Here is a 114,001-nt window from a genome sequence, read left to right as displayed (position 1 = left end):
GTCGGCGGCGGATCCAACGCCATCGGCCTCTTCCACGCCTTCATCCCGGACTCCGACGTCCGCCTGATCGGCTGCGAGCCGGCCGGCCACGGCGTCGAGACCGGCGAGCACGCCGCCACCCTCACCGCCGGCGAGCCCGGCATCCTGCACGGCTCGCGGTCGTACGTCCTCCAGGACGACGAGGGCCAGATCACCGAGCCGTACTCCATCTCGGCCGGTCTGGACTACCCGGGCATCGGCCCCGAGCACGCGTACCTCAAGGACACCGGCCGCGGCGAGTACCGCGCCGTCACCGACGACGCGGCCATGCAGGCCCTGCGGCTGCTCTCCCGTACCGAGGGCATCATCCCGGCCATCGAGTCCGCGCACGCGCTCGCCGGGGCCCTGGCGATCGGCAAGGAGCTGGGCCCCGAGGGCCTGCTCGTCGTCAACCTCTCCGGGCGCGGCGACAAGGACATGGACACGGCCGCCCGTTACTTCGGCCTGTACGACACCGACGCGGCCCCCGTCGAGGCCGACGCCTCCGCCGAGGACGGCGCGGGCGAGATCCGGAGGGACACCAAGTGAGCGGCAACATCCAGCTCCTCAGCGACACCCTGGCCAAGGCCAAGGCGGAGAACCGCGCCGCGCTCATCGCCTACCTCCCGGCCGGATTCCCGACCGTGGACGGCGGCATCGCGGCGGTCAAGGCCGTCTTCGAGGGCGGCGCCGACATCGTCGAGGTCGGCCTCCCGCACAGCGACCCGGTCCTCGACGGCCCCGTCATCCAGACCGCCGACGACATCGCCCTGCGCGGCGGTGTCCGGATCGCCGACGTGATGCGGACGGTACGGGAGGCCTTCGAGGCCACCGGGAAGCCCGTCCTGGTCATGACGTACTGGAACCCCATCGACCGCTACGGCGTCGAGCGGTTCACCGAAGAGCTGGCCGCGGCCGGCGGCGCCGGCTGCATCCTGCCGGACCTGCCGGTCCAGGAGTCCGCCCAGTGGCGTGAGCACGCCGAGAAGCACGGTCTCGCGACCGTCTTCGTCGTCGCCCCCAGCAGCAAGGACGAGCGGCTCGCCACGATCACGGCCGCCGGCTCCGGCTTCGTCTACGCCGCCTCGCTCATGGGCGTCACCGGCACCCGCGAGTCCGTCGGCGCCGAGGCCGCCGACCTCGTCCGCCGCACCCGCGCCACCTCGGAGCTCCCGGTCTGCGTCGGGCTCGGCGTCTCCAACGCCGAGCAGGCCAAGGAGGTCGCGAGCTTCGCCGACGGCGTCATCGTCGGCTCCGCGTTCGTCAAGCGGATGCTCGACGCCGACGGCGAGGCCGCCGGACTCGCCGCCGTAAGGGAACTGGCGGGCGAACTCGCCGAGGGTGTCCGGCGAGTTTCGTAGCCCTTTCGGGTGGATCTGTCACCGGGGAGGCGCGGACGCGCCTCCCCGGTTCGTTGCTGAGGGCGTGAGCCAGAAGAACAGTGACGGTAACGGTAATCGGAGCGCGCGGGAGCGCCTCCAGCAGCAGCGCGAGCGCGAGAAGGCCAGGGAGAAGCAGCGGCGCGTCCTGATCGTGTCGGCCGCGGTCGTCGGCGTCCTCGGCCTGGCCGCGGTCGTCGGAGTGATCGCCGCCAACACCGGGGACAGCGGTGGCGGCTCGGACAAGGCAGGCCCGGTCGTCGCCCCGACGGGCGCGATCGAGGGCGACAAGCCCTCCATCCCCACCGGGAAGTCGGACGCCCCGTCGACCCTCCAGATCTGGGAGGACTTCCGCTGCCCCGCGTGCGCCTCCTTCGAGAACGCCTTCCGGGACACCATCCACGAGCTCGAGGCCTCCGGCGCCCTGAAGTCCGAGTACCACCTCGCCACCCTCATCGACCGGAACATGGGCGGCAAGGGCTCGCTGCGCGCGGCGAACGCGGCGGCGTGCGCGCAGGACGCCGGAAAGTTCACGGCGTACCACGACGTTCTGTACATGAACCAGCCGCCGGAGCCGGACGACGCCTTCGGGAACAACGCCAAGCTGATCGAGCTCGCGGCGAAGGTGCCCGGGCTCGACACGCCGGCCTTCCGCAGCTGTGTAGAGGACGGCACGCACGACAGCTGGGTCGGGAAGTCGAACGAGGCCTTCCAGAAGGGCGACTTCCAGGGCACCCCGTCGGTGCTCCTGAACGGAGAATCGATCTTCCCGCAGAAGGGGAGCGAGCAGATCTCCCCGGAGAACCTGAAGAAGTGGGTCGCCGAGGCCAACAAGGGCAAGAAGCCGGGCACGGCCTCGCCGTCGGCGGGCTGACTTTCGGCCGCCCGAGGGGCTTAGTTACGCAGACGTTGCCGGGTGGGCTGCCGTGACGCCCGCCCGGCAAGGTAGCGTCGGTTCTGCCATGGACCTTGCCTACATTCCCAGCCCGTCGAGCGGCGTCCTCCACCTCGGACCCGTTCCGCTGCGCGCCTACGCCTTCTGCATCATCATCGGTGTCTTCGTCGCCGTCTGGTACGGCAACAAGCGCTGGATCGCCCGGGGCGGCAAAGCCGGCACCGTGGCCGACATCGCCGTCTGGGCCGTGCCCTTCGGCCTCATCGGCGGCCGGCTCTACCACGTCATCACCGACTACCAGCTGTACTTCAGCGAGGGTGAGAACTGGGTCGACGCCTTCAAGATCTGGGAGGGCGGCCTCGGCATCTGGGGCGCCATCGCGCTCGGCGCGGTCGGCGCCTGGATCGGCTGCCGCCGACGCGGCATCCCGCTCCCCGCGTACGCGGACGCCATCGCGCCCGGCATCGCCTTCGCCCAGGCCATCGGCCGCTGGGGCAACTGGTTCAACCAGGAGCTGTACGGCAAGGAGACCGACCTCCCCTGGGGCCTGGAGATCTCCGCCGGAGCCAACCGCGAGGCGGGTATCTACCACCCGACCTTCCTGTACGAGTCGCTGTGGTGCATCGGCGTCGCGCTCCTGGTCATCTGGGCCGACCGCCGCTTCAAGCTCGGCCACGGGCGGGCCTTCGCGCTGTACGTCGCCGCGTACTGCACGGGCCGGGCGTGGATCGAGTACATGCGGGTCGACGAGGCGCACCACGTGCTGGGCCTCCGGCTGAACGTCTGGACCGCGATCGTCGTCTTCCTCCTGGCCGTCACGTACATCGTGATCTCGTCCCGGGTCCGTCCGGGGCGCGAGGCGATCGTGGAGCCGGAGCGCGGCAAGCCGGTCGGCGACGGGAAGGGGTCGGCCGAGGCCGGGTCCGGGGCCGACGACGAGGCCGACGCCGCCTCGGAGACCGAGGACGAGGACGGTACCGCTCGGCGCGAGGCCTCCGAGGACGCGCCCGCGGACCTGCCCGCGAACGGCGCGGAGTCGGCCGCGAAGGGCTGACCAGGGCCTTCAGTACTCCAGCACAGGGCCGCCGGGACCGAAGGGTTCCGGCGGCCCTGTGGCGTTCCGGAGGTCAGGAGGTCCTGGCGGTCAGGAGGCGCGCGCCGCCAGCGTGAGGACGCGGCGGGCGCCCTCGACGACCGCCGCGTCGACGAAGCGGCCGTCCGGGAGGGCCAGGGCGCCCTCCTCCGTCTCGGCGGCCTTCACGACCTCCTCGGCCGCCGCGACCTCGTCGGGGGTGGGGAGGTAGACCTGCTCGATCACCGGGAGCTGGCGGGGGTGGATCGCCGCCCGGCCCAGGAAGCCCAGGGTGCGGCCCCGCACGCAGCTCGCCGCCAGGGAGTCCAGGTCGCGGATGTCGGGGTGGACCGACTGGGCCGGTGGGGGCAGGGCCGCCGCGCGGGCGGCGACGACCAGGCGGCCGCGCGACCAGTCGAGGCCGCTGTCCTCGCGCACCCCGAGGTCGGCGCGGAGGTCCGCCTCGCCGAGGGCGATGCCGTGGACGGCGGGATGGGCGGTGGCGATGGCGTACGCACGCTCGACGGCGAGGGCGTTCTCGAGGAGCGGGTAGAGCGGGATCCGGTCGGGGGCGTCGGTGGTGGCGGTGAACTCGGCGATCCGGTGGATGTCAGTGGCGTGTGTCACCTTGGGAACACGAAGACCGCGGAGGCCGGGGAGGGGGGCCAGGGTGACGATGTCGCGTGGGGTGTGGATGCGGACATGGATCGGTACGGGGTGGGGATCGGAGAGCAGATCGGCCGTGGCGGCGAGCGCGTACGCCTTGCGCTCCGGGGCCACCGCGTCCTCCAGATCGACGATCACCACGTCCGCGCCGGAGACCAGGGCCTTCTGGACGACGGCGGGGCGGTCGCCCGGGGCGTACAGCCAGGTGAGGGGCAGGGGCGTGGTCCTCATACGGCCCCCTGTTCTCGTAGGGCGCCGATCTCTGCGGGCGTGAGGCCGACTTCGGCGAGGACCTCGGCCGTGTCCGCGCCGTGCGGGCGGCCGGCCCAGCGGATCGCACCGGGTGTCTCGGAGAGCCGGAAGAGGACGTTCTGCATCCGGATCGGCCCCAGTTCGGGGTCCGGGACCTCGGTCACGGTGTTCAGGGCGCGGTACTGCGGGTCGGTCATCACGTCCTGGATGTCGTAGACGGGCGCGATCGCCGCCTCGGCCTTCTCGAAGGCGGCCATCGCCTCGTCCCGGGTGTGGCGGGCGATCCAGGAGCCGACCGCCTCGTCGAGGACGTCCGCGTGGGCGGCCCGGCCGGCGCCGTCGGCGAACCAGGGCTCGTCGATGAGCTCGGGGCGGCCGACCAGGCGCAGGACACGTTCGGCGATCGACTGGGCCGAGGTGGAGACCGCGACCCAGGAACCGTCGGCCGTGCGGTACGTGTTGCGCGGGGCGTTGTTGCGGGAGCGGTTTCCGGTGCGGGGCTGGACGTAGCCGAGCTGGTCGTACCAGAGGGGGTGGGGGCCGATGACGGAGAGCATCGGTTCGATGATGGCCATGTCGACGACCTGGCCGTGGCCGGTCGTGGTCCTGGCGGTGAGCGCGGTCATCACCGCGTACGCCGTGGCCAGGGCGGCGATCGAGTCGGCCAGACCGAACGGGGGAAGGGTGGGTGGGCCGTCGGGTTCGCCGGTGATGGCGGCGAAGCCGCTCATCGCCTCGGCCAGGGTGCCGAAGCCGGGCCGGTGGGAGTACGGGCCGAACTGGCCGAAGCCGGTGACCCGGGTCAGGACCAGCCGGGGATTGACGGTGGAGAGTTCCTCCCAGCCCAGACCCCAGCGCTCCAGGGTGCCGGGGCGGAAGTTCTCCACGATCACGTCGGCGTCGGCGGCCATCCGCAGGAGGGTGTCCCGGCCGCCGGGGGTGGAGAGGTCGAGGGTGACCGTCCGCTTGTTGCGGCCGAGGACCTTCCACCACAGACCGACGCCGTCCTTGGCCGGGCCGTGGCCGCGGGACGGGTCGGGCTTACGAGGGTGCTCGACCTTGATCACGTCGGCGCCGAAGTCGCCGAGCATCATCGCGGCGAGCGGTCCGGCGAAGAGAGTGGCGAGATCGAGGACGCGCAGCCCGTGGAGGGGAGGGAGCGCGGTCGGTTCCTTGGCGGGCGTCATACGGCGTCGACCTCCTGGCCGGAGTGGGGGGCGTGGGCCGAGTCGATCTCGGAGCGGTACGGCATCGAGGACGAGGCGCCCGCGCGCTGCACGGAGAGCGCGGCGGCGGTCGAGGCCCAGGCCATCGCCTCGCGGACCGGGCGGCCCTCGCCGAGGGCGACGGCGAGCGCGCCGACGAACGTGTCGCCGGCGGCGGTGGTGTCGACGGCTCGGACGTGCGGGGCGGGGACCGTGAACGGCTCGCGGTCGCGGGCGGCGTAGAGGCAGCCGGCGGCGCCGAGGGTGACGACCACCTCGGGCACGTGGGCGAGGAGGGCGGTGGCGGCCGACCGGGGGTCGGCGATGCCGGTGAGCGCGGCGGCCTCGTGCTCGTTGGGGACCAGGAGGTCGATGGCGGCGAGGAGTTCGGGGGGAAGCTGCTGGGCCGGGGCGGGGGTGAGGACGGTACGGACGCCGAGCCGGCGGGCGGTGGCGGCGCCCTCGATGACGACGGGGAGGGGGAGTTCGAGCTGGAGGAGCAGCGCGTCGGCGGTGGCGATCAGGGCCTCGTCGCCGTGGTCGAGGGAGATGACGGTGCCGTTGGCGCCGGGGACGACGACGATCGCGTTGCCGCCCTCGTCGTCGACGACGATGTGCGCCGTGCCGGAGGGGCCTTCGACGGTGCGGAGCAGGTCGGTGTCGACGCCGGCGGTGTCGAGGGCGGCGTGGAGGCGCTGGCCGAAGTCGTCGGTGCCGACCGCGCCGATCATCGAGACGTCGGCGCCGGCGCGGGCGGCGGCGACGGCCTGGTTGGCGCCCTTGCCGCCGGGGATCGTACGGAACTCCCGTCCGGTGACGGTCTCTCCGCGTGCGGGGGCCCGGGACACGAAGGCGACGAGGTCCATGTTGGTGCTGCCGAGCACCACGATGCTGGTCATGGGCGTACTGCCTCCAGATACGTCAGTTCGGCGAGGGTGTCGAAGCCGATGCCGTCGAAGGACGGGATCGAGGTGGCGAGGCGGTTCTTGAGGGGGGAGGTCCAGCGCTCGGGCAGCCGGTCGGGGTGACCGGCGAGAAGACCGGCGACGGAACCGGCGGTGGCGCCGTTGGAGTCGGTGTCCCAGCCGCCGGAGACCGCCGCGCAGATGGTGCGGGAGAAGTCGCCGTCGCCGTGGGTGAGGGCGGCGGCCAGGAGGGCGGCGTTGGGGACGGCATGGACCCAGTGATACCCGCCGAGGGTGGCGTGGAGCCGGTCCACGACGGTGTCGAAGTCGGGGGTGTCGCGGGCCGCTTCGACGCCGAGGCGGACGGCGGCGGCGAGCCGGGAGCGGGGCGGGACGACGGAGAGCCCGGCGGCGAGGGCCTGGTGGACGTCGGCGGTGCCGGTGGCGGCGGTGGCGATCGTCGCGGCGACGAACTGGGCGCCGTAGAGGCCGTTGGCGGTGTGGGTGAGCGCGGCGTCCCGGTACGCCTGCTCGGCGGCGGCCGCGGGGTCGCCGGGGCAGGTCCAGCCGTGGACGTCGGCACGGATCAGGGCGCCGATCCACTCGCGGAAGGGGTTGCGGTGGGAGGCGGTCAGCGGGGGTTCGATGCCGTCGAGGAGGTTGCGGTAGGCGATGCGTTCGGCGGTGAAGGTGCGGCCGGCGGGGAGTTCGTCGAGCCAGAGGCGGGCGACGTCGGCGGTCGTGAAGTCGCGGCCGTACCGCTGGAGGAGGAGCAGGTTGAGAAGGGGGTAGTTGAGGTCGTCGTCCTCGGGCATCCCGTCGATGTTCTCGGCGAGGGAGGTGGCGGCGGAGCGACGGTTCCAGGGGTGGGCGGCGAGGAGGTCCGGGGGCACGCCCTTCTCGGTGAACCAGGTCGTGAGGGGCCAGTTGCCCGCGGCGCGGGCGAGTTGGCGGATCGCGGGCAGGGGCAACTTCTCGACGGGCTTCCCGAGAAGGCACCCCGCGGCCCGCCCGAGCCAGGCGGCATGCAGCCGGTCGCGGAGCGCCTGTTCGGCCCGCGGCGCTTCCTGTGCGCGGGGGGCGGGGGCGTGGGGGTGCGGGGCTTCGTGGGGGGAGGCTCCTGGCTGGAGGGTGGGCAGGGCTGCCAGTTCGGTCAGGAGGGCTTCGGCCAGCGGGCGCAGCTCCGGGCGGGGGGTGGGGGAGGCGCCGGCCGCCAGCGGGGCCGGGGGCCCGCCCGCCGCGTGCCAGCGGGCGGCCAGGGCGCGGGCGTCGCGGCCGTCCTCCGCCGCCTGGCGGAGTTCGTGGCCGACGAGGTCCTCCGGCTGCACCCAGGTGACGCGCAGGTTCATCGCAGGGCCGCGTTCGTCAGGGCCGCGTACGCCGACTCGTGGGCCCGGCGGCGGGCCGTGTCGCGGGCGAAGACCTCGTGCGCGACCGCCGACAGCGCCCGCGCCGGAGCGTGCAGGTCCAGGCGGCTCGCCTCCGCGACCTGCTTCGCCCAGGCGGAGGGGATCGCCGACTCGCCCGCGAGCGCCCCCACGATCGCGCCCGCCATCGTCGCGATCGAGTCGCAGTCACGGCCGTAGTTGACCGCGCCCAGGACCGTACGCCGGTAGTCGCCCGCGCCAACGAGCAGCATGCCCAGCGCGATCGGGAGCTCCTCGATCGCGTGGAGGCGCGACGGGCGGCGCGCGCCCAGGCCCGGTGCCCGGTAGTCCGCGCCCACGGTGTCGTACGGCTCCACCGCCGTGCGGAGCGGGATCAGGGCCGACTCGAAGTCACGGTGCTCCGACGCCACTTCGACGACCGCCTCGATCGCCGCCCGCGTACCGTCCTTCGCCAGGCCGAGAGCCGCCTCCACGACCGACTCCGGCGTCGCCCCCGGCGCGCACGCCGCCGACACCGCCGCCGCGAACACCCCCGCCGCCTCCCGGCCGTAGGACGACTGGTGGGGCGCTGCGACGTCGAGCGCCTCGGCGTACGCCGCCTCCGGATTCGCCGCGTTCACCAGACCCACCGGCGCCATGTACATCGCCGCACCGCAGTTGACGATGTTCCCGCTGCCCGCCTCGCGCGGGTCGACGTGCCCGTAGTGGAGGCGTGCCACGAGCCACTTCTCCGCCAGGAAGATCCGCTGGAGCGGGAGAGCCTCCGCCTCGAGCTCCGGGATCCAGACCGCGGTGGAGATCAGGTCGGGGACGAGGTGCTCCGCCACCGCGTACGCGTCGAGGTGGTCGCGGACCTTCTCGTACACCCTGATCAGCGCGTGGGTCATCAAGGTGTCGTCGGTGACGTGCCCGTCGCCCTTGTGGTACGGCGCGATGGGGCGGGCCGTGCGCCACGCGTCGCCGTTCCAGGGGCCGACGATGCCGCTGACGCGGCCGCCGTGGCGTTCCAGGATCTGGTCGGGGGTGTAGCCCTCCACCGGGCCGCCGAGGGCGTCGCCCACAGCGGCGCCGATCAGGCTGCCGGTGATTCGGTCATCGAGGGATGGTGTGGGGGTCATGTCGGAATTGTCCACCCCTGGCGGTCGGTTCCGTGGCTGCGAGGAGCCCGGCGAGTTCGACCAGATCGGTGCCCGCGAGGCGGGGGAGCGCGCAGCCGGCGAGCGTGCGGCAGGCGTCCCGCCAGGTCGCGGGGAGGGAGCCGGCGCCGCCGAGCGCGCCGGTGAGCGCGCCCGCGAGCGCCGGTGCGGAGTCGGCGACCCGCGAGAGGCAGGCGGCGGCGGGTACCGCCCCCGATGCCTCGCCGCGCGCGGCGAGCGTCAGGGCGAGGGCGACGGGGAGCGTTTCGGCGGCGGCGATGCCGTAGCTGTAGACGTGGTCGACGATCTGGTGCTCCAGGAGGGGAACGAGTTCGAAGGCGCTCGTCGCGTCCTGGGCCATCTTGACGGCCTGGGCCGCGTTGCGGCCGATCTCGGTGGTGGGCGGGAGTTGGGCGAGCGCGGCTTCCACGGCCTCGTCGACGGGCGCGCCGCCGAGGGCCGCGGCGACGGCGGCGGCCATCGCGCGGGCGCCGTGGACGCCGTCGCCGTCCTGGGTGTACCGGGCGTCGAACTCGGCGAGTTCGGCGGCGGCGGCCGGGTCGCCGGGGTGGACGATCGCCAGGACGGCGGCCCGTACGCAGGCGGCGTCGTCGAAGTAGTGCGGGTTGTCATGGCCGGTGGCAGGCGGGCGGAGGCCGGTGGCGAGATTGCCGAGTCCGGCGCGTACGGAGATCCGCGCGCGGAGGGGGAGCACGGCGGACTCGACCTCCGGGGCGCGGTCCGAGGCGGCGGCGACCTGGCTCGCGAGGGAGTTCCAGGAGAGGTCGACGGCGGCACGGAGGCGGCGCTCCGGGGGCAGGGTCGCGAAGAGGGGGCCCGTGGCGGCGAGGACCGCCTCGGCGGTGAAGACCGCCCATTCGGCGTCGTCGGAGGGGCCGAGGCGGAGGGGTTCGGGGGGCTGGTTGAGGGCGATGGGGACGGGGAGGGTGGTGGTGGCGTTCTGCTCGGCGAAGGTGTCCAGTTCGCGGGTGAGGCGGCGGGTCCACTCGGGCATGCGGGCGGCTCGGTGCCGGGCGGCCGGCCAGCCCGCGGCGTCGCCTGCGGCGAGGCCTAGGAGGAGGCCGGCGATCTTGGCGAGGGCGGGGCGCGGGGCGTGCACGGGGGCCCCGTTCACGGCACCGCTCCCGTGCGCGGCCCCTAGGCCCTCGTGCGCGCCGTCCTTGTCCGGGGCGCCCGGTCTCGTGGGCTGTGCCCACCCTCCCCCAGAGCTCCGCCTGGGGGTACCCCCACCTCGCTCCGCTCGCCCTGCGGAACGATTGCCCACAGCCGTGGTGGCGGTAGCGGGGGAGGGGGCGGAACGATTGGCCCCTACAGCGGTGGGGGCCGAACCCTTGGCCGCCGTTGAGCCGTACGTGGTGTGGGTCGGGTCCGTCGTGGTCATGTGGTGTCCTCCTCGTCCGTCGTCAGCAGGTCCGCGATGTCCAGGACGTGGTAGCCGCGCATCGACGGGAGGCAGCTGCCCGTCACCGGGGCGATGGCCGTCGCCCACTCCTCCGGGATCGCCGCGACGCCCGAGGCCGCGCCCGCGAGGGCGCCTGCCACCGCGGCCGTGGTGTCGGCGTCGCGGCCCATGTTGACCGCGGTCAGGACCGCCGTACGGAAGTCTCCGCGCGCCGCCGCGAAGGCGCCGAAGGCGAGGCCCACCGCCTCCGGGGCCAGGTCCGTCCACGGGTAGCCGCCGATCACGACCGCTGAGCGGACCGTGCGCTCCCGGGTCAGGGCGTCGGGCTGGATCCGCTGCGCCGCCACCACCGCGCGGCGCATCGAGCGGGCCGTCCACGAGTCCATCGGGACCACCGACAGAGCCGCCGCGATGACCGAGGTCACCGACGCGCCGGCCATCGCCGCCGCGACGCCCGCCGCGACCGCCTGGCCGCCGTAGATGCCCTCGCCGTCGTGGCTGACGGTGCCGTCGATGGCGACGAGCCGGGCCGCCTCCGACGGGCGGCCCGCCGCGAAGACCCCGAACGGCGCCGCCCGCATCGCCAGGCCGTCCGACCACGCGTGCCGGTGCTGGGCGGAGATCGGGGCAGCGAGGCCCCGGCGGAGGTTCTCCAGGGTGCCCCGCTCGCTGAAGCCCGCGCCCCGGAACGGCCCCTCGTCCAGGTCGGCGATCCAGTGGTGCCAGGCCCGTTCGACGTGCTGGACCGTCAGCGCCGAGCCGTGCCGGGCGAGCAGCAGCCCGGAGAAGATCGCGTACTCCGTGTCGTCCGTGCCGGCCGGACTGTCCGTCACGAAGCCCTCGATCCGACCCCATCGGCGGCGGATCTCCGACGGGCGCATGTTCTCCGCGGGCGCTCCGAGCGCGTCGCCGACGGCCAGGCCGAGGAGCGCTCCCCTCGCGCGCTCGCGCGTAGCGCAGGCGATCGTTCCCGTCTCGCTCTCCATCTCGCACCCCTTTCGCGGTTCCTGGATCTGTGCCACGAAGAGGAAGCGATGACGTCGAAGAAACGTCTCTGTCACCCGGCTGACACCCCGTCGGAAGAGCTGGGGGATGGCTCCGGAAGGGCAGGTCAGCCTTACTAAGTACGGCCTGCCTTGCTGGCGGGCCCCTTACATCGCGCGTATTTTCGAGGGTGTTGGGGGCGGCGGGTGCGACCCGGCCCGCCGGAGAAAACAGGGGAGAAGCATGTCCATCATCGAAGCGCACGCACCACTGCACGAGGCCCACCGCGACAACCACACGCATCGCGATGTGAACGGCGGCTGGCTTCGCCCCGCGGTCTTCGGCGCCATGGACGGACTGGTCTCCAACCTCGCCCTGATGACCGGTGTCGCGGGCGGCGCCGTCTCGCAGCAGACCATCGTCATCACCGGCCTCGCCGGACTCGCGGCGGGCGCCTTCTCCATGGCGGCCGGCGAGTACATATCCGTCGCCTCGCAGCGCGAACTCGTCCAGGCGGAACTGGACGTCGAGCGCCGCCAGTTGCGCAAGCACCCGGTCGACGAGATGGAGGAGCTCGCCGCGCTGTACGTGTCGCGGGGCGTCGAGCCGGCGCTCGCCCGCGAGGTCGCCATGCAACTCTCCCGCGACCCCGAGCAGGCGCTGGAGATCCACGCCCGCGAGGAGCTGGGCATCGACCCCGACGACCTGCCGTCGCCGGTGACCGCCGCCGTGTCGTCCTTCGGCTCGTTCGCGCTCGGCGCGCTGCTGCCCGTGCTGCCGTATCTGCTCGGCGCGAGCGCCCTGTGGCCGGCCGTGCTGCTCGCGCTCGTCGGGCTCTTCGCCTGCGGCGCACTGGTGGCCCGGGTGACCGCCCGCAGCTGGTGGTTCAGCGGCCTGCGACAGCTCGTCCTGGGTGGAGCCGCCGCCGCGGTCACGTACGGACTCGGCATGCTGTTCGGCGCCGCGCTCTGACCTGCGCCCCCGGCCTGGAAGGTCCCCGTCCTGCGGCGGGGGCCTTCTGCGTGCATGCTTGCTGTGACGTATATCCCCCGGGCCATCCCCTGGGCGGATCGGCCACCCGATGAGACACTATGCACAGCGCGACATATGTAGCCGTTACTCGGCGGTTTCAAAGGCTTGACCACCGGGCATGAGGCGTAAGCGCCGCGGGCAATGAGGCTCGCTCCGCTCTCCGCTCTCCATGGGTCGTCACGACCCTTGAGAGTCGTCCCCGGATCCACCCTGAGAGACACCCCGAGAAACGCCGGTTCACGCGTGAACCACCATCACCGCTCCGTGTCAGCGGTGTCCGCATGTTGGAATGCGCTATCCACTTCGCGAGAAGCCAGCCATCATGTAACCTGCACGAAATTTCGCGGAGGGCCAACGTCGTCCCTCGGCAGTTGCATATGCCACGACGACGACGGGAGAGCCGATGCGTTCCGACGCCTGGTCGCCCATGGACGGTCGCCCCGCTCCGCAGGGGATGTACGACCCCCGTAACGAACACGACGCCTGTGGTGTCGGGTTCGTGGCCACCCTGACCGGTGTTGCCAGCCACGCGCTGGTCGAGCAGGCGCTGACCGTACTGCGCAATCTGGAGCACCGCGGCGCCACCGGCTCCGAGCCCGACTCCGGAGACGGCGCCGGCATCCTGCTCCAGGTCCCGGACGCCTTCCTGCGCGAGGTCACCGACTTCGACCTCCCCGCCGCCGGCGCCTACGCCGTCGGTATCGCCTTCCTCCCTGCCGACGGCTCCGCACAGGCCGTCTCGCAGATCGAGACGATCGCGTCCGAGGAGGGTCTGAACGTCCTCGGCTGGCGCGAGGTCCCCGTCGCCCCCGAGCTGCTGGGCGCCTCCGCCCGCGCCACCATGCCCGTCTTCCGCCAGCTCTTCGTGGCGGACGGCAGCAGCGAGGGCATCGCCCTCGACCGCAAGGCGTTCGTGCTGCGCAAGCGCGCCGAGCGCGAGGCCGGGACGTACTTCCCGTCGCTCTCCGCCCGCACCATCGTCTACAAGGGCATGCTGACCACCGGCCAGCTGGAGCCCTTCTTCCCGGACCTCTCCGACCGCCGCTGCGCCACCGCCGTGGCCCTGGTCCACTCCCGGTTCTCCACCAACACCTTCCCGAGCTGGCCGCTGGCCCACCCGTACCGCTTCGTCGCGCACAACGGCGAGATCAACACGGTCAAGGGCAACCGCAACTGGATGGTGGCCCGCGAGTCCCAGCTCGTCTCCGACCTCTTCGGCGAGAGCACGGACGGCAAGGGCCTGGAGCGGATCTTCCCGATCTGCACCCCGGACGCCTCCGACTCCGCCTCCTTCGACGAGGTGCTGGAGCTGCTCCACCTCGGCGGCCGTTCGCTGCCGCACTCGGTCCTGATGATGGTCCCCGAGGCGTGGGAGAACCACGACTCCATGGACCCGGCCCGGCGCGCCTTCTACCAGTACCACTCCACGATGATGGAGCCCTGGGACGGCCCCGCCTGCGTCACCTTCACCGACGGCGTCCAGGTCGGCGCGGTCCTCGACCGCAACGGTCTGCGCCCCGGCCGCTACTGGGTCACCGACGAGGGCCTCGTCGTCCTCTCCTCCGAGGTCGGCGTCCTCGACATCGACCCCGCCAAGGTCGTCCGCAAGGGCCGCCTCCAGCCCGGCAAGATGTTCCTCGTCGACACCGCCGAGCACCGGATCGTCGAGGACGACGAGATCAAGGCCGGCCTGGCCGCCGAGCACCCGTACGCCGAGTGGCTGGAGACCGGGGAGATCGAGCTCTCCGACCTCCCCGAGCGCGAGCACATCGTGCACACCCACGCCTCGGTCACCCGCCGCCAGCAGACCTTCGGCTACACCGAGGAAGAGCTCCGCGTCATCCTCGCTCCGATGGCCCGCACCGGCGGCGAGCCGCTCGGCTCCATGGGTACGGACTCGCCGATCGCGGCCCTGTCCGAGCGCCCCCGGCTGCTCTTCGACTACTTCACCCAGCTCTTCGCGCAGGTCACCAACCCTCCGCTGGACGCCATCCGCGAGGAGCTCGTCACCTCGCTGCACTCCTCGCTGGGCCCGCAGGGCAACCTGCTCGAGCCGACCGCCGCGTCGTGCCGGAGCGTCACCCTGCCCTTCCCGGTGATCGACAACGACGAGCTGGCCAAGCTCATCCACATCAACGCCGACGGCGACATGCCCGGCATGAAGGCCGCGACCCTCTCCGGCCTGTACCGGGTCTCCGGCGGTGGCGACGCGCTCGCCGCCCGCATCGAGGAGATCTGCGCCGAGGCCGACGCGGCGATCGAGGGCGGCGCCCACCTGCTCGTCCTCTCCGACCGGCACTCCGACGCCGAGCACGCGCCGATCCCGTCGCTGCTGCTCACCGCGGCCGTCCACCACCACCTCATCCGTACCAAGCAGCGCACCCAGGTGGGCCTGCTGGTCGAGGCCGGCGACGTCCGCGAGGTCCACCACGTGGCCCTCCTCATCGGCTACGGCGCCGCCGCCGTCAACCCGTACCTGGCGATGGAGACCGTCGAGGACCTGGTCCGCGCCGGCACCTTCATCGAGGGCCTGGAGCCCGAGCAGGCCATCCGCAACCTGATCTACGCGCTCGGCAAGGGCGTCCTGAAGGTCATGTCCAAGATGGGCATCTCGACCGTCGCCTCCTACCGCGGCGCGCAGGTCTTCGAGGCCGTCGGCCTCGACACGGCCTTCGTCGAGAAGTACTTCAACGGCACCGCCACCAAGATCGGCGGCGCCGGTCTCGACGTCGTCGCCAAGGAGGTCGCCGCCCGCCACGCCAAGGCGTACCCGGCCTCCGGCGTCCCCTCCGCGCACCGCGCGCTCGACATAGGTGGCGAGTACCAGTGGCGCCGCGAGGGCGAGCCGCACCTGTTCGACCCGGAGACCGTCTTCCGCCTGCAGCACGCCACGCGCACCAAGCGGTACGACATCTTCAAGAAGTACACGGACCGGGTGAACGAGCAGTCCGAGCGCCTGATGACGCTCCGTGGCCTGTTCGGCTTCACCTCGGACCGTCCCTCGATCCCGATCGACGAGGTCGAGCCGGTCTCCGAGATCGTCAAGCGGTTCTCGACCGGCGCCATGTCGTACGGCTCCATCTCCCGCGAGGCGCACGAGACCCTCGCCATCGCCATGAACCAGCTGGGCGGCAAGTCCAACACCGGTGAGGGCGGCGAGGACCCCGACCGCCTCTACGACCCGGCGCGCCGGTCGAGCATCAAGCAGGTCGCATCCGGCCGCTTCGGTGTCACGTCCGAGTACCTGGTCAACGCGGACGACATCCAGATCAAGATGGCGCAGGGTGCCAAGCCCGGCGAGGGCGGCCAGCTGCCCGGCCACAAGGTCTACCCGTGGGTCGCCAAGACCCGGCACTCCACCCCGGGTGTCGGTCTGATCTCCCCGCCGCCGCACCACGACATCTACTCCATCGAGGACCTGGCTCAGCTGATCCACGACCTCAAGAACGCCAACCCGGCCGCGCGTATCCACGTGAAGCTGGTGTCGGAGGTCGGTGTCGGCACGGTCGCCGCCGGTGTCTCCAAGGCGCACGCGGACGTCGTCCTGATCTCCGGCCACGACGGTGGTACGGGCGCCTCGCCGCTCACCTCGCTGAAGCACGCGGGCGGCCCCTGGGAGCTCGGCCTCGCCGAGACCCAGCAGACGCTGCTGCTCAACGGCCTGCGCGACCGGATCGTCGTCCAGACCGACGGCCAGCTCAAGACCGGCCGTGACGTCCTCATCGCCGCGCTGCTCGGCGCCGAGGAGTTCGGTTTCGCGACCGCGCCGCTCGTCGTCTCCGGTTGCGTCATGATGCGCGTCTGCCACCTGGACACCTGCCCGGTCGGCATCGCCACCCAGAACCCGGTGCTGCGCGACCGCTTCTCCGGCAAGGCCGAGTTCGTCGTCAACTTCTTCGAGTTCATCGCCGAGGAGGTCCGCGAGCTCCTCGCCGAGCTGGGCTTCCGTACGCTCGAAGAGGCCGTCGGCCACGCCGAACTCCTCGACACCAGCCGGGCCGTCACCCACTGGAAGGCGCAGGGCCTCGACCTGGCCCCGCTCTTCCACGTGCCCGAGCTGCCCGAGGGCGCGGTCCGCCACGCCCTGATCGAGCAGGACCACGGCCTGGAGAAGGCCCTCGACAACGAGCTGATCGAGCTCGCCGCCGAGGCGCTGGGCGCGGCGACGGCCGAGGAGGCCCAGCCGGTCCGGGCCCAGGTCGCGATCCGCAACATCAACCGGACGGTCGGCACCATGCTCGGCCACGAGGTGACGAAGAAGTTCGGCGGCGCGGGTCTGCCGGCCGACACCATCGACATCACCTTCACCGGCTCCGCGGGCCAGTCGTTCGGCGCGTTCCTGCCGGCCGGTGTCACGCTCCGCCTGGAGGGCGACGCCAACGACTACGTCGGCAAGGGCCTCTCCGGCGGCCGGATCGTCGTCCGCCCGGACCGTGGCGCCGACCACCTGGCCGAGTACTCGACCATCGCCGGCAACACGATCGCGTACGGCGCGACCGGCGGCGAGCTGTTCCTGCGCGGCCGCACCGGCGAGCGCTTCTGCGTCCGCAACTCCGGCGCGTTGGTCGTCTCGGAGGGCGTGGGCGACCACGGCTGCGAGTACATGACCGGCGGCAGCGCCGTCGTCCTCGGCGAGACGGGTCGCAACTTCGCGGCCGGTATGTCGGGCGGCGTCGCGTACGTCGTCGACCTCGACCGGGACAACGTCAACTCCGGGAACCTGTCCGCCGTCGAGGCCCTGACGGACTCCGACAAGCAGTGGCTGCACGATGTCGTGCGCCGCCACCACGAGGAGACCGGCTCGACGGTCGCGGAGAAGCTCCTTGCCGACTGGGCCACGAACGTGGACCGTTTCAGCAAGATCATCCCGACCACGTACAAGGCAGTGCTCGCCGCCAAGGACGCCGCTGAGCTCGCCGGTCTCTCCGAGGCCGAGACCACCGAGAAGATGATGGAGGCGGCGACCAATGGCTGACCCCAAGGGCTTCCTGACCACCGGGCGCGAAGTCGCCAAGACCCGTCCGGTGGGCGAGCGCGTCAAGGACTTCAACGAGGTCTACGTCCCCGGCTCCCTGCTGCCGATCATCAGCAAGCAGGCCGGCCGCTGCATGGACTGCGGCATCCCGTTCTGCCACAACGGCTGCCCGCTCGGGAACCTGATCCCCGAGTGGAACGACTACGCCTACCGCGAGGACTGGGCGCAGGCCTCCGAGCGGCTGCACGCCACGAACAACTTCCCGGAGTTCACCGGCCGTCTGTGCCCGGCTCCGTGCGAGGCGGCGTGCGTGCTCGGCATCAACCAGCCGGCCGTGACCATCAAGAACGTCGAAGTCTCCATCATCGACAAGGCGTGGGACGCGAACGACGTCAAGCCGCAGGCGCCCGAGCGCCTGTCCGGCAAGACCGTCGCCGTCATCGGCTCCGGCCCGGCGGGTCTCGCCGCCGCCCAGCAGCTGACCCGGGCGGGCCACACGGTCGCCGTCTTCGAGCGGGCCGACCGGATCGGCGGACTGCTCCGCTACGGCATCCCCGAGTTCAAGATGGAGAAGCGGCACATCAACCGCCGCATCGAGCAGATGCGCGCGGAGGGCACCAAGTTCCGTACGGGTGTGGAGATCGGCCGCGACATCACCGCGACGGATCTGCGCAAGCGGTACGACGCCGTCGTCATCGCGGCGGGCGCCACGACCGCGCGTGACCTGCCCGTCCCGGGCCGGGAGCTGTCCGGCATCCACCAGGCGATGGAGTACCTGCCGCTCGCCAACAAGGTCGTCGAGGGCGACTTCGTGGCCGCGCCGATCACCGCCGAGGGCAAGCACGTCGTCGTCATCGGCGGTGGCGACACCGGCGCCGACTGCGTGGGCACCGCCCACCGCCAGGGCGCGGCCTCGGTCACGCAGCTGGAGATCATGCCGCGTCCGGGCGAGGAGCGGGCGGCCGGCCAGCCGTGGCCGACGTTCCCGATGCTGTACAAGGTCACCTCGGCGCACGAGGAGGGCGGCGAGCGGGTCTACTCCGTCTCCACCACCCACTTCGAGGGTGATGAGGACGGCAACGTCCAGTTCCTGCACCTGGTCGAGGTGGAGTTCGTCGAGGGCAAGCTGACGCAGAAGCCCGGCACCGAGCGGAAGATCCCGGCGCAGCTGGTCACGCTCGCGATGGGCTTCACGGGCACGGACGTGGAGAACGGTCTGGTCGCCCAGTTTGGTCTAGACCTCGACGAGCGAGGTAACATCGCTCGCGACGCGGACTTCGCCACCAACGTGGATGGTGTGTTCGTGGCCGGTGACGCGGGCCGCGGTCAGTCGCTGATCGTCTGGGCGATCGCCGAGGGCCGCTCGGCGGCCCGCGGAGTCGACCGCTTCCTGACGGGCGCGAGCGACCTCCCGGCCCCGATCCGCCCGACGGACCGAGCCCTGACGGTCTGACCGTCCCGTCCCCACGACGTCCCGTACAACGACGTACGGAACTGAGCGCGGCGCCCCCCGAATGTCCCCGACCGGACGACTGGGAGGGCGCCGCGGCGCGTTCTCCTTGCGGGGCGGTCGGGTCGGGGGGGCGGCGGTCGGGTCGGCGGACGGAGTCCGACGCAGCCGGTCGAAGCCCGGGAGGCCGCCTGCGGCCGAGCGGTGCGAGATCGGCGTCCGGGGGTGGGGCCCGGACGACTGGGAGGGCGCCGCGGCGCGTTCGCGGTTCGCTCGGGGTGGCCGGCCGGCCTCAGCCGCCTACCGTGGTCATCCAGGCCGCCGCGCCGGTCAGGGCGGTGTCCGCTTCCGGCAGGAGTCCGCGCGCGCCCAGGAAGCCGTGGAAGACGCCCGTGTGCAGGTGGACGTGGGCCTGGACCCCGGCCGAGGAGAGGCGGCGGGCGTAGGCCAGGCCCTCGTCCCGTAGGGGGTCGCAGTCCGCGAGGACCACGAGGGTGGGCGGGAGGCCGGTGAGGTCGGCGGCCAGACCGGGGGAGGCGGCGACCGGGTCGCCGGCCGGGCCGAGGTACTGCTCCCAGTACCAGCGCATGTGCGCCGTGGTGTGGAAGAAGCCCTCGGCGTACGCCTGCGCGGACGGGTGGTCCAGGCGGTGGTCCAGGACCGGGTAGAAGAGGAGCTGGCCCGCGACCGGCGGGCCGCCCGCGTCCCGGGCCCGCAGGGCCGCGGCCGCCGCGAGGTTGCCCCCGCTGGAGTCGCCCGCGAGGAACAGCGGTCCTCCGTACCGGGCGGCGGCCCACTCCAGGACCGCGTACACGTCGTCCTCGGCCGCCGGGAAGCGGTGCTCGGGGGCGCGCCGGTAGTCCACGGAGACCACCGAAACCCCTGCCCGGCGCGCCAGTTCGCGGCACAGACCGTCGTGCGTGTCCAGGTCGCACAGCACCCAGCCACCACCGTGCGCGAAGACGACGACGGGGCCGGCGCCGTCCGGACCGGGGCCGTACAGGCGCACACGTATGCCCGCCGCCGTCGTCTCGCGCGACGGCGGTACGTCCCGAACGCCCGCCCTTGCCGCCGCGCGCAGGGCCTTCGCGTCGCCCGGTCCCGGGAAGGCGGCCGACATCGCGTCGCACAGGGCTCGGGCCGTCGGGGTCAGTGGGTCCGTCATCCGGTCGTCAGCCCCCCGTCCACCGTGAACTCCGCACCCGTCATGTACGAGGACGCGTCCGAGACCAGGAAGGCGATCAGGCCGCCGACCTCCTCCGCCCGGCCCATGCGGCCGAGTGGGACGTGCGACCAGTCCCTCTCCGCCACCGCCGCCGTCATCGGCGTGTCGACGGCTCCCGGATGCACCGAGTTGACGCGGATGCCGTGCCGCGCCAGATCCAGGGCCGAGGAGCGGGTCAGGCCGCGCAGGCCGAACTTGCTCGCGCCGTACGCCGCGTGGCCCGGTATGCCGACCAGGCCGGCCGTCGAGGACACGTTCACGATCGACCCGCCGCCCGCCTCGCGCAGGGCCGGTACGACCGCCTGGATGCCGAGGAACGGCCCCAGCAGATTGACCCTGAGGAGGAGTTCGAAGTTCTCGTACGTCTCCGACTCCACCGGAGCCGTCCGCCACAGCGCCGCGTTGTTGACCAGCGCGTCCAGGCGGCCGAAGGCCTGGAGAGCCGCCCCGACCACCGTCCCCCAGCCCTCCGCCGAGCTCACGTCGTGGCGTACGAACACCCCCGCCTCACCCAGCTCCGCCGCGACCGCCCGGCCCGCCTCCTCCCGTACGTCCGTGCAGACGACCCGTGCGCCCGCCTCCACCAGCAGCCGGGCCTCGGCCGCGCCCTGCCCGCGCGCCGCGCCCGTGACGATCACGACCTTGCCCGCGACGCAGATCACCTGGCCTCCAGCGCTCGGAAGTGCGGGATGACCTTCTCGCCCCACTGCCGGATGGTCTCCATGCAGACCTCCTGCGGGACCGTGCCCATCTGGATCAGGCACATCACCTCGTCGACCCCGATCGCGCGCAGCTGCTCGACGTACGCGATGGCGGTCTCGGCGTCCCCGTAGGCGTGGTCGGTGTTGTACGTGCCGGTGTCGACCGGGCGGGCCGGGATGTTCGCCTCGTGGAGGCGGGCGACCAGCTCCTCGCGGCGCAGCTCCAGCGCGGCCGTGTGGTCCTCGTCCTCCGCGTAGCCGGTCGGGGCGGGGGAGCCGCCGTACCAGTGGGCGATCGACTCGGCGAAGAAGCGCTGGCCGCGCGTGCCGAGCCGGAGCGCGCGCTCGGCGTCGTCCAGGACGATCGTGGGGCAGAGCGCCGAGAAGTGGTCGTTGACCTCGGTGGAGACGAGCCGGGAGCCGTCGCGTACGGCGAGGGCGTCGTCGTACACCTTGCGCATCGCCCGCACGTCGTCCGCGCCGGCGAAGCCCATCACCAGGGCGCCGATGCCGAGTTCGGCGGCCAGCTTGAGGGTCTCGTGCTTGGAGCAGGCCATGAAGAGGGGAGGGTGCGGGTCCTGCACGGGGCGGGGGAGGATCGCGCCCGGGCCGATGTCGATCGAGCCGTGCCACTCGAACTCCTCCGCGCGCCAGGCCTGCGAGAAGATCCGCAGCGCCTCCTCCATCTGCGGATACGTGTCCTCGGGGCGCACGCCGTACATCCGCATCTCCTGGCGGGTCGCGCCCCGGCCGGCGCCGATGTCCACCCGGCCGCCGCTGAGCACGTCGAGCATGGCGGCGCGCTCGGCGACCCGCACCGGGTGCTGGTAGCCGAAGGGCATGGTGACGACGCCGTGGCCGATGCGGATGCGTTCGGTGCGGGCGGCGACCCAGGTCAGGAAGATCTCGGACGCGCTCATGTGCGCGTACTGGGTGAGGGAGTGGTGCTCGACCGCCCAGACCCGGTCGAAGCCCGACTTCTCGGCGTGGACGGCCTGTTCGACGCAGTCGTGGATGACCTGACGCTCACGTTCGGGGGTCGGGTCGACGAGTTGGGCCTCGAAGATCATCGAGAACTTCATGGCGAACTCCTCTATTTCGATTAGAAATATGTCTAGCAGTCATAGGGAAGGGGAGGAAGGGGAACGTAGACTTCGGTCCGTGGTGAAGCGGACGACGGCCGAGGACGACCTTCCGGCGTTCCCGGCGACGAGCTGGGCGGTGCTCGGGCTGCTCTCCTTCGGGCGGGAGCTGTCCGGCTACGACCTCAAGAAGTGGGCCGACGGGTCGCTGCGCTTCTTCTACTGGAGCCCGTCGTTCAGCCAGATCTACAGCGAGCTGAAGCGGCTGGAGAAGGCCGGTTACGCCACCTCGCGGAGGGTCGCCCAGGAGACGGGCAGCCGTGACAAGCGGGTCTACCGGATCACGGACGAGGGGATGGACGCCGTCCGGACCTGGGCGCGCACCGCACCCGTCGACCCGCCCGTGCTCAAGCACGGGCCGATGCTGCGGCTCTGGCTCGGGCATCTCCTCGAACCCGAGCAGATGCGCGAAGTCCTCGCCCGTCACCGGGAGTTCGCGGAGTCCATGCGGCTGCGCGCGGAGGCCGACGTGGAGGAGGCGAAGGCCGACGAGGCGTGGGCGTACCCGACGCTGACCCTCAAGTGGGCCGAGCGGCACTACGCCGCCGAGCGCGATCTGGCCGACGCCATGCTCGCGGACATCGAGGAGCTGGAGCAGAGGCGCGCGGGTCGAAAGGCCCCTCCGGCCGCCTCGGGTGAGGGCGAACGGCCGTAGGTCGGCGACTCCGATCCCGTACGCTCGGCACTCCGGGGGGAAAGGGGTTCCCTCGGGCGAGGGAGGGGGCCGTCCGTGGGTCTGAGTCTGAGCAAGGTCGAGGAGACCGCACCGGCGCTGGTGAGCCTGTACAAGTCGGCGGGGGTGTCCCTGCGGAAGCACGGGTTGGACGGGCAGCGCGTGGCCGTCTACCTGGTGCTGGACTACTCGGGCTCGATGAAGCCGTACTACAAGGACGGCAGCGTCCAGGCCCTGGCCGACCGGGTGTTGGGACTCTCGGCCAACCTCGACGACGACGGGCGGGTGCCGGTGGTCTTCTTCTCCACCGACATCGACGCCGAGACGGACATCGAACTCGCCGACCACCACGGGCGGATCGACCGGATCGTCGCCGGCCTCGGCCACATGGGCAAGACCAGCTACCACCTGGCGATGGACGCCGTCATCGACCACTACCTCGACAGCGGCGCCACCGCCCCCGCGCTCGTCGTCTTCCAGACGGACGGCGGTCCGATCAACAAGCTCGCCGCCGAGCGGTACTTGTGCAAGGCGGCCGAGCTGCCCCTCTTCTGGCAGTTCATCGGCTTCGGCGACCCGAACAGCCGGCAGTTCGAGTTCCTGCGGAAGCTCGACGAGTTGGCCGTTCCGCAGAAGCGGTCCGTCGACAACGCCGGCTTCTTCCACGCCGGGATGGACCCGCGCAAGGTCCCGGACGCCGAGCTGTACGACCGGATCGTCGCCGAGTTCCCCGCCTGGCTCTCGGCGGCCCGGGCGCGGTCCATCGTCCGCCCGGCAGGGTAGGCCCCGACCGCCCGGAAAATCCTGGGCGCCCGCGCCCCGTCCGGGTGATAGTGGCGTCATGGCTTCTCTTGTGCGACACGTGACGATCGACTGCGCCGACGCTTACGCCCTGGCGACCTTCTGGGCCGCCGTCCTGGACTCCAAGGTCTCCGACGACGACCAGCCCGGTGACCCGGAGGCCCTGGTCGAGACGGACGGCGGCGGTCTGCTCTTCATCCAGGTGCCGGAGGCGAAGTCGGTCAAGAGCCGGATCCACCTCGATCTCCAGCCGCAGGACCGCAGCCGTGACGAGGAGGTCGAGCGGCTGCTCGCCCTCGGCGCCACGATGTTCGACGACCGCCGGAACGCGGACGGGACGGGCTGGGCGACGATGGCGGACCCGGAGGGCAACGAGTTCTGCGTCGAGCGGTCCGTCGCCGAGCGCGCGCAGTAATCCGGACGGTAGGTGTCGGGTATCCGGTGTTTCCTTGACGTATGGGAAACACCGGAACCAGCTGGGCGGTCTTCGAGGCCGCCGAACCCGAGCTCGCCGAGACCGTACGGGAACGCTTCGGGCAGTTCACCCACCACGCGCTGGCCACCCTGCGCAGGGACGGCTCGCCCCGGCTCAGCGGGATCGAGGCGGGGTTCCGCTTCGGCGAGGTATGGCTCGGGATGATGCCGAACTCCCGCAAGGCGTTCGACCTGCGGCGTGACCCGCGCTTCTCCCTGCTCGCCAACCCGGGCGCCGGGACGGACATGGGCGGGGGTGACGTCCGGATCTCCGGGCGGGCGGTCGAGGTCACGGACGCGCAGACCGTCGCGCGGTACGTGGAGGCGGCAGGCGAGCCGCAGCCCTTCCACCTCTTCCGGGTCGAGCTCACGGAGGTGGTCCGCACCTTCGTCGACGGGGACGAACTCGTCGTCCGCACCTGGGCACCGGGACGCCCGGCGCGGACGCTCCGGCGTGGCAACGACGACAGCGCCCCGCGCGAGGAGTCATGACCCGTCGTACGTCTCCATGACCCGGGCCCGGCACCAGGACGGGGTGCCCCAGGCGTCCCGCAGGGGCCGGGCCTTGCGCAGCCAGAGGGAGAGGTCCAGCTCCTCGGTGTAACCGACGGCACCATGGATCTGCAGGGCGGTACGGGCGGCGGTGTACGCGGCCTCGCCCGCGGCGACCTTGGCGGCGGCGAGATCGGTGCTCCGGAACGTGACCGCTGCTCCGAAGAGGAGCGGTCGGGCGAACTCCAGGGCCAGCAGGGTGTCGGCGAGGCGGTGTTTGACCGCTTGGAAGGAGCCGATCTCCGTTCCGAACTGGCGGCGTTGCCTGGCGTACGCCACGGTCCGGTCGAGCAGCGTGAGCCCGACACCGAGGGCCTGCGCGGCGGTCGCGAGCAGGGCCCAGTCGTGCGCGTGGGCGGCGGCGGCCTGGACGGCAGGACCGGCCGCCAGCAACTCCCCGCCCGGGGCGGGCCGCGACAGCCGCCGTGCGGGGTCGGCGGAGACACGGACGTCCTCATGCCCGGGGGCCAGCCACACCTGGTCGCCCCGCACGACGAGGAGGAGGTCGGCGACGCCCGCGTCGAGCGCGAAGCCATGGAACGGCGTCCTGACCGGGCCAGAGCTCCCGGTGTCCACCGTCAGGGTCGCCAGGGTCGCGCCCGTCGCCATGCCCGGCAGCAGCCGCTTCGCCGGGCCCGGTTCGCCCCGGTCGGCCAAGGCGGCCAGCAGGGCGCCCGCCGCCACCGTCTCCACGAGAGGGCCCGGCACTGCGTGACGCCCCAACTCCACGAAGGCCGTCGCCAGTTCGACCGGAAGAGGGCCCACGCCCTCGTGCTGCTCAGGGATCGGCAGGGCGAAGACGCCCGCCTCCGCGAGGCGGGACCACAGGGCGCGGCCCCGGGCCGGGTCGCCCGTCGCCCAGGCCCGTACCGCCGTCGGTGTGTCCGCCGCCGTCAGCATCGCGTCCAGGGAGCGCGCGAAGTCGCGCTGCTCCTGCGTCGGCAGGAATCGCATCAGCGCCGCCCCTTCGGCAGGCCGAGCAGCCGCTCGGCGATGATGTCGCGCTGGATCTCGTTGGTGCCCGCGTAGATCGGGCCCGCGAGGGAGAAGACGTACCCCTCGCCCCACTCGCCGTCCGCCGCCTCCGTCTCGTCGCCCAGCAGATCGAGCGCCGTCTCGTGCAGCGCGATGTCGTACTCCGACCAGAACACCTTGTTCAGACTCGACTCCGCCCCGACGGCCCTCACTGGCGGCTCCGCTCGCGCCGACGCGCCCCCGGCCCCCGACGCGAACCGCGTCGCGCCGCCCGCCGTGAACAGCTGGTACGCCCGCGCGCCGATCACCGCGTCCGCGACCCGGTCCCGCAGCGCCGGGTCCTCGCCGGCCGACCGCCACAGCGCGACCAGCCGGTCCGCGGCCGCCAGGAAGCGGCCGGGGGAGCGGAGCATCAGGCCCCGTTCGTTGCCGGTCGTCGACATCGCGATGCGCCAGCCCTGGCCTGGCTCCCCGATCACGTCCTCGTCCGGCACGAAGACCTCGTCGAGGAAGAGCTCCGCGAAGGCAGGCTTCCCGTCGAGCCGGCCGATCGGCCGGACCGTCACCCCCGGCGCCCGCAGGTCGAACATCAGATACGTCAGCCCCCGGTGCGGCCGGGCCGGGTCCGTCTCCGGATCGGTGCGGAAGATCCCGAAGGCCCGGTCGGCGAAGGCGGCCCGCGAGGACCAGGTCTTCTGGCCGGACAGCAGCCAGCCGCCGTCGGTCCTGACCGCCCGCGAGGTCAGCGACGCCAGGTCGGAGCCGGACTCCGGCTCCGACCAGGCCTGCGCCCAGACGACCTCGCCGGTCGCCATCGAGGGCAGCACCCGGGCCCGCTGCTCCTCCGTCGCGTGGTCGAAGAGGGTGGGGGCGAGGAGGTTGATGCCGTTCTGCGAGACCCGGCCGGGCGCCCCCGCCGCGTAGTACTCCTCCTCGAAGATCAGCCACCGGAAGATGTCGGCGTCCCGCCCGCCGTACCGCTCCGGCCAGGAGACCACCGACCAGCGGTCGGCGGCGAGTTCGGCCTCCCACGCGCGGTGCGCCGCGAAGCCCTCGGCCGTCTCCAGCGAGGGCAGCGGTACGGCCGGTACGCGGGCCCGCAGCCACTGCCTCGCCTCCGCCCGGAACTCCGTCTCCTCGGCGCTGTACGACAGGTCCATCAGACCCTCGCCTCCTTCCCTAACAAGTGTTTGGTAGGTTAACGTACGGCCATGAGCAGCGTCGAGGAGTTCCGCACCGAGATACGGGACTGGCTACGCGCCCACCTCAGGGGCGAATTCGCCGCACTCAAGGGCCTCGGTGGGCCGGGTCGCGAGCACGAGGCGTTCGCCGAACGCCTCGCCTGGGAACGGCACCTGGCCGCCCACGGCTGGACCTGCGTCGGCTGGCCCAAGGAGTACGGCGGGCGCGGCGCGAGCATCGAGGAGCAGATCGCCTTCCACGAGGAGTACGCCCTCGCCGACGCCCCCGCCCGCGTCAACCACATCGGCGAACAGCTCCTCGGGCCCACCGTCCTCGACCACGGCACCGAGGAGCAGAAGGCCCGCTTCCTGCCCCCGATCCGGGCCGTCGAGGAGCTCTGGTGCCAGGGCTACAGCGAACCCGACGCCGGCTCCGACCTGGCCGCCGTCCGCACGCGGGCGGTCCGCGAGGGCGACGCGTGGGTGGTGAACGGCCAGAAAATCTGGACCTCGCTCGCCCACGAGTCCCAGTGGTGCTTCGTTCTCGCCCGCACCGAACCGGGGTCGCGGCGGCACGCCGGACTCTCGTACCTGCTCGTCCCCATGGACCAGCCGGGCGTCGAGGTCCGGCCGATCGTCCAGCTCACCGGAACCAGCGAGTTCAACGAGGTCTTCTTCGACGGCGCCCGGACCGACGCCACGAACGTCGTCGGCGAGCCCGGCGACGGCTGGCGGATCGCCATGGCCACCCTCGGCCACGAACGCGGCGTCTCCACCCTCGGCCAGCAGGTCGGGTTCCGCCGAGAGCTGGAAGGGCTGATCGACCTGGCCCGGCGCAACGGAGCGCTCGCCGACCCCCTCGTCCGCGACCGCCTCGTCCGGTCCTGGACCGGCCTGAAGGCCATGCGCGCGAACGCCCTGCGCGGCACCGACCCCTCCATGGCCAAGCTGTACTGGTCGCACTGGCACCGCGACCTCGGCGAACTCGCCATGGACATCTGCGGCGCCGCCTCCACGGTCGTCGCGGCCGAACCGTACGAACTCGACCAGTGGCAGCGGCTGTTCCTCTTCTCCCGCGCCGACACGATCTACGCCGGATCCAGCGAGATCCAGCGCAACCTCATCGCCGAGCGGGTGCTCGGCCTCCCCAAGGAGCCGCGCCCATGACGCCACCCGCCTACGTCCCGGGACACGGCCTGCTGACCGGCCGTACCGCCGTCATCACCGCCGCCGCCGGAGCCGGCATCGGCGGCGCCACCGCCCGCCGTTTCCTGGAGGAGGGTGCCCGGGTCCTGATCAGCGACGCCCACGCGCGCCGCCTCAAGGAGACCGAGGCCGCCCTCGCCGCCGAGTTCGGCGCCGACCGGGTCGACGCACTGCCCTGCGACGTCACCGAAGAGGCCCAGGTCCAGGCCCTCTTCGACACCGCCGTACGGCTCCACGGCCGCCTCGACGCCGTCGTCAACAACGCCGGCCTCGGCGGCACCGCCCCCCTCGTCGACATGACCGACGAGCAGTGGAGCCGCGTCCTCGACGTCACGCTGGGCGGCACCTTCCGCTGTACCCGCGCCGCCCTGCGCCACTTCGCCGGGGCCGGCCACGGAGGCGTGATCGTCAACAACGCCTCCGTCGTCGGCTGGCGCGCCCAGGCCGGCCAGGCCCACTACGCCGCCGCCAAGGCCGGCGTCATGGCCCTCACCCGCTGCGCCGCCGTCGAGGCGGCCGCGTACGACGTCCGCGTCAACGCCGTCTCCCCGTCGCTCGCCATGCACCCGCACCTGGTCAAGGTCACCTCCGCCGAGCTGCTCGCCGAGCTGACCGAGCGCGAGGCCTTCGGGCGGTACGCCGAACCCTGGGAGGTCGCCAACGTCATCGTCTTCCTGACCAGCGGGTACTCGTCCTACATGACCGGTGAGACCGTCTCGGTCAGCAGTCAGCACGCGTAGGACCAGAATGGACGTGTGCCGAAGACCGTCAGTAACAGCAGCAGGAAGAAGTCGCCGGTGACCGCCTCGCCCGAGCGGCGCCGCGAGCTCCTGGACACCGCGGCCGAGGTGTTCGCCGCCCAGGGGTACAACGCCACGACCGTACGGAAGATCGCCGACGCCGCCGGCATGCTCGCCGGCAGCCTCTACTACCACTTCGATTCCAAGGAATCGATGCTCGACGAGATCCTCTCCACCTTCCTGACCGAGCTGTGGGAGGGGTACGACGCCGTCCTCGCCGCCGGACTCGGACCCAGGGAGACCATCGAGGCACTCGTCACCGAGTCCTTCCGGGAGATCGACCGGCACCGTGCCGCCGTCGCCATCTACCAGAAGGAGTCCAGGCACCTCGCCGACCAGCCCCGCTTCCACTACCTCTCGGACTCGCAGGTGAAGTTCGAGAAGGCGTGGCTCGGCACGCTGGAGCGAGGAGTCGAGGCCGGCACCTTCCGCGCCGACCTCGACGTCCGGCTCACCTACCGGTTCGTGCGCGACACCGTCTGGGTCGCCGCGTCCTGGTACCGCCCGGGCGGACAGCACAGCCCGGAGGAGATCGCCCGCCAGTACCTGTCGATGGTCCTGGACGGTATCGCCGTAGACACATGAGTCAGCTGGAGGAGTCGTCATGGCCGAGGCCTACATCGTCGAAGCGGTCCGCACGCCCGTGGGCCGCCGCAAGGGAGGCCTCGCCTCCGCCCACCCGGCGGACCTCGGCGCCCATGTCCTGAAGGCCCTCGTCGCGCGCTCGGGCGTCGACCCCGCCGCCGTCGAGGACGTCGTCTTCGGATGCCTCGACACCGTGGGCCCGCAGGCCGGCGACATCGCCCGGACGGCCTGGCTCGCCGCCGGGCTCCCCGAGGAGGTCCCCGGCGTCACGATCGACCGCCAGTGCGGCTCCTCCCAGCAGGCCGTGCACTTCGCGGCGCAGGGCGTACTCTCCGGCACCCAGGACCTGGTCGTGGCCGGCGGCACCCAGAACATGTCGATGATCCCGATCGCCTTCGCCTCCCGGCAGGCCGCCGAACCCCTCGGTCTGACCGAGGGCCCCTACGCGGGCTCCGCGGGCTGGCGGGCCCGCTACGGCGACGCGCCCGTCAACCAGTTCCACGGCGCCGAGCTGATCGCCCAGAAGTGGGGCATCACCCGCCGAGACCAGGAGGAATTCGCCCTCCGGTCGCACGAGCGGGCCCTGCGCGCGATCGACGAGGGCCGCTTCGCGCGCGAGACCGTCGCCTACGGGGACGTGAGCGTGGACGAGGGCCCGCGCCGCGACACCACCCTGGAGAAGATGGCCGGCCTGAAGCCGGTCGTGGAGGGCGGCACCATCACGGCGGCCTGCTCCTCCCAGGTCTCCGACGGCGCCGCGGCGATGCTCCTGGCGAGCGAGCGGGCCGTACGGGAACACGGCCTCACCCCGCGCGCCCGCGTCCACCACCTCTCGGTGCGGGGCGAGGACCCGGTCCGGATGCTCTCCGCGCCCATACCGGCGACCGCGTACGCCCTGAAGAAGACCGGCATGACCATCGACGACATGGACCTGGTCGAGATCAACGAGGCCTTCGCCCCGGTCGTCCTCGCCTGGCTGAAGGAGACCGGCGCGGACCCTGAGCGCGTGAACGTCAACGGGGGAGCGATCGCGCTGGGCCACCCGCTGGGAGCGACGGGCGTGAAGCTGATGACCACCCTCCTGCACGAGCTGGAGCGCACCGGCGGCCGCTACGGCCTGCAGACCATGTGCGAGGGCGGCGGCCAGGCGAACGTGACGATCATCGAGCGGCTCTGACGGTCAGCACGTGCCGTCCGGCCGGAGGCCGGCGCAGGCGCCCGAAGCCCGTGAGGCCCCCGGGGGCCGAGCGGTGCGAGGGGGCCGGTGAGCGGGAGGGCCCATGTGCGAGGGCGGCGGCCAGGCGAACGTGACGATCATCGAGCGGCTCTGACCTCCGGATCTCCCCGCCGGCCACCATGTGACATGCATCGCCGCCCCGCCCCTTCGGGTGGGGTGGCGTGCTAAGGTCTCAGTGTTGCTAGTTGGTACCCATGAACTTTATGTGCGCCTGACGGGAATGTTCCTCAGGCGCAATTTTGTTTTCCGGACTCTCCGGGATGGGACCCTTACCTATTCAGGAGAAATCATGGCCACCGGAACTGTGAAGTGGTTCAACGCCGAAAAGGGCTTCGGCTTCATCGAGCAGGACGGCGGCGGCGCCGACGTCTTCGCCCACTACTCGAACATCGCGACCTCCGGCTTCCGTGAGCTGCAGGAAGGCCAGAAGGTCACCTTCGACGTCACGCAGGGCCAGAAGGGCCCGCAGGCGGAGAACATCCTCCCCGCCTGATCGCCGTACGCGTTTCTTCGCAGCCGGGGCCCGCACCGCGCAGGTGCGGGTCCCGGCTCGCGCTGTGCTCAGGCACTCTGCTCGGGCTCTCCGCTCAGGCCAGGAAGGCATTTCCATGACACGCTCCGAACAGCGGCCCCGCCGGGCCGCCGAATCCCGCTCCGGAACCATGTCCGGAAATCCTCGCCGTGGCTCCGCCGCCCCTCGCGGTAACGGCAGGCCCAAGGCCGCAGGCCGAGGCCGCGGACCGGCCACGCCGCCGCCGCCGCGCGAGTTCACCCTGCCCGAGACGCTGACGCCCGCGCTGCCCTCCGTCGAATCCTTCGACGCCCTCGACATGCCGGCGGCCCTGGTCAAGACGTTGAACGCCCAGGGCGTGACCGAGCCGTTCCCGATCCAGGGCGCCACCCTGCCGAACTCGCTCGCCGGCCGGGACATCCTCGGCCGCGGCCGCACCGGCTCCGGCAAGACCCTCGCCTTCGGCCTCGCGCTCCTCGCCCGCACCGCGGGCCGCCGCGCCGAGCCCAAGGCGCCGCTCGCCCTGGTCCTGGTGCCCACGCGCGAGCTCGCCCAGCAGGTCACCGACGCCCTCGCGCCGTACGCCACCTCGGTGCAGCTGCGGCTCGCCACCGTCGTCGGCGGTCTGTCGATCACCAAGCAGGCGAACTCCCTGCGCCGTGGCGCCGAGGTCCTCGTCGCCACACCCGGCCGCCTCAAGGACCTCATCGAGCGCGGCGACTGCCGGCTCGACCAGGTCGCGATCACGGTCCTCGACGAGGCCGACCAGATGGCCGACATGGGCTTCATGCCGCAGGTCGTCGCGCTGCTCAAGCAGGTCGAGCCGGACGGCCAGCGGATGCTGTTCTCCGCCACCCTCGACCAGAACATCGACCGGCTGGTGAAGATGTTCCTCACCGACCCGGTCGTGCACTCCGTCGACCCCTCGGCCGGCGCCGTCACGACGATGGAGCACCACGTGCTCTACGTCGCAGACGAGACCGACAAGAAGGCCGTCACCACGCGTATCGCGGCCCGCGACGGCCGCACGATCCTCTTCCTGGACACCAAGCGGTCCGTGGACCGGCTGGTCAAGCGGCTCCTCGCGAGCGGCGTCCGGGCGTCCGGGCTGCACGGCGGCCGCTCGCAGCCGCAGCGCAACCGCACCCTGGACCAGTTCAAGAACGGTCAGGTCACCGTCCTGGTGGCGACCAACGTGGCGGCCCGTGGCATCCACGTCGACGACCTCGACCTCGTCGTGAACGTCGACCCGCCGATCGACCACAAGGACTACCTGCACCGCGGCGGCCGCACCGCCCGGGCCGGTGAGTCCGGCAGCGTCGTCACCCTCGTCCTGCCCGAGCAGAAGCGCGACATGGGCCGGCTGATGTCGAACGCCGGTATCGCCCCGCGTACGGCGCAGATCAAGTCGAGCGACGAGGAACTGACCCGCCTCACCGGCGCCCGCGAGCCCTCCGGCGTCCCGGTCGTCATCGAGGTCCCCCAGCCGACCCAGCCCGCCGCGGCCCGAGGCGGCGGCCAGCGCGCGCGCCGTGGCGGCGGTGGCGGTACCGGTGGTGCGGGCCGCTCCCGCTCGGGCGCCAACGCCCGTACGACGACGGGTGGTTCGCGTACGGGCACGGGCTCCGGCGCTTCCCGCACGGGCACCGGCTCCGGCGCTTCGCGTACGGGTACCGGCGCCGGCGCTTCCCGCACGGGCACGGGCGGTTCGTCCACCCGTACCCGCAGCGGTGGCGGCGGCCGTGGCCGCCGATCCGGCGGCGCCGCAGCCTAGGGGTCCTAGTCGACGAGCCGGTCCTGGAGCTTCGCCAGCGTGCTCAGCTCCAGGCCGAGGCCGTCGGTGAGGTAGCGGAAGAGGCTGCCGTACCCCGCCTTGGCCTCGTCGAGCGCGGTCTTCAGGTACTCGGTCCGCACCTCCTGGAGGGGGATGATCAGGTCCGGGTTCTGCATGAGCCCGCCCTGCTTCAGCCCCTCCCGCACCTTCGCGTCGTACGCGGCCCGGAAGGTGTTCGAGGCCAGGTAGTCGCCGGAGGCCGTCGCCTCCGGCACGCCCAGGACCGTCAGGAGCAGGTAACTCGTCCAGCCCGTACGGTCCTTGCCCGAGGTGCAGTGGTACAGCGACGGGGTGGAGCCGAGGCCGGCCAGCTCGCGCAGCGTCAGGCCGAGCTGGGCGCGGTTCGCCGCGCTCGTGACGAAGCTGCGGTACACCTCCCGCATGAAGGCGGCCGCCCGGCCGCCGCCGAGCATCTCCTCCTGCCGCACCGGGTCGCGGGAGCCGATCGCCGCGAGCAGCTGCCCGAACAGGCCGTTGTCGGTGACCGGCCGCGACACCGCGACGAGCCCGGCCGGGAGCCGGTCCGCGCCGTCGTACTGGACCTCCAGCGGGATCCGGAAGTCGACGACCCGCCCCAGGCGCAGCCCGGCGAGGGTCGTCACATCGGCGTCGGTCAGCTTGCTCAGGGCGTCGGCGCGGTAGACCAGGCCGTGCCGGACCCGTTCGCCCGTGTAGGTGAGGTAGCCGCCCAGGTCACGTACGTTGACCGCGCCCTGGAGCGGGATGTGGCGGACGGCCGTGGCGCGGAGGCGGCTTCGGGGCGCCGCGACGGCCGGGGTGGTGACCGCCGCGAAGGCGGCGGCGGTGGCGGTGCTCAGCAGTGCGCGTCTCGACAGTGGCATGACGGAACTCCCGTGGGGAGATGAGGGTTTCACCCTGGTGATGGCAGGGTGCGGAGCACTTTCTCGGCCTCGGACATGACCCGCAGGACGAGTTCCTCACAGCTGGGGAGGTCCTCGATGAGCCCCGCGACCTGTCCGGACGCCATGACCCCGAGGTCGGTGCGGCCCTCGACCATGGACGCTTTGAGGAGCATGGGGGTGTTCGCGGCGAGCAGGACCTGGCTCCACGACAGGTCCTTGCCGTGCTTCATCGCGAGGCCGTCGCGGACCATGGCCGGCCACGACAGCCCCGAGAGCTTGCGGAAGCCCGCCGCCCGGCGGACCGCCTGCGCCAACGCTCGTACCCGGCCGGCCCGTTCGAGGGCGGCGACCAGCTCCGTACGGAGCATCCGGTGCGGCAGTCCGTCGACGGCCGTCGTCACCGTCACGTCCTTCACCGTGGCGGCGAGGTACTTCGCCTTCACGGCGTCGGGGACGGTGGAGTCGGAGGTGAGGAGGAAACGGGTGCCCATGGCGATGCCCGCCGCCCCGTAGGCGAGCGCGGCCACCAGACCGCGGCCGTCGTGGAAGCCGCCGGCCGCGATCACCGGGATGTCGACCGCGTCGACGACCTGCGGCAGCAGGACCGTCGTCGCCACCTCGCCGGTGTGCCCGCCGCCCTCGCCGCCCTGCACGACGACCGCGTCCGCACCCCAGGCCGCGACCTTCTCGGCGTGCCGCCGCGCCCCGATCGACGGGACGACGACCACGCCCGCGTCCTTCAGTTCCGCGATCAGCTCGCGGGACGGGGCGAGCGCGAAGGAGGCGACCCGTACCCCCTCGTCGATGATGATCCGCACCCGCTCACGCGCGTCGCCCGCGTCCGCGCGCAGATTGACCCCGAAGGGCCGTTCCGTACGGGACTTCACCTCACGGACCGCGGCGCGCAGCTCCTCCACGGTCATCGTCGCCGAGGCGAGGACGCCGAGGGCGCCCGCCTCGGCGGTGGCGGAGACGAGGCGGGGCCCGGCGACCCAGCCCATGCCGGTCTGGACGATCGGGTACCGGACCCCGGTGAGCTGGGTGAGCGCCGTCTCCATCAGACCCGTACCTCCCGGTCCCGCAGCCCCTTGGGGTCGATCACCTCGCGGATCAGCCGCAGCTCCTCGGCGGTCGGCTCGCGGGTGTACGGGACGTCGTCGCCGATCACGAGGTCGAAGCCGGTGGCCTGCCGGACCTGGTCCACGGTGACGCCCGGGTGCAGGGAGGCGAGCCGCATCGAGCGGTCGGGCGTCTCGAAGTCGAAGACGCCGAGGTCGGAGACGACCCGGGGGATCCGGTGGAAACGTTCCGCCCCGGCCGCCGCCGCCCGGTCGTGACCGACGCCGCTGACCATGTCCACGCGCTCGACGAAGACCCGGGGCGAGTGCTTGGGGATCCAGTAACTGACCGGATTGTTGAGGGTGTTGACGGGCGCCCCGCGGACGCCGAGGAGTTGGCGGGCGGGGCGCGACCAGTCGCCGATGCAGGAGATGTTCTGGTTGCCGTGCCGGTCGATCTGGCTTGCGCCCATCATGACGTGCCGCTTGCCGCCGGTGACCATCGTGAGGTGGCGGCGGTACGGCAGCCAGCCCTCACGTTCCCCGTCGAGGCCGACGAGCATCGCCTCGCCGTCGGTCAGGAGCAGGTCGGGGGCGAAGGAGCGCTTGGCGAGGCGGGCGGCGAAGGAGGAGACGGGGGCCATGGCGGCGGCGAGGACCTCGCCGTTGTCGCGCCACGCCTCGGCGCAGGCGACGACGCAGTACTCGGCTCGTGTCGTGGTGGTCGTGGTCACCGCTGCTCCTCGTGCCAGGTGCGGACGGCCTGCTGGTAGTCGTCCTCGCTCTTGCCGGAGAGGAAGCGCTCGGCGAACTCGGGCCAGGGGGTGGTCGCGTACATCTTCTGGAAGGGCTCGTCGCGGTCGTGGTCGGGGACGCAGGAGGTGAAGTGCGCGCCGTTCGGGGTCTCGACCACGCCGGTGACGCTGTGCCGGCTGACGAGCAGGGTCTGCGGGGCGGTGTCGGGGTCGAAGCGGTCGACGAGCTGTTCGCAGGAGACGTACGCGGTGTCCGCGGCCTCGCAGAACAGGTCGTCGAAGTACGGGTCGGGGCCCAGGTACTGGCCGTTGCCGAGCCGGTCGGCGCGGTTGAGGTGGACGAAGGCGGCGTCCATGCGCAGCGCTGGCACGGCGACGAACGTCTCCCCGTCCTCGTACGGTGAGGTGACCGTCCGCAGCTCGGGGTTGACCGTCATGACGTCCGAGCCGAGACCGGCCCGGACGGGCAGGAAGGGCAGCCGGTTGGCGGCGGCGTGCAGGCCCCACATGAACATGGCCTCGTCCAGCTCGGTCATCGTGAGGTCGCCGCGTTCGCGGGCGGCGCGGAAGTGCGGTTCGAGGGGGATGGAGTCAAGGGTGGTGAAGGCGGCGACGAGCCGGCGGATCCGGCCGGCGGCGGCCAGCAGGCCGACGTCGGGGCCGCCGTAGGAGACGACGGTGAGATCGGTGATCTCGGACCGGAGCACCGCCCTGACCAGGGCCATCGGCTTGCGGCGCGAGCCCCAGCCGCCGATGCCGAGGGTCATGCCGGAGCGGAGGTGGCCCACCACCTCGTCGGGGGTCATGGTCTTGTCGGTCACTGCGCGCTCTCCTTGGCTTCGTCGTTGCCGAAGGTGTCGCGGACGCGGTCGGCGACCCCGCTGAGGTTGGCCTCGAAGGTGAATCCCTGCTCGAAGCGGTAGCTGCGGCGGACGTCGACGGGGTCGATGCCGTTGATGGCGGCCTTGGCGAGCCGGATCAGATACCCGTCCTTGCGCGCGATCTCGCCCGCCAACTCCAGCGCCGCGTCGAGGAGTTCAGTGCGCGGTACGACCCTCCAGACGGAGCCGTGGGCATGGAGTTCGGCGGCGGTGGCCGTGCGCGAGGTGTAGTACAGCGCGCGCATCAGATGCTGCGGCACGAGCCGGGCGAGGTGGGTGGCGGCGCCGAGCGCGCCCCGGTCCAGCTCAGGAAGGCCGAAGGTGGCGTCGTCGGAGGCCACGATCGCGTCCGCGTTGCCGACGAGCCCGATCCCGCCGCCCAGGCAGAAGCCGCCGACCGCCGCGACGACCGGCACCTCGCAGTCGTAGACCGCCGCGAACGCCTCCGCGCAGCCGTGGTTGGCGCCGATGAGGCTGCCGTGGCCGGGGTCCCGCTGCATCTCCTTGATGTCGACGCCCGCGTTGAAGCCGCGGCCCTCGGCGGCCAGCACGACGCAGCGGGTCTCGGGGTCGCGGCCGGCGGCGCGGACGGCGTCGGCGAGGTCGTACCAGCCTTGTACGGGAAGGGCGTTGACGGGTGGGAAGTCGACGGTGACGAGTGAGACGCCCTTGCCGGCGCTTGTGGTGGAGACACCCATGAGCGGATCAGCTACCTTTCCACCAAACATTTGTTAGGTGACTGCTTGGTCAGGAAAGGTAGCAGCCGATGGAGCTGGACGGGAGGGTCGCCGTCGTCACCGGCGGCACACGGGGGGTCGGCGCGGGCATCGCGCGGGCCTTCCTCGGGGCGGGGGCGCGGGTCGTCGTCTGCGCGCGCCGGCCACCGGACGAGCCGGTCGAGGCGGCGGGCCGGGCGGCCGACTTCGTCCCCCTGGACCTGCGGGACCGCGCGGCGGTCGCCGGCTTCTTCGCGGGTGTCGGCGAGCGGTACGGGCGGCTCGACGTCCTGGTCAACAACGCGGGCGGGACGCCGTACCGGCTGCTGGGGGAGGGGGAGGCCGAACGGCACGCGCGGGTCGTCGAGTTGAACCTGACCGCCCCGCTCACGGTCTCGCTCGCCGCCCACGGGCTGCTGGCGGCCTCGCGCGGTTCGGTCGTCATGATCGGCAGCGTGAGCGGGACCCGGCCGTCGCCGGGCACGGCCGCGTACGGCGCCGCGAAGGCCGGCCTGGAGAACCTCGCGCGGTCGATGGCCGTCGAGTGGGCCCCGGACGTCCGGGTGAACACCCTGGTCCTCGGGATGGTCCGGACCGAACTCTCCCATCTGCACTACGGGGACGAGGACGGGATCGAGGCCGTCGCCCGGACCGTGCCGCTCGGCCGGCTGGCAGAGCCCTCGGACGTGGGGGAGGCGGCCGTCTTCCTCGCCTCCGACCGGGCCGGGTACGTCTCGGGGGCCGCCCTGCTGGTGCACGGGGGCGGCGAGCGCCCCGCGTTCCTGGATGCCGCGACTGTCAACAAGGAGAGCTGAGATGGGACTGTGTGACGACCGGGTCGTGATCGTGACGGGCGCGGGACGAGGTCTGGGGCGTGCGCACGCGCGGGCCTTCGCCGCCGAGGGGGCGAAGGTCGTCGTCAACGACCTGGGGGTGGGGCTCGACGGCTCCGCCGGGTCCGGGTCACCGGCCGGGCAGGTGGTGGAGGAGATCCGTACGGCGGGCGGGGAGGCCGTCGCGCACGGCGGCGACATCGCCACGGAGGAGGGCGCGGCCTCGCTGGTGGCCGCCGCGCTCGACGCCTTCGGGCGCCTTGACACGCTGGTCAACAACGCCGGCTTCCTGCGGGACCGGATGCTGGTGAACCTCGGCGAGGACGACTGGGACGCGGTGATGCGCGTCCATGTGAAGGGCCACTTCCTGCCGCTGCGGCACGCGGCCGCGTACTGGCGGGCGGAGGCGAAGGCGGGGCGCGAACCGGTGGCGCGGGTCGTCAACACGACGTCCGGGGCGGGGCTGCTCGGCAGTGTCGGGCAGGGGAACTACGCGGCGGCGAAGGCCGGGATCGTCGGTCTGACGCTGGTCGCGGCGGCGGAGATGGTCCGTTACGGCGTCCAGGTCAACGCGATCGCCCCGGCGGCCAGGACCCGGATGACGCAGCAGGCCTTCGCGGACCTGGAGGGCGCGCCGGAGGACGTCTCCCCGCTGGTGGTCTGGCTCGGCTCGGCGTCCTCGGCGGGCGTCACGGGCCGCGTCTTCGAGGCGGAGGCCGGTCGCATCACGGTCATGGAGGGCTGGCGCCCGGGCCCGACGGCCGACAAGGGCGCGCGCTGGACCCCGGCGGAGGCGGGCGAGGTCGCCCTGAAGCTCCTCGCGGCGGCGGAGCCCCCGGGGGCGGTGTACGGCGCGCGCGGTTGAGCGGGGGCCCTGGAAAGGGGGCCGCCCAAGGAATCCCGCCCTGCGGCCGAGGGGCGCACACACCGTCCCCACAAGGCGCGGAAGAAGTTAACGTCCGGAGAATTGAAGGGAGTTGGGCTGTTCGACTCTCTTCTACGCGCGTCATCATCGAGCCATGAGGATCCCCCCACGCATCACTGTCATCGGCGGCGCGGCCGCCCTCGTCTCGAGCCTCCTCCTCGGCGTCCCGGCCACCGCGGCCGTCGCGCCGGCCTCCGCCGCCCCGGCCGCGTCCGCGTTCTCGGCCGCCGCCGTCGGCGACATCTGCTACTCCGACCTCCCCTCCCAGGCCCACGACACCCTCCGCCTGATCGACCGCGGCGGGCCCTTCCCGTACTCCCAGGACGGCAGCGTCTTCCAGAACCGGGAGAGGCTGCTGCCGGCCCGGTCCACCGGCTACTACCACGAGTACACGGTCAAGACCCCGGGCTCCTCCACCCGCGGCGCCCGTCGCATCGTGACGGGTGAGGCGCACCAGGAGGACTACTACACCGCCGACCACTACCGCTCGTTCGACCTCGTCGACCACGGCTGCTGAGCCGGGCGAGTCCATCAGCCCCCGGTCCGCGGCCGGACCTTCCCCCACCCGGCCGGCCGCGGACCGGGCACGCGCACATACGGGACGGCCGTTGGGCTGTCCGTAACCCCGTGGTCATCCACGGCTGCGATGACCGAGGAGCAGGCGCGCGCCTTCGAGGCCCACCCGGGCGCCGCCGACGCCGTCGCCGTACGCCGCTGGGACGAGCAGGCCAAGGACCCGGACATGCCGACCCCCGGCTTCGACCACTTCCGGCCCTTGCTGACCCGGCTGCTCCGGGTGTCCTGAACCGCACATGCCTCCACCCGGGGCCCGGCCCCGGGTGGAGACATGAGTACGTCCGTACGTCAGGCGCCGAGCCTGCGGCCCAGCGCGCTCGTCGCCGTCGAACTCTGCATCGTGAACGCCACCGTCCCCGGCAGATAGCGGTCCTGCGACCACTCCACCGGCGTACCCGCCGGGTCCGTGGAGTGCCGCCGCTCCCGCAACAGCGACTCCCCGACCCGGCAGCCCAGCAGCTCCGCGTCGTCGGCGTCGGCGGGCACCAGGTCGATGGTGTGCCGGGCGTCGGCGAACAGCACGCCGTGCAGCTCCAGTTGCTCCGAGTGCGAGACCGTGTCCAGCGGCATCCGGGCCACCAGCTCCCCGATCCGCTCCGGATACGTCGTCCGCTCCACCATCACCGGCGCGCCCGCCAGCGTCCGCAGCCGGCGCACCCGGTAGACCGGCGCACCCTCCTCGACGCGCAGCTTCTCCGCCTCCTCCGCGTCCGCCGGCACCCGGTCGACCGCCACGATCCGGCCCCCCGGCTCCTCGCCGAGGGAGCGCGCCCAGCGGGTGAACGAGCGCAGCTCACCGAAGCTGTGCAGCCGGGGGCCGCCGAGGACCACCCGCCGCGAGCCGCGCCGCGAGGTGATCAGGCCGTCGGTGCGCAGCGCGGCCAGCGCCTGGCGGACCGTACCCCGGGAGACGCCGTAGCGGCGGGCCAGTTCGTCCTCCGCCGGAAGCTTCGCCCCCGAACCGTACTCACCCGCCGTGATGGCGGTCCGCAGATCCGCGGCGACCTTCAGATACAGCGGCGTCCTGCCCCGTTCCTCACTCACACGCCCACCCTGCCACGCACGCGGCTCACCCGACCAGGGAGTTCAGCAGCTCGGGGTCGACCTCGGTCAACGAGGCGGCCAGCGTGACGCCTTCGGTCCCGGCGAAGTCCACCAGCGGCTCCGTCGACGGCACCGCGAGCACCCGGCAACCCGCGGCGACGGCCGAGGTGACGCCCGTCGCGCTGTCCTCCACCGCCACGCACCGCGCGGGTTCGGCGCCGAGCGCGACGGCCGCCGCCAGATACGGATCGGGCTCGGGCTTCGTCCGTACGGTGTCCTCGGCGCCGAACAGCGCGTCGAACCGGTGCCCGTCCAGGGTGCTCGCCACTTGGGCGACGACCGCCCGCGGCGAGGCCGAGACGAGCGCCGTCGGCACCCGGCGCTCACGCAGCGCCGCGAGCAGCCGCAGCGCGCCGGGACGGGGAGCCGCCGCCACCGCGAGCCGGGCGGCGAAGTCCGCGCCCAGCTCGGCGGCCAACTCCTCGGCCGTGACGGCCAGATACGCGTGCAGCAGCTCCGCCGTGTCCTCGACCGACCGGCCCGTCACCGCCGAACGCCGCTCGGCGTCCAGCACACGGCCACGGCGTACGGCGGCGGACTCCACGACGTCGAGCCAGACGCCCTCGGTGTCGACGAGCGTGCCGTCCATGTCGAAGAGGACCGCCTGCAGCCGCGTCATGCCGCGCCCCCCGATGCGCCCAGGAGCACGGGCCGGGGCTGCGGCCGGACGGAGACGGCCGTGCCCGGGGTCAGACCGGCCGCCGCGTGCGTCGGGACGTCCGCCTTGACGTCCGTACCGTCCGGCAGGGCGATCCGCAGCCGGGTCGTCGGGCCGTGGAACGAGGCGGTGGTGACGTGGGCGGACCCGCCCGCCGTGACCTCCAGGGCCTCCGGCCGCAGCAGGACGCGTACGTCTCCCGTCCGCCCGTCCGGTTCCCGGACCGGCAGCGTCACGCCCAGCACCTCCACCTGGCCGCCGCCGTCGACGGCCCGGCCCGGCACCCGGTTCATGGTGCCGATGAACTCCGCGACGAAGTCCGTCGCGGGCCGCTCGTACAACTCGGTCGGAGTGGCGCACTGTTCGAGCCGGCCGCCGTTCATCACCGCGACCCGGTCGGCCATCGACAGCGCCTCCTCCTGGTCGTGCGTGACGAAGACCGTGGTGATGCCCAGCTCCAGCTGAAGCCGGCGGATCTCCTCCCGCAGCGTCACCCGCACCCGCGCGTCGAGCGCCGACAGCGGCTCGTCGAGCAGCAGCAGCCGGGGACGCAGCGCCAGCGCGCGGGCGAGCGCGACCCGCTGCTGCTGACCGCCGGAGAGCTGGTGCGGGAAGCGGTCGCCGTGGCCGGCGAGCCCCACCAGGTCGAGCAGTTCGGCGGCGCGGGCGCGCCGCTCGGCGCCCCGCACCTTGCGCATCCTCAGCCCGAACGCCACGTTGTCGGCGGCCGTGAGGTGCGGGAAGAGGCTGTACGACTGGAACACCATCGCCGTGTCACGGCGGTTGGCGGGCACCGGCACGATGTCCTCGCCGTCCAGCAGTACCTGACCCTCGTCGGGGCGCTCGAAGCCGGCGAGCACGCGCAACGCGGTCGTCTTGCCGCAGCCGGACGGCCCGAGCAGGGCGAGGAGTTCACCGGGCGCGACGTCGAGGTCGAGCCCGTCGAGCGCGACGGCGGAGCCGAACGTGCGGCGCAGTCCGCGCAGTTGGAGCGCCGTTCCCGTGCGGGCGGGTGCTTCGGCGACGGTCTTCGTCGTCATCGTGAGGTCTTTCCGTGTGAAGTGCGGGGAGCGCGGCGGCGGTTGCCCAGCGTGGTCAGCGCGAGCAGCAGCACCCAGGTGAGCAGCAGGCTCAGGAGCGACACCGCCACCGAGAGGCGGGCATCGGAGCCGGACGCCTGCACGATCCACACCGCGAAGGGCTGGAAGCCGAGCAGCGAGGCGACCGTGAACTCGCCGAGCACCAGCGCCAGCGTCAGGAACGAGGCGTTCAGGAGCGCGCCGCGCAGATTGGGCAGCACGGCCGAGACCAGCGCCCGGGGCCAGGACGCCCCGCAGTCCCGGGCGGCCTCGACCAGCATGCGTACGTCGACCGAGCGCAGCCCCGCGTCGAGGGAGCGGTGGACGAACGGCAGCGCCATCACGGCGTACGCGAGGACGAGCACGAACGGGAACGACGGGTTCTGCACGGCCACGAAGGTCTGGTACAGCGGGGTCGTCGACAGCTTCTCCGGACCCCAGCGCAGCACGGTCCCGAGGCCGGCGGTCAGCGCCACCGGCGGCACCACCAGCGGCAGCGTGCACACGACCTCCAGGACCGGCCGCAGCCGGGGCGCGGAGAGCCGGGCCGCGACCGCCGCCGGGATGGTGACGAGCAGGACGAGCGCGACGGTCGCCGCCGCGAGCCCCAGCGACAGCAGCAGACTGCCCGTGAAGCCGGGAGCGGCGAAGATCCGCGTGTACGAGGAGAGGGTGAGCCCCTGCCCGGGGATGTCCAGGGTGAACACGGCCGACGCGAGCAGTGGCACCAGGAAGTAGACCCCCGCGAGAAGGAGGACGACCGGACGTCCTAGGCGAGCCATCGGGTGCTCCTTCGCTGGAGGGGGAGGTGGACGGCCATCACGAGCGCCGCGACCACGACCATGTCGAGGCTCAGTGCGAGCGCCACGTTCTCCTGGCCGACCAGGACGTTGCCGGAGAGCGCGTCCGCGATCTGCAGGGTGACCAGCGGCACGGAGCTGCCGACCATCGCCGCCGCCGTCGCGTACGCGGCGAACGCGCTGCCGAAGAGCAGCACGAAGCCGCCGAGCAGGGACGGCAGCAGCACCGGGATGCCGACATGGCGCCAGTACTGCCAGGTCGTCGCGCCGTTGTCGTGGGCCGCCTCGCGCCACTGGACGCGCAGCCCGTCGAGCGCGGGTGCCACGGTCAGCACCATCAGCGGGACCAGGAAGTACAGGTAGGTCAGGGCGAGGCCCCAGAACCCGTACAGCGACCAGCCGTGGTCGTCCAGGCCGAGCTTGGTGGTGAGCACGCCCGCGTTGCCGAGGGTGGCGACGAAGGCGAAGGCGAGCGGGACGCCGCCGAAGTTCGCGAGCACCCCTGAGGCGGTGAGCACGGCCTCGCGCAGCGCCCGTCCGCGCGAGGAGACCACCGCCTGGGCCAGGAACAGCCCGAAGACCGTGCCCGCGGCGGCGGTGAGCGCGGAGAGCTCGACGCTGCCGAGCAGCGCGGTGGCGTACGCGCCGCCCAGGGACCGCGACACGTTGTCGAGGCCGTACCCGCCGTCGGTGACGGTGAAGGCACCGTCGGCCATGGCGAGCGCGGGGAGCCCGAAGGCCAACGCCACGAGGAGGAGCAGCGGGAGGGCGGCGAGCCAGCCGAGGGACCGCCGCCCGCGTGCCGCCCGTGTGGGGCGCGGGGCGGGAGCCGGGGCCGTGGCGGAGCCGTCGGTCATGGGGGAACCGGCGGCTCCGGCGGTCCCGGCGATCTCGGCGTTCCCGGCGGCCAGGTCGTCGGCCGGGCCGGGCCCCGCCGGGGCGGCCGGGCGCGCGGTGGGCGCGCCGACTGCCCCGGACGAGGTGGTGGAGGAGTGCGGAGTCATCGAGGCGTCACCCGGAGACGGCCGCGGCCCAGCCCTGCGCCAGGGTCTCCTTGGCCTTGGCGGTCTGCTGCTCGGTGGGGAACTTCGGGGTGCCCGCGACCTTCGGCAGCGCCGCGGCGGCCGTCTTGTCGAGGGTGCCGTCGGCCTCCATGGCCGGCATCAGGACGGGCCGGGCGTGACCCTTGAGCCACAGGTTCTGTCCCTCGGCGCTGTACAGGTACTCCTGCCACAGCCGGGCGGCCGCCGGGTGCGGGGCGTCCTTGTTGATGGCCTGCGAGTAGAACTGGGCGTAGACGCCGTCCGTGGGCACGGAGACCTTCCAGTCGATGCCCTTGGACGCGAACTGCTCGGCGTAACCGGAGTTCAGGTAGTCCCAGTCGATCGAGATGGGCGTCTCGCCCTTCTCGATCGTGGCGGGGGTCGACTCGACGGGGTTGTAGTTGCCGTTCTTCTTCAGCTTGCCGAAGAAGTCGATGCCCGGCTGGATGTCGTCGAACGAGCCGCCGTTCGCGAGCGCCGCCGCGTAGACGCCGCCGAAGGCCGAGCCGGACTTGGTCGGGTTGCCGTTGAGGGCGACCTTGCCCTTGTACTCGGGCTTGAGCAGGTCGGCGAAGGTCTGCGGGCAGACCTTGACGCGCTTGGCGTCGCAGCCGATGGAGACGTAGCCGCCGTAGTCGTTGAACCAGCGGCCCTCGGCGTCACGCTGCGTCTCGGGGATCTTGCCGAAGGCGGCGACCTTGTACGGGGCGGTCAGACCCTGCTCGCCGGCGGCCTGCGCGAAGGAGGCGCCGAGGTCGAGCACGTCGGGGGCGCGGTCCTGTCCCTTACGGGACTTCACCGCGTTGATCTCGTCCTGGCTGGAGCCGTCGGGGTTCTCGACGTTCACCTTGATGCCGTACTTCGCGGTGAAGCCGTCGATGATCGCGCCGTAGTTCGCCCAGTCGCGCGGGATGGCGATCGCGTTGAGCGTGCCCTCCTTCTTCGCGGCGGCGACCAGGGCGTCCATGCCGCCGGCCTCGGTGGCGGAGGTCGCGGTGGCGAGGTTCTTCCCGTCGGCGCCTGCGGCGCCCTTCGTGGGGGCGGCGCCGCAGGCGGTGAGCGACAGGGCGGTCAGACCGAGGGCGCCGAGCAGGACGGCGGCGCGGGCAGGGGAGGTCACGCGTACTCCATGGGGAAGGGGAGCGGGGCCAAGATGTATGAACAACTGTTGTCCATACAACTCCTGCATTACGGGGTGTCACGATGACCCCTCGGTGAACGCGAGACGAAGCCCGCCCTGCGATTCCCGGGCGGAACGGGTTACCGACGAGTTGGCGGCCGCGGCGGCCGCCACGGCGACGGGCGGGCGCCGCGCGAGGACGGCGCCGTCGACGGCCTGCACGCGGCAGCCAGGGTGGGGGAGGCCCGTCCGGCACCGGGCGCGACCATCGGCCCCGCGACGGCGTTCGCGTGGGTGGAGGTCAACGGCATCGCGGGGCCGTCCACTCGAGCCGGTTCCTGACCCGGGGGTCCTTGATGTACTCGACGGCGGCGAGCGCGGTGTCCCGGGCGGTGCCCTCGGGGTCCCCGTCGGCGAGGATCCCCGCCAACACCTCGACCGCGCGCGGATCCTGACGCATCGCGAGCCCCCGGGCGGCCTCGGCCGCGGTGTCCTCGTCGTCGTCCGCGAGCCGCGCCGCGAGCGCCTCCCGCAGGACGGGGGTGTCCTCGGGCACCTCCGCGAGCGCGAGCGTCGCCCAGTCCCGTACCCCGTGGTCGTGGTCCCGGCTCAGCGCGACCAGCGTCGCAACGGCCACCGGGTCCCCGGCGGGCACCGGCCCGGTCAGCGCGCACCCGAGGGCCCGCCGCACCTCGACGTCCGGGTGCGCGGCAAGCCCCAGCAGTTCGGGCAGCGCCTCCGGTTCCCCGTACTGCCCGAGCGCGACGACGACCGAGAGGGCGGGCTCACGCCCCGTGCCCCGGGCGGCCTCCGCCGCCAGGTGGCGCAGTATCGGAAGGCCCCGGGGCGTGAAGCGGCCGAGGGCGCCCAGGACGCGGGCGCCGAGGGCGCGGCGCAGCGGGTCCGTACTCGCGCACCACGCCGACGCGGCCCGGAAGGACTCCTCGTCGTCACGCGCGCCCAGCGCCCGGACCGCCTCCTTCCAGTCGTCCAGCTCCGGGTCCCCGCACCGCAGGGCCCGCCCGGCGAGCTCCTCGGGCGGAACCCGTACACCCAGCGCGCTCTCCAGGAGCGTGGCGATCGCCGCGTGCCCGGTCTGCTGCTCGTTCCCCCTGCTCGGCGCCCCGTCCGCGCGCAGTACGTCGACGACGACGGTCACCCCGCCGTCCTCGCGCACGCGCCGCACGACGACGTCGGGCCGGGCCCCGGCCGCCGCCCCCGAGCCGTCGTCCCCGCCCGCCCCGAGCAGGCCGCGTCGCAGTTCGTCCTCGATGTCCACGCCGATCCAGCGCCGTGCCTCGCGCAGCGCGTCCTCGGCCGGGCCCGCGCCGAACTCCAGGAGCGCCCGCACGCTCGGGGTCGAGCCGCGGCGCGCCGCCGCCACCAGCGGCGGCAGGCCGTCCGGGCCCGGACGGCTCGGCGCGGCGCCGTGTTCGAGCAGGATCCGTACCGTCTCCGCGTGCCCCAGCCGCACCGCCCAGTCCAGGGCCGTGAACCCGTACGCCTCCACCTGGTCCGCCGCCGCCCCCGCGGCCAGCAGCGCCCGCACCACCTCCGCGTGCCCGCCGCAGGCCGCCCCGCACAGCGGCAGGTCCCCCGCCTTCTCGCCGCTGCCCCGCGCGGGATCCGCCCCGGCGGCCAGCAGGAGCCGGACGATCCCCGGCTCGTTCGCGACGGCCGCCCGGTACAGCACGGTCTCCCCGTCCTCCGCGTCGGTCGTCTCGGGGGAGACCCCGGCCCGCAGGGCCCGCACCACGGCGTCGGCCCCTTCGTGCAATGCGTCGAAGAGCGTGCTCATGCAGGGACCTTCACCCGCCGGACCCGTACGACGCAAATGAGTTGAACGCCCCGGTCGCGCCCCTTACGCGTCGCACTCCAGGACCGTCCCGCACACCCCGCACCTGGCACGGACCCGTCGCCCCGCCGGCACCCGCAGGCGCTGCCGGCACACCGGGCACGGGAAGGAGACCCGGGCCGAGGCCCCGCTGCCCTCGAAGGCGTACGGAGCGTCCGCCGCCGCCCGCCCGTAGCGGCGGTCCTTCGCGTACCGGTGCCGCGCCGCCCACCCGGCCGCCGCCAGCGGGGGCCGCCGGGCGTCCCGCGCCGCCTCCTCGCGCCCCCGGGTCCACGCCTCGTACGCCCGCGGACTGGTGAACCACGGCGAGGGATCCTCCCCGAACACCTCCGCCCGCTTGGCCAGCACGTACCCGAACTCCTCCGGCGTCAGGTACCCCAGCTTCTGGCTGGACATCCCGTCCTCCCGGAACGCGTCGAGCAGCAGCCAGCCTGCCCCCAGATAGGCGGTCACCACATCGGTGAGGATCTCGTTGTCCCGGGTGCCGGGGAAGCCGAGATCGAGGCGGTGCAACAGCACGTGGGTGATCTCATGGGCGAGCGCGGCGCCCACGTCCCTGCGGTGGTCGCGGAAGCGGTCGTTCAGCTCGATGAAGTACTCGGGGCCCTCCGCCAGTTCCACGGCCGCCGCGTGCTCCATCTGACGGAAGCTCACGATCACCCGCGCCTCCGGCAGCCGCAGATGGTGCACCAGGGCCTTCGCCACCCGCTGCGCACCGAGGTGGAGGTCGTCCTCGTCGGAGAAGGCGACGGCCGCCGGGAGCACGCTCGCCGCGTACTGCCGTACCCCGTCCGCCGAGAGCCGACGGTACAGCGCGGTGATCGAGGCACGGACCGTGGCGAGGTGCGGGAACCCGTGGACCACGGGGTCGGCTCCGCTTCCGTTCGGCACGCGGCACCCCCTTTCCACCCCCACTGTACGAGTCCCCGCGGCGCCACGATTCTGGCCGAAATCGCGCCCTTGTGGCCCCCTGCGGGGGCTGTCCATAATCCGGACCAAGCCTTGACGCGCACATGCCATCAAGGCCAACCCCCCATGAAAGGCAGACACTTGATGAAGAACAAGTTCGTCCGCGCCCTCCAGAGAATCGCCGCGGCCGGCGCCGTCGTCCTCGCCGCCGTCAGCCTCCAGCCCTCCACCACCGCCTCCGCCGCGCCCGCCCCGGTCGTCGGCGGAACCCGCGCCGCCCAGGGCGAGTTCCCCTGGATGGTCCGGCTCTCCATGGGCTGTGGCGGCTCGATGCTGACCCCGCAGATCGTCCTCACCGCCGCCCACTGCGTGAGCGGCTCCGGCAACAACACCAGCATCACCGCCACCGTCGGAGTCGTGGACCTGAACTCCTCCGCCGCGATCAAGGTCCGCTCCACCAAGGTCCTCCAGGCCCCCGGCTACAACGGCAGCGGCAAGGACTGGGCCCTGATCAAGCTGGCCTCGCCGATCACCTCGGTGCCCACCCTCAAGATCGCCGAAACGACCGCGTACAACAGCGGCACGTTCACCGTCGCCGGCTGGGGCGCCGCCCGCGAGGGCGGCGCGCAGCAGCGCTACCTGCTCAAGGCGACCGTCCCGTTCGTCTCCGACACCGAGTGCAAGAAGGCCTACGGCAGCGACCTCATCGCGGGTGAGGAGATCTGCGCCGGCTACCCGCAGGGCGGCGTCGACACCTGCCAGGGTGACTCCGGCGGCCCGATGTTCCGCCGCGACAACGCCGGTGCCTGGATCCAGGTCGGCATCGTGAGCTGGGGCCAGGGCTGCGCACGCCCGAACTACCCCGGCGTGTACACCGAGGTCTCCACCTTCGCCGCGCAGATCAAGTCCGCGGCGGCGAGCCTCTAGTACGACCGGAAGGAGCGGGTACGGGACGCCGCCCCGTACCCGCTCCTTCCGTACGACCCTCCCGTACGACCCCTCTACTACGAGACCTCCCGTACGGCTCCTCCCGTACGGCGCCTCTGCTACGCGACCCCTCCGTACGGCTTCTCCCGTACCGCTCCTCACACGAGTCGCACCGACTCCGCCGCCCCGCCCTCCAGTTCGAGGGCCCACACCTCGTTGGCGCCTTCCCGGAGCACCGGGCCCGGTACGAACAGCGAGTCCTGCGGGCCGACACTCCAGTACCGGCCCAGGCAGAAACCGTTCACCCATACGAAGCCCCGCGTCCCGCCCGGCAGCGACAGCGCCGCGTCCCCCGGGCCGGCCACCTCCACCACGGCCCGGTACAGCCCCGGACCCGGCAGCGCTCCACCGGGCCCGGCGGCCGCCGCCACCTCCCCGGGCGCCGCCACCGCCCGGAACGGCACCTTCGCGACCGCCTCCGTCTCGAACGCGTCCACCCGCAGTCCCCGGGCCCGTACCCCGTGCACGTACTGTCGCTCGTGCCGGACCCCGCCCGTGATCCCCTTCGGCTCCGCCTGCCGAGGCCCGTAGTTGACCCGCCCCAGCGACTCCACCCACAGCTCCACCACCGCAGGGCCCGCCACCGGCTCCGGCAGCGCCTCGTCCTCCTGAGCCAGCACCCCCGCCCGCACCCCGTCCACGTACACCACCGCGCGGTCCCGCAGACCGGTCACGACCAGCGGATACGGCTGCCGTGGCCCGGGAACCTCCAGCCGGTACCGCACCAGACCCCGGTCCACGCCCAGCTCCTCGAACGTCGGCGGCACCGGCGACACCGACTCCTCGTCCCCCAGAACCTCCAGGACCTCCGCGAGCGGCGCCCACTCCGCCAGGCCCGCCTCCACCGGCCCCGCGATCCGCGCCGGCGGTTCCGGCACCTCCGGCAGCGGCCCCTCCGCGTACTCCGCCAGCACCTCGCGGAACCGCCAGAACTTCTCCGTCGGCAGCCCCGCCTCGTCGACCGGGGCGTCGTAGTCGTACGAGGTGACCGTCGGCCGCAACGCACCCTCGTGCGCCTCACCGGACCGGTTCGCCCCCGCCCAGCCCGCGAAGTTCGTCCCCCCGTGCGCCATGTAGACGTTCACCGACGCCCCGCACTCCAGGATCTCCCGCAGCGCCGCCGCCGCGTCCCCCGCGTCCCGTACGGAATGCTCCGTACCCCAGTGGTCGAACCAACCGCACCAGAACTCCATGCACATCAACGGCCCCGACGGCCGGTGCCGCCGCAGTACCGCGAACGCCTCCCGCGCGCCCGAGCCGAAGTTCGCCGTCGCCAGCACCCCCGGCACCGAACCGCCCGTCAGCATGTGGTCCTCCGGGCCGTCCGAGGTGAACAGCGGCACCTCCACCCCGCAGTCGAGCAGCAGATCCGCGACCCGCCGCAGATACGCCTGGTCCGAGCCGTAACTCCCGTACTCGTTCTCCACCTGGACCATCACCACCGGTCCGCCCCGGCCGATCTGCCGCTCCACCACCTGCGGCAGCAACCGGCGGAACCACCGCTCCACATGCCCCAGATACTCCGCGTCGTCCGTCCGCACCCGCCGCCCGAGCCGCCCCGTCAGCCAGTGCGGCAGCCCGCCGTTCTCCCACTCGGCGCAGATGTACGGACCCGGCCGCACGATCGCCCACATCCCGGCCGCCGCCACCGCGTCCAGGAACCGCCCCAGCGCCCCCACGTCCCCGTACCGGCCCGGCCGCGGCTCGTACAGATTCCACGGCACGTACGTCTCCACACACGTCAGGCCCATCGCCCGGAGCATCCCCAGCCGATGACCCCACTGCTCCTCGTGCACCCGGAAGTAGTGCAGCGCCCCCGACAGCAGCCGCACCGGCCGGCCGTCCAGAAGAAAATCCTCGTCACCCACAGCGAACGTGCTCATGGCCTCACCTTCGCCCTCTGGCGGCGGAGGGGTCCATGGACAAAGATCGTCGCTGTTTGGACGGAAGACGAGAGAGCGGTTGACGGACGAGGCGTCGCAGGAAAGGCAGGAAACGGCCGATGTACCACACCTGGATGCGTTACTTCACGCCCAGCCCGGTCCACCACCGCCTCGGGCTCGTCTGCCTGGGCGTCGGACTCCAGCACGGCACCCTGCCCACCGTCGGCCCCCGCACCCTCGACCACCACGTGGCCGTCGTCGTCAGCGCCGGCGGCGGCTGGTACCGGGGCCCCGACGGCCGCCGCACCGCCATCACCGCCCCCGCCCTGATCTGGCTCACCCCCGGCGTGCCCCACCACTACTCCGCCGACCCCGACACCGGCTGGGACGAGGCCTTCGTCGACTTCGCCGGACCCGCCACCACCACCTACACGGAACTCGGCTACATCGAACCCGACCGCCCCGTCGTCCCCCTCTCCGACGCCGCCGCCCCCCGCGCCGCCATCGGCCGCATCGCCCGCGCCGCCCGCCGCGGCAACCCCCTCCTCGAAGTCGAGACCGGCGCCGCCGTCCACGAACTCCTCGTCGCCCTGCGCCGCGCCCGCGCCGACACCAACGCCGACGGCGACCCCGTCCTCACCACCCTCGCCCGCGACGCCTTCCAACCCCTGTCCGTCGCCGAACACGCCGCCCGGCACGGCATGACCCAGGCCGAACTCCGTACCGCAGTCCGCCGCGCCGCAGGCTGCAGCCCCAAGGACTACCTGCTCACCATCCGCCTCGGCCGCGCCAAGGAACTCCTCGCCGCCACCGAACTGCCCGTCGCCGCCGTCGCCCGCCGCGTCGGCTACGACGACCCCGCCTACTTCTCCCGGCTCTTCACCCGCCGCGTCGGCACCGCCCCCGTCCGCTTCCGCGAACAGCAGGGCAGGGCCGTCCCCGGCGGCTGGAGCAACCGGATCCCGGATCCCGAACACCCACCGACGATCGCCACCCGACCCGTCTAAGCTCGCTGCTCATGAGTGAGATCGACGAGTCCGTCACCGCGGAACTGACCCGGCTGCGCGAAAGCATCGACAACATCGACGCGGCGGTCGTCCACATGCTCGCCGAACGTTTCAAGTGCACCCAGCAGGTCGGCGTCCTCAAGGCCCGCCACCAGCTGCCGCCCGCCGACCCGGCGCGCGAGGCCCGCCAGATCGCCCGGCTGCGGGAACTCGCCGAGAGCGCGAAACTGGACCCGGCGTTCGCCGAGAAACTCCTGAACTTCATCATCGCCGAGGTCATCCGCCACCACGAGACCATCGCGGACGGAGCACAGCCATGAACCGCGTCACCGTCTTCACCCTCGGCGGCACCATCTCGGCCCGAGGCGGCGACGCCACCCGCCTGACGGGAACGGAGGTCCTCGCGGGCCTTGGCTTCGGGGGAGCCGGGGCAGCTGGGGGAGTAGAGCCGGCTGGGGCAGCCGGGGCAGCTGGCGGACCCGGGCCGGCAGGGGTAGGTGGGCCGGCTGGGGGCGCCGGGGCAGCTGGGGGACCCGGGCCGGTTGGGGGAGCCGGGGGCGCCGGCGGGATGGCGGACGCCGGGGCCACACGGGGTGCGACGGGCGCACCCGCCCCCCTCCCTGCCGACCTCGACGTCGAACTGCGCGACTTCCGCCGCCTCCCCAGCTCCTCCCTCACCTACGAGGACCTCGCCGCCCTCGCCCACGAGGTCCGCGAGACCGTCGCCACCGGCTCCGGCGTCGTCGTCGTGCAGGGCACCGACACCCTGGAGGAGACCGCCTTCCTCCTCGACCTGCTCTGCGAGACACCCCGGCCCGTCGTCGTCACCGGCGCCATGCGCCGCCCCGACCTGCCCGGCGCCGACGGCCCCGCCAACCTCGCCGCCGCGATCACCGTCGCCGCCGACCCCGGCTGCGCGGGCCTCGGCGTCCTCGTCGTCCTCGCCGACGAGATCCACGCCGCCCGCCTCGCCCGTAAGACCCACACCACGTCCGTCACCACCTTCGCCTCCCCGGGCGCCGGACCGCTCGGCACCGTCGTCGAGGGCGAGCCCCGCATCCTCCTCCGCCCCGCCGTCACCAGCGCCATCCACCCCCTCCGCTTCGACCCGGCCGTACGGATCGCCCTCGTCAACCTCTCCCTCGGCGACCGAGGCGAACTCCTCGAAGGCATCGACTCCCGTTACGACGGCCTCGTCCTCGCCGCCTTCGGCGCCGGCCACGCCCCCGCCTGGCTCGTCGACCCCCTGGAACGGCTCGCCACCCGCATCCCCGTCGTCCTCGCCTCCCGCACCGGCGCCGGCGCGACCCTCACCCGCACCTACCGAGGCCCCGGCTCCGAGTACGACCTCCTGCACCGCGGCCTCATCCCCGCCGGCCCCCTCGACCCCGCCAAGGCGCGCCTCCTCCTCCACGCCCTGCTCTCCACCGGCGCCAAGAGCCCCACCGGCTACGACCGCCCCGGCATCACCGCCGCCTTCGCCCACGTCACCGGCACCGGCCGCGCCTGAAGCCGAGGGGGGGGTGACACACCGGGACACGACGCCCGACCCCACTTCCAAGCCGACGCCGCCCCCACCCGGACCCGTCCCACCCGACCCGCTCCCACCGGACCCGCCCCACCGGGCCCACTCCCACCCGGACCCGTCCCACCGGACCCGTCCCGCCCGGCACCGCCCCACCGGGCCCACTCCCACCCGGAGCCGCTCCCACCCGGAGCCGCTCCCACCCGGACCCGTCCCACCGGACCCGTCCCGCCCGGCACCGCCCCACCGGGCCCACTCCCACCCGGAGCCGCTCCCACCCGGACCCGCCCCACTCCCACCCGACCCCACTCCCACCGGGGGCCGTTCCCACCCGGGCCCCCTTCCATCCGACCCCCGGGCCTGGCAACCCCACCCCCCCGCCGCTGAGCTCTCAGCGGAACCCCCGTGCCCCACCCCCACCCCATCGGGCAGCATGGGCCACATGCCCGTACTGACGCGCGACGAAGCGCAGACCCGTGCCCAGCTCCTCGACGTCCAGCACTACACGGTCGACCTCGACCTCACCACCGGCGACGAGACCTTCGCATCCACAAGCGTCATCCGGTTCACCGCCCGGGACGCCGGTGACACCTTCGTCGAGCTGAAGCCCGTCACGCTCCACTCCGCCACCCTGGACGGCACCCCCCTCGACCCGGCCACGCTCGCCGACAACCGCCTCCCCCTCAGCCTCACCCAGGGCGAGCACGAGCTCCGCGTCGTCACGACCATGCGCTACAGCCGCACCGGCGAGGGCATGCACCGCTTCACCGACCCCACCGACGGCGAGGCGTACGTCTACACCCAGCTCTTCATGGAGGACGTCCAGCGCGTCTTCGCCGCCTTCGACCAGCCCGACCTCAAGGCCGTCTTCGAGATCGGAGTCAAGGCCCCCGACGGGTGGACCGTCCTCTCCAACGGCATCACCGAGCAGCAGCCCGACGGCCACTGGCAGGCCGCCCCCACCCCGCTGCTCTCCACCTACTTCGTCTGCGTGGCCGCCGGCCCCTGGCACTCCGTCCGCACCGAACACGCCGGACTGCCCTTCGCCATCCACTGCCGCCGCTCCCTCGCCCCCCACCTCGACGCCGACGCCGACGAGATCCTCGACATCACCAAGGCCTGCTTCGACCGCTTCCACGAGAAGTTCGACGAGCCTTACCCCTTCGACTCGTACGACCAGGCCTTCGTACCCGAGTTCAACGCGGGCGCCATGGAGAACCCCGGACTCGTCACCTTCCGCGACGAGTTCGTCTACCGCTCCGCCGTCACCGTCACCGAACGCCAGACCCGCGCCATGGTCATCGCCCACGAGATGGCCCACATGTGGTTCGGCGACCTCGTCACCCTGCGCTGGTGGGACGACATCTGGCTCAACGAGTCCTTCGCCGAGTACATGGGCTACCAGACCGTCAACGAAGCCTGCTCCGACCGCTTCCCCGACACCTGGATCGACTTCGGCATCGAGCGCAAGGCCTGGGGTTACGACGCCGACCAGCGCCCCTCCACCCACCCCGTCGCCCCCGACCCCGACGCCGTCCCCGACACCGCCTCCGCACTCCTCAACTTCGACGGCATCTCCTACGCCAAGGGCGCCTCCGCCCTGCGTCAACTCGTCGCCTGGATGGGGGAGAAGGACTTCCTCGCCGGCATCAACACCCACTTCAAGCGGCACCGGTTCGGCAACGCCACCCTCGCCGACTTCATCGACAACCTCGCCTCCGCCACCGACCGCGACGTCCACGCCTGGGCCGACCAGTGGCTGCGCACCACCGGCGTCGACACCCTCACCGCCGAACTCGGCGGCGACGAGACCCGCACCACCCTCACCGTCCACCACCACGGCAGCCGCCCCCACCGCGTCGCCGTCGGCGTGTACGACCGCGACCTCGTCGACGGCCGCCGCCTCGTCCCGCGCGAACGCCTGGAGATCGACGTCCCCCAGACCGCGCCCCTGGACCTGCCCGGCCCGCGCCCCGCGCTCGTCGTCCTCAACGAAGGCGACCTCACCTACGCCAAGGTCCGCCTGGACGACACCTCCCTGGAGACCGCCCTGCGCGGCCTCTCCGGCATCCCCGACGCCCTCACCCGTGCCGTCGTCTGGAACACCCTCCGCGACATGGTCCGCGACGGCGAACTGGACCCCGGCACCTACCTGACCACGGCCGAGACCCACCTTGCCGAGGAGACGGACCTCGCCATCGTGCAGGGAGTCCTCGCCTTCGCCCGCACCCAGATCGCCGACCGCTACATCTCCCTCGACGAGCGCCCCGCGGCACTCGCGCAGCTCACCTCCCTGGCCCGCACCCTCATCCGCCACACCGAGGACGGCGACGCCCCCGGACTGCGCCTCACCGCCGTCCGTACGTTCATCAGCAGCGCCACCCAGCCCGACGCCATCGCCGGCTGGCTCGCCGACGGAACCGTCCCCGGCGGCCCCGAGATCGACCCGGAACTGCGCTGGCGCATCCTCGCCCGGCTCGCCGTCCTCGGCGCCGTCGACGAGCCCGCCATCGCCGCCGAACTCGACCGCGACCCGAGCGCCACGGGCCAGGAGGGCGCCGCCCGCTGCCGCGCCGCCCTGCCCACCCCGGAGGCGAAGGCGGCCGCCTGGTCCCGCCTCTTCGACACCGACGACCTCTCCAACTACCTCTTCACGGCCACGGCCCAGGGCTTCTGGCAGCCCGAACAGGCCGACCTGGTACGGGAGTACGTCCCTCGCTTCTACCCGGCGGCCACCGCCCTCAGCGCCCGCCGAGGCCCGGCCATCGCCGAAGCAGCCGGCCGCCACGCCTTCCCGGCGTACGCGATCGACCAGGACTCCCTGACCCTGGGCGAATCCCACCTCACCGACCCGGCCCTCACCCCCGCCCTCCACCGCAAACTCACCGACCAACTGGCCGACCTCCACCGAGCCCTGAACATCCGCAAGGCGTAAGGACCCGGGCGTGCACCACGGGGGCGGGGCCTTGTCCAGGCCCCGTCCCCCGTTCGGGTTGCTCCGCCGGCATCGCCGGACAAACCCAGAAAACCCCCGGCAAGCTCTGGCCCATGCGTGCCGAGCCCACCCCGCCACCCCTCGCGACCGACGCCGCCGCCCTGCGCCCCCTCCTGGAGACCGCCGTCACCGCCCTCCACGAGGGCGCGGCCGCACGCGGCGGCCCGATCCCGCCCGGCGGCCCGGACCACGTCACCGCCCGCGTGCGCGAGGCCCTCGGAGAGCCGCTCCCACCCCACGGCACGGACCCCTCCGCCGCCCTCCACACCCTCACCCGCGCCCTCGCGGAAGGCGCCGCCGACCCCTCCCACCCCCTCTGCGCCGCCCACCTCCACACCCCACCCCTCGCCCTCGCCGCCGCCGCGGACCTGGCCGCCTCCGTCCTCAACCCCTCCATGGACTCCTGGGACCAGGCCCCCGCGGCCTCCGCCCTGGAAGCCCTGGTCACGGAGGCCCTGGCCACCGAGGTGTACCCAGGCACCCCCCAAGCCCATCCCACCCCCCAAGCCCGTCCCACCCCACAAGCCCCATCCACCCCCACCGCTCCATCCACCCCCAGCGCCTCATCCACCCCCAGCGCCTCATCCACCCCCAGCGCCTCACCCACCCCCAGCGCCTCACCCACCCCCAGCGCCCTCGTCACCACCGGCGGTACCGAGGCCAACCAGCTCGCCCTCCTCCTCGCCCGCGAGCGACACGGCCCCGGCCATACCGTCCAGACCGTCGTCGGCGCCAACGCCCACCACTCCTTCCGCCGCGCCGCCTGGCTCCTCGGCCTCCCCGAGCCGGTCACCGTGCCCACTCCCAACGGCACCCTCGACCCCGTCGCCCTCCACGAGGCCCTCACCGACCTCCACGGCCACGGCTCCCTCCTCGTCGCCGCCACCGCCGGCACCACCGACACCGGCCGCATCGACCCCCTCCCCGAGATCGCCGACCTCTGCGACGCCCACCACGCCGACCTCCACGTCGACGCCGCCTACGGCGGCCCCCTCCTCTTCAGCGACACCCACCGCCACCTCCTCACCGGCCTGGAGCGCGCCCGCACCGTCACCCTCGACCTGCACAAACTCGGCTGGCAGCCCGTCGCCGCCGGACTCCTCGCCGTACGCGACGCCCGAGACCTCACCGCCCTCTCCCACACCGCCGACTACCTCAACGCACCCGACGACACCGAAGCCGGCCTCCCCGACCTCCTCGGCCGCTCCCTCCGCACCACCCGCCGCCCCGACATCCTCAAGATCGCCGTCACGATGCGCGCGCTCGGCCGCAGCGGACTCGGGGCCCTCGTCGATCAGGTCTGCGCCCTCGCCCACCACCTCGCCGACCTCGTCGAGAAAACCCCCACCCTCCAGCTCTACGAGCGCCCCACCCTCACCACCGTCCTCTTCCGCCCCACCGACGCCGACGACACCACCGTCGCCGCCATCCGCCGCACCCTCCTCACCGAAGGCCGCGCCGTCCTCGGCCGCGCCCACGAGGACGGCCGGCTCTGGCTCAAAGTCACCCTCCTCAACCCCCACGCCACCCCCGGCGACCTCCAGCACCTCCTCGACCTCGTGAACCTCGCGGAAGGCAGCACCGACCGATGACCGGCAGCACCCCCCCACGCCCCCGCCACTCCCCACACGACCCCGACCAGCCCCACGACCTGGTCGGCATCGGCATCGGCCCCTTCAACCTCTCCCTCGCCGCCCTCGCCCACGGCGTCCCCGGCGGCCTCGCCACCGCCTTCTACGAGCAGAGCCCCGCCTTCCACTGGCACCCCGGCCTCCTCATCGAAGGCGCGACCCTTCAAGTCCCCTTCCTCGCCGACCTCGTCACCCTGGCCGACCCCACCAGCCCCTGGTCCTTCCTCAACTACCTCCGCACCCGCGACCGCCTCTACCCCTTCTACTTCGCCGAGAGGTTCCACACCCAGCGCGCCGAGTACGACGCCTACTGCCGCTGGGTCAGCGACCAGCTCCCCGGCCTGCACTTCGCCCACCAGGTCGACTCCGTCCGCTGGAACCCCGAACGCGCCCTCTTCGAAGTCGACTTCACCCAACTCGACGCCGACGGCGAAGCCGAAGCCCTCGGCCGCGCCTACACCCGCAACGTCGCCCTCGGCGTCGGCACCGAACCGTACGTACCCGAACCCCTCAGACCACTCGCCGACGCCCCCCACGTCCCCGTCATCCACTCCGCCGACTACCTCCACCACCGTGAACGGCTCCTCGCCGCCGAACACGTCACCGTCATCGGCTCAGGACAGTCCGGCGCCGAGATCTTCCTCGACCTCCTCCGCGCCCGCCCCGCCGGAGCCGAGAAGATCCACTGGCTCGCCCGGACCGAAGCCTTCGCCCCCATGGAGTACTCCAAGCTCGGCCTGGAACACTTCACCCCCGACTACACCCGCTACTTCCACTCCCTTTCCGAACCCACCCGCAACGAACTCGTGCCCCGTCAATGGCAGTTGCACAAAGGCATCGACGCCGACACGATCGCCGCCATCCACGACGAGCTCTACCGACGCACCCTCCACGGCGGCTGGCCCGACGCCGTCCTCACCCCCGGAGTCCGCGTCCGCACCGCCGGCCGCGTCGCCACCACCAAGGTCGAACTCCACCTGGAACACACCCAGCAGGCCACCCGCACCCGCCTCACCACCGACGCCGTCGTCCTCGCCACCGGCTACCGCGAACGCCCCGTCGACCGCATGCTCGCCGGACTCGACCCCTACCTCCGCCACGACTCCGCCGGACGCGCGAAGATCGACACCGAGTTCCGCCTCGTCCTCGACGAATCGGTCACCGGCTCCGTCTACGTACAGAACGCCGAGAAGCACACCCACGGCGTCGGCGCCCCCGACCTCGGCCTCGCCGCCTGGCGCAGCGCCACGATCCTCAACGCCCTCACCGGCAAAGAGCCCTACCCGCTGCCGCGCCGCACCGCCTTCACCACCTTCGGCCTGGAACGACGAGAGGCGCCACGCATCCCGGCCCAAAGCCAGGAGCTGACGCCTCTCACACAGGACAGCTAGCGGACAAGCAGCGGACTGCTAGAAGACCGGCACACCGTCGCGGGTCAGCTTCCAGTCCACCGACGCGAACTGGCCCGGGTCGATCGAACCCTTCGCCTTCACCCACTGAATGATCGTGTTACGGATCTCGTCCGAATTGGCCCACAGCTGCTTGGCGTTGGCCACGTGCGGGAACGCACCACCGCCACTCGCACGGTAGTTGTTCACCGCCAGCACGAACCGAGCGGCCGGATCGACCGGCTTCCCCTCGAACGCCAGGTTCACGATCCGCGAACCCGCCGGCTTCGCGATGTCGATCTCGTACGACACCCCGTACACGGCGTCGTAGTTGTAGTCCGGCGTCCCGTTCGCGTTCGTCAGCTTCGCCGGATCCACCGGCGCGCCCGCCGGCGTCTGGACGTAGTACCGCGCCGAGAACTCCAGATAGTCCTTCAGCTGCGCACCCGTCAGCAGACGGGCCTCCAGAGTGTTCTCGAACGGGTAGAGCCCGGCCGCGTCCCGGATCGTGACCTGACCGGCCGGGATCGCCGCCGTACGCGAGAAGCAGGACGCCTGTGACAGCACCGGCAGGGCCGCGTACTCGCCACCCGCGAGCGCCGCCTTCACCGTGTCCGCCTGGACGTGGCTGATCAGATCGATGATCGGCTCGTCCTTCCACGGCGCGTCGGCCGTCGCCATCCTCGCCGAGGAGGTGCCGATGACCTGGTTGACGTACGCGACGACCTTCTTGTGCTCGTCCGCCAGCAGCCCGACGATCTCCGGGTCCTCCTCCACCGTGTTGGAGTTCAGCACCTGGGCACCGACCTTCTCCACGACCCAGCGGCCCTTCTCCCACACCAGATCGAAGTCGAAGAGGGTCAGCCGCTGCCCCCACTTCAGCGGCTCGGACAGCACGACGTCCTTGCCGGTCTCCTTGTTCACCACCCGGTACTCGGGTATCTCGGTGTGCGCGTGCCCGACCAGGATCGCGTCGATCCCGGGCACCTGCTCGGCGACCAGACCGGCCGCGTTCTCGATGTGCGGCAGCTGATCACCGTACGACGACGTCCCACTGGAACCACTGTGCGCCGACACGACCACCACGTCGGCGCCCATCGACCGAAGCTTCGGCACCCACTTCGCCGCCTGCTCCTCCAGCCCGGGAAAGACCATCTTGCCGGTGACATTGGCCTTGTCCCAGATGGCGATGCCCGGGTTGGTCAGGCCGAGTACCGCGACCTTCACATCCCGGCCGTGCGGAGTGCGCAGCCGGTGCATGCTGTACGGCGGGAACGCCGGCCGCAGCGTCTTCGCGTCGAGCGCGTTCGCGCCGAGCAGCGGGAAGTCGCACTGCTCCTCGAACTTCCGCAGCACCGGGATGCCGTAGTTGAACTCGTGGTTGCCGAGCGCCGCCGCGTCGTAGCCGATGGCGTTCATCGCCTGCGCCATCGGGTGGACCGGGCCGCCGACCTGCGTGATCGGGTCGACCTTCGCGTAGTAGTACGACAGCTGGGTGCCCTGGATGGTGTCACCGGCGTCGATGAGGAGCGTGTTGCACCTCCCCTTCGCCTCGCGCACCTGGTCGACGAGGGTGGAGATCTTCGCGAGGCCGACGTCGTTGTGCGCCTTGTCGTCGAACTCCTTGTCGGTGAAATAATCCCAGTTGAAGACATTTCCGTGCAGATCGGTCGTGCCCATCACCGTGAAGGAGTACCGCTTGACCGGCCTCGGGCGACCTCCAGCGGCCTGCGCCGGAGCGGCGGCGACCCCGGTGGTGAGGGCAGCTCCGGCCCCGACGGCGACAGAGCTCTCCAGGAACGTCCGACGGTTCAACGGCATGTCATCTCCTTGGTCCAGGCGTCGGCCCACTCGCGCACAACGCGCGTAGATTCTGGCCCAGGAGTTCACGGCCGCAACAGACCTTTCCGATTACGGAGTGGGAAAGTGTTCCGGACCGCACCCGACACCCGCACCCCACACCCACACCCGGAGGAGCCCACATGACGACCCCGCACCCCACCCCGGAAGCACCCCAAGTGGCCGTCCGAGGAGAGGCCCGACTCGAAGTCGAACCAGAAGTCGCCCGCATCGCCGTGACCGTAAGCGCCCGGGGCACGGACCGGACAGCAACCCTCACCGACCTCACACGACGCAACACACTCACGGTCGACCTCATCAAGACCTACGGGGACGCCGTCGAGAAACTCGAAACCGGCGCCTTCTCCATCACCCCGGAACCAGGCCGCCACGGCCGCGGCGAACGAGTCCGCGCCTACCACGGCCGCGTGCACCTCACCGCCGAACTCAACGACTTCACCGCCCTCGGCGAACTCACCACCCGACTCGCCGACCTCGAACTGACCCGAGTGGAAGGCCCCTGGTGGGCACTGCGCCCCGACTCCCCGGCATACGGCGAAGCACGCCGGCTGGCCGTCGGAGAGGCGGTCCAGCGGGCCCGCGAGTACGCGACCGCCCTCGGAACCACGCTCCACGCCCTTCTGGAACTCTCCGACACGGGCCTGGTCCCGCCGCCCACACCCATGGGCGGCAGCATGCGCATGGCCTTCGCGGCCGAGTCCGTCGACACACCCCCGTCACTCGACCTCGAACCCCAGCGTCAAACGGTCACCGCCGAAGTCATGGCCCGCTTCACGATGACCCCACCGACGCTCTGAGTGCGCTCATCGGAGCACCCACCCGCACAGATTCAAGACTTGTCAACAACCTTTCACGCAAAGGTTGTTGAACGGCCATGCCCGACCCCTCAACTACCCGCCGGTAAGCCCTAGGCTCGAACCATGCGCCGAGCGAAAATCGTTTGCACACTGGGGCCCGCCACCGACTCGTACGACCAGATCAAGGCACTGGTCGAAGCCGGAATGGACGTCGCCCGATTCAACCTCAGCCACGGCACCTACGCCGAACACGAGGAGCGCTACCAGCACGTACGCAAAGCCGCCGACGAGACCGGCCGCAGCATCGGCATCCTCGCCGACCTTCAAGGCCCGAAGATCCGCCTCGGCCGCTTCCGTGAAGGCCCCGTACTCCTTGAACGCGGCGACACCTTCACCATCACCGTCGAAGACCACGAAGGCGACCGAAACACCTGCGGCACCACCTACAAGGGCCTCGCAGGCGACGTCACCACCGGCGAACGCATCCTCGTCGACGACGGCCGCGTCACCCTCGAAGTCACCGGCGTCGACGGCCCCCGCGTCCACACCCGCGTCGTCGAAGGCGGCATGGTCTCCGACCACAAGGGCCTCAACCTCCCCGGCGTCGCCGTCTCCGTCCCCGCCCTCTCCGAAAAGGACATCGACGACCTCCGCTGGGCCCTGCGCACCGGCGCCGACATCATCGCCCTCTCCTTCGTCCGCAGCGGCCGCGACATCGAGGACGTCCACCGCATCATGGACGAAGAAGGCCGCCGCCTCCCCGTCATCGCCAAGGTCGAGAAGCCCCAGGCCGTCGACGCCATCGACGACATCGTCGCCGCCTTCGACGGCATCATGGTCGCCCGCGGCGACCTCGGCGTCGAAATGCCCCTCGAACAGGTCCCGATCGTCCAGAAGCGCGCGATCAAGCTCGCCAGGCGGAACGCCAAACCGGTCATCGTCGCCACCCAGATGCTCGACTCGATGATCGACAACTCCCGGCCCACCCGCGCGGAGGCCAGCGACGTGGCCAACGCGGTCATCGACGGCACCGACGCCGTCATGCTCTCCGGCGAGACCAGCGTCGGCCGCTACCCCATCGAAACGGTCCGCACCATGGGCCGCATCGTCGAAGCCGCCGAAGAGGACATCCTCGCCAAGGGCCTCCCGCCCCTCACGGAACGCAGCAAGCCCCGCACCCAGGGCGGAGCCGTCGCCCGCGCCGCCGCCGAGATCGGCGACTTCCTCGGCGCCAAGTTCCTCGTCGCCTTCACCCAGTCCGGCGACACCGTCAAGCGCCTCTCCCGCTACCGCTCACCCATCCCCCTCCTGGCCTTCACCCCCGCCCTGGCGACCCACGCCCAACTCACCCTCACGTGGGGCGTCGAAACCTTCCTCGGCCCGCACGTCGACTCGACGGACGCGATGATCGCCCAGGTGGACGAGGAACTCCTCCGCATCGGCCGCTGCCGCAAGGGCGACACGATCATCATCACGGCCGGCTCCCCGCCCGGCGTCCCCGGCTCCACCAACCTGGTCCACGTCCACCACATCGGCGACCCGGTCACCCGAACCCCCTGACGGGTTCAGGACTTGGGCCCCACGTGCAGATCCATGAGCGCGACGGAGGCCTTGCGGGCGACGGAGACGTTCTGCGCGGTACGCGACTGGTTGGCGCTCCTCCACTCGACGCCGACGAGGTCGAGGGCGGCTGTGAAGAGCCCGATGATGTCGGTCGACGCGTTGGTGAAGAAGTACCGGGGGTACTCGTACCGCTTCGTCCGCCCGCCGATGATCTTCTCGGTCCAGTTCACGATCCGGCACCCGTCGGAATGAACGAGCCCCCGGATGAACGCCCACGGGTGCGCACGGACGATCTCCCGCTGCCACCCTTCGAGCACGATGCGCCGCTCATGCTTCTTACCGGGCCCGTGCTGCGGGAAGAGGCACCACAGGTGCCGCGAGGAGATCTTCACCTCTTGGCACCCCTGCCGCTGTACCTTGGTGGCGGTGTTTCCCGGGAGCACCGCTTGCATGGCTTCCACGCAAGCGTCGATGAGCCCAGGCCACGAGTTCGCGCACGTGACGGAGAGGCTGGGCACCCTCATCGCCCGATTCTGGACGATGTGCCCGTCGCCCAGGTAGAGCCCCAGGAGGTACGCGTACGCGGCCTCGTCCAGCTCCCTACCGTCGCAGCGAGGACACGTCGTACGGGCGCGGCCCGGACACTCGCCGCGTTTCGCGCGGTCTTCGTGTTTCCAGTAGCTGATCGTGCCTGCGGGGACGTTGAGCTTCCGCGCTACATCCGCGTTCTTGGCGCCGCCGCGCAGCAGCGTCAGCGCACGCTGTCGTACTTCTGTGCTGTGGAAGTGCATGCGATCACTCTGCGCAACACGCCCTCGCTGCGCGTAGCAAAAAGCGGACATTCACGCGAAGGTGAACGTCCGCTTCAGGATCGGTGCCGGGTGCGGGACTCGAACCCGCAAGCCCTCACGGGCAGATGTGTTTGAGACATCCGTGTATGCCATTCCACCAACCCGGCATGGTTGCCAGTCGGAGTGTACCCGGTCACCAGCTGCGCCAGCAGCTAGGTAGGCTTCTTCGTGCAGCACCACGCCCCGAACGAGGAGCCCCCGTGACCGCCCCCGAGCCGCCCCAGCCCGCCGCCGACGATGCCGACGCGTCGCACGTCCCGCCGCTGACGACCCGTGTCGTCATCGCCGAGGACGAGGCCCTCATCCGCATGGACCTGAAAGAGATGCTCGAGGAAGAGGGCTACTCGGTCGTCGGCGAGGCCGGCGACGGTGCCCGGGCCGTCGAGCTCGCGCGGGAGCACCAGCCCGACCTGGTCATTCTCGATGTGAAGATGCCCGTCCTGGACGGGATCTCCGCCGCGGAGAAGATCGCCGGCGAGTCCATCGCCCCCGTTCTCATGCTCACCGCCTTCTCGCAGCGCGACCTCGTCGAGCGGGCCCGGGACGCCGGGGCGATGGCGTACCTGGTGAAGCCGTTCAACAAGAGCGATGTCGTGCCGGCGATCGAGATGGCCGTGTCCCGGTTCGCGGAGCTGCGCGCGCTGGAGAAGGAGGTCGCGGACCTCTCGCAGCGGCTGGAGACGCGCAAGCTGGTGGACAGGGCGAAGAGCATCCTGCAGACGCAGTACGGGCTGACGGAGCCCGCCGCGTTCCGGTGGATCCAGAAGACGTCGATGGACCGGCGCATGTCGATGCAGCAGGTCGCGGAGGCGGTCATCGAGGACGCCGAGGAGAAGAAGGCGGCCAAGGGCCAGCAGTAGGGACGCGTACGCACGTCGCGTACGGGCGTACAGAGAAGGCCCGCTCCACTTCCTTGTGGGGCGGGCCTTCTGGCGTGGGGACGGGTCGGCCTACTCCTCGCCGAGGTACGTCTTGCGGACCTCGTCGTCGTGCAGGAGGTCCTGGCCCGTGCCGGAGAGCTTGATCTTGCCGACCTCCAGGACGTAGCCGTGGTCCGCGAGGGAGAGGGCGGCCTGGGCGTTCTGCTCGATGAGCAGAATCGTCATGCCTTCCGCCTTCAGGGTCGCGATGGTCTCCATGATCTTCTGCATCATGATCGGGGAGAGGCCCATGGAGGGCTCGTCGAGCATGAGCAGCTTGGGCTGGGACATGAGGGCGCGGCCCATGGCGAGCATCTGCTGCTCACCGCCCGAGAGGGTGCCGGCGGCCTGCTTCCGTCGTTCGCCCAGGATGGGGAAGAGGTCGTAGGCGCGCTGGATGTCCTTCTCGATGCCGTCCTTGTCCTTGCGGAGGAAGGCGCCGAGCTGGAGGTTCTCGGTGATGGTGAGCTTGGGGAAGATGTGCCGGCCCTCGGGGGAGTGGGCCATGCCGAGGGAGACGACCTTGTGGGCCGGGATGCCGTTGAGGACCTGGCCGTCGAAGGTGATCTTCCCGCTGGCGGGCTTGATGAGGCCGGAGAGGGTGCGCAGGGTGGTGGTCTTGCCGGCTCCGTTGGTGCCGATCAGGGAGACGACCTGGCCGGCTTCGACGGAGAAGGAGATGCCTTTGACGGCTTCGATCTTGCCGTAGGCGACCCTGAGGTCCTCGACCTCGAGAAGAGCGGTCACTTGGTGTCTCCTTCGGTGGTGCTGTCCGCGTCGTCGGACGCGGGGGCCTCGGGCGCCTCGTTGGCGGGGGCCTCGGCCTCGGGAGTCTCCTCCTCGGAGGTTTCGTCTGCCTCGGCCTCGGCCTCCGCGTGCGCCTCCGCCGCCTCGACCTCGGCGACTTCCTCCGCGCCGGGTGCGCCCTCGAAGGGGGTGCCGAGGTAGGCCGCGACGACGCGTTCGTCGCCCTGGACGACCTCGGAGGTGCCTTCGACGAGCTTTTCGCCCTGGACGAGCACGGCGACGCGGTCGCACAGGTTGAAGATGAACTTCATGTCGTGCTCGATGACGAGGACGGCGATGCCCTTGTCGCGGATGGCGAAGACGAGTTCCTCGGTGGCGCGGGTCTCGTTCTGGTTCATGCCGGCGGTCGGCTCGTCCAGGAGGAGCAGGCCGGGGTCGCTGGCGAGGGCCCGGGCGATCTCCAGCTTGCGCTGTTCGCCGTAGGGCAGGTTGCGTGCCAGGTGTTCCGCCTTGGCGGCGAGGCCGACGAACTCCAGGAGTTCCATGGCCCGTTCGCGGGAGGCGGTTTCCGCCTTCTTGAAGCCGGGGCCGCGCAGGAGCGCGGACCAGAGGCCTTCCTTGGTCCGGGTGTGGCGTCCGACGAGGACGTTCTCCAGGACCGTCATGTTGGAGAAGAGGCGGATGTTCTGGAACGTGCGGGCGATGCCGGCCTTGGTGACGAGGTGCGGCTTGGGCGGCAGGACCGTGCCCTTGTAGCTGACCTGTCCCTCGGTGGGGACGTAGAGGCCGGTGAGGCAGTTGAAGAAGGTGGTCTTGCCGGCGCCGTTGGGGCCGATGAGTCCGACGATCTCGCCTTCGCGGACGGTGAGGTCCACTCCGCGTACGGCGGTGAGTCCGCCGAAGCGCATGGTGACACCGCTGGCGTCGAGGACGGTGGCGGCGGTGGCCGCGGCCGTGTTCTCCGTGGTGGTGGTGGTCGTCATGGCGTTCACGCCCCCGCCTTCGAGGTTCCGACGATGGGATCGGCGGCGGGCCGCTGGTCCGGTACGTCGAGCTTGTCGGCGCCCTCGTCGTGCTCGTGGTACTCCAGCTGGGCGCGCCGGTTGGGGATGAGGCCCTCGGGGCGGAAGCGCATCAGCAGGATGAGCGCGAGGCCGAACGCGAGGAGCTGGAAGTCCTTGAGGAAGGCCAGCTTCTCGGGGATGAGGAAGAGCAGCGCCGCGCCGAGGAGCGGGCCGCGGATGGTGCCCATGCCGCCGAGGATGACGGCCGCGAGGAGGAACGCGGAGTTCGGGGCGACGGGGCCGGCGAACACGTACATCTCGGGGAGGACGGTGCCCTGGAAGTGGGCCTGGACGGTGCCGGCGACGCCGGCGAGGGTGGCGCCGAGGGCGAAGGCGATGAGCTTGACGCGGAAGCCGTTGATGCCCATGGCGGTGGCGGCGGTCTCGTCCTCGCGGATGGCGACCCAGGCGCGGCCGATGCGCGAGTCCTGTGCCCGGCTGAAGACCAGGACGACGAGGACCATGACGAGCAGCATCAGCAGGTAGTAGTTGGCGTAACTGCCGAGTTCCACGCCGAGGATGGTGTGGGTCTCGCCGAAGTCGTAGCCGAAGATGTTCAGCGCCGGGATGTTCGGGATGCCGTTGGGGCCGTTGGTGATCTGGGGTCCGTTGTCGCCGTCCATGTTGTTGACGGTGATGCGGAAGATCTCTCCGAAGCCGAGGGTGACGATGGCGAGGTAGTCGCCGTGGAGTCGGAGGGTGGGGGCGCCGATGATGACGCCGAAGATCAGCGAGGCGACGGCTCCGATGATCATGGCGACCCAGAACGGGAGCTGGATGTCGAGCGCGGAGGCCGTGGATCCGGAGACGAGGGCGGCCGTGTAGGCGCCGACGCCGAGGAAGGCGACGTATCCGAGGTCGAGCAGTCCGGCGAGGCCGACGACGATGTTCAGTCCGAGGGCGACCGTGGCGAAGATCAGGATCTGCACGGCGATCACGGTGAACGTGTCGGTGGTCTGGGTGAAGGGGAAGACGGCCGCGGCGGCGAAGGCCGCGACGGCGGCGACCTGCTTGTTCTTCGACGCGATGGCGGAGATGCGGCCCATGAGGCCGGACTTGTTGAGTGCGCCGGCGCCGAAGCCCGCGAGGAGCAGGTAGCCGATGAACAGCTCGGGGTACTCGGTGGAGATGCCGTACGTGACGGCGTACATGCCGATGGCGAACGCGGCGACGATGAGCAGGATCTCGGCCCAGGAGGGGATCTCCTTGGGCTTCGTCGGCTTGCGGGAGTCGTCCTTGAGGAGGAACGCCGTCAGCGGGATGAGCGCCGTGACGAAGGCGACGTACGCGCCGGGCTCCCAGTGGGCGAGGCCGCCGAGCTGCGCCGCGATGGCGATGACGGTGTACCAGGTGGTGCCGAGGGTGCCGAGGGCGAGGAACTGCAGTGCCTTCGTGGAGCCGGCGGGGGTGAGCCAGCGCAGGCCCTTGATGCCGAGCCCGGAGAGGGCGAAGAGCGTCAGGAGCAGGCCGCCGGCGAGGGTGAGGACCTGGAGGCCGCCGGGGTAGCCGGTGACCGTGAGGTCGCCGGGGAACTCGGTGGTGTAGGTCCAGGCGAGGAAGGTGCTGGCGACGGTGGCGAGGCCACCGGCGGCGACGATCCAGTGGAGGAGGCCGGGCGCCTTGGCGGCGGTCTTCTCGGTTGCCGGGGTGCCGGACTCTTCGGGGGTCCCGGGAGTCTCGGGGGTCTTGGTGAGGTCGGTGGTCATCGTGATCACGCCCTGTCCGCTGTGCGCTGTCCGAGGAGACCTTGTGGTCGGAACAGGAGCACGAGGATGAGGAGGGAGAAGACCCAGATGTCCTTCCAGGCACCGCCGCCGAACTGGTCCATCCCGGGGATGTGCTCGACGTAGGCGATGGAGAGGGTTTCGGCGAGTCCGAGGACGACGCCGCCGATCATGGCGCCGTAGATGTTGCCGATGCCGCCGAGGACGGCTGCGGTGAAGGCCTTGAGGCCCAGCAGGAAGCCCATCTCGAAGCGGATCTGGCCCTTGTCGAGGCCTTCGGCGACCGCTGCGACCGCGGCGAACGCGGCGCCGATGGCGAAGGCCATCACGATGATGCGGTCGGTGTTGATGCCCATCAGCTTCGCGGTGTCCGGGTCCTGCGCCGTGGCCTGCATGGCACGGCCGCTGCGGCTCTTCGAGACGAAGACGCCGAGGGCGATCATGCACAGGGGGGCGGCGACGAGGACGAACGTGTCGGCGCGGGAGATCGACAGGCCGTCGAAGATCTGGAAGCTTCCGCCCTTGAACTCGGGGAAGGTGACCTTGCTCTTGGCACCGGGGTAGAAGCCCCAGATGAGTTGCTGGAGCACGATCGACAGACCGATGGCCGTGATCAGGGGGGCGAGCCGGGGCGCGCCGCGCAGGGGACGGTAGGCGAAGCGTTCGGCGGCGGTGGCGACGGCAACGGAGACCACCGCGCCGCCTATCAGCATGATGGGGATCGCGATCACGAGGGCGGTGCCCTCGGGCAGGATCGTGTATGCCGTGAGCGCGCCGAAGCCGCCGACCATGAAGATCTCGCCGTGGGCGAAGTTGATGAGCTGGACGATGCCGTAGACCATCGTGTAACCGATGGCGATGAGGCCGTAAAGGGCCCCCAGGGCAAGGCCGTCGGCCAGCTGTTGCGGCAGTTCGTTCACCGCAGGGCCTCCGATGAGCGTGTCGGATATGACACCGCGCGAGGGCGCTGTTTGCGCCCTCGCGCGGCTTGGTTCATTTGGTGCGTGATGCGTGGTGCGTGATGCGGGGCGGTACGGGGTCAGTCCTTGAAGGTCTCGGACTTGACGTCGACCCAGGCGCCGTTCTTGACCTGGTAGACGGTGAGCTGCTTGTTGGTGGTGTCGCCGTACTGGTCGAAGGAGACCTTGCCGGTCACGCCCTCGAAGGAGACCTTGGCCATGGCCTCGGTGACCTTGGCGCGGGCGTCGTCGGGCAGCTTGCCGTTGTTGTCGGCGACGACGGCCTTGACGGCCTGGATGATGGACCAGGCGGCGTCGTAGGAGTAGCCGCCGTAGGCCGCGTACGGGTCCTTGTAGCCGGCCGCCTGGTAGTCCGAGATGAACTTCTTGGCGGTGGGGAGCTTCTCGACGGGGAAGCCGACCGAGGTGGCCAGGTCACCCTCGTTGGCCTCGCCGGAGGCCTTGATGAACTCGGGGTCGTAGATGCCGTCGCCGCCCATGGTGGGGATCTTGGCGCCGGCCTTCTTGACCTGGTCGGAGAGCAGGCCGCCCTCGGGGTACTGGCCGCCGAAGTAGACGGAGTCGGCGCCGGAGCCCTTGATCTTGTTGGCGGTGGAGGAGAAGTCGGTCTCCTTGACCGTCACGGAGTCGGTGCCGACGACGGTGCCGCCGAGGCGCTTGAACTCGTCGGAGAAGATCGCGGCGAGGCCGGCGCCGTAGGTCTGCTTGTCGTTGACGACGAAGACCTTCTTCTTGCCGGCGTCCTTGAAGAGGTAGTTCGCGGCGAACTTGCCCTGGATGACGTCGGTGGTGGCGGTGCGGAAGTAGGTCTTGAAGGGGCGCTTGAACTCGCCCTTGCCCCAGTTGTCGCCCTGGGAGAGCGACGGGTTGGTGTTGGCCGGGGAGACCTGGGTGAGGTTGGCCTTGTCGAAGTCGGCCTGCATCGACTGGGAGACGCCGGAGTTCAGCGGGCCGACGACGCCGAGGACGTCCTTGATGCCGACGAGCTTGGTGGCGTTGGCCTTGCCGGTGGCGGGGACGGCCTGGTCGTCGAGGGCTTCGATCTTGAAGGTGACGCCGGGGACTTCTTTGTTCTTGTTGGCGGTCTGGACCGCCAGGTCCACGGAGTTCTTGATGCCCTGCCCCAGCGCGGACAGCGAGCCGGTGAGCGGCGCGTCGACACCGATGACGACGGTGGTGCCGCCGCTGGAGTTGTCGCTTCCGCCCTTGTCGTCGCGCGAACCGCAGGCGGTGAGGGTGAGTGCTCCCGTGGTGATCACGGTGGTGAGGATGAGCAAGGAACGGTGTCGCACGATGAATCCTTTCCCTGGCGCGGCCCCCTCGAGCTGAGGCGGTGCCGTGAAGCGCGGAGCCGGAGGTGCCGTTGGTGAATGCCGGGCCGTACTGGGGATGACTGGGTGATGCGGGGCCGTGCAGCGGACGCGCCCGGCGGCGCGGTAACTGGCGGTGACTCTAAGCGCAGGTGGAGGAGGTGGGGAGCGGGGAGGTCAGGATGTGACTGTCTTGTTATCGCGAGGGGGAGAGGAGGTGGACAGGGGGTGGGCAAACTAGGACATTCCAGTCAATGGAGAGGTGTTCACATAGTGAGAACGCCCAGTTCCGCTAAGGGGCTTGAGCAGATCACGCTCCTGTCGGGCAACCTGTGAGGGTCTCCGGATATCGGACGGTCACTCAAACGTCAGCGGACGGAACGCTCAGTGCGGCACTCCGTACGGCCCTCGGGTGGTGATCACGGAGTGTCACGGGGGTGACTTCCCCTGCTCCGACATCCCGGTCGCGCCGCTCGCGGCCGCGCACCGTCTTCGGCTCTCCTCGTCGGCGAGGTTGAGCGCCGCTTCGCGGCCGTCGGCGCGCTCCCGGGTGCGGGCGAGCGCGAGAACCTCGTCGTGGATCTCCAGCTGCTCGTTGGAGAACCCTTTCTGCTCCCAGTCGAGCCCCGCCCACTTGCTCCCCCTCAGCGCCTCCCGCACCCAGTACGCGACGAGGTCGGTGCAGATGTCCACGGGTGTCCTGGCCTGTGGCGGCGCCGGATCGGGGTGGTCGCGTGAGCAGCCGGAGAGGGCCGCCGTCGCGGCCAGAACGCCGACGGCCAGGGCCGCGGGGAGCGCGGTCCTGGCCGGTGCGTGCGCCCGTGGGCGCGGCTGTGCGTACGCCTGTGCGTCCGTGCGTGCGCGCGGCGGGATGCCCATGGGTGGGACGCTAGGCGATCTCGCGCGCGGGCACAACAGGTGCCCGGACTAAGGCAGTTGGACGAACGGCGCGAGGAAGGAGCGGGCGCCGGGGGTGTCGAGCCGGTACACCACGTTGGTGGCGTAACAGGGCGTGTCGCCGGTGATCGTGGTGGCGACCAGGGTCAGCCTGCCGTCGAGCGTGGCGAAGTTCGGGCCGCCCGAATCGCCGTAGCAGGCACCGCCGTTGCCCTGCGGCGCGGTCATGGCGAGCCGGAGCCAGGCGTCGTTGAGCGCGTTGAAGGCGACCGGGGCCTTGAGGCGGACGCCGCCGCCGGGGTGGGTGTGCCCGCCCGGTGCGCGGCGCGCCTCCTGCGTGCCGTAGCCGGCGACCACGAACGAGGTGTCGTCGAGCCCCTGCGGGCCGAGCGCGGCGAGGGCGCCGGCGGCGGGGAGCGTGGCCGGCTTGAAGGACCAGCGCTCCGCGACCTTCGCCGCGGGCAGCTGGATCACCGAGATGTCGTGGGTGTCGGAGGCCGGGCCAGGGTAGGCGGGATGGTTGTGCGCGGTGCCCTCGACGGCGACCGCCTTCGCGACGGCGGCCGGGTCGCCCGGGTGCTCGGCGGCGGCCTTGTCCAGGCCGGCCTGGACGTCCTGGTCGAGAGAGACGTAGAACCGGACGTTCTCCGGCCAGTCGGTGGTGCAGTGCGCCGCGGTCAGGAAGGTGTCCGCGTCGACCATGGTGCCGGAGCAGACCCAGTCGACCCGGTCGGGCGTGCCCGGGTCGCCGTCGGCGTCCCAGGTGGCGACCAGCGCGCCGACCTCGGTGCGCTCGGGCGCGGGGGTGGCGTTGTACGAGTTGATCGCTGCGGACGGGATCGCGGTGGCGAGGACGGCAGCGCAGGCCGCGGCGGTGATGGCGCTCGCCACGGTGGTGGAGCGTACGGCGGTCACGAAGAACCCCTCGGTGTGTGAGTGGGACCGGTGTTCTCCTGTGGGGGAGGCCGTCAGTGAAGCGGGTGGCGGGCGTGGGGACAAGAGGGTCTGCGGTGACGGGTGGGGAGAGCCGGGTCGCGAGCGTGCCCGGGTGTCCGGTGGTTGGTATCGGAGCCCGCTCGGCGATGTTCGGAAGGTGATGCTCCGGATCCGGAGACCGGTAATCGCCGTTGCGCGCCCTCGCCGGCGTCCGGGTGGGGGATTCGTGCCGGTAACGGCGCCCGCCGCCCGGATCCGCGTCCCGGATCGGAGCCCGCGGCCGGGGCCCCGATGGTGACTCTCCGTGTGCCGTGGTGCGGTGCGGCCCGGGACGGAGCGCCGTCCCGGGCCGGGCGTGGTGGTGGATTCGCGCCGTTTCGGTCAGGCCGCGCCGGTGCCCGGGATGTTGCCGGCGTCCTTGGGCGTGACCTCGCGGAGCAGGCAGGTCAGCCGGGCCGTGCAGACCCGCTTGTCCTGCTCGTCGGTGATCACGATCTCGTACGTGGCCGTGGACCGGCCGCGGTGCACCGGGGTCGCGACACCCGTCACGAGGCCGCTGCGGACCCCGCGGTGGTGGGTGCAGTTCAGGTCGACGCCCACCGCGATCTTGGAGACGCCGCCGTGCAGCATGGAGCCGATCGACCCGAGGGTCTCGGCGAGGACGGCGGAGGCGCCGCCGTGGAGCAGGCCGTACGGCTGGGTGTTGCCCTCCACGGGCATCGTGCCGACGACCTTGTCCGCCGAGGCCTCGACGATCTGTACGCCCATGCGGTTGCCGAGGTGGCCCGCCGAGAACAGGGCGGGCAGGTCGACGCCGAGCGCGGCGTACTCGTCGATGACTTCCTGCGGGAACTTCACGTGCTGCTGCTCGCCCATCGGCCCGGCTCCGTTCGTCTTCGTACGTCGTCAGTGCGTGCCTGAGCAAACGCTTAGGCGCCCGGCGATTGTTCCAGACGGCCCCGGGGCCGGGTCCAGTCACCCCGGAAGTGACGGTGGCGGCCCTCACAGACCGCCCGGCGTGGCCCCGCCACCGGGATCGATGCCCCGGTGGTCGAAGTACCGCTGCCCCTGGTCGGCCCCGCTCCGGCGGACGTGCGGGCTCAGCCGGGCGTCCCCACCGGGACCAGGCGGACGATCACGGACTTGCTGGCGGGGGTGTTGCTGATGTCCGCCGTGGACTCCAGCGGCACCAGGACGTTCGTCTCCGGGTAGTACGCGGCCGCGCAGCCCCGGGCCGTCGGGTAGTGCACGACCCGGAAGCCCGGTGCGCGCCGCTCGCTGCCGTCCTTCCACTCGCTCACGAGATCGGTGTACGCCCCGTCCGCGAGGCCGAGGGCCGCCGCGTCCTCCGGGTGGACGAGGACGACCCGGCGGCCGCCCTTGATGCCGCGGTAGCGGTCGTCCAGGCCGTAGATCGTGGTGTTGTACTGGTCGTGCGAGCGCAGGGTCTGCAGGAGCAGCCGGCCCTCGGGCACCGTCGGGTACTCCACGGGCGCGGCGGTGAAGTTGGCCTTGCCGGTCGCCGTGGGGAAGCGGCGCTCGTCGCGCGGCGCGTGCGGGAGCGTGAAGCCGCCGGGGGAGGCGGCGAGGCGGGCGTTGAAGTCCTCGAAGCCGGGCACCACGCGCGCGATGCGGTCGCGGATCGTGGCGTAGTCCTTCTCGAACTCCTCCCAGGGCGTGGCCGAACCGGCCCCGAGGACGGCCCGTGCCATACGGGCCACGATCGCCGGCTCGGAGAGCAGGTGCGGGCTCGCGGGCGGCAGGTTGCCGCGCGAGGCGTGGACCTGGCCCATGGAGTCCTCGACGGTCACGAACTGCTTGCCGCTCGCCTGCACGTCCTTGTCGGTGCGGCCGAGCGTGGGCAGGATCAACGCGCGCGTGCCGGTGACGGCGTGCGAGCGGTTCAGCTTGGTCGAGACATGGACGGTGAGCCGGGCGTTGCGCATGGCCGCCTCGGTGACCTCCGTGTCGGGGGTGGCGCCGACGAAGTTGCCGCCCATCGCGAAGAAGACCTTCGCCTCGCCGTCGCGGAGCGCCTGGATCGAGCGGACGACGTCGAAGCCGTGGTGGCGCGGCGAGACGATCCCGAACTCCTTGTCCAGGGCGTCCAGGAAGGCGGGAGCGGGCCGCTCGAAGATGCCCATCGTGCGGTCGCCCTGCACGTTCGAATGGCCGCGCACGGGGCACACGCCCGCGCCGGGGCGGCCGATGTTGCCGCGCAGCAGGAGGAAGTTGACGACCTCGCGGATCGTCGGCACGGAGTGCTTGTGCTGGGTGAGGCCCATCGCCCAGCAGACGATGGTCCGCTTCGAGGCGAGGACCATCTCCAGGGCCCGCTCGATCTCCGTGCGGGTCAGGCCGGTCGCGGTCAGCGTCTCGTCCCAGTCGGCGGCGCGCGCGGCCGCGGCGAACTCCTCGTACCCGTGGGTGTGTTCCCGTACGAACTCCTCGTCCACCGCGCCCGGAGTCTCCAGGACGAGCTTGTTGAGGAGGCGGAAGAGGGCCTGGTCGCCGCCGATACGGATCTGGAGGAAGAGGTCGGTGAGCGAGGCGCCCTTCAGAAGGCCCTGCGGGGTCTGCGGGTTCTTGAACTTCTCCAGGCCCGCCTCGGGCAGCGGGTTGACCGAGATGATCTTCGCGCCCGCCGCCTTCGCCTTCTCCAGCGCGGAGAGCATCCGGGGGTGGTTCGTGCCCGGGTTCTGCCCAGCGACGACGATCAGGTCCGCCTGGTGCAGGTCCTCCAGGGAGACGCTGCCCTTGCCGATCCCGATGGTCTCGTTGAGCGCCGAACCGGAGGACTCGTGGCACATGTTGGAGCAGTCCGGCAGGTTGTTCGTGCCGAACTCGCGGGCGAAGAGCTGGAGCAGGAACGCGGCCTCGTTGCTGGTGCGTCCCGAGGTGTAGAAGAGCGCCTCGTCGGGGGAGGAGAGGGCGGTCAGCTCCTCGGCGATGATCGCGAAGGCCCGCTCCCAGGTCACCGGCTCGTACCGCTCGGCGCCCTCCGTCAGGCCCTCTCCCTTCTCCATGAGCATGGGCTGCGTGATGCGGCCCTGCTGACCCAGCCAGTACCCGCTGCGGTGGGCGAGGTCCGCCACCGGGTGCGCGGCGAAGAAGTCAGGGGTGACGCGGCGCAGCGTCGCCTCCTCGGCGACCGCCTTCGCCCCGTTCTCGCAGAACTCCGCCACGTGCCGCTTGTCGCCCTCGGGCCAGGCGCAGCCCGGGCAGTCGAAGCCGTCCTTCTGGTTGACCTTGAGCAGCGTCCGCGCGGTGCGCCGCACCCCCATCTGCGCCTGGGAGATCTTCAGGGTGTGCGCGACGGCGGCGAGGCCGGCGGCGGCGTGCTGCGGCGGCGCGACCTGCGGCGCGTCCTGGACCGGGTCGCCTGCGGGCGGCTTGCTGACCATCACGCTCTCCCTTGAGCGGTCGACCTGTGGCGTACGTCTCCGATCCTGTCACGGCCCACCGACAGCGCGGTGCGCGGACCGGGCGTGGAGGGGATTGTCGGTGGTCCGTGGCAGGATCGTCCATGTGGCAGAGACAGCATCGAAGAAGACCGAAGAAACCCGTCCCCGACTGCTCCTCATGGACGGGCACTCGCTCGCGTACCGGGCGTTCTTCGCGCTGCCCGCGGAGAATTTCACGAGCGCGAGCGGGCAGACGACGAACGCGATCTACGGCTTCGCGTCGATGCTGGCGAACACGTTGCGTGACGAGGCGCCCACGCACTTCGCCGTCGCGTTCGACGTGTCCCGCAAGACGTGGCGTTCGGCCGACTTCCCGGAGTACAAGGCCAACCGCTCGAAGACCCCGGACGAGTTCAAGGGGCAGGTCGAGCTGATCGGCGAGCTGCTCGACACCATGAACGCGGTGCGGTTCGCTGTGGACGGCTTCGAGGCCGACGACATCATCGCGACGCTCGCCACCCAGGCCGAGGCTGCCGGTTTCGACGTCCTGATCGTCACCGGCGACCGCGACTCGTTCCAGCTGGTCAGCGACCGCGTGACGGTGCTCTACCCCACCAAGGGCGTCTCCGAGCTGACCCGCTTCACGCCGGAGAAGGTCCAGGAGAAGTACGGCCTCACCCCGTCGCAGTACCCCGACTTCGCCGCCCTGCGCGGCGACCCGTCCGACAATCTCCCGGGCATCCCCGGCGTCGGCGAGAAGACCGCGACGAAGTGGATCAGCCAGTTCGGCTCGTTCGCGGAGCTGGTCGAGCGTGCCGACGAGGTCAAGGGCAAGGTCGGGCAGGCCCTGCGCGACCACCTGGAGTCGGTCAAGCTCAACCGCCACCTGACCGAGCTGGTCCGGGACGTCGAGCTGCCCCGCACCGTGGCCGAGCTGGAGCGCGCGCCCTACGACCGGACCGCGCTCAAGGGCTTCCTGGAGGTCCTGGAGATCCGTAACCCGAGCCTGCGCGAGCGCCTGCTGGCGGTCGACCCGGGTGCCGAGGAGGAAGAGGCCCCGGCCCCCGAGGCGGGCGTCGAACTCGACGGCACCGCGCTGGGCACCGGCGAGCTGGCCCCCTGGCTGGAGGCGCACGGCGGGCAGCCGCTCGGTGTGGCCACCGTCGCCGCCTGGGCCCTGGGCGCGGGCAACGTCAGCGAGGTGGCCCTCGCGGCGGCCGACGGCAAGGCGGCGTGGTTCGACACGACCCGGCTCGACGAGCAGGACGAGCGCGCGTTCGCGGACTGGCTCGCCGACCCGGCCAGGCCGAAGGTGATGCACAACGCGAAGGAGGCCCTGCGGGTCTTCCCTGAGCACGGCTGGCGCCTCGAGGGCATCACGATGGACACCGCGCTCGCCGCGTACCTGGTCAAGCCCGGCCGCCGCTCCTTCGCCCTGGACGCGCTCTCCGTCGAGTACCTCCACCGCGAGCTGGCCCCCGCGGCCGCCGACGGACAGCTGGCCTTCGGCACCGACGAGCACGCCGAGGCGGACGCCCTGATGTCCCAGGCCCGCGCGGTGCTCGACCTCGGAGAGGCGTTCGGCGAGAAGCTCGCCGAGGTCGGCGCGACGGAGCTGCTGCACGACGTGGAGCTGCCGACGTCCCTGCTCCTGGCCCGGATGGAGCGGCACGGCATCGCCGCCGACCGGGCCCACCTGGAGGCCATGGAGCAGCAGTTCGCCGGAGCGGTGCAGCAGGCCGTGAAGGAGGCGCACGCCTCCGTGGGGCACGAGTTCAACCTCGGCTCGCCCAAGCAGCTCCAGGAGGTGTTCTTCGGCGAACTGAACCTGCCGAAGACGAAGAAGACCAAGACCGGTTACACCACGGACGCCGACGCGCTGGCGTGGCTGGCCGGGCAGACCGAGCACGAGCTGCCGGTGATCATGCTCCGCCACCGCGAGCAGGCGCGCCTGCGCTCCACGGTCGAGGGTCTGATCAAGACGATCGGCGGCGACGGCCGTATCCACACCACCTTCAGCCAGACGGTGGCGGCGACCGGCCGCCTCTCCTCCACCGACCCGAACCTGCAGAACGTGCCGGTGCGCACCGACGAGGGACGGGCGATCCGGCACGGCTTCGTCGTGGGCGAGGGCTTCGAGTCGCTGATGACGGCGGACTACAGCCAGATCGAGCTGCGGGTCATGGCCCATCTCTCCGAGGACGAGGGCCTCATCGAGGCGTTCACCTCCGGCGAGGACCTGCACACCACGGTCGCCTCGCAGGTCTTCGGCGTCGAGCGGTCCGCCGTCGACGCCGAGATGCGGCGCAAGATCAAGGCCATGTCGTACGGCCTGGCGTACGGCCTGTCCGCGTTCGGCCTCTCCCAGCAGCTGAACATCGAGGCGCGCGAGGCGAACGCGCTGATGGACACGTACTTCGAGCGCTTCGGCGGGGTACGGGACTATCTGCGCCGCGTCGTCGACGAGGCGCGCGCCACGGGGTACACCGAGACGATGCTGGGCCGCCGCAGGTACCTCCCGGATCTGAACAGCGACAACCGCCAGCGCCGCGAGGCCGCCGAGCGCATGGCGTTGAACGCGCCGATCCAGGGCACGGCGGCGGACATCGTGAAGGTCGCGATGCTGAACGTGGACCGGGCGTTGACCGAGGCGGGTCTCGCCTCCCGGATGCTGCTCCAGGTCCACGACGAAATCGTCCTCGAAGTGGCCCCGGGCGAGCGCGAGCAGGTCGAGTCCCTGGTCCGCGCGCAGATGTCCGCGGCGGCCTCGCTCCGCGCCCCGCTCGACGTCTCGGTCGGCGTGGGCCCGGACTGGGAGTCGGCGGCCCACTGACGGCTGACCGGTCCACCTGGCGCGTGCGGGGAACCGCTTGCGCCAGGTGGACCAGCTCGGGGGCGCTTCGGACCGGGGCGCTCCGGAGACTGGGGACATGATCAGGAGCTGTCGTCCGCGTTCGCGCGGCTGGGTCGTCCTCGGCGCGGCCCTCGGCGTGCTGGGAATGCCCGGGCCGCCCGCCGAGGCGGCGCACCGCGCGCCCGCGGTCTGTGCCTCGGCCGACCATCCCGCGCTGGCCGCCCAGCTGTCCGAGGACATCGCCGCCGCCCTGAAGGACCGCGACGGCACGGTCTCCGTCGCCGTGTACGACCCGGGGCACGGCCTGCGCTGCGGGCTCGCCGACGACCGGTACTACGACGCGGCAAGCGTCGCCAAGGTGCTGATCATGGAGTCGGTCCTCGGCCGCGCCGAGGAGTTCGGGCGCGAGCCCACCAGGCTGGAGTCCTCACGGCTGAACGCGATGATCACCTGGTCCGACAACGACGCGGCGACCGCCCTGTGGGACGGGCTGTCCCGGGACCGGATGCGGCGGGTCCTGGAAGACGCGGGCGCCTACGACACCGTCCTCGGACACGACCGGTACTGGGGCCTCACCCGGACCACCGCACGGGACCAACTGGCCCTGCTCGGCGCGGTCTCCCGCCGCCCCGCCGCCCTCACGCTGATGGGGCAGGTCATCGCCGAGCAGGCCTGGGGCGTCTCCGCGGGAGCCCCGCGCGCCGCCCGGGTCCACCTGAAGAACGGCTGGCTGCCCCGTGCCACCCACGACTGGCGGGTGCACAGCGTCGGTGTGATCAGGGGAGGCGGTCACGACTACCGTCTCGCCCTGCTCAGCCACGACAACCCGACGATGAGTTACGGCGTCAGCACCCTGGAACGCGTGGCGCACGCCGTCAACGTGCGGCTCGCGGACGGCGTCGCGGCCCGTGGCTTCACCCCGGAGAGCGCGATCAGCGAGATCCCGGACGGGAGCGCGCCGGCTCACGATCCGGCTCCCGCCCAAGGGGCGACGCCGGACCCGGTCGCCCACCGCGCAGCCGCATCCCCGCCCCGTACAGGACCAGGCCGACGGCGAGCCCCGCGCCGGCCCCGAAGCAGGCCGTCGGGATGATGTCCAGGGGCGTCTCGATCCGCCCCCAGTACGCGTACCAGCGCAGGCACCGGTGCACGATCCCGGCCAGGACGCAGCCGCCGATCAGCCCGCCGGCCAGCCACCGGCCCCGGCGGGTCAGGACCGGCACCTCGGCGGGCGGCGTCGCCCCGCCGGGCGCGGCCCGCAACGCCCGTACCGTGAACCACACCAGCAGCACGAGCGCCAGCGCCGACCCTCCGTACTGGAAGTACAGATAGACGGGGAAGCCGGCCACGAGCGAGTCGAGGAACGGGATCGCCCGGGTGCCCCAGCGGTCGAGATGGGTGAAGGAGTCCCACACCACGTGCGTCGCGGCACCGAGCGCCGCCGACAGACAGAACCAGAGGGCCAGCGACAGCGCCGGCCGGCCGCGCCAGGAGGCGCCGCGGACCCATCCGTACACCCGGCTCTGCCGACGGCCCGGCAGCAGGGCCACCAGCGGCTCACGCACCATCAGCCACACGGCCACGAGCCCGGCGGTGATCAGCAAATCGACCGTCAGGATGCCCACGGGGGAGTGCGTGACGCTTCCGAAGAGCATCGCCTCCGGGACGGCTGTGGCCGCGAAATAGGTCATGTCGGGCGAGAACGACCCCGCGACGAGCGCGGAGGCGATCAGCGGTCCGCGGCCGGTGCCGTCGCGGCGGATGCCTGGCAGCACCGCGGCGGCATGGCTCAGCGTGAACGGCATCGGAACATCCCCCTCGAAATCCGCGCCGGCCCCGGACGTCTCCCACGGCGGCGGTCGGCGGTCACGCCCAGTATGCGGGAGTGATCTCGGTCGGCCCACGGGCGGCCAAGAGGTGACGAAAGCGTGAAAGGCGGTCAGGGCGCTGTGTCCCGGCGCCGGTCGGTGTCATAGGGTCTCCTGAGGCCACGCGCGGGGAGCGCGGGTGCAGTCGAGGGGGAGGGACCATACGTATGGCAGCGCAATTCGGCCGCCGTCTGCGCCGGGGAGCCACGAGCGGTGCCGTCGTGGCGGCGGCGGTGGCGGCACTGGCCGCCTCGCAGGCGCCCGGCGTCGTTCCGCCGCCCTCCGACAGCGCGGCCGGGGACCGCCCGGTCGGTGCCGGTGACGCGACGCCCACCCCGCCCGACGGTTCGGCGACCGGTGACTCCCCGTACTACACCGACCTGCCGCCGCTGAACACGCCGAACAAGCCCGGCACTTCCATAGACCTGCCGATCATCGCCGGCCCCGCGGAGGCCGGCATACCCTCCACCGTGCTCTCCGCCTACAAGCGGGCCGAGCAGTCGATCCGGTCCAGCGACCCCACGTGCCATCTCCCGTGGCAGTTGCTCGCCGGCATCGGCAAGGTCGAGTCCGGGCAGGCGCGCGGCGGCCGCGTCGACGCCAACGGCACGACGCTCTCGCCGATCCTCGGCCCGAAGCTCGACGGCGTCGGTTTCGCCAACATCTCCGACACCGACGACGGCGCCTTCGACGGCGACACGACGCACGACCGGGCCGTCGGCCCGATGCAGTTCATCCCCTCCACCTGGGCGACCTGGGGTCAGGACGCCAACGGCGACGGCCGCAAGGACCCCAACAACATCTACGACGCCGCCCAGGCCGCCGGTCTCTACCTGTGCGCCAACAACCGCGACCTCGCGGTCAAGGCCGACCTGGACCGGGCGATCCTCAGCTACAACCGCTCGACCGAGTACCTGCGCACCGTGCTCTCCTGGTTCGAGTACTACAAGCGCGGCACCCACCAGGTCCCGGACGGCACGGGCGTGCTGCCGATCGACCGCAGCGACACCTCGATCACCGGCCCCTCGGCGAAGCCGACGACGCCCCCCACCCCGTCGCCCTCCCCGACGGCGCCCAAGCCGAACCCGTCGAAGCCGAACCCGTCGAAGCCCACCACTCCGCCGGTCACGCCGCCCGTCACCCCGCCGGCGACCGCGAGGGTCACCACGCTCAAGGACGCCGGCACCGGCACGCTGACGGCCACCGTCGGCAGCGTCTTCACCGGGCGTCCGACGGTCGAGGCGCTGGACGCCGCGGGCAAGCCCGTCGCGGGGCTGTCCGTGCGCTTCGAGATCGTCGGCTCCACCGACGCCAACCTCGGTGGCGTGGCGAAGAGCGTGACCGTCACCACCGGCTCCTCCGGCCGTGCCGTCGCGCCGGCCGTCCGGGCCGGCGAGCAGACGGGCACCTTCACGGTCCGGGCCACGGTCGTGGGCCGGAACGTCACGGCCGTCTCCTTCACCGCGACCGTGACCGCGCGTCAGGCCGACACGCTGGTCCGCGCCGACTCCACGGAGCTGACCGCCACCACCGGCAGCCGGTTCGCCGACCGCGTCCTGGTGAAGGCCACCCTCGACGGCGCCGTCGCCTCCTCGGTCGGCCTGACCGCCACCATGATCAGCTCGGCGGACGACCCGCAGCAGAACACCAAGGGCCCGTTCTTCAAGGACGCCGACGGCAACCCCGTCCGCACCCTCACGGGCCTGAAGACGGACGCCTCCGGACTGCTCACGCTCCCCGACATCTACGCGGACGACCAGAGCGGGACCTTCCTGCTCCGGCTCACGGCCCCCGGCGGCGGCACCCTGACCCTCGAACTCAAGGTCACCGCCCCGCAGCCCGAGCCGACGCCGACCTCGCCCGCCTCGACGACTCCCTCGCCCACGGCCACGCCGACCCCCTGAGCGACCGCCGGCGCCACGCCCCGGCCGCGGTACGCCGTAGATCCGCCGCCCCGCCGTCCACCCGGACGCGAGGGCGGCGCTCTGCGTTCTGAGTGCAACGTGTTCTCATCTCGTGCCCGCGTTGCTACGGTGCCTCCGCCCTGACGCAGCATCAGATCGAGCACCGGGAGGCCGACCATGCGCGCCCTCGTAGCCGCCGCCATCGGGCTGGTCCCAGTCCTCCTCGTCGTCCTCCTCGTCTCCCTGGTCGACCTGCCGCCCGACGGGCCCACCTCGCCCAAGCCCCTCCTCACCGCCGACCCCGGCTCCAAGAAGTAGGAGGAGCCCCGTCCATGCGTCGCCGAGCCAGCCTCGTCCTGCTCTCCTTCGCGGTCTTCTTCGCCGCGATGGCCCCCACCCTCCGCTGGTACGTCTTCCCCCGCGTCGCGAAGATCCCGCCGAACCAGTACCAGGAGATCGTCCTGGAGGCGAAGCCCGCCACCCTCGTCGACTACTCCACCCTGACGGCCAAGAAGGTCGAGAAACTCACGATCATCCAGACCCTCAAGGGCAACGTGGAGGAGTCGAAGCGGATCGAGCGCGACGCCGGCCGTGACGTCGTCGTCTGGGACGCCCTCACCTACATCACCGGCCCCGACGGCAAGATGGTCTCCCAGATCCCCGAGCGCTACGTCTTCGACGCCCACACCCAGGACCCGGTCAACGCCACCGGGGCGACGGTCGACGGCGACGCGGTCCGGCGCGAGGGCATCGAGTTCAAGTGGCCCTTCCTCACCGAGAAGCGGGACTACCAGTACTTCGACGCCCGCTCCCGCACCACCTCCCCCATCCACTACAAGGGCACCCGCACCTTCCGTGGCATGGAGGTCTACTACTTCGAGCAGACCATCCCCTGGACCAAGGTCCCCATGCCCAAGACGATGCCGGTCAAGGGCATCACCCCCGAGATGATCAACCAGTCGGGCATGTCCATCTGGTACACGACCAAGCGGATGTTCTGGGTCGACCCCGTCACCGGTGCCCCGGTCAACGGCGAGGAGATCCACGAGGAGGAGCTCCGCAACGACAAGACGGACTGGAAGGTCACCGCCTTCTCCGGTCACGTGAAGATGCGCGAGGACTACATCCGCGACACCGTCGACCTCGTCCGGTCCAACCGGACGATCATCCTGCTCGTCACCTCCTACCTGCCCTGGACCTTCGTCACCCTCTCCCTCCTTCTGCTCGCCCTCTCCCTCTGGCTGGAGGCGCGCGGCCGGCGCCCCGCCCCGGACGGCCCCGCTACCGCTCCCGCCTGAGCCGCGCGCTGGTGTGCCGCGTCGGCACCGCCCCGGCCGGGTCCTCCGGCCACGGATGCTTGGGGTAGCGCCCGCGCAGCTCCGCCCGCACCGCCCGGTAGCCGTCCCGCCAGAACGAGGCAAGGTCGGCGGTGACGGCCGCCGGCCGTCCGGCGGGGGAGAGGAGATGGACCACGACCGGCGTCCCTGCCGCCACCCTCGGCGTCTCGGCCAGCCCGAACATCTCCTGCAACTTCACCGCGAGGAACGGCTGTTCGCCGCTGTAGTCCACCCGTATCCGCGAACCGCTGGGCACCTCGATCCGCTCGGGCGCCAGCTCGTCGAGCCGCCCCGCCTCCCCCGTCGCCCAGGGCAGCAGCCGCCCCAGCGCCTGCCCCGCGTCGATCCGACCGAGGTCGGCCCGCCGCCGGGCCCGGGACAGCTCGGGCTCCAGCCACTCGTCCGCGCGGTCGAGCAGTGCCTCCTCCGATACCTCCGGCCACGGATCACCCAGCACCCGATGAAGGAAACCGAGCCGCTGCCTCAGCTCCCGCGACTCACGGCTCCACCGCAACAGCCCGAGCCCCTCGCGACGCAGCCCGTCCAGGAGCGCCGCCCGCACGAGCACGGGGTCGGCGGCGTCCCTGAGCGGACGGGCGGCCAGCTCCACGGCGCCCAGCCGGGACACCGACCGTGCGACGACGTCGCCGTCCTCCCAGCGCACCTCCTCGTCCGAGGCCAGCAGATGCCCGGCGGCCGCCCGGGCCACGTCCTCGTCCACCACAGCCGCCAGCCGCACCCGGGCCGTGGCGCTCCGCGCGGTCCGGTCCGCCACGGCGACGGCCAGCCAGGGCGCCCTCCCGAGGCCCGACCCCTCCGCCAGCTCGGCGCCCGTCCCCGACACCATCAGGAACCCGCTCCCCTCCCGCGCCCGTGCCACCCGCTCCGGAAACGCGTACGCCGTCACCAGCCCGGCCACGACGTCGTCCCCGCCTCCAAGCCCTCCCGTGGGACCCGCCTCGCCCCGGGGACCGGCCCCGCCCGCGGCGCCCGCCTCGCCCCGGCGGCCCGCCCCGCCCGCGGGGCCGGCCTCGCTCGCCGAGCGTTCGAGGCGTCGGGCCTCCGCCTTCCAGCGCGCCCCGTAGCCGTCGGTGCCCCGCCGTGCCGCGCGCCAGGCCTCCGTCAGGTCGTCCCCGTACTCCCGGGGCGGCTCCTCGCTGAGCAGCGCGACCACCTCGGCCGCCCGCCGCGCCCCGACCTCCGGCGCGCTGTCCAGCAGGGCCCGGGCCAGCCGGGGGTGGACGCCGAGCCGGGACATCCGTAGCCCTCGTTCCGTCGCCCGGCCCTCCTCGTCGACCGCGCCGATCGCCGCCAGCACGGAACGGGCCGCCGCCATCGCGCCCGCCGGTGGCGTGTCCAGGAGAGCGAGGCCCTTCGCCGAGGGATCGCCCCAGCACGCCGTGCGCAGGGCGAACGAGGCAAGATCGGCGATCTCGATCTCCGGCGAGGGGAAGCGGGCCCGGCTCCCGTCCTCCGCCTCCGCCCAGCAGCGGTAGACGACACCGAAGTCCTCCCGCCCGGAGCGGCCCGAGCGCTGGGTCGCGCTCGCGATCGACACCGGCACCGTCGCCAGCGAGCCGAGGCCCCGGGCGTGGTCCATCCGCGGCTCCCTGGCCAGGCCCGAGTCCACGACGATCCGCACCCCCGGCACCGTCAGGCTCGACTCCGCCACGGACGTCGAGAGGATCACCCTGCGCCGCCCGCCGGGCTCCGCCCCCTTCAACACCGCGTCCTGCACCGCCGCCGGGGCCCGCCCGTGCAGCTGGAACACGTCGGCGTCGAGGTCGGCCAGCATCCCCGCCGTCCGCGCGATCTCGCCCGTACCCGGCAGGAAGCAGAGGACGTCGCCCGGGGACCGCTCGCAGGCGAGCCGGACCGTCGCCGCCACATGGCGCAGGAAGGCGGGATCCACCCACGTGCCGTGGGCGGGCCTGATGCCGGCGGGCGGTGCGGCGAAGAGCACGCGGTACCCGTGGACGTCGCCCTTGCCCCACACGATCGGCGCCGGACCGGTGCCGTCGAGGACCGTGAGGAGCTGCGACCACGCCTCGGCGTCGCTCGTGGCGGACGCGGCGATCAGCTTCAGCTCCGGCCGCAGCGTCGCCCGGACGTCCACCAGGAACGCCATCGCCGTATCCGCGTCGAGATGACGCTCATGGCACTCGTCGAGCAGCACCACGTCCACACCCGCCAGCTCGGGGTCGCGCTGGAGCCGCTGGAGGAGGACGCCGGTGGTGACCACCTCCACGCGGGTCGCCGGCCCGGCCCGGCGCTCGCCGCGCACCGAGAAGCCGACGGAGCCGCCGACCTCCTCGCCCAGCAGCCACGCCATCCGCCGGGCGGCCGCCCGCACCGCCATCCGGCGCGGCTCGGCCACCAGCACCCGTCGCCGCGGTCCGTCCCCTATGAGTCCCGCGAGCGCCAGCGGCACCAGCGTGGTCTTGCCACTGCCGGGAGGCGCGTACAGCACCGCCGTGCCGCGCTCCTCGAGCGCGGTCAGCAGCTCGGGGACGGCATGGCGGACGGGGAGACGGTCGAGTGCGTCGTTTCGGATCACGCACTCAGTTTCATACGTCGCCGCCGGTGACGGGCCCGGCTGTCCACAGGCCCCGTCCTTTCATATGACTGATGCGTCGGCTGTCGTCAGTCCCGCTCGCACACGAAGATCGCCGTGCCCGGGATCAGGTTCCCCCGCAGCGGGGACCAGCCGCCCCACTCCTGGCTGTTCCACTCCGGCCATTCCGGCTCGACGAGGTCGATCAGCCGGAAGCCGCCGATCACCACGTCCCGTACCCGGTCGCCGATCGTCCGGTGGTGCTCGACATAGACGGCCCGCCCCTCCTCGTCCTGCTCGACATAGGGAGTGCGGTCGAAATAGGAGGCCGCGACCGACAGGCCCTCCGGACCCGGCTCGTCGGGGAAGGCCCAGCGGATCGGGTGCGTCACCGAGAACACCCACCGGCCGCCCGGCCGCAGCACCCGGCGTACCTCGCGGAACACCTTCACCGGGTCCGCCACGAACGGCACCGCGCCGTACGCCGAACACGCCAGGTCGAAGGAACCGTCGCGAAACGGCAGCGCGCCCGCGTCCGCCTCCACCAGCGGCACGTCCGCGCCGATCCGCAGCGCGTGCTGGAGCTGGCGGTGCGAGAGGTCGAGCGCGACCGGCCGTGCGCCCTGCGCGGCCAGCCAGCGCGAACACTGGGCCGCCCCCGCGCCGATCTCCAGGACGTCGAGCCCCTTCAGCTCCGCCGCCGGTCCGAGCAGCCCCGCCTCGGCCTCGTCGAGCCCCTCCGGCCCCCAGACGAACCGGTCGTCGCCGAGGAAGGTCCCGTGCTCGCTCTGGTACTCGTCGGCGTTCCGGTCCCACCAGCCCCGGCTCGCCCGGCTGCTCTCGGCGTCCCCGGCGTCACGCCGCGTCGCCTCGGCCTCGTCCGCTCCGCCCGGGAGGCCGTCTTCGTGTTCGTACTCTTGGTTCATCTCGCCCGTCGATGTAGTTTGCGCACAGCGCCGCTGTGGTCCCCGGGGCCATCACGGCCTGGGGAGAGTTGACTTGCGCCGGTTATGCGGCGATCCGCCCCGCCTGCGCGCTTCGCGCATTGACCCTGTCCGGCTGCCCCCGTATGCTAAAGGTTGCGCTGCGGGCCTGCGCGCCTCAGACGGAGCAGGCCGCGCTCGCACGGTTGTATGTCCCCTCGGTTCGCGAGGCGCCCCCGTTCGTCGGGAATGGCGCTTCATTGGCTGTCCGGCTTCTTCGGTGCGATACGGGCTCACGGCGTAGCAGTACCTACGACTTTCTGTCCGTAACCGGAGCCCTTTCCCACATGACGAGCAGCACCGAGACCACCGCCACCACCCCGCAGGTTGCGGTCAACGACATCGGTAACGAGGAAGCCTTCCTCGCCGCGATCGACGAGACGATCAAGTACTTCAACGACGGCGACATCGTCGACGGCGTCATCGTGAAGGTCGACCGGGACGAGGTCCTGCTCGACATCGGTTACAAGACCGAAGGTGTCATCCCGAGCCGCGAGCTCTCGATCAAGCACGACGTCGACCCGAACGAGGTCGTCAAGGTCGGCGACGAGATCGAGGCCCTGGTTCTCCAGAAGGAGGACAAGGAAGGCCGCCTGATCCTCTCGAAGAAGCGTGCCCAGTACGAGCGCGCCTGGGGCACCATCGAGAAGATCAAGGAAGAGGACGGCATCGTCACCGGTACCGTCATCGAGGTCGTCAAGGGTGGTCTCATCCTCGACATCGGCCTCCGTGGCTTCCTCCCGGCCTCCCTGGTCGAGATGCGCCGCGTCCGCGACCTCCAGCCCTACGTGGGCAAGGAGCTCGAGGCGAAGATCATCGAGCTGGACAAGAACCGCAACAACGTGGTCCTGTCCCGCCGTGCCTGGCTGGAGCAGACCCAGTCCGAGGTTCGCCAGACCTTCCTCACGACCCTCCAGAAGGGTCAGGTCCGCTCCGGCGTCGTGTCCTCGATCGTCAACTTCGGTGCCTTCGTGGACCTGGGTGGCGTCGACGGTCTCGTGCACGTCTCCGAGCTGTCCTGGAAGCACATCGACCACCCGTCCGAGGTTGTCGAGGTCGGCCAGGAAGTCACCGTCGAGGTTCTCGACGTGGACATGGACCGCGAGCGTGTCTCCCTGTCGCTGAAGGCGACGCAGGAGGACCCGTGGCAGCAGTTCGCCCGCACGCACCAGATCGGTCAGGTCGTCCCGGGCAAGGTCACCAAGCTGGTTCCGTTCGGTGCGTTCGTCCGCGTGGACGAGGGCATCGAGGGTCTGGTCCACATCTCCGAGCTGGCCGAGCGCCACGTGGAGATCCCGGAGCAGGTCGTCCAGGTCAACGACGAGATCTTCGTCAAGGTCATCGACATCGACCTCGAGCGTCGCCGGATCTCGCTGTCCCTGAAGCAGGCCAACGAGTCCTTCGGTGCCGACCCGGCGTCGGTCGAGTTCGACCCGACCCTGTACGGCATGGCCGCGTCCTACGACGACCAGGGCAACTACATCTACCCCGAGGGCTTCGACCCCGAGACCAACGACTGGCTCGAGGGCTACGAGACCCAGCGCGAGGCCTGGGAGACCCAGTACGCCGAGGCGCAGCAGCGCTTCGAGCAGCACCAGGCTCAGGTCATCAAGTCCCGTGAGGCCGACGAGGCCGCCGCTGCCGAGGGTGGCGCCGCCGCTCCGGCCGGTGCCCCGGCGGGCGTCTCCGGTGGCTCGTACTCCTCGGAGTCGGACGACAACTCCGGCGCCCTGGCGTCGGACGAGGCCCTGGCTGCCCTGCGCGAGAAGCTGGCCGGCGGCCAGAGCTGAATCAGCTCCCCGCCGGGCAGTAGCTAGCCAACGATCGAGGCCCGTTCCCCTCCGGGGGAGCGGGCCTCAGTCGTTCCCCGATGCGCCCCGGCGGCCACAGGGGTGCGCGTGGCGCGTGCTCGCGCGCTGACACTCCGCTCATGAAAACCACCGCTCGGGGAATGCTCGTGCCCTGGGGAGCGTTCTTTCCTAGGAACGCGAGGAGGAGCGGTAATCGTGCTTGATCCCCAGGATTTGTACGAATGGGACCAGAAGGGCCTGGCCGTGGTGGACGTGGCCCTGGCGCAGGAGTCGGCCGGGTTGGTCATGCTCTACCACTTCGACGGCTACATCGACGCGGGTGAGACCGGCGAGCAGATCGTCGACCGCCTGCTGGACACACTGCCCCACCAGGTGGTGGCCCGCTTCGACCACGACCGGCTCGTGGACTACCGCGCCCGCCGCCCGCTGCTCACCTTCCGGCGCGACCGCTGGACGGCGTACGAAACGCCCGCGATCGAGGTCCGGCTCGTCCAGGACGCCACCGGCGCCCCCTTCCTGCTGCTCTCCGGCCCCGAGCCGGACGTGGAGTGGGAGCGCTTCGCCGTCGCCGTCCGCCAGATCGTCGAGCGGCTCGGCGTCCGGCTCTCCGTGAACTTCCACGGCATCCCCATGGGCGTCCCGCACACCCGTCCCGTCGGTCTCACCCCGCACGGCAGCCGCACGGACCTCATGCCGGGCCACAAGAGCCCGTTCGACGAGGCCCAGGTGCCCGGCAGCGCCGAGGCGCTCGTGGAGTTCCGGCTCACCGAGTCCGGCCACGACACCCTCGGTGTCGCCGCGCACGTCCCGCACTACGTCGCCCGGTCCTCGTACCCCGATGCCGCGCTGACCGCCCTGGAGGCCATCACGGCCGCCACCGGTCTCGTCCTGCCCGGTGTCGCCCACACCCTGCGCACGGAGGCCCGGCGGACCCAGACCGAGATCGAGCGCCAGATCGGCGAGGGCGACGACGAGCTGACGGGCCTGGTCCAGGGTCTTGAGCACCAGTACGACGCGATGGCCGGTGCCGAGACCCGGGGCAGCCTTGTCGCGGAGCCCGTCGACCTGCCCTCCGCGGACGAGCTGGGCCGCGAGTTCGAGCGCTTCCTCGCCGAGCGGGAGGGCGACGCGTAGCGGCCGGGCAGGGGGTCCTAAGCTGCCGCTCATGCTGAAGGTGGGCCTGACCGGCGGTATCGGCGCCGGCAAGAGTGAAGTGTCGCGGCTCCTCGTCTCGTACGGAGCCGTGCTGATCGACGCCGACAAGATCGCGCGCGAGGTCGTCGAGCCCGGGACTCCCGGGCTCGCGGCCGTCGTGGAGGCGTTCGGGCCGGAGATCCTGACCGAGCAGGGCACCCTGGACCGGCCGAAGCTCGGCTCGATCGTCTTCGCCGACGCCGACCGCCTCGCCACCCTGAACCGGATCGTGCATCCCCTTGTCGGCGCCCGGTCCGCCGAGCTGGAGGGCGCCGCGGGACCGGACGACGTCGTCGTCCACGACGTGCCCCTCCTCACCGAGAACGCCCTCGCCCCGCTCTACGACCTGGTCGTCGTCGTGGACGCCTCTCCCGAGACCCAGCTCGACCGGCTGGTACGGCTGCGGGGCATGGCCGAGTCCGAGGCGCGCGCCCGGATGGCCGCCCAGGCCACGCGCGAGCAGCGCCGGGCCGTCGCGGACCTCGTCATCGACAACGACGGGCCGCTGGAGGCGCTGGAACCCCAGGTGCGGAAGGTCTGGGACGAGCTGGCCCGGCGGGCAGCCGAAGGCACCCGGTAGAAAGACGCGGCTCCCGGGCCGATCGGCCACGCCCCCGGATGGGTAGGGATCGCGCAGGCGGCGGTCGGATCCCCGGTTCACCAGGGCCCGCCCGCCGCGTCGGGCTGAGCCGGTCGTGCGCCGGCGCGGAATAGCCCTGCCGCACCCGACGTTGAACTGCCGGAGCAAGGGAAGGATGCACCGTGGCCGAGAGGAACCCCGAGACGCACGTCATCGACTTCCGCGCCGCAGAGCACCTGCTCGCCGCGCGGGACCCGCGCGGTGCCGTGAAGCTGCTCGACTCGGTGATCGCCGCCCACCCCGAGAACACCGCGGCGCGCCTGCTGCGCGCCCGCGCCTTCTTCGCCGCCGCCCAACTGCGTCCAGCCGAGCTGGAGTTCGAGCTGGTCCTGGAGCGGGAGCCGGACAACGCGTTCGCGCACTTCGCCCTGGCGCGTACGTTCCAGCGTTCCGGTCGGCCCGACCAGGCCACCCGGCACTTCAGGCTCGCGGCCGCGCTCGACCCCAAGCCCGAGTACCTTCAGGCGGCCCGTTTCGACGCGGAGAGCTGAAGCGCGCGGAGGGCTGACCGGGCCTTCGGCAGGGCGCCTCAGCGCCGCCTCCTGCCGCCGCGGTCGGGCTCGTACGGTGGGATGTTCCGCCCGGGCTGCCAGTGCGGGCCCTGGTGGAGGTGGCGCAGAACCATCGACAGGTCGACAGCGGCCACCACGAACAGCACGCCGCAGGCGGCCGCCCAGCCCGGCCTGCCGATCAGGGCGAACGCCGTCGTACCGAAGGCGGCCCAGAGCAGACCCCACAGGCTCAACCAGAACCGCATCCGCAGCGGACTGCGTGCGGTCGCCGGCTCACTCCCCGTACGCATGACGGCCTCATCTCCTACTGAGGGTCTACCCCCGGGGCGCCAGGGCGAACGTCACTTCTGGAGACCTGCGGACGGCATGTGCGGGACGGTGGCTGCGTCCTGATCCAGCGTGAGGGCGAGGACTGGCACCTCGACGGACCGCGCGAACGCCAGGACCCGAGCGGCTGCACGGTACGGATCGTGTCGGCGGAACCGGTCGGCGACGGCGTCAACTCGGTCCACGCAGAGTACGTCTTCCCGGATCTGCGCTGGACCCAGACGTTGCGTTCGCGGCCCCTGAGCACGGCGGACTTCGAACGGTGAGGCGGGGCTTCAGGTGGAGGCCTCTTTGACGGACGACGGCACGTGGGTGAGCGCCCGCCCCGTCATCGCCTTCTGAGGGCAAAAAGATCAGGTCCGGAGACGGAACAGCGATGAGTTTCCGGTGCCCGGCCCGTCTACCCCCGTGAAAGCGAACGCAACGCCGACACCAGGGGGCCACCCATGACCACCACCACCGCTACCGCCGCCATCACGACCACCGGCCGGACCGGCAGCCGACTCGGTCGCCGCGCCGACATCTCCGTACGCGTCCTGCAGATCCTGCTCGCGCTCGCCTTCGCGATCCCGAGCGCCGGGCCGAAGCTGGTCGGGCACTGGTCGGCCGCGGAGAGCTTCGACCGGATCGGCTGGGGTGACTGGCTGATGTACGCGGTCGGTGCCCTGGAACTGGCCGGAGCCGTCGCGCTGGTAATCCCCCTCCTGTCCAGCGCCGCGGCGACCGGGCTCATCGGCCTGATGACGGGGGCCTTCGTCACGCAGCTGACCGTCTTCGACGGCCAGTACGCCCTGACGCCGGTCCTCTTCGCCGTGCCGCTCGCCGTGATCGCCTGGACCCGCCGTCACCACAACGCGGAGCTGCTCGCGCGGGTCCTCCGCCGCCGGGCGTGAGGCGGCGCCGGACCCGCGCCGCCGGCTAGTGCACGATGTTGTAGCTGCGCCAGGGGAGAGAGTTCGGCGCGATCGTGTCGCCGGAGTTGGTGGCGACGTAGGTGTACTCCTTGCCCTTGCAGTCCCCGGTCCGGAACACCCGCAGGTCGACCAGGCTGCGGTTCTCGATCTTCGTCACACCGGCCGGCGCGAGCAACCGGTGGCAGCCCCTCACCGAAGGGCTCGTCACAGTGATCACGACCTCGCGCTCGGTCTCGTACGAGATCGTTCCCACCGCGGAGCGGCCGAGGCCGGAACAGCCCGCGACGGCGAACGTCAGGAGCGCGGCCCCGGCGGCGGTGCCGAGACGCCGGTGAACGGACATGGCGGATCCTCGTCTGTCGGGCGAAGGCGGCAGAAGCCCTGTTCCCCGTCACCCTGCCGCCTGCCGGCCGGGCTGTCATCCGCTGCTGGGCCGCCCGGGCGAAGCGGCGCGAGGGCCCGTTGTCAGACCCCACCCGTAAGGTCGGAGATCCAGTCGGAATCCGTCGGGGAACGGGAGGTGAGCAGGGTCGTGACCGCACACAGCTGGCAGACGTGCGCCGCCGTCTTCCTCCCTGCCGCGCTGCCCCGGGAGGGCCGGGTCGCCTTCTGGGCCCCTGAAGGCGGCCCCCTGCCGGTCTCGCCGGGCGGGAGCCGCGGCGACGAGGCCGGATCCGCGGGCCCGCTGGGTGCTGTGGACGCGCGTACGCGTGCGGCCGAGGAGCTGACCGAGCTCACCGTGGTACGGCGACACGGTGCCGGAGTGCGCAGCCGCACGGTGCCCGCCGTCGTCCTCGGTGTCGCCGAGGCCCTTCCGCATCTGGTCGCCGCCCGCCACCACCCCCAGGCCCATCCCGCGACCGCCTGCTGGGGCGCCGCCGCCCTCCATGCCCTGCACCTCGCCGCGCGAGGCAGGCTGCTGCCGGGACTCACCGCCGACGACTTCGACGCCTGGCGGGCGGGGCCGCTGGACGCCGACGACATCGCGCACCTGCGGGCCGTCGCCGCCGCCATGCCCCACGAAGCCCACGCGGTGCCCGTGGCCGGCCGCAGCCCGCTCCAGCTGCCCGAGCCGGAGGCGCTGGTGCGGGCCTTCCTCGACGCCGTCGCCGACACCCTGCCCCGTACGCCTGCCGCCGCCCACGCGGCCGGTGCGCCGTTCGCGGCGCGCGCCCCCCAGCACCTGCCCCGCGCGCGTGCCTGGGCGGCCGAGGCCGCGGCCGGCATGGACGCCGGGGTCCGGGTCTCGCTCCGCCTCGACCTCGCCGGGTACGAGCTCTTCGACATCGCCGAGGAGGGTGGCGACGAGCGGCAGGCCGCCGCGGCCCTCCTCCAGGTCCACAGCCTCGCCGACCCCACCCTCGTCATCGACGCCGCCGCCCTCTGGGCGGGCGACGGCGAAGAGCTCTTCGGGCCGCGTGCCCGGATCGACGCCGTCCTCGCGCTGCGCCGAGCGGCCCGCGTCTGGCCACCGCTCGGCAGGCTCCTGGAGCGCGACGTCCCCGATGTCCTCGCCGTCACCGAGGACGAGCTGTACGAGCTGCTCGGCCCCGCCGCCGCCCGTCTCGCCGACGCCGGGGTGGCCGTCCACTGGCCGCGTGAACTGGCCCGCTCGCTCAGCGCCTCCGCCGTCGTCCGGCCGCCCATCGCCGCCCCGGGCTCCGCCACCGACGGCACGGCGTTCTTCGACAGCGCGGAACTGCTCCGCTTCAACTGGCAGTTGGCCCTCGACGGCGACCCGCTCACCGAGCGGGAGATGGACGCGCTCGCCGAGTCCCACCGGCCCATCGTGCGACTGCGTGACCAGTGGGTGGTCGTCGACCCCGACCTGGTCCGCAAGGCCCGCAAGCGCGAACTCGGCCTGCTGGAGCCCGTCGACGCCCTCGCGGTCGCCCTCAGCGGCACCGCGGAGGTGGACGGCGAGACCGTCCGCGCCGTGCCCGTCGGCGCCCTCGCGGCACTCCGCGACCGGCTCGTCGCAGGGCCCGAAGACGTCGAGGCCCCCGCCGGCCTCGACGCCACCCTCCGCGACTACCAGCTGCGGGGGCTGGCCTGGCTCGACCTGATGACCTCGCTCGGACTCGGCGGCTGCCTCGCCGACGACATGGGCCTCGGCAAGACGGTCACCCTCATCGCCCTCCATCTGCGCCGGGCCCGCCCCGCCCCCACCCTGGTCGTCTGTCCCGCCTCCCTGCTGGGCAACTGGCAGCGGGAGATCCAGCGCTTCGCCCCCGGCGTCCACGTGCGCCGCTTCCACGGCGCGGACCGCTCCCTCGACGGACTCGCCCCCGACTCCGGCCCGGCCGGCTTCGTCCTCACCACCTACGGCACCCTTCGGACCAGCGCGCCCCACCTGGCCGAGCTGGAGTGGGGGATGGTCGTCGCCGACGAGGCGCAGCACGTCAAGAACCCCTTCTCCGCCACGGCCAAGGCGCTGCGCACGATCCCCACGGCGGCGCGCGTCGCCCTCACGGGCACCCCCGTGGAGAACAACCTCTCCGAGCTGTGGGCTCTGCTCGACTGGACCACCCCCGGCCTCCTCGGCCCCCTCAAGGCCTTCCGCTCCCGCCACGCGCGAGCCGTGGAGAACAGCGAGGAGATCGAGAACGAGGAGGCGGTCGAGCGCCTCGCCCGCCTCGTCAGGCCCTTCCTCCTGCGCCGCCGCAAGTCCGACCCCGGCATCGTCCCCGAACTGCCGCCCAAGACCGAGTCCGACCACCCCGTGGCCCTCACCCGCGAGCAGGCCTCGCTCTACGAGGCGGTGGTCCGGGAGACCATGGCGCAGATCGAGGGCGCCCAAGGCATCGCCCGCCGCGGACTCGTCATGAAGCTGCTCACCTCGCTCAAGCAGATCTGCAACCACCCCGCCCAGTACCTCAAGGAGCAGACGGCCAAGGGCGGCGGCACGGCCAGGCTCGCCGGACGCTCCGGCAAACTCGCCCTGCTCGACGAGCTCCTCGACACGATCCTGGCCGAGGGCGGCTCCGTGCTCGTCTTCACCCAGTACGTCTCCATGGCCCGGCTGCTCGCCGACCACCTGGCCGCCCGGGCGATCCCGGCCCAACTCCTCCACGGCGGGACGCCCGTGGCCGAGCGCGAGCGCATGGTCGACCGCTTCCAGTCCGGCGACGTGCCCGTCTTCCTGCTGTCCCTGAAGGCGGCGGGCACGGGCCTCAACCTCACCCGCGCCGGGCACGTCGTCCACTTCGACCGCTGGTGGAACCCGGCCGTCGAGGAGCAGGCCACCGACCGGGCCTACCGCATCGGCCAGACCCAGCCCGTCCAGGTCCACCGGCTGATCGCCGAGGGCACGGTGGAGGACACCATCGCCGAGATGCTGCGCGCCAAGCGCGCCCTGGCCGACGCCGTCCTCGGCTCCGGAGAGGCCGCCCTGACCGAACTGACCGACCGTGAGCTGGCCGACCTGGTGTCCTTGAGGAGGCCGTCATGAACCGCCGCTCCGGCTCCTCGCCACGCCCCGGGGGCGGAAGGTTCGCCGGCCCTCGCCACGACGACCTGCGCCGCACGTTCCCCGCGCTCGCGCCGCGCGAGGCGCCGGACGGCCGGTTCGCCGCCACCTGGTGGGGCAACGCCTGGGTGGAGGCCCTGGAGGACACCGCCCTCGACCCGGCTCGGCTGGCCCGCGGAAAGGCGTACGCGGGGCGCGGCCACGTCGACGCGATCACGGTCACTCCCGGCCGCGTCATCGCGTACGTCCACGGCACCCGCCCCCGCCCGTACCGCACGGAGATCCGCCTGCGGACCCTTGGCGACGACGGCTGGGAGCGGTTCCTGGACGAGGTCGCCGCCCGTCCCGACCACATCGCGGCCCTCCTCGACAAGGACGTCCCGCACGCCCTGGAGGCCGTCACCGGTCTGCTGCCCGCCCCCGGCGACCTCGTCCCCGACTGCTCCTGCCCGGACGACGGCTTCCCCTGCAAGCACGCGGCGGCCCTCTGCTACCAGTCGGCCCGGCTCCTCGACGAGGACCCGTTCGTCCTCTTCCTGATGCGGGGGCGCGGCGAGCAGGAGATCCTGGCCGCCCTCACCCACCGCAACGCGGCCCGCTCCGCGGCCGAGGCGAGCGCGACCGCACCGCCGATGGCGACCGTCCCGGCCCGCACCGTCCTCGCCCCGCAGACGGGCCACGCCCTGCCGCTGCCGCCGCCGCTCCCGGCGCCCGCCCAGCCCGGCCGCCCTCCCGCCTATCCGCCGGACCCCCACGCCCCCGACCCCCTCGCCCTGGACCTGCTCGCGACGGAGGCCGCCGCCCGCGCGCACGCCTTTCTGACCACCGGCCACGACCCCGTCGCGGCGCTCACCCCGTGGCAGGACGCCGTCCGGCTGGCCGCCGCCCACCCCGGCTCCGGGCTCACGGCCTCCACCCGCGCGCTCTACCGCGACCTGGCGCACGCCCTCGACCGCACCCCCACCGACCTGGCGCGCGCCGTCGCCGCCTGGCGACAGGGCGGAATGGCCGGACTCACCGTCCTCGAAGAGCCCTGGGACCCGCCGGCCGGCCCCTTCGACCGGGCCCGCCCCGCCTTGCTCGCCGCCGACTTCCCGGCCTTCCGCCCCTGGCGCAACCGCCTGTCGACCCGGTCCCTCCAGCTCCGGTTCGGCCGCGACGGCCTCTGGTACGGCTACGAGTCGGACGCCGACCGTGAGGACTGGTGGCCACGCGGCACCCCCGACGCCGATCCCGTCGGCGCCCTCACGGACCTGCTGGGCCGCTGACCAACGACCAACCGACCCACCGACCACCGGCCCGGCCAACTGACCACCGGCCCCCAGCCAACTGATCACCGGCCCGACCCACCCACCACCGGCCGTCCATCCAGCCGACCGCCGATCGGCTGACGTTTGTCGTTCGAACGGCAGGGGCTGCCCCGTCCGTTCGAGGTCATTCCCACTCGATGGAGTGAAACCCGCCAACGGCCTGATCCGGCCTCGCCACGATCGCGTTAATTGCGGTACGGGCGAATGCCCGTGAACACCTCCGGAAGGCAGGAAGCCATGAGGCAGATTCGCCGAAGTGGTCTGGCCACACTGATGGTCACGGGTGGCGCGCTCGCGCTCTCGGCGGGCGCCGCGCACGCCGGCTCCGGTGCGCAGGGCGCCGCTGTCGGTTCGCCGGGCGTCGGCTCCGGCAACGCGGTTCAGCTGCCGGTGCACGTCCCGGTCAACGTCTGCGGGAACACCGTCAACGTCGTCGGACTGCTCAACCCCGCCATGGGCAACCGCTGTGCGAACACGAGCTCGTCCGACGGGTACGGCTCGGACGCCGAGGGCGGCGGCAGGTCCCACAAGGACCTGCCCGGCACTCCCCGCAGCGGCGGGCACAACGGCGGGGGCTCCCACGGCGGCTCGCACCGCGACGGATCCTCCAACGGTGGCGGCGCCACCGCCGAGGGACTCGCGCAGGGCTCGCCCGGCGTGCTCTCCGGCAACGGCGTCCAGCTGCCGATCGACCTCCCCGTCAACGTGAGCGGCAACTCGGTCAACGTCGTCGGCATCGGCAACCCGGTCTTCGGCAACACCGCCGTCAACGGCCCCGGCGAGCACGAGGGGCCGGGCGAGGAGCCGAAGCCGCCGGTGCCGCCGAAGCCGCTGCCCACCCCGGTCGACGACGAGGCGGAGGTCCCGGCCCCCGCTCCCGCCCCGGCGCCCGGCCCGCAGGGCGAGTCGGTCGAACTCGCCAGCACCGGTTCGGACGTGGTCGGCTACGCCGCACCGGCCGCCGCGGCGCTGCTGCTCGGGGGCGCGCTGGTCTACCGCCGGTCGCGTCGCGCGGGCGCGCAGGTCTGAGGCCCGGCGCGGGTCCTCCGGTCCTCACGCAGGGCGCCAGGCCCGGAGCACCGCCTCGATGGCAGGTGCGACGCTCGTCCGGGCCTGGTGCCGGGGAACCCCGCGCATGAGCAGCGTGTCGTACTCGGTGTCGACATGCCGTACGGCGGCCCGCACCGCGGCCGTGACCGCACCCCGGTCGAGCGCCCGCCCCGCCGCCGTACGCCCCACCCGGCCGCTGCCCTTCCGGGAGGCGTGGGCCGCGATCTCCGCGGCCCGGTCCACGGGACAGCGCGGGAACAGCCGCAGGATCTCGGCCTCCAGGGCCGCCGTGACCTCCGCGTCCCGCTCCGCGCGGCGCGCCGCGTCCCGGGCCCGCCGCCGTGCCCGGGCCTCCGCGTCCGCCAGACAGGCCGCCTCGGCCCGGACGAGCGCGGCCTCCTCGACGAGGAGGCCCTGACGTTCGTACCGGGTACGGCGCCGGTTGTGCCGAACGACCACCGCCCACAGCGTGCTTGCCTCCCGTGCCCGGCGGGTGAGGGCGGTGTTCCCGCGGCGCAGGAACACCAGATGGCCCAGGTCCGCGCAGTCCAGGCAGACCGGTGCGTTGAACTCGACGATCATCCGCTCCAGAGGCCCCTGGAGACACTCCGAACAGCGGCGGCGCTTGAGCGGTTCGACGACGACAGGTGCGACCAGGTCCACGGCGGCCTCCTCAGCGCACTCCGGGCGCGGCCGCCGCGATGAACCCGAGCGCCCGGCGGGTGGCGGTGCCCACGGCCGTCGCTCCTCGGCGCGCACATGTGGTGTCGGTCAATATTCGTTCGATTCATCGCCACACAGCCCTCTAGGGTCTGTCGCGTGGCAACGAAACTCAATCAGATCATCGCAGTGGAGAAGGGCGTCAAGTCCCGGGCGCAGCAGGACCTGACGGCGGCACACCACGGGCTGCAGAAGCCCGCGTTGCTCGCCGGGATCTCCCGTACCTACCAGCCGAAGGACGAGGAGGGCGAGCAGCTTCCGCCCGAGTCCACGCTGGTGCAGGTGAAGGCCGAGGACGTGCTCCGTGACACCGCGCGGGCGTTGACGCGGCTGTTCGATGTGACCGCCACCAAGGACTGGGCCAACTGCGAGGCGCGCGCCGACGTCACCGTCGACGGGCGCGTGCTCGTGGGCCAGGTGCCCGTCGCGTATCTCCTGTTCCTGGAGAAGCAGCTGACGGACATCCACACCTTCGTCCGCAAGCTGCCCGTCCTCGACGCGGCCGAGTCGTGGACGCAGGACCCGTCGACCGACGCGTGGAAGACCGACGTCGTGCGGACGGTCCGGACGAAGAAGGTGCCGCGCAACCACGTCAAGGCGGAGGCGACGGACAAGCACCCGGCGCAGGTCGAGGTCTACTACGAGGACGTGCCGGTCGGCTACTGGACCACCGTGAAGTTCTCCGGCGCCCTGCCGGCCCGGCGCGTCAACGAGCTGCTGGAGCGGGTGGAGAAGCTGCAGCAGGCGGTGAAGTACGCCCGCGAGGAGGCGAACAGCGCCGAGGTCACCGACCAGCGGGTCGGCGATGCCGTCTTCGGCTACCTCTTCGGGTAGCGGGAAGACCCATGAACTCCCCGGCCACAGCACACGGCCGGGGTGCGCGAGGAGCGCAAAGCTGAAGCTGAGCCTTGTCGTGAATGCGCGGCCCTTCTGAGAAGGGTCGCGTTCAAACTCAGACTATTGCTCCAGATTCAGCATCCGCCGCTCATCGCCGGATCGACCGGGCCCGGGCCCCGGTGCGTCGAAATGCCAGTTCGAATCTGGTCCGCCGAGCTCGATCGGCGGTGGTCCAACGGCAGGACGCGACGCCATGACGACTGACCCGGGCTCTCAAGTGTGCCGGCGTGTGATGTGAGTGGCATCAACAGGGTCCGGGGGCAGGCTACGCCCTCGGACCCGCTCCTTTTCCGCGGGCCGCGCGCCCACCTACTGCCGGTAGCCGCTCAGGAAGCGGCCGATGCGGCTGATCGCCGCGTCGAGGTCGTCGGCGTACGGCAGGGTCAGGATGCGGAAGTGGTCCGGGCGGGGCCAGTTGAAACCCGTGCCCTGCACGACCTGGATCTTCTCGCGCAGCAGCAGGTCGAGGACGAACTTCTCGTCGTCGTGGATCCGGTGCACCTTCGGGTCGAGGCGCGGGAAGGCGTAGAGCGCGCCCTTCGGCTTCACGCAGGAGACGCCGGGGATCTCGTTGAGCTTCTCCCAGGCCTTGTCGCGCTGCTCGTGGAGCCTGCCGCCGGGGGCGGTGAGCTCGTGGATGGACTGCCGGCCGCCGAGCGCGGCCTGAATGGCGTACTGGGCGGGGGCGTTCGGGCACAGCCGCATGGAGGCCAGCATGGTCAGGCCCTCCAGGTAGCTCTTCGCGTGCTGCTGCGGACCGCTCACGACCAGCCAGCCGGACCGGAATCCGGCCACGCGGTAGGTCTTGGAGAGCCCGCCGAAGGTGAGCACGACGAGGTCGGGGGCGAGGGAGGCGGCCGGGTGGTGGACGGCCTCGTCGTAGACGATCTGGTCGTAGATCTCGTCGGCGAAGACCATCAGTCCGTGGCGGCGGGCGAGGTCGAGAATGCCCTCGACGATCTCACGCGGATAGACCGCGCCCGTGGGGTTGTTGGGGTTGATGATCACGACGGCCCGGGTGCGGTCGGTGATCTTCGCGGCCATGTCGTCCAGGTCCGGGTACCAGTCGGCCGACTCGTCGCAGAGGTAGTGCACGGCCTTGCCGCCCGAGAGGGTGGTCACCGCCGTCCACAGGGGGAAGTCGGGGGCGGGGATCAGGACCTCGTCGCCGTCCTCCAGAAGCGCCTGGACGGCCATGGAGACCAGCTCGGAGACGCCGTTGCCGAGAAAGACGTCGTCGACGTCGACCTCCGGCAGTCCCATCGACTGGTAGCGCTGGGCGACCGCCCGGCGGGCGGAGAGGATGCCGCGGGAATCGGTGTAGCCGTGGGCCTTCGGGAGCATCCGGATCATGTCCTGGACGATCTCCTCGGGCGCCTCGAAGCCGAAGAGCGCGGGGTTTCCGGTGTTGAGACGCAGGACGCTGTGGCCCGCCTCCTCCAGGGCGTTGGCGTGCTCGATCACCGGGCCCCGGATCTCGTAACAGACCTCGCTCAGCTTGCTCGACTGCCGGAACTCCATGCGACGACCTCCCCAGACTATTGATGCTTGGTTTTACCAAGTTCGAGCTTGGAAAGTCCAACAACTTGTCTAGACTGCGTCGCATGCCCCGCCGCCGAAGCTATGACCAGTACTGCGCCGCCGCCCGTGCCCTCGACGTCGTCGGCGACCGCTGGACGCTGCTGATCGTCCGCGAACTCCTCGCCGGGCCGCGTCGCTACACGGATCTGCACGCCGATCTGCCGGGCGTCAGTACGGACATGCTGGCCGGCCGGCTCAAGGACATGGAGGGCGCCGCCGTCGTCACGCGCCGCCGCCTGCCCCCGCCCGTCTCGGCGTACGTCTACGAGCTCACCCCGCGCGGGCGTGAACTGCTCCCCGTCCTGCGGGCACTGGCCGCGTGGGGCGCGCCCGAACTGCAGGAGCCCCGGCCCACCGACGCGGTCCGCGCCCACTGGTTCGCCATCCCGCTCATCGGGGCCCTGGAGGGCGTGGTGGCGGGTGTGGTGCATGTGACCGTGGACGAGGGGGATTTCCACGTACGGGTCGGGGGCGACGGGCCGCCCGCGTACGGTGACGGACCGCCGGCCGATCCCGCCGACGTGCTGCTGCGGACGGACTCCGCGACCTGCCGGGCCCTCGCGGGCGGGGAGACGACACTTGCCCAGGCGGTACGGGACGGCCGGATCGAGGTGACCGGAGACGGCGGTCTCGCCGGTCCGCCGCACTCTCCGGCCCACCCGGAGGAGCTCATGGGGCTCACGCCCGGCTCGCGGGCGAGCGGGGCCGGTCTGTGACAAGGTCAGGCCCGTGCGATTCGAAGCGATCACCTGGGAGCGCCTCTCCGATGCCCTGGCCGCGCACGTCGACGGCGCGACCCCCGGTGACGGGAGTGCCTGGCTGAAGGTCGGCATCGACGGGGCGCCCGCCGCGCCCGCCGGGGAGACCGCCGAGCGCATCGCCGAGGCGCTGCGGCTGCGCGGCCGGTCCGTGCTCGTCGTCGGCACCGAAGGGTTCCTGCGGCCCGCGTCACTCCGTTACGAGTACGGGAAGCAGGACCCCGACTCGTACTACAGCGGGTGGTTCGACACCGGAGCGCTCTGGCGCGAGGTGTTCGGGCCGCTGGAGGCAGGCGGCAGCGGACGCGTCCTGCCCGACCTGTGGGACCCCGTCACCGACCGCGCCACCCGCAGCCCCTACGTCGAACTACCGCCGGGCGGAGTCCTCGTGGTGCACGGGCCGTTCCTGCTCGGGCACTGGTTCCCCTTCGACGCGACCGTGCATCTGAGGCTCTCGCCCGGAGCCCTCGCGCGCCGCACCGAGGAGCCCTGGACCCTGCCCGCCTACGAGCGGTACGAGCACGAGGTCGGCCCGTCCGAGGCCGCCGACGTGGTCGTGCGCGCCGACGACCCGCGCCACCCCGCCTGGACGGGCCTGCCCCGCTAGGGTCCGGACCGTATGGTCGTCCGCCCGAAGGACGTCGCGAGCCAGGCCGGAGTTGCCGGCCACGACCTAGGGCGACGGCGGCCGGCCGCCCACCAGCGTCACCGCCTCCGCCCCCGCCTGGCAGCCCGCCTCGGCGGCCTCCACGGCGTCCGCGCCCGCGAGCCGGGCCGCGAGGAACGCGCCGGTGAAGGCGTCACCCGCGCCCGTGGAGTCCACCGGCCGTACGTCCGGGGCCGGTACGCGACCGGTGACCGCGCCCGCCTCGGCGACCAGCGCGCCCGCGGCGCCCAGGGTGACCGCGACGAGCGGGAACGTACGGCTCAAGGCCTCCGCCGCCTCGGCCGGATCCGCGCGGCCGGTGAGCAGCCGGGCCTCGTCGGCGTTCGGGAACAGCGCCTGCACGCCCCGTGCGGCCGCCAGGAACCGGTCCGACCCGAGCCTCTCCAGGAACCCCACGGAGGCCGGGTCCACGCTCACCGGGACCCCCGCCTCCCGTGCGCCCCGCACAGCCCGGTGGGCGGCGGCACGGCTCGACTCGGCGAAGAACAGATACCCGGAGAGATGGAGCAGGGCCGTCCCGTCCAGGAACGTGTCGGCCCAGTCGTCGGGTGAGAGGCGCAGCGCCGCGCCGCTGTCGGTCAGGAACGTGCGCTCGGCGCTCGCGTCGACCAGGGATATCACCGTCGCCGTACCGGCCTCCGCGTCCGGGACGAGCAGCGGGCGCACGCCCGCCCGGCGCAGCGCCAGGTCGTGCCAGCCGGCCTCGTCCGTGCCGACCCGGCCCAGCAGCCGTACCTGCGGGCAGCCCGAACGCGCCGCCCAGCACGCCACGTTGGCCCCCGCTCCGCCCGGCACGCGCCGGATCTCGGCGGCCGTGTCGGTCGCGGGCGCCAGCGGCGTCCGGTGCCGGGCGACGATGTCGGTGACCACGTCACCGACGACCAGCAGACCGGTCATTCGCCGTCGGCGGCGTGGGCCGCCGCGATCCGCGCGGCGAGCCGCACGTTGCCGCGCACCGCCGCGAGGTTCGCCTCCAGGGACGCGCCGTCCGTGTGCACCATCAGGTACTCCAGCAGGAACGGCGTCACGGCCTGCCCGCCGATGCCCTTGTCCTTCGCCGCCGTGAGGCCCTGTGCGAGGACCCGGTCGTGCAGGGCCGGATCCAGCTGCTCGTCCACCGGCACCGGGTTGGCGACGATCAGCGCGGCGTGCGGCTCGCCGAGGGCGTCCTTCGCCCGTATCACGCCCGCGACCTCCTCGGGCGTCCGCAGCGTCCAGTCGACCGGCTCCCCGGAGGAGGCCAGATAGAAGCCGGGGAAGTGCTCCGTCCCGTATCCGACCACCGTCACGCCCAGGGTTTCGAGGCGCTGCAGCGTCGCCGGGACGTCGAGGATCGACTTGACCCCCGCGCACACCACCGTGATCCCGACCCGGGAGAGGAGCCGCAGATCGGCCGACTCGTCCTGGGTCTCGGTCCACTCGCGGTGCACCCCGCCGAGCCCGCCGGTCGCGAAGACCCGGATACCGGCCGCGTCCGCCAGCCACGCCGTCGCGGAGACCGTCGTCGCCCCGGTCACCCCCGTCGCGAGTGCGGGCGCGAGATCGCGGTGGCCCAGCTTCCGCACCGCCGGGTCCTCGGCGATCCGGACCAATCCGCCCTCGTCGAGCCCGACATGCGCCACCCCGTCGATCACCGCGATCGTCGCGGGCACGGCGCCGCCGTCCCGTACCAGGGACTCAAGCTCCTTTGCCACGGCCAGATTGCGCGGGCGCGGCAGCCCGTGGGCGATGATCGTGGACTCCAACGCGACAACGGGCCGCCCCGCACGGAGCGCCTCCCGCACCTCTTCGGACACCTGTGTGGACATGTCCCATTCCTGGCGCGACCGGACACCACTCAAACCTCCCGGCGCGGGGTGCGAGCGGGACACGGGCCCGCACCGGTGGCGTGTTTCAGCCACAGCGCGGCAGGCCGGGCAGTCGGCCCGCGTCGACCACCTGGATCACCGGGCGGGAGCCGGCGGTCTTGGCGTTGCCGAGGCTGTACGCCACCGCCAGCGCGCCGCCCCTGGCCTGGGCGTAGCCGTACGCCGGAGTGATCCGTGCGTACGAGCCCGCGCTCAGGTCCAGGGCGTACGAGGTCTCCGGGGTGCGCCAGGTGACCAGACGGCCGCTGATGCGCAGTTGGTCCATGCCGTCGACGGCCGGGGAGGTGGTCACGACGGCCGTCGGCCGCGCGTCGCCCGACCGCCACACCATGAGCCGGGGCGCGGACTCGCCCTCGACCCAGGCCCAGGTCCCGCCGTCGGAGACGACGGAGCGGATGTCCCGGAGCGCGGCCAGAGGTCCGGGCAGCGGGGCGGGTCTGCCGTCCGTGAGGGAGACGGCGGCCAGCCGGGTTCCGGAGCCCACCGACTCGCGCCACGCGAGCAGCGCGCCCGCGGCGAACGGCGTGTCCATCACACCCGTACGCACAGCGCGTGGGGCGCCGCCGGCTGCGGGGGCCGCGTACACCGTGGCCTTTCCCTCGCCGACCCCCTGCGTCCAGTGGACCGTGCCGTCGCGCACGACCGGCTGGGGGAGGGGGCCCGGGCGGTCGGCGCGGGCGAGCCGGCGGGACGTACCCGTCTCGGCGTCCCACACGTAAAGGCTCCACGGGCTGTCCAGGGTCCGGCCTTCCAGGACGGCGAACGCGGCCCAGCGGCGTCCGTCGAAGTCGGCCGCGAGCAGCTGGTGTTCGACCGGGTCGGCGAGGTCGAGCAAGGTGCGGGGCTCGCCGGGGGGTTCGCCGCCTCCGCGTACGAGGGCGGCCCGGCGGCGGTCGCCGGCGGTGAGCTGGACGGCCGTCCAGCCGGGACCGGTGTCGGTCAGCACCGCCCGTTCTCCGGCGGGGGTGCGCAGCTCGCCCGCGGCGAGCGCGGAGCGCCACGCGGCGGGCAGGCCCACCTCGCACGCGGCGCTCAGCACGGCCGGCGCCGTCGGCCGGGGCGCAGGGGCGGTGGACCGCCGGTCCGGCGTCGGGTCCGGTCCGGGCCGTGCCGACGAGCACCCCGCGAACAGGAGGCCCGTCAGCAGCAGGGCGAGGGCCCGGGCCCTGGTGGGCGAGGACGGCCCGGGCGGCCTACCAGACGTAGCCACGGCCGCCCATGATGGTGGTGATGGTGTCGGACGAGATGCGTGCCGACTTGGGGACGGAGCCCGCCCACGAGATCACGCTGGTGCTCACCCCGCCCACCGGGTCGAGGTAGTTGACCTGTCCGGCGGCGGTGTCCGTGTTGTAGCCGTCGATCGAGACCCAGTGGAATATCTCGATGTTCGGGTGGCCGACGAGGTGGGGGCCGCCCGGGACCTCCCAGGCGTTGCCCGCTATCGCGTAGTCGTTGTCGGTGTTGTGGGTGATGTGCTGCTTGAAGTTCGCCTTGTCGGTGGCGGTCGGGGTGTACGGCAGCGCCTTGGGTACGTAACCGGCCCCGGGGAGGCGGTTGTTCAGCGCGTCCGCCATCGGATAGCCGGTCGGGTTGGGCACGTTGATGTTGATGCCGTACCAGGCCGTGCCGTTGGTGGTGGTCTTGAGCAGGGTCGCCGCGTCCTGCTGCGAGCGGCCCGCGACCTCGTCGCGGGCGGACTGGGTGATCACGAGGGTGGCGGGTCCGCACCAGTACGAGTTCTTCTGCGACTGGTGGAGCCCGCCGGAGAGCTTGTAGCCGGCGAGCGCGGCCCGGGTGCGGACACCGTCGAAGCCTCTGGCCGCCTGGGCCTCCTTGGCGGCGCTCAGTCTCTGCTGGGCCGGGGTGAGGCGCTGCGGGCCGAGGGTGTCGTGCGCGGCCTTGTAGGAGGCGCCGGGGGCCGGCGACTGGCGGGCGTCCGGGCCGGCGGCGGCCTGGGCGGTGGGGGCGGCGCCGACGACGGCGAGGAGCGCGGCGGTGGTCAGGACCGCGGTGCGGCGGGCGGTGCGGGGGGTGAGGGATATCGCGGGCATCGCACTCTCCTGTCGGAGGTGGGGGAGGAGGTCACGAGGGAGTTTGACGCGCGCACGCCAAGCGGGACAGGGGGCTCGGCGGATTCCCCCCGACCAACATTGGGCGCACCAAAGGCGCCACGCGTGACCAGCGGGGACATCGGTCCGTAACCTCCCCCGCCACCCCCGGTTTTCGGCCGTGCGGCGCCGCGACGCCGCCCTCGGCGGTGTGCGCGTATGAGCGATTCCGCCCCCGAGGGGGCCGAGGTGTCCATCTGTCACCTATACGTCGCCGGGCCGGTCGGCTACGACCCGAGATACGCCAACTGGGGGGCGTCCGGCACCGTGTACGAAATCGGTGGCCGGGCCCCCGTCGTGACCGGCCGGGGCGGCGAGCGCCTGCCCCGGGCTCCGGCAGGAGCCCAGCTCCGCCCCCTCGGGCGCTGCCCGCAGGCTGTACTTCGGATTCCGTCGCCGGTGGGCGGTCCGGCGAAGTCTCCTGGTCAGAAGGGAAGTGGAGTCGATTCCTCCAGCCCGTCCCGGCCGTGGACCGGCCCTGAGCCCCCGCTACAGTCACCGCCCATGACGACACACGACCAGCCCTCCTTCGCGGTCCACATCCCCGACGCGGAGCTGGAGCCCGAGCCGCTCGACCCCGCCCAGATCGTCTCCGGAACGCCCGAGGTGACCGGCAAGGTCCTCTGGGAGTCCGCCGACGGCACGCAGGTGCGCGGCATCTGGCAGATCACCCCCGGCGTGGTGACCGACACGGAGGCCAACGAGCTCTTCGTCGTCGTCAGCGGGCGCGCCACCGTCGCCGTCGAGGGCGGTGCCACGCTGGAGATCGGCCCGGGTGACGCGTGTGTGCTGCGCGAGGGGGACCGGACCACCTGGACGGTCCACGAGACGCTGCGCAAGGCGTACCACATCAGTCTCTGAGCGCCCGGGGACATTGGATCCAGGATCCATGATCCGATATCCATGATCATGGATCCGATATCCAATATCCGCCGCCGGCAGGGGCGGTCAGGCTCGTCGCAGGACTCCGCGTACCGCCAGCGCCGCCATCGGCAGCAGCAGGCACGCGCCCACCACGTTCAGCCAGCCGTAGCCCGCCTCGGCCACGATCAGCCCGGCCATCAGGCCGCCGACTCCGGCGGCGGTGTTCATGATGAAGTCCGACAGGCCCTGCACCGCGGCCCGGGCGGCCTGGGGCACGGAGTCCGTGAGCAGGGCCGAGCCTGACACCAGGCCCGCCGACCAGCCGAGCCCCAGAACGAAGAGCCCCGCCCCGATCTGCCCGTGGCTCGGGCCCGCCGTGCCGGCGAGGAGCGCGGCCACGGAGAGGAGTCCGACCGCGAGCCCGATGACGGAGAGCCGGCCGAGGCGGTCCGACAGCCAGCCCATGAGGGGCGAGAAGGCGTACATGCCGGCGATGTGGCCGCTGATCACCAGGCCGATCAGCTGGATCCCGGCGCCGTGGTGGCTCAGCGCCACCGGGGTCATCGACATGATCGAGACCATCGCCGTGTGCGAGGCGGCCACGGTCACCAGCGCGAGGCGGGCGCCGGGGGACTTCCGTACGGCCCGCATGCCCGCCTTCAGCGAGCGGGCGTCGGCCTCCTGGTCCTCCTCGGGCGCCGCCAGCGCGCGGGCCGTCAGCAGCGGGTCGGGGCGCAGCAGCACCGCCACCACGAGCGCGGCGACGATGAAGACGCCGGCCGCCCAGACGAAGGGTCCGGCCGCCGCGGGGATGCCGAGCCCGGCCACGCTCTGACCGGCGGGCGCGGCGATGTTGGGCCCGAGGACCGCGCCGATGGTCGTGGCCCAGACGACCGTGGAGATGGCCCGCCCCCTACGGTCCGGTTCGGCGAGGTCGGCGGCGGCGAACCGGGCCGCGAGGTTCGCCGAGGACGCGGCGCCGAACCCGACAAGACCCGCGAGGAGCAGCGGGAAGCTGTCGACGACCGCCCCGAGGACGACCACTCCGGCGCCGAGCGCCCCGATCAGATAGGCCAGGACGAGTCCCGGCCGCCGCCCGCGCGCACCCATGAGGGCGGCCAGCGGCATCGCGAGCAGCGCGGGACCGGCCACCGAGGCCGTCGAGGCGAGGCCCGACAGCGCCTCCGAGCCACTGACGTCCTTGGCCAGGACGGCGGCGAGGGCGATACCGGTGGCGATGCCGAGTCCGCCGAGGATCTGGCCGGCGATCAGAACGGCCTGCGTGCGCCGCCGGAGCGCCTGTATCCGCCCGGCGGCCGCCGGAACGGGCTCGGGTATTTCGGTCGGAAGCGCGTCGGCGGGGCCGGTATGAGCGCCGGTGGCGTCAGCTGCGTCAGGGGCATCGGGGCTGTTGGTCACCGACGTGAGTGTGCCAGGCGCCCCCGCTCCCGAGAATGCCCCGCCGGCCCCTAGAAGAGCGGCTGCGGCAGTACGCCCTCCAGTGCCAGCAGCGTCCGCTTGGTCTCCAGGCCGCCTCCGAAGCCGCCGATCCCGCCGTCGCTCTCCACCACCCGGTGGCACGGCACGACCAGTGGCAGCGGGTTGGCGCCCATCGCCGCCCCCACCGCCTGGGCGGCGCCCGGCTGCCCGACCCGCTTCGCCATGTCCCCGTACCCGACGACCGCCCCGAACGGCACCCCCTCCGCCAGCTCACGCAGCACCTGGCGGTTGAAGTCCGTCGTCAGCGTCCAGTCGAGCGGCAGGTCGAACGCCTTCCGCGCTCCCGCGAAGTACTCGCCGAGCTGCCGTATCGGCTCGGCGAGCCGGCCCGTGGCGGTGTGCACCGGCTCCGCGCCGAGCCGCCCCGCCAGCCGGTCGACCGCCGCCTCCCGCACCGCCTCGTCGGCGTGGAAGACCACGCTCACCAGGCCGCGATCGGTCGCCGCGAGCAGCAGCGGGCCGACGTCACTCGGCACGACCGCCCATTCCACCGTGGTGTCCATGGACCTCACCGTACGACCGGCCACTGACATCGCGGTCATCACGGCCCGGTCTCGTCTCGGTCTCACCGCCGCCAATTCCCGGACCTCGTGGTCGCACGGCCCCCGGCGCGCCATAATCTCGCCCCGGTAGCACTACTCAGCGGTACCGACTGATTTCGGACGACGTGAACCACGGGGTGGAGGACGGACGCTCATGCAGGGCACGGTCGACGGTTTCAGTTACGGCCTCGTCACACCGGTCGCCGCCTTTCTCATGGCCTGCCTCGGCGGAGCCCTGGGCCTGCGCTGCACCACAAGATCCCTGCGTCACCGCGACACCTTCAAAGCCGGCTGGCTCGCCCTGGGGGCCACGTCGATAGGGACCGGGATCTGGACGATGCACTTCATCGCCATGATCGGTTTCTCCGTCGACCAGGCGCCCATCAGCTACGACCGCCCCATCACCTTCGCCAGCCTGGGCGTCGCCATCCTGATGGTCGGCATCGGCATCTTCATCGTCGGCTACCGCGGCGCCACCCCGCTCACCCTGGTCACCGGCGGCACCATCACCGGCCTCGGCGTCGCGACCATGCACTACCTCGGCATGGCCGGAATGCGGCTCCAGGGGACCATCGACTACGACACGCTCACCGTCGCCCTTTCCGTCATGATCGCCGTCGTCGCGGCCACCACCGCACTCTGGGCGGCCGTCTCGGTCCACGGATTCCTGGCCAGCGTCGGCGCCAGCCTCGTGATGGGCCTCGCCGTCAGCGGCATGCACTACACCGCCATGGCCGCCGTCAACGTCCATGTCCACGGCCTGGGCGACGGCGCGGACGGCGGCGACACCGCCACCTCGCTCCTCCTGCCGATGCTGATCGGCCCCGCCGTCTTCCTGCTCCTCGCCGCCGTGGTCGTCATGTTCGACCCGCTGCTCGTGATGGGCGAACCGGACTGGCAGCGCCCCACCGCCCACGGCCCCCGCCGGCCCGGCGTGCCCGCCCCGCGCCGCGCTCCGGCCTACGGCGAGCCCGCGAACTGGTCCGCCCGGCGGCCCCCGGGACGCGCTGCGCGTGGCGTCCGCAAGAGCGCCGGCCGGGGCGCGCATCGCTCCCAGGAGTGGTGAGAAGCGGGCCTCCGAGCGCCCCCTTGAGCCGTTGGCGGCCCGACTGTCAGTGGGGGGTCGTACGGTGGTTCCATGCGGCCCGTTTCCCAGATCGAACGTACGGTGGCGCCCTTCGAGGTCGTCAGCCCCTACCAGCCCAGCGGCGACCAGCCCGCGGCGATCGCCGAGCTCGACCGGCGCATCCGCGCGGGTGAGAAGGACGTCGTCCTCCTCGGCGCGACCGGCACCGGAAAGTCCGCGACCACCGCGTGGATGATCGAGAAGCTGCAGCGCCCCACACTCGTGATGGCGCCGAACAAGACGCTGGCCGCCCAGCTGGCCAACGAGTTCCGCGAGCTCCTGCCGAACAACGCGGTCGAGTACTTCGTCTCGTACTACGACTACTACCAGCCCGAGGCGTACGTCCCGCAGTCGGACACCTACATCGAGAAGGACTCCTCGATCAACGAGGAGGTCGAGCGGCTGCGCCACTCCGCGACGAACTCGCTGCTGACCCGCCGGGACGTCGTCGTGGTCGCCTCCGTCTCCTGCATCTACGGCCTGGGCACCCCTCAGGAGTACGTGGACCGGATGGTCCCGCTCAAGGTCGGCGAGGAGATCGACCGGGACCAGCTGCTGCGCCGCTTCGTCGACATCCAGTACACGCGCAACGACCTGGCGTTCACCCGGGGCACCTTCCGGGTCCGCGGCGACACCATCGAGATCTTCCCGGTCTACGAGGAGCTCGCCGTCCGTATCGAGATGTTCGGCGACGAGATCGAGGCGCTCTCCACCCTCCACCCGCTCACCGGCGAGGTCATCAGCGACGACACAGAGCTGTACGTCTTCCCCGCCAGCCACTACGTGGCGGGACCCGAGCGCATGGAGAAGGCGGTCAACGGCATCGAGCGCGAGCTGGAGGTCAGGCTCGCCGAGCTGGAGAAGCAGGGCAAGATGCTGGAGGCCCAGCGTCTGCGCATGCGCACCACGTACGACATCGAGATGATGCGCCAGATCGGCTCCTGCTCCGGCATCGAGAACTACTCGATGCACTTCGACGACCGCGAGCCCGGCTCCGCCCCGAACACGCTCCTCGACTACTTCCCCGAGGACTTCCTGCTGGTCATCGACGAGTCGCACGTCACCGTGCCGCAGATCGGCGCCATGTACGAGGGTGACGCCTCCCGCAAGCGGACCCTGGTCGACCACGGCTTCCGGCTGCCCTCCGCGCTCGACAACCGCCCGTTGAAGTGGGAGGAGTTCCAGGAGCGGATCGGCCAGACCGTCTACCTCTCGGCCACCCCCGGCACGTACGAGCTGTCGCGCTCCGACGGCTTCGTGGAGCAGATCATCCGCCCCACCGGCCTCGTCGACCCCGAGGTCGTCGTCAAGCCCACCGAGGGCCAGATCGACGACCTGGTCCACGAGATCCGGCTGCGTACCGAGAAGGACGAGCGGGTCCTCGTCACCACGCTCACCAAGAAGATGGCCGAGGACCTCACCGACTACTTCCTGGAGCTCGGCATCCAGGTCCGCTATCTGCACAGCGATGTCGACACCCTGCGCCGCATCGAGCTGCTGCGCGAGCTGCGGGCCGGCGAGTACGACGTCCTGGTCGGCATCAACCTGCTCCGTGAGGGCCTCGACCTGCCCGAGGTCTCGCTCGTCGCCATCCTCGACGCCGACAAGCAGGGCTTCCTGCGCTCGGGCACCTCGCTGATCCAGACCATCGGCCGCGCGGCGCGCAACGTCTCCGGACAGGTCCACATGTACGCGGACACCGTCACGCCGGCGATGGAGAAGGCCATCGACGAGACCAACCGCCGCCGCGAGAAGCAGGTCGCGTACAACACGGCCAACGGCATCGACCCGCAGCCGCTCCGCAAGAAGATCAACGACATCGTGGCCACCATCGCCCGCGAAGAGGTCGACACCGAGCAGCTCCTCGGCACCGGCTACCGCCAGGGGAAGGACGGCAAGGGCGCCAAGGCACCTGTCCCCTCCCTCGCCGCGCACGCGCCCAAGGGCAAGGCCAAGGGCGGCTCCGCGGGCTCCACGGTCGAGCTCGGCGACCGCCCGGCGACCGAACTCGCCGCGATCATCGAGGAGATGACCGACCGGATGCGCGCCGCCGCGGCGGAGCTGCAGTTCGAGGTCGCCGCCCGGCTGCGGGACGAAGTGGGAGAGCTGAAGAAGGAGTTGCGCCAGATGAAGGAGGCGGGACTCGCGTGACGCCCGGGGCGCCTCCGGGCGTCCGGTGTGTTGCAAGACCGACACAAAACCGCGCCCTCACTCCTGCGTTGTCAGTGCCCCTGCGTAGGGTGCTGCACAACCGCACGCACAGCGGAGGCGGCGGCGGGGATCGCTAGAGAGGGGACAGCGCGTGACGGTCAACATGACCAA

At 72.1% G+C, this 114,001-nt stretch carries 100 protein-coding genes, 1 tRNA gene and 2 pseudogenes (2 of these 103 cut by a window edge); 52 read left to right on the top strand and 51 right to left on the bottom strand.

What is annotated here, in order from left to right; all coding sequences use genetic code 11:
• The 4 genes from trpB to lgt all read left to right on the top strand — a co-directional run.
• A protein-coding gene (trpB, locus tag ACWF79_RS12800) for a tryptophan synthase subunit beta (RefSeq protein WP_453728096.1) crosses the window boundary here: on the top strand, window positions 1-567 show its end. Its footprint begins 729 nt before the window's first position; the window shows 567 of its 1,296 coding nt (coding positions 730-1,296); its start codon lies off the left edge, out of view; it ends in the stop codon at window positions 565-567.
• Window positions 564-1,379 carry a tryptophan synthase subunit alpha gene (trpA, locus tag ACWF79_RS12795; RefSeq protein WP_453728095.1) on the top strand — a complete coding sequence of 272 codons (816 nt, stop codon included), beginning with the start codon at window positions 564-566 and terminating at the stop codon, window positions 1,377-1,379. Before trpB ends, trpA begins: the two co-directional genes overlap by 4 nt.
• 64 nt (window positions 1,380-1,443) lie before the next feature.
• Window positions 1,444-2,271: a DsbA family protein gene (locus ACWF79_RS12790; RefSeq protein ID WP_453728094.1), complete on the top strand. Its 828-nt coding sequence runs from the start codon at window positions 1,444-1,446 to the stop codon at window positions 2,269-2,271.
• Between the two features lie 88 nt (window positions 2,272-2,359).
• Entirely contained in the window at window positions 2,360-3,346 is a 987-nt protein-coding gene (lgt, locus tag ACWF79_RS12785; RefSeq protein WP_453728093.1) for a prolipoprotein diacylglyceryl transferase, read from the top strand.
• 90 nt (window positions 3,347-3,436) lie between these two features.
• On the opposite strand, the gene ACWF79_RS12780 is transcribed toward lgt, so the two are convergent.
• From ACWF79_RS12780 to ACWF79_RS12750, 7 genes are read right to left on the bottom strand one after another with little or no spacing between them, the layout of a single operon-like run.
• On the bottom strand, window positions 3,437-4,261 hold the full coding sequence (locus tag ACWF79_RS12780) for an HpcH/HpaI aldolase/citrate lyase family protein (RefSeq protein ID WP_453728092.1): 825 nt from the start codon (window positions 4,259-4,261) through the stop codon (window positions 3,437-3,439).
• Window positions 4,258-5,469 carry a CaiB/BaiF CoA transferase family protein gene (locus ACWF79_RS12775; RefSeq protein ID WP_453728091.1) on the bottom strand — a complete coding sequence of 404 codons (1,212 nt, stop codon included), beginning with the start codon at window positions 5,467-5,469 and terminating at the stop codon, window positions 4,258-4,260. The genes ACWF79_RS12780 and ACWF79_RS12775 overlap by 4 nt, the downstream gene beginning before the upstream one ends.
• Entirely contained in the window at window positions 5,466-6,386 is a 921-nt protein-coding gene (gene rbsK, locus ACWF79_RS12770; RefSeq protein ID WP_453728090.1) for a ribokinase, read from the bottom strand. The genes ACWF79_RS12775 and rbsK overlap by 4 nt, the downstream gene beginning before the upstream one ends.
• A complete protein-coding gene (locus ACWF79_RS12765) occupies window positions 6,383-7,741 on the bottom strand; it encodes an ADP-ribosylglycohydrolase family protein (protein ID WP_453728089.1) in 1,359 nt (452 codons plus the stop codon). Before ACWF79_RS12765 ends, rbsK begins: the two co-directional genes overlap by 4 nt.
• Window positions 7,738-8,898: an ADP-ribosylglycohydrolase family protein gene (locus ACWF79_RS12760; protein WP_453728088.1), complete on the bottom strand. Its 1,161-nt coding sequence runs from the start codon at window positions 8,896-8,898 to the stop codon at window positions 7,738-7,740. Before ACWF79_RS12760 ends, ACWF79_RS12765 begins: the two co-directional genes overlap by 4 nt.
• A complete protein-coding gene (locus ACWF79_RS12755; protein ID WP_453728087.1) occupies window positions 8,873-10,318 on the bottom strand; it encodes an ADP-ribosylglycohydrolase family protein in 1,446 nt (481 codons plus the stop codon). The genes ACWF79_RS12760 and ACWF79_RS12755 overlap by 26 nt, the downstream gene beginning before the upstream one ends.
• Window positions 10,315-11,325 carry an ADP-ribosylglycohydrolase family protein gene (locus ACWF79_RS12750; RefSeq protein WP_453728086.1) on the bottom strand — a complete coding sequence of 337 codons (1,011 nt, stop codon included), beginning with the start codon at window positions 11,323-11,325 and terminating at the stop codon, window positions 10,315-10,317. Before ACWF79_RS12750 ends, ACWF79_RS12755 begins: the two co-directional genes overlap by 4 nt.
• 241 nt (window positions 11,326-11,566) lie before the next feature.
• On the opposite strand from ACWF79_RS12750, the gene ACWF79_RS12745 reads away from it, so the two are divergent.
• From ACWF79_RS12745 to ACWF79_RS12735, 3 genes are all read left to right on the top strand, one after another.
• The gene (locus ACWF79_RS12745) at window positions 11,567-12,295 is read left to right on the top strand and encodes a VIT1/CCC1 transporter family protein (RefSeq protein ID WP_453728085.1); all 729 of its coding nucleotides are present in this window, start codon (window positions 11,567-11,569) and stop codon (window positions 12,293-12,295) included.
• A 463-nt stretch (window positions 12,296-12,758) separates the two neighbouring features.
• Window positions 12,759-17,330: a glutamate synthase large subunit gene (gene gltB / locus ACWF79_RS12740; protein WP_453728084.1), complete on the top strand. Its 4,572-nt coding sequence runs from the start codon at window positions 12,759-12,761 to the stop codon at window positions 17,328-17,330.
• The gene (locus tag ACWF79_RS12735) at window positions 17,323-18,783 is read left to right on the top strand and encodes a glutamate synthase subunit beta (RefSeq protein WP_453728083.1); all 1,461 of its coding nucleotides are present in this window, start codon (window positions 17,323-17,325) and stop codon (window positions 18,781-18,783) included. The genes gltB and ACWF79_RS12735 overlap by 8 nt, the downstream gene beginning before the upstream one ends.
• Before the next feature lie 289 nt (window positions 18,784-19,072).
• On the opposite strand, the gene ACWF79_RS12730 is transcribed toward ACWF79_RS12735, so the two are convergent.
• From ACWF79_RS12730 to ACWF79_RS12720, 3 genes are read right to left on the bottom strand one after another with little or no spacing between them, the layout of a single operon-like run.
• A complete protein-coding gene (locus ACWF79_RS12730) occupies window positions 19,073-19,945 on the bottom strand; it encodes an alpha/beta hydrolase (RefSeq protein ID WP_453728082.1) in 873 nt (290 codons plus the stop codon).
• A complete protein-coding gene (locus ACWF79_RS12725) occupies window positions 19,942-20,664 on the bottom strand; it encodes a glucose 1-dehydrogenase (protein WP_453728111.1) in 723 nt (240 codons plus the stop codon). The genes ACWF79_RS12730 and ACWF79_RS12725 overlap by 4 nt, the downstream gene beginning before the upstream one ends.
• A complete protein-coding gene (locus tag ACWF79_RS12720; protein ID WP_453728081.1) occupies window positions 20,664-21,788 on the bottom strand; it encodes an LLM class flavin-dependent oxidoreductase in 1,125 nt (374 codons plus the stop codon). The genes ACWF79_RS12725 and ACWF79_RS12720 overlap by 1 nt, the downstream gene beginning before the upstream one ends.
• 82 nt (window positions 21,789-21,870) lie before the next feature.
• Between ACWF79_RS12720 and ACWF79_RS12715 the strand changes: the two genes are divergently transcribed.
• The 4 genes from ACWF79_RS12715 (at window position 21,871) to ACWF79_RS12700 (ending at window position 24,288) form a co-directional block, all read left to right on the top strand.
• Entirely contained in the window at window positions 21,871-22,503 is a 633-nt protein-coding gene (locus tag ACWF79_RS12715; RefSeq protein WP_453728110.1) for a PadR family transcriptional regulator, read from the top strand.
• Between the two features lie 75 nt (window positions 22,504-22,578).
• Window positions 22,579-23,304, top strand: coding sequence for a vWA domain-containing protein (locus ACWF79_RS12710; RefSeq protein ID WP_453728080.1), 726 nt, complete (start codon window positions 22,579-22,581; stop codon window positions 23,302-23,304).
• A 58-nt stretch (window positions 23,305-23,362) separates the two neighbouring features.
• Window positions 23,363-23,737, top strand: a complete 375-nt coding sequence (locus ACWF79_RS12705) for a VOC family protein (protein ID WP_453728079.1) — start codon at window positions 23,363-23,365, stop codon at window positions 23,735-23,737.
• Between the two features lie 41 nt (window positions 23,738-23,778).
• Complete coding sequence (locus ACWF79_RS12700) at window positions 23,779-24,288, top strand: pyridoxamine 5'-phosphate oxidase family protein (protein ID WP_453728078.1); 510 nt, start codon at window positions 23,779-23,781, stop codon at window positions 24,286-24,288.
• On the opposite strand, the gene ACWF79_RS12695 is transcribed toward ACWF79_RS12700, so the two are convergent.
• Window positions 24,283-25,302 (bottom strand): acyl-CoA dehydrogenase family protein, encoded by a 1,020-nt coding sequence (locus tag ACWF79_RS12695; RefSeq protein ID WP_453728077.1) that lies wholly within the window; start codon window positions 25,300-25,302, stop codon window positions 24,283-24,285. The genes ACWF79_RS12700 and ACWF79_RS12695 overlap by 6 nt on opposite strands.
• Entirely contained in the window at window positions 25,302-26,483 is a 1,182-nt protein-coding gene (locus ACWF79_RS12690; protein WP_453728076.1) for an acyl-CoA dehydrogenase family protein, read from the bottom strand. Before ACWF79_RS12690 ends, ACWF79_RS12695 begins: the two co-directional genes overlap by 1 nt.
• 51 nt (window positions 26,484-26,534) lie before the next feature.
• Here ACWF79_RS12690 and ACWF79_RS12685 point away from each other — a divergent pair, with 51 nt between their 5' ends.
• The 6 genes from ACWF79_RS12685 (at window position 26,535) to ACWF79_RS12660 (ending at window position 32,617) form a co-directional block, all read left to right on the top strand.
• The gene (locus ACWF79_RS12685; RefSeq protein ID WP_453728075.1) at window positions 26,535-27,671 is read left to right on the top strand and encodes an acyl-CoA dehydrogenase family protein; all 1,137 of its coding nucleotides are present in this window, start codon (window positions 26,535-26,537) and stop codon (window positions 27,669-27,671) included.
• Complete coding sequence (locus ACWF79_RS12680) at window positions 27,668-28,450, top strand: SDR family oxidoreductase (RefSeq protein ID WP_453728074.1); 783 nt, start codon at window positions 27,668-27,670, stop codon at window positions 28,448-28,450. Before ACWF79_RS12685 ends, ACWF79_RS12680 begins: the two co-directional genes overlap by 4 nt.
• Before the next feature lie 15 nt (window positions 28,451-28,465).
• Window positions 28,466-29,095, top strand: a complete 630-nt coding sequence (locus ACWF79_RS12675; protein WP_453728073.1) for a TetR/AcrR family transcriptional regulator — start codon at window positions 28,466-28,468, stop codon at window positions 29,093-29,095.
• A gap of 19 nt (window positions 29,096-29,114) precedes the next feature.
• A complete protein-coding gene (locus tag ACWF79_RS12670; RefSeq protein WP_453728072.1) occupies window positions 29,115-30,272 on the top strand; it encodes an acetyl-CoA C-acetyltransferase in 1,158 nt (385 codons plus the stop codon).
• Window positions 30,273-30,621: 349 nt separating this feature from the next.
• On the top strand, window positions 30,622-30,825 hold the full coding sequence (locus ACWF79_RS12665) for a cold-shock protein (protein ID WP_290114082.1): 204 nt from the start codon (window positions 30,622-30,624) through the stop codon (window positions 30,823-30,825).
• Window positions 30,826-30,940: 115 nt separating this feature from the next.
• The gene (locus ACWF79_RS12660) at window positions 30,941-32,617 is read left to right on the top strand and encodes a DEAD/DEAH box helicase (RefSeq protein ID WP_453728071.1); all 1,677 of its coding nucleotides are present in this window, start codon (window positions 30,941-30,943) and stop codon (window positions 32,615-32,617) included.
• Between the two features lie 5 nt (window positions 32,618-32,622).
• Here ACWF79_RS12660 and ACWF79_RS12655 read toward each other — a convergent pair whose 3' ends face one another.
• Genes ACWF79_RS12655 through ACWF79_RS12635 form a run of 5 tightly spaced genes read right to left on the bottom strand, consistent with a single transcriptional unit; the run spans window position 32,623 to window position 36,932 of the window.
• Window positions 32,623-33,519 (bottom strand): tyrosine-protein phosphatase, encoded by an 897-nt coding sequence (locus ACWF79_RS12655; protein ID WP_453728070.1) that lies wholly within the window; start codon window positions 33,517-33,519, stop codon window positions 32,623-32,625.
• Window positions 33,520-33,548: 29 nt separating this feature from the next.
• Window positions 33,549-34,598, bottom strand: coding sequence for an NAD(P)H-dependent flavin oxidoreductase (locus tag ACWF79_RS12650; RefSeq protein WP_453728069.1), 1,050 nt, complete (start codon window positions 34,596-34,598; stop codon window positions 33,549-33,551).
• Window positions 34,598-35,332, bottom strand: a complete 735-nt coding sequence (locus ACWF79_RS12645) for a CoA-transferase subunit beta (RefSeq protein ID WP_453728068.1) — start codon at window positions 35,330-35,332, stop codon at window positions 34,598-34,600. Before ACWF79_RS12645 ends, ACWF79_RS12650 begins: the two co-directional genes overlap by 1 nt.
• Window positions 35,329-36,174, bottom strand: a complete 846-nt coding sequence (locus ACWF79_RS12640; RefSeq protein WP_453728067.1) for a CoA transferase subunit A — start codon at window positions 36,172-36,174, stop codon at window positions 35,329-35,331. The genes ACWF79_RS12645 and ACWF79_RS12640 overlap by 4 nt, the downstream gene beginning before the upstream one ends.
• Complete coding sequence (locus tag ACWF79_RS12635; RefSeq protein ID WP_453728066.1) at window positions 36,171-36,932, bottom strand: enoyl-CoA hydratase family protein; 762 nt, start codon at window positions 36,930-36,932, stop codon at window positions 36,171-36,173. Before ACWF79_RS12635 ends, ACWF79_RS12640 begins: the two co-directional genes overlap by 4 nt.
• Before the next feature lie 68 nt (window positions 36,933-37,000).
• Between ACWF79_RS12635 and ACWF79_RS12630 the strand changes: the two genes are divergently transcribed.
• The 4 genes from ACWF79_RS12630 (at window position 37,001) to ACWF79_RS12615 (ending at window position 39,513) form a co-directional block, all read left to right on the top strand.
• Window positions 37,001-37,765 (top strand): SDR family oxidoreductase, encoded by a 765-nt coding sequence (locus ACWF79_RS12630; RefSeq protein ID WP_453728065.1) that lies wholly within the window; start codon window positions 37,001-37,003, stop codon window positions 37,763-37,765.
• Window position 37,766: 1 nt separating this feature from the next.
• On the top strand, window positions 37,767-38,648 hold the full coding sequence (locus ACWF79_RS12625; protein ID WP_453728064.1) for an SDR family oxidoreductase: 882 nt from the start codon (window positions 37,767-37,769) through the stop codon (window positions 38,646-38,648).
• A 154-nt stretch (window positions 38,649-38,802) separates the two neighbouring features.
• The gene (locus ACWF79_RS12620) at window positions 38,803-39,225 is read left to right on the top strand and encodes a ribonuclease domain-containing protein (RefSeq protein WP_453728063.1); all 423 of its coding nucleotides are present in this window, start codon (window positions 38,803-38,805) and stop codon (window positions 39,223-39,225) included.
• A 129-nt stretch (window positions 39,226-39,354) separates the two neighbouring features.
• Window positions 39,355-39,513, top strand: coding sequence for a hypothetical protein (locus tag ACWF79_RS12615; protein ID WP_453728062.1), 159 nt, complete (start codon window positions 39,355-39,357; stop codon window positions 39,511-39,513).
• 59 nt (window positions 39,514-39,572) lie between these two features.
• Here the strand turns inward: ACWF79_RS12615 and ACWF79_RS12610 are convergent, their stop codons facing one another.
• The 8 genes from ACWF79_RS12610 to ACWF79_RS12575 form a co-directional block, all read right to left on the bottom strand.
• A complete protein-coding gene (locus ACWF79_RS12610) occupies window positions 39,573-40,328 on the bottom strand; it encodes a GntR family transcriptional regulator (protein WP_453728061.1) in 756 nt (251 codons plus the stop codon).
• A gap of 25 nt (window positions 40,329-40,353) precedes the next feature.
• Entirely contained in the window at window positions 40,354-41,007 is a 654-nt protein-coding gene (locus tag ACWF79_RS12605) for an HAD family hydrolase (protein WP_453728060.1), read from the bottom strand.
• The gene (locus ACWF79_RS12600) at window positions 41,004-42,086 is read right to left on the bottom strand and encodes an ABC transporter ATP-binding protein (protein ID WP_453728059.1); all 1,083 of its coding nucleotides are present in this window, start codon (window positions 42,084-42,086) and stop codon (window positions 41,004-41,006) included. The genes ACWF79_RS12605 and ACWF79_RS12600 overlap by 4 nt, the downstream gene beginning before the upstream one ends.
• Window positions 42,083-42,907 carry an ABC transporter permease gene (locus ACWF79_RS12595; RefSeq protein ID WP_453728058.1) on the bottom strand — a complete coding sequence of 275 codons (825 nt, stop codon included), beginning with the start codon at window positions 42,905-42,907 and terminating at the stop codon, window positions 42,083-42,085. Before ACWF79_RS12595 ends, ACWF79_RS12600 begins: the two co-directional genes overlap by 4 nt.
• Window positions 42,895-43,782 carry an ABC transporter permease gene (locus ACWF79_RS12590; protein WP_453728109.1) on the bottom strand — a complete coding sequence of 296 codons (888 nt, stop codon included), beginning with the start codon at window positions 43,780-43,782 and terminating at the stop codon, window positions 42,895-42,897. Before ACWF79_RS12590 ends, ACWF79_RS12595 begins: the two co-directional genes overlap by 13 nt.
• A 154-nt stretch (window positions 43,783-43,936) precedes the next feature.
• A complete protein-coding gene (locus ACWF79_RS12585) occupies window positions 43,937-45,088 on the bottom strand; it encodes an ABC transporter substrate-binding protein (RefSeq protein ID WP_453728057.1) in 1,152 nt (383 codons plus the stop codon).
• A 301-nt stretch (window positions 45,089-45,389) separates the two neighbouring features.
• Window positions 45,390-46,886 (bottom strand): ankyrin repeat domain-containing protein, encoded by a 1,497-nt coding sequence (locus tag ACWF79_RS12580; RefSeq protein WP_453728056.1) that lies wholly within the window; start codon window positions 46,884-46,886, stop codon window positions 45,390-45,392.
• A gap of 63 nt (window positions 46,887-46,949) precedes the next feature.
• Window positions 46,950-47,834, bottom strand: a complete 885-nt coding sequence (locus tag ACWF79_RS12575; protein WP_453728055.1) for a hypothetical protein — start codon at window positions 47,832-47,834, stop codon at window positions 46,950-46,952.
• Window positions 47,835-47,996: 162 nt separating this feature from the next.
• On the opposite strand from ACWF79_RS12575, the gene ACWF79_RS12570 reads away from it, so the two are divergent.
• Window positions 47,997-48,779 carry a S1 family peptidase gene (locus ACWF79_RS12570; RefSeq protein WP_453728054.1) on the top strand — a complete coding sequence of 261 codons (783 nt, stop codon included), beginning with the start codon at window positions 47,997-47,999 and terminating at the stop codon, window positions 48,777-48,779.
• A 158-nt stretch (window positions 48,780-48,937) separates the two neighbouring features.
• Here ACWF79_RS12570 and ACWF79_RS12565 read toward each other — a convergent pair whose 3' ends face one another.
• Complete coding sequence (locus tag ACWF79_RS12565; RefSeq protein ID WP_453728053.1) at window positions 48,938-50,722, bottom strand: glycoside hydrolase family 35 protein; 1,785 nt, start codon at window positions 50,720-50,722, stop codon at window positions 48,938-48,940.
• Window positions 50,723-50,841: 119 nt separating this feature from the next.
• Here ACWF79_RS12565 and ACWF79_RS12560 point away from each other — a divergent pair, with 119 nt between their 5' ends.
• The 6 genes from ACWF79_RS12560 (at window position 50,842) to ACWF79_RS12535 (ending at window position 59,271) form a co-directional block, all read left to right on the top strand.
• A complete protein-coding gene (locus ACWF79_RS12560) occupies window positions 50,842-51,729 on the top strand; it encodes an AraC family transcriptional regulator (protein ID WP_453728052.1) in 888 nt (295 codons plus the stop codon).
• An 11-nt stretch (window positions 51,730-51,740) separates the two neighbouring features.
• Window positions 51,741-52,049: a chorismate mutase gene (locus ACWF79_RS12555; protein ID WP_453728051.1), complete on the top strand. Its 309-nt coding sequence runs from the start codon at window positions 51,741-51,743 to the stop codon at window positions 52,047-52,049.
• Between the two features lie 248 nt (window positions 52,050-52,297).
• The gene (locus ACWF79_RS12550) at window positions 52,298-53,239 is read left to right on the top strand and encodes an asparaginase (protein WP_453728050.1); all 942 of its coding nucleotides are present in this window, start codon (window positions 52,298-52,300) and stop codon (window positions 53,237-53,239) included.
• A gap of 457 nt (window positions 53,240-53,696) precedes the next feature.
• Window positions 53,697-56,189, top strand: a complete 2,493-nt coding sequence (gene pepN / locus ACWF79_RS12545) for an aminopeptidase N (protein WP_453728049.1) — start codon at window positions 53,697-53,699, stop codon at window positions 56,187-56,189.
• A 113-nt stretch (window positions 56,190-56,302) separates the two neighbouring features.
• Window positions 56,303-57,841: a pyridoxal phosphate-dependent decarboxylase family protein gene (locus tag ACWF79_RS12540; RefSeq protein ID WP_453728048.1), complete on the top strand. Its 1,539-nt coding sequence runs from the start codon at window positions 56,303-56,305 to the stop codon at window positions 57,839-57,841.
• Window positions 57,838-59,271, top strand: a complete 1,434-nt coding sequence (locus ACWF79_RS12535; RefSeq protein ID WP_453728047.1) for a lysine N(6)-hydroxylase/L-ornithine N(5)-oxygenase family protein — start codon at window positions 57,838-57,840, stop codon at window positions 59,269-59,271. Before ACWF79_RS12540 ends, ACWF79_RS12535 begins: the two co-directional genes overlap by 4 nt.
• A gap of 18 nt (window positions 59,272-59,289) precedes the next feature.
• Here the strand turns inward: ACWF79_RS12535 and ACWF79_RS12530 are convergent, their stop codons facing one another.
• The gene (locus ACWF79_RS12530; RefSeq protein WP_453728046.1) at window positions 59,290-61,089 is read right to left on the bottom strand and encodes a bifunctional metallophosphatase/5'-nucleotidase; all 1,800 of its coding nucleotides are present in this window, start codon (window positions 61,087-61,089) and stop codon (window positions 59,290-59,292) included.
• A 161-nt stretch (window positions 61,090-61,250) separates the two neighbouring features.
• Here ACWF79_RS12530 and ACWF79_RS12525 point away from each other — a divergent pair, with 161 nt between their 5' ends.
• Window positions 61,251-61,925, top strand: coding sequence for an SIMPL domain-containing protein (locus tag ACWF79_RS12525; protein WP_453728045.1), 675 nt, complete (start codon window positions 61,251-61,253; stop codon window positions 61,923-61,925).
• Between the two features lie 123 nt (window positions 61,926-62,048).
• The gene (pyk, locus tag ACWF79_RS12520; RefSeq protein ID WP_453728044.1) at window positions 62,049-63,485 is read left to right on the top strand and encodes a pyruvate kinase; all 1,437 of its coding nucleotides are present in this window, start codon (window positions 62,049-62,051) and stop codon (window positions 63,483-63,485) included.
• A 5-nt stretch (window positions 63,486-63,490) separates the two neighbouring features.
• Here pyk and ACWF79_RS12515 read toward each other — a convergent pair whose 3' ends face one another.
• Window positions 63,491-64,279 carry a helix-turn-helix domain-containing protein gene (locus tag ACWF79_RS12515; RefSeq protein WP_453728043.1) on the bottom strand — a complete coding sequence of 263 codons (789 nt, stop codon included), beginning with the start codon at window positions 64,277-64,279 and terminating at the stop codon, window positions 63,491-63,493.
• An 84-nt stretch (window positions 64,280-64,363) separates the two neighbouring features.
• Window positions 64,364-64,446 (bottom strand) — tRNA-Leu (locus ACWF79_RS12510).
• 93 nt (window positions 64,447-64,539) lie between these two features.
• Here ACWF79_RS12510 and ACWF79_RS12505 point away from each other — a divergent pair.
• Window positions 64,540-65,199, top strand: coding sequence for an ANTAR domain-containing response regulator (locus tag ACWF79_RS12505; RefSeq protein ID WP_453728042.1), 660 nt, complete (start codon window positions 64,540-64,542; stop codon window positions 65,197-65,199).
• A gap of 90 nt (window positions 65,200-65,289) precedes the next feature.
• Here ACWF79_RS12505 and ACWF79_RS12500 read toward each other — a convergent pair whose 3' ends face one another.
• From ACWF79_RS12500 to ACWF79_RS12460, 9 genes are all read right to left on the bottom strand, one after another.
• Window positions 65,290-66,006, bottom strand: a complete 717-nt coding sequence (locus tag ACWF79_RS12500; protein WP_453728041.1) for an ABC transporter ATP-binding protein — start codon at window positions 66,004-66,006, stop codon at window positions 65,290-65,292.
• A complete protein-coding gene (locus ACWF79_RS12495) occupies window positions 66,003-66,989 on the bottom strand; it encodes an ABC transporter ATP-binding protein (RefSeq protein ID WP_453728108.1) in 987 nt (328 codons plus the stop codon). Before ACWF79_RS12495 ends, ACWF79_RS12500 begins: the two co-directional genes overlap by 4 nt.
• 5 nt (window positions 66,990-66,994) lie before the next feature.
• On the bottom strand, window positions 66,995-68,776 hold the full coding sequence (locus ACWF79_RS12490) for a branched-chain amino acid ABC transporter permease (protein WP_453728107.1): 1,782 nt from the start codon (window positions 68,774-68,776) through the stop codon (window positions 66,995-66,997).
• A gap of 5 nt (window positions 68,777-68,781) precedes the next feature.
• Window positions 68,782-69,714, bottom strand: coding sequence for a branched-chain amino acid ABC transporter permease (locus ACWF79_RS12485; protein ID WP_453728040.1), 933 nt, complete (start codon window positions 69,712-69,714; stop codon window positions 68,782-68,784).
• 119 nt (window positions 69,715-69,833) lie between these two features.
• A complete protein-coding gene (locus ACWF79_RS12480; protein ID WP_453728039.1) occupies window positions 69,834-71,066 on the bottom strand; it encodes a branched-chain amino acid ABC transporter substrate-binding protein in 1,233 nt (410 codons plus the stop codon).
• Between the two features lie 447 nt (window positions 71,067-71,513).
• Window positions 71,514-71,963 carry a hypothetical protein gene (locus ACWF79_RS12475; protein WP_453728038.1) on the bottom strand — a complete coding sequence of 150 codons (450 nt, stop codon included), beginning with the start codon at window positions 71,961-71,963 and terminating at the stop codon, window positions 71,514-71,516.
• A gap of 48 nt (window positions 71,964-72,011) precedes the next feature.
• Complete coding sequence (locus ACWF79_RS12470) at window positions 72,012-72,896, bottom strand: trypsin-like serine protease (protein ID WP_453728037.1); 885 nt, start codon at window positions 72,894-72,896, stop codon at window positions 72,012-72,014.
• 402 nt (window positions 72,897-73,298) lie between these two features.
• Entirely contained in the window at window positions 73,299-73,793 is a 495-nt protein-coding gene (locus ACWF79_RS12465; RefSeq protein WP_453728036.1) for a PaaI family thioesterase, read from the bottom strand.
• A gap of 224 nt (window positions 73,794-74,017) precedes the next feature.
• A complete protein-coding gene (locus ACWF79_RS12460) occupies window positions 74,018-76,321 on the bottom strand; it encodes an FdhF/YdeP family oxidoreductase (protein ID WP_453728035.1) in 2,304 nt (767 codons plus the stop codon).
• Window positions 76,322-76,499: 178 nt separating this feature from the next.
• On the opposite strand from ACWF79_RS12460, the gene polA reads away from it, so the two are divergent.
• Both polA and ACWF79_RS12450 read left to right on the top strand, forming a co-directional pair.
• A complete protein-coding gene (gene polA / locus ACWF79_RS12455) occupies window positions 76,500-79,154 on the top strand; it encodes a DNA polymerase I (protein WP_453728106.1) in 2,655 nt (884 codons plus the stop codon).
• A gap of 97 nt (window positions 79,155-79,251) precedes the next feature.
• A pseudogene (locus ACWF79_RS12450) lies at window positions 79,252-79,971 on the top strand (serine hydrolase); the annotation flags it as partial.
• A 136-nt stretch (window positions 79,972-80,107) separates the two neighbouring features.
• Here the strand turns inward: ACWF79_RS12450 and ACWF79_RS12445 are convergent.
• Entirely contained in the window at window positions 80,108-80,980 is an 873-nt protein-coding gene (locus ACWF79_RS12445; RefSeq protein ID WP_453728034.1) for a DUF4184 family protein, read from the bottom strand.
• Window positions 80,981-81,210: 230 nt separating this feature from the next.
• Here ACWF79_RS12445 and ACWF79_RS12440 point away from each other — a divergent pair, with 230 nt between their 5' ends.
• From ACWF79_RS12440 to ACWF79_RS12430, 3 genes are all read left to right on the top strand, one after another.
• Window positions 81,211-82,947 carry a lytic murein transglycosylase gene (locus ACWF79_RS12440; RefSeq protein WP_453728033.1) on the top strand — a complete coding sequence of 579 codons (1,737 nt, stop codon included), beginning with the start codon at window positions 81,211-81,213 and terminating at the stop codon, window positions 82,945-82,947.
• Window positions 82,948-83,124: 177 nt separating this feature from the next.
• On the top strand, window positions 83,125-83,265 hold the full coding sequence (locus tag ACWF79_RS12435; protein WP_453728032.1) for an SPW_0924 family protein: 141 nt from the start codon (window positions 83,125-83,127) through the stop codon (window positions 83,263-83,265).
• Between the two features lie 14 nt (window positions 83,266-83,279).
• Window positions 83,280-84,245 (top strand): DUF3068 domain-containing protein, encoded by a 966-nt coding sequence (locus tag ACWF79_RS12430; protein ID WP_453728031.1) that lies wholly within the window; start codon window positions 83,280-83,282, stop codon window positions 84,243-84,245.
• Here the strand turns inward: ACWF79_RS12430 and hrpB are convergent.
• Complete coding sequence (gene hrpB, locus ACWF79_RS12425; protein WP_453728030.1) at window positions 84,229-86,841, bottom strand: ATP-dependent helicase HrpB; 2,613 nt, start codon at window positions 86,839-86,841, stop codon at window positions 84,229-84,231. The two genes, ACWF79_RS12430 and hrpB, sit on opposite strands and share 17 nt — an antisense overlap.
• Window positions 86,842-86,927: 86 nt before the next feature.
• Window positions 86,928-87,764, bottom strand: a complete 837-nt coding sequence (locus ACWF79_RS12420) for a class I SAM-dependent methyltransferase (protein WP_453728029.1) — start codon at window positions 87,762-87,764, stop codon at window positions 86,928-86,930.
• Between the two features lie 344 nt (window positions 87,765-88,108).
• On the opposite strand from ACWF79_RS12420, the gene rpsA reads away from it, so the two are divergent.
• The 4 genes from rpsA (at window position 88,109) to ACWF79_RS12400 (ending at window position 91,957) form a co-directional block, all read left to right on the top strand.
• Window positions 88,109-89,611, top strand: a complete 1,503-nt coding sequence (gene rpsA, locus ACWF79_RS12415; RefSeq protein WP_019885395.1) for a 30S ribosomal protein S1 — start codon at window positions 88,109-88,111, stop codon at window positions 89,609-89,611.
• 216 nt (window positions 89,612-89,827) lie between these two features.
• Complete coding sequence (locus tag ACWF79_RS12410; RefSeq protein WP_453728028.1) at window positions 89,828-90,766, top strand: PAC2 family protein; 939 nt, start codon at window positions 89,828-89,830, stop codon at window positions 90,764-90,766.
• Between the two features lie 31 nt (window positions 90,767-90,797).
• Window positions 90,798-91,406 carry a dephospho-CoA kinase gene (gene coaE / locus ACWF79_RS12405; RefSeq protein ID WP_453728027.1) on the top strand — a complete coding sequence of 203 codons (609 nt, stop codon included), beginning with the start codon at window positions 90,798-90,800 and terminating at the stop codon, window positions 91,404-91,406.
• A 182-nt stretch (window positions 91,407-91,588) separates the two neighbouring features.
• Window positions 91,589-91,957, top strand: coding sequence for a tetratricopeptide repeat protein (locus ACWF79_RS12400; protein ID WP_453728026.1), 369 nt, complete (start codon window positions 91,589-91,591; stop codon window positions 91,955-91,957).
• Window positions 91,958-91,995: 38 nt separating this feature from the next.
• Here the strand turns inward: ACWF79_RS12400 and ACWF79_RS12395 are convergent, their stop codons facing one another.
• Window positions 91,996-92,268 carry a DUF6343 family protein gene (locus tag ACWF79_RS12395; RefSeq protein WP_453728025.1) on the bottom strand — a complete coding sequence of 91 codons (273 nt, stop codon included), beginning with the start codon at window positions 92,266-92,268 and terminating at the stop codon, window positions 91,996-91,998.
• Between the two features lie 45 nt (window positions 92,269-92,313).
• On the opposite strand from ACWF79_RS12395, the pseudogene ACWF79_RS12390 reads away from it, so the two are divergent.
• Together ACWF79_RS12390 and ACWF79_RS12385 are read left to right on the top strand one after the other, a co-directional pair.
• A pseudogene (locus tag ACWF79_RS12390) lies at window positions 92,314-92,647 on the top strand (SAM-dependent methyltransferase); the annotation flags it as partial.
• 104 nt (window positions 92,648-92,751) lie between these two features.
• On the top strand, window positions 92,752-93,198 hold the full coding sequence (locus ACWF79_RS12385; protein WP_453728024.1) for a DoxX family protein: 447 nt from the start codon (window positions 92,752-92,754) through the stop codon (window positions 93,196-93,198).
• A 25-nt stretch (window positions 93,199-93,223) separates the two neighbouring features.
• On the opposite strand, the gene ACWF79_RS12380 is transcribed toward ACWF79_RS12385, so the two are convergent.
• Window positions 93,224-93,562 (bottom strand): hypothetical protein, encoded by a 339-nt coding sequence (locus ACWF79_RS12380; protein ID WP_453728023.1) that lies wholly within the window; start codon window positions 93,560-93,562, stop codon window positions 93,224-93,226.
• 189 nt (window positions 93,563-93,751) lie between these two features.
• On the opposite strand from ACWF79_RS12380, the gene ACWF79_RS12375 reads away from it, so the two are divergent.
• The 3 genes from ACWF79_RS12375 to ACWF79_RS12365 all read left to right on the top strand — a co-directional run bounded on the left by ACWF79_RS12375 (window position 93,752) and on the right by ACWF79_RS12365 (window position 99,027).
• Window positions 93,752-96,670 (top strand): DEAD/DEAH box helicase, encoded by a 2,919-nt coding sequence (locus ACWF79_RS12375; RefSeq protein ID WP_453728022.1) that lies wholly within the window; start codon window positions 93,752-93,754, stop codon window positions 96,668-96,670.
• The gene (locus ACWF79_RS12370) at window positions 96,667-97,956 is read left to right on the top strand and encodes an SWIM zinc finger family protein (protein WP_453728021.1); all 1,290 of its coding nucleotides are present in this window, start codon (window positions 96,667-96,669) and stop codon (window positions 97,954-97,956) included. Before ACWF79_RS12375 ends, ACWF79_RS12370 begins: the two co-directional genes overlap by 4 nt.
• Before the next feature lie 279 nt (window positions 97,957-98,235).
• The gene (locus tag ACWF79_RS12365) at window positions 98,236-99,027 is read left to right on the top strand and encodes a chaplin (RefSeq protein WP_453728020.1); all 792 of its coding nucleotides are present in this window, start codon (window positions 98,236-98,238) and stop codon (window positions 99,025-99,027) included.
• Between the two features lie 24 nt (window positions 99,028-99,051).
• Here the strand turns inward: ACWF79_RS12365 and ACWF79_RS12360 are convergent, their stop codons facing one another.
• Window positions 99,052-99,711, bottom strand: coding sequence for a DUF2293 domain-containing protein (locus tag ACWF79_RS12360; RefSeq protein WP_453728019.1), 660 nt, complete (start codon window positions 99,709-99,711; stop codon window positions 99,052-99,054).
• A 156-nt stretch (window positions 99,712-99,867) separates the two neighbouring features.
• Here ACWF79_RS12360 and ACWF79_RS12355 point away from each other — a divergent pair, with 156 nt between their 5' ends.
• Window positions 99,868-100,602 (top strand): DUF7873 family protein, encoded by a 735-nt coding sequence (locus ACWF79_RS12355; protein WP_453728018.1) that lies wholly within the window; start codon window positions 99,868-99,870, stop codon window positions 100,600-100,602.
• Between the two features lie 372 nt (window positions 100,603-100,974).
• On the opposite strand, the gene ACWF79_RS12350 is transcribed toward ACWF79_RS12355, so the two are convergent.
• Window positions 100,975-102,186: a pyridoxal phosphate-dependent aminotransferase gene (locus ACWF79_RS12350; protein WP_453728017.1), complete on the bottom strand. Its 1,212-nt coding sequence runs from the start codon at window positions 102,184-102,186 to the stop codon at window positions 100,975-100,977.
• A gap of 83 nt (window positions 102,187-102,269) precedes the next feature.
• Between ACWF79_RS12350 and ACWF79_RS12345 the strand changes: the two genes are divergently transcribed.
• Window positions 102,270-102,962: a winged helix-turn-helix transcriptional regulator gene (locus ACWF79_RS12345; RefSeq protein WP_453728016.1), complete on the top strand. Its 693-nt coding sequence runs from the start codon at window positions 102,270-102,272 to the stop codon at window positions 102,960-102,962.
• Window positions 102,963-102,975: 13 nt separating this feature from the next.
• Window positions 102,976-103,611, top strand: a complete 636-nt coding sequence (locus ACWF79_RS12340) for a uridine kinase (RefSeq protein WP_453728015.1) — start codon at window positions 102,976-102,978, stop codon at window positions 103,609-103,611.
• Window positions 103,612-103,677: 66 nt separating this feature from the next.
• Here the strand turns inward: ACWF79_RS12340 and ACWF79_RS12335 are convergent, their stop codons facing one another.
• The 4 genes from ACWF79_RS12335 to ACWF79_RS12320 form a co-directional block, all read right to left on the bottom strand.
• Window positions 103,678-104,568: a carbohydrate kinase family protein gene (locus tag ACWF79_RS12335; RefSeq protein WP_453728014.1), complete on the bottom strand. Its 891-nt coding sequence runs from the start codon at window positions 104,566-104,568 to the stop codon at window positions 103,678-103,680.
• Entirely contained in the window at window positions 104,565-105,479 is a 915-nt protein-coding gene (locus ACWF79_RS12330; RefSeq protein ID WP_453728013.1) for a pseudouridine-5'-phosphate glycosidase, read from the bottom strand. The genes ACWF79_RS12335 and ACWF79_RS12330 overlap by 4 nt, the downstream gene beginning before the upstream one ends.
• Window positions 105,480-105,564: 85 nt before the next feature.
• Window positions 105,565-106,749, bottom strand: coding sequence for a hypothetical protein (locus tag ACWF79_RS12325; RefSeq protein ID WP_453728012.1), 1,185 nt, complete (start codon window positions 106,747-106,749; stop codon window positions 105,565-105,567).
• Window positions 106,733-107,590, bottom strand: a complete 858-nt coding sequence (locus tag ACWF79_RS12320; protein WP_453728011.1) for a hypothetical protein — start codon at window positions 107,588-107,590, stop codon at window positions 106,733-106,735. Before ACWF79_RS12320 ends, ACWF79_RS12325 begins: the two co-directional genes overlap by 17 nt.
• 561 nt (window positions 107,591-108,151) lie before the next feature.
• On the opposite strand from ACWF79_RS12320, the gene ACWF79_RS12315 reads away from it, so the two are divergent.
• Window positions 108,152-108,508 carry a cupin domain-containing protein gene (locus ACWF79_RS12315; RefSeq protein ID WP_453728010.1) on the top strand — a complete coding sequence of 119 codons (357 nt, stop codon included), beginning with the start codon at window positions 108,152-108,154 and terminating at the stop codon, window positions 108,506-108,508.
• An 87-nt stretch (window positions 108,509-108,595) separates the two neighbouring features.
• Here ACWF79_RS12315 and ACWF79_RS12310 read toward each other — a convergent pair whose 3' ends face one another.
• A complete protein-coding gene (locus ACWF79_RS12310; protein WP_453728105.1) occupies window positions 108,596-109,849 on the bottom strand; it encodes an MFS transporter in 1,254 nt (417 codons plus the stop codon).
• 131 nt (window positions 109,850-109,980) lie between these two features.
• Entirely contained in the window at window positions 109,981-110,514 is a 534-nt protein-coding gene (locus ACWF79_RS12305) for a methylated-DNA--[protein]-cysteine S-methyltransferase (protein ID WP_453728009.1), read from the bottom strand.
• A 193-nt stretch (window positions 110,515-110,707) separates the two neighbouring features.
• On the opposite strand from ACWF79_RS12305, the gene ACWF79_RS12300 reads away from it, so the two are divergent.
• From ACWF79_RS12300 to ACWF79_RS12290, 3 genes are all read left to right on the top strand, one after another.
• Window positions 110,708-111,619 (top strand): MHYT domain-containing protein, encoded by a 912-nt coding sequence (locus ACWF79_RS12300; protein ID WP_453728008.1) that lies wholly within the window; start codon window positions 110,708-110,710, stop codon window positions 111,617-111,619.
• Window positions 111,620-111,691: 72 nt separating this feature from the next.
• Entirely contained in the window at window positions 111,692-113,830 is a 2,139-nt protein-coding gene (gene uvrB / locus ACWF79_RS12295; RefSeq protein ID WP_453728007.1) for an excinuclease ABC subunit UvrB, read from the top strand.
• A 151-nt stretch (window positions 113,831-113,981) separates the two neighbouring features.
• Window positions 113,982-114,001 carry the 5' portion of a TerD family protein gene (locus ACWF79_RS12290; RefSeq protein WP_401431825.1) on the top strand. Its footprint extends 559 nt past the window's final position, so 20 of the gene's 579 nt are visible here — the first part of the coding sequence; its start codon is at window positions 113,982-113,984; its stop codon lies beyond the right edge, outside the window.

It is taken from the genome of Streptomyces sp. NPDC054975 (assembly GCF_053609105.1).
This window is presented reverse-complemented; position numbering and strand designations above follow the sequence as displayed.

Coding starts and splice junctions, on each gene's coding strand:
- pepN (WP_453728049.1), top strand. CDS start 53,697: ATGCCCGTACTGACGCGCGACGAAGCGCAGACCCGTGCCCAGCTCCTC.
- ACWF79_RS12760 (WP_453728088.1), bottom strand. CDS start 8,898: ATGACCCCCACACCATCCCTCGATGACCGAATCACCGGCAGCCTGATC.
- ACWF79_RS12635 (WP_453728066.1), bottom strand. CDS start 36,932: ATGGGTGTCTCCACCACAAGCGCCGGCAAGGGCGTCTCACTCGTCACC.
- ACWF79_RS12615 (WP_453728062.1), top strand. CDS start 39,355: ATGACCGAGGAGCAGGCGCGCGCCTTCGAGGCCCACCCGGGCGCCGCC.
- ACWF79_RS12460 (WP_453728035.1), bottom strand. CDS start 76,321: ATGGTCAGCAAGCCGCCCGCAGGCGACCCGGTCCAGGACGCGCCGCAG.
- ACWF79_RS12775 (WP_453728091.1), bottom strand. CDS start 5,469: ATGACGCCCGCCAAGGAACCGACCGCGCTCCCTCCCCTCCACGGGCTG.
- rbsK (WP_453728090.1), bottom strand. CDS start 6,386: ATGACCAGCATCGTGGTGCTCGGCAGCACCAACATGGACCTCGTCGCC.
- ACWF79_RS12320 (WP_453728011.1), bottom strand. CDS start 107,590: ATGCCCGCGATATCCCTCACCCCCCGCACCGCCCGCCGCACCGCGGTC.
- ACWF79_RS12555 (WP_453728051.1), top strand. CDS start 51,741: ATGAGTGAGATCGACGAGTCCGTCACCGCGGAACTGACCCGGCTGCGC.
- ACWF79_RS12465 (WP_453728036.1), bottom strand. CDS start 73,793: ATGGGCGAGCAGCAGCACGTGAAGTTCCCGCAGGAAGTCATCGACGAG.
- ACWF79_RS12670 (WP_453728072.1), top strand. CDS start 29,115: ATGGCCGAGGCCTACATCGTCGAAGCGGTCCGCACGCCCGTGGGCCGC.
- ACWF79_RS12380 (WP_453728023.1), bottom strand. CDS start 93,562: ATGTCCGTTCACCGGCGTCTCGGCACCGCCGCCGGGGCCGCGCTCCTG.
- uvrB (WP_453728007.1), top strand. CDS start 111,692: ATGCGGCCCGTTTCCCAGATCGAACGTACGGTGGCGCCCTTCGAGGTC.
- ACWF79_RS12315 (WP_453728010.1), top strand. CDS start 108,152: ATGACGACACACGACCAGCCCTCCTTCGCGGTCCACATCCCCGACGCG.
- ACWF79_RS12685 (WP_453728075.1), top strand. CDS start 26,535: ATGAGCAGCGTCGAGGAGTTCCGCACCGAGATACGGGACTGGCTACGC.
- ACWF79_RS12435 (WP_453728032.1), top strand. CDS start 83,125: ATGCGCGCCCTCGTAGCCGCCGCCATCGGGCTGGTCCCAGTCCTCCTC.
- ACWF79_RS12525 (WP_453728045.1), top strand. CDS start 61,251: ATGACGACCCCGCACCCCACCCCGGAAGCACCCCAAGTGGCCGTCCGA.
- ACWF79_RS12600 (WP_453728059.1), bottom strand. CDS start 42,086: ATGACGACGAAGACCGTCGCCGAAGCACCCGCCCGCACGGGAACGGCG.
- ACWF79_RS12750 (WP_453728086.1), bottom strand. CDS start 11,325: ATGGAGAGCGAGACGGGAACGATCGCCTGCGCTACGCGCGAGCGCGCG.
- ACWF79_RS12660 (WP_453728071.1), top strand. CDS start 30,941: ATGACACGCTCCGAACAGCGGCCCCGCCGGGCCGCCGAATCCCGCTCC.
- ACWF79_RS12580 (WP_453728056.1), bottom strand. CDS start 46,886: ATGAGCACGCTCTTCGACGCATTGCACGAAGGGGCCGACGCCGTGGTG.
- ACWF79_RS12385 (WP_453728024.1), top strand. CDS start 92,752: ATGACCACCACCACCGCTACCGCCGCCATCACGACCACCGGCCGGACC.
- ACWF79_RS12745 (WP_453728085.1), top strand. CDS start 11,567: ATGTCCATCATCGAAGCGCACGCACCACTGCACGAGGCCCACCGCGAC.
- ACWF79_RS12765 (WP_453728089.1), bottom strand. CDS start 7,741: ATGAACCTGCGCGTCACCTGGGTGCAGCCGGAGGACCTCGTCGGCCAC.
- ACWF79_RS12370 (WP_453728021.1), top strand. CDS start 96,667: ATGAACCGCCGCTCCGGCTCCTCGCCACGCCCCGGGGGCGGAAGGTTC.
- ACWF79_RS12680 (WP_453728074.1), top strand. CDS start 27,668: ATGACGCCACCCGCCTACGTCCCGGGACACGGCCTGCTGACCGGCCGT.
- ACWF79_RS12655 (WP_453728070.1), bottom strand. CDS start 33,519: ATGCCACTGTCGAGACGCGCACTGCTGAGCACCGCCACCGCCGCCGCC.
- ACWF79_RS12570 (WP_453728054.1), top strand. CDS start 47,997: ATGAAGAACAAGTTCGTCCGCGCCCTCCAGAGAATCGCCGCGGCCGGC.
- ACWF79_RS12720 (WP_453728081.1), bottom strand. CDS start 21,788: ATGAAGTTCTCGATGATCTTCGAGGCCCAACTCGTCGACCCGACCCCC.
- polA (WP_453728106.1), top strand. CDS start 76,500: ATGGACGGGCACTCGCTCGCGTACCGGGCGTTCTTCGCGCTGCCCGCG.
- ACWF79_RS12305 (WP_453728009.1), bottom strand. CDS start 110,514: ATGGACACCACGGTGGAATGGGCGGTCGTGCCGAGTGACGTCGGCCCG.
- ACWF79_RS12490 (WP_453728107.1), bottom strand. CDS start 68,776: ATGACCACCGACCTCACCAAGACCCCCGAGACTCCCGGGACCCCCGAA.
- ACWF79_RS12705 (WP_453728079.1), top strand. CDS start 23,363: ATGGCTTCTCTTGTGCGACACGTGACGATCGACTGCGCCGACGCTTAC.
- ACWF79_RS12345 (WP_453728016.1), top strand. CDS start 102,270: ATGCCCCGCCGCCGAAGCTATGACCAGTACTGCGCCGCCGCCCGTGCC.
- lgt (WP_453728093.1), top strand. CDS start 2,360: ATGGACCTTGCCTACATTCCCAGCCCGTCGAGCGGCGTCCTCCACCTC.
- ACWF79_RS12650 (WP_453728069.1), bottom strand. CDS start 34,598: ATGGAGACGGCGCTCACCCAGCTCACCGGGGTCCGGTACCCGATCGTC.
- ACWF79_RS12625 (WP_453728064.1), top strand. CDS start 37,767: ATGGGACTGTGTGACGACCGGGTCGTGATCGTGACGGGCGCGGGACGA.
- ACWF79_RS12565 (WP_453728053.1), bottom strand. CDS start 50,722: ATGAGCACGTTCGCTGTGGGTGACGAGGATTTTCTTCTGGACGGCCGG.
- ACWF79_RS12730 (WP_453728082.1), bottom strand. CDS start 19,945: ATGACGGACCCACTGACCCCGACGGCCCGAGCCCTGTGCGACGCGATG.
- gltB (WP_453728084.1), top strand. CDS start 12,759: ATGCGTTCCGACGCCTGGTCGCCCATGGACGGTCGCCCCGCTCCGCAG.
- ACWF79_RS12335 (WP_453728014.1), bottom strand. CDS start 104,568: ATGACCGGTCTGCTGGTCGTCGGTGACGTGGTCACCGACATCGTCGCC.
- ACWF79_RS12695 (WP_453728077.1), bottom strand. CDS start 25,302: ATGCGATTCCTGCCGACGCAGGAGCAGCGCGACTTCGCGCGCTCCCTG.
- ACWF79_RS12535 (WP_453728047.1), top strand. CDS start 57,838: ATGACCGGCAGCACCCCCCCACGCCCCCGCCACTCCCCACACGACCCC.
- ACWF79_RS12560 (WP_453728052.1), top strand. CDS start 50,842: ATGTACCACACCTGGATGCGTTACTTCACGCCCAGCCCGGTCCACCAC.
- ACWF79_RS12590 (WP_453728109.1), bottom strand. CDS start 43,782: ATGACCGACGGCTCCGCCACGGCCCCGGCTCCCGCCCCGCGCCCCACA.
- ACWF79_RS12495 (WP_453728108.1), bottom strand. CDS start 66,989: ATGACGACCACCACCACCACGGAGAACACGGCCGCGGCCACCGCCGCC.
- ACWF79_RS12690 (WP_453728076.1), bottom strand. CDS start 26,483: ATGGACCTGTCGTACAGCGCCGAGGAGACGGAGTTCCGGGCGGAGGCG.
- ACWF79_RS12430 (WP_453728031.1), top strand. CDS start 83,280: ATGCGTCGCCGAGCCAGCCTCGTCCTGCTCTCCTTCGCGGTCTTCTTC.
- ACWF79_RS12445 (WP_453728034.1), bottom strand. CDS start 80,980: ATGCCGTTCACGCTGAGCCATGCCGCCGCGGTGCTGCCAGGCATCCGC.
- ACWF79_RS12420 (WP_453728029.1), bottom strand. CDS start 87,764: ATGAACCAAGAGTACGAACACGAAGACGGCCTCCCGGGCGGAGCGGAC.
- ACWF79_RS12735 (WP_453728083.1), top strand. CDS start 17,323: ATGGCTGACCCCAAGGGCTTCCTGACCACCGGGCGCGAAGTCGCCAAG.
- ACWF79_RS12365 (WP_453728020.1), top strand. CDS start 98,236: ATGAGGCAGATTCGCCGAAGTGGTCTGGCCACACTGATGGTCACGGGT.
- ACWF79_RS12700 (WP_453728078.1), top strand. CDS start 23,779: ATGGGAAACACCGGAACCAGCTGGGCGGTCTTCGAGGCCGCCGAACCC.
- coaE (WP_453728027.1), top strand. CDS start 90,798: ATGCTGAAGGTGGGCCTGACCGGCGGTATCGGCGCCGGCAAGAGTGAA.
- ACWF79_RS12530 (WP_453728046.1), bottom strand. CDS start 61,089: ATGCCGTTGAACCGTCGGACGTTCCTGGAGAGCTCTGTCGCCGTCGGG.
- ACWF79_RS12540 (WP_453728048.1), top strand. CDS start 56,303: ATGCGTGCCGAGCCCACCCCGCCACCCCTCGCGACCGACGCCGCCGCC.
- ACWF79_RS12350 (WP_453728017.1), bottom strand. CDS start 102,186: ATGGAGTTCCGGCAGTCGAGCAAGCTGAGCGAGGTCTGTTACGAGATC.
- ACWF79_RS12515 (WP_453728043.1), bottom strand. CDS start 64,279: ATGCACTTCCACAGCACAGAAGTACGACAGCGTGCGCTGACGCTGCTG.
- ACWF79_RS12550 (WP_453728050.1), top strand. CDS start 52,298: ATGGCGGACGCCGGGGCCACACGGGGTGCGACGGGCGCACCCGCCCCC.
- ACWF79_RS12595 (WP_453728058.1), bottom strand. CDS start 42,907: ATGGCTCGCCTAGGACGTCCGGTCGTCCTCCTTCTCGCGGGGGTCTAC.
- ACWF79_RS12300 (WP_453728008.1), top strand. CDS start 110,708: ATGCAGGGCACGGTCGACGGTTTCAGTTACGGCCTCGTCACACCGGTC.
- ACWF79_RS12395 (WP_453728025.1), bottom strand. CDS start 92,268: ATGCGTACGGGGAGTGAGCCGGCGACCGCACGCAGTCCGCTGCGGATG.
- ACWF79_RS12665 (WP_290114082.1), top strand. CDS start 30,622: ATGGCCACCGGAACTGTGAAGTGGTTCAACGCCGAAAAGGGCTTCGGC.
- rpsA (WP_019885395.1), top strand. CDS start 88,109: ATGACGAGCAGCACCGAGACCACCGCCACCACCCCGCAGGTTGCGGTC.
- ACWF79_RS12330 (WP_453728013.1), bottom strand. CDS start 105,479: ATGTCCACACAGGTGTCCGAAGAGGTGCGGGAGGCGCTCCGTGCGGGG.
- ACWF79_RS12620 (WP_453728063.1), top strand. CDS start 38,803: ATGAGGATCCCCCCACGCATCACTGTCATCGGCGGCGCGGCCGCCCTC.
- ACWF79_RS12780 (WP_453728092.1), bottom strand. CDS start 4,261: ATGAGGACCACGCCCCTGCCCCTCACCTGGCTGTACGCCCCGGGCGAC.
- ACWF79_RS12475 (WP_453728038.1), bottom strand. CDS start 71,963: ATGGGCATCCCGCCGCGCGCACGCACGGACGCACAGGCGTACGCACAG.
- ACWF79_RS12605 (WP_453728060.1), bottom strand. CDS start 41,007: ATGACGCGGCTGCAGGCGGTCCTCTTCGACATGGACGGCACGCTCGTC.
- ACWF79_RS12440 (WP_453728033.1), top strand. CDS start 81,211: ATGGCAGCGCAATTCGGCCGCCGTCTGCGCCGGGGAGCCACGAGCGGT.
- ACWF79_RS12630 (WP_453728065.1), top strand. CDS start 37,001: ATGGAGCTGGACGGGAGGGTCGCCGTCGTCACCGGCGGCACACGGGGG.
- ACWF79_RS12755 (WP_453728087.1), bottom strand. CDS start 10,318: ATGACCACGACGGACCCGACCCACACCACGTACGGCTCAACGGCGGCC.
- pyk (WP_453728044.1), top strand. CDS start 62,049: ATGCGCCGAGCGAAAATCGTTTGCACACTGGGGCCCGCCACCGACTCG.